105 protein-coding genes and 2 pseudogenes (1 of these 107 running past the window's edge) are annotated in these 114,269 nt (G+C 62.8%); 58 read left to right on the forward strand and 49 right to left on the reverse strand.

The window, feature by feature from the left end; all coding sequences use genetic code 11:
- Window positions 1-471: 471 nt before the first annotated feature.
- The 7 genes from ABRA89_RS02400 to puuE form a co-directional block, all read right to left on the reverse strand.
- Window positions 472-1,485 carry a branched-chain amino acid ABC transporter permease gene (locus ABRA89_RS02400; protein ID WP_349939842.1) on the reverse strand — a complete coding sequence of 338 codons (1,014 nt, stop codon included), beginning with the start codon at window positions 1,483-1,485 and terminating at the stop codon, window positions 472-474.
- The gene (locus ABRA89_RS02405) at window positions 1,482-2,366 is read right to left on the reverse strand and encodes a branched-chain amino acid ABC transporter permease (RefSeq protein ID WP_349939843.1); all 885 of its coding nucleotides are present in this window, start codon (window positions 2,364-2,366) and stop codon (window positions 1,482-1,484) included. The genes ABRA89_RS02400 and ABRA89_RS02405 overlap by 4 nt, the downstream gene beginning before the upstream one ends.
- A gap of 231 nt (window positions 2,367-2,597) precedes the next feature.
- Window positions 2,598-3,302 (reverse strand): ABC transporter ATP-binding protein, encoded by a 705-nt coding sequence (locus ABRA89_RS02410; protein WP_349939844.1) that lies wholly within the window; start codon window positions 3,300-3,302, stop codon window positions 2,598-2,600.
- Window positions 3,295-4,053 (reverse strand): ABC transporter ATP-binding protein, encoded by a 759-nt coding sequence (locus ABRA89_RS02415; protein WP_349939845.1) that lies wholly within the window; start codon window positions 4,051-4,053, stop codon window positions 3,295-3,297. Before ABRA89_RS02415 ends, ABRA89_RS02410 begins: the two co-directional genes overlap by 8 nt.
- A gap of 121 nt (window positions 4,054-4,174) precedes the next feature.
- Window positions 4,175-4,666 (reverse strand): ureidoglycolate lyase, encoded by a 492-nt coding sequence (locus ABRA89_RS02420; protein WP_349939846.1) that lies wholly within the window; start codon window positions 4,664-4,666, stop codon window positions 4,175-4,177.
- A 177-nt stretch (window positions 4,667-4,843) separates the two neighbouring features.
- Window positions 4,844-5,872: an allantoicase gene (alc, locus tag ABRA89_RS02425; RefSeq protein ID WP_349939847.1), complete on the reverse strand. Its 1,029-nt coding sequence runs from the start codon at window positions 5,870-5,872 to the stop codon at window positions 4,844-4,846.
- On the reverse strand, window positions 5,869-7,341 hold the full coding sequence (gene puuE / locus ABRA89_RS02430; protein WP_349939848.1) for an allantoinase PuuE: 1,473 nt from the start codon (window positions 7,339-7,341) through the stop codon (window positions 5,869-5,871). The genes alc and puuE overlap by 4 nt, the downstream gene beginning before the upstream one ends.
- Window positions 7,342-7,732: 391 nt before the next feature.
- Between puuE and ABRA89_RS02435 the strand changes: the two genes are divergently transcribed.
- The 15 genes from ABRA89_RS02435 to guaD all read left to right on the forward strand — a co-directional run bounded on the left by ABRA89_RS02435 (window position 7,733) and on the right by guaD (window position 24,229).
- Entirely contained in the window at window positions 7,733-8,404 is a 672-nt protein-coding gene (locus tag ABRA89_RS02435) for a DUF1236 domain-containing protein (protein WP_349939849.1), read from the forward strand.
- A 154-nt stretch (window positions 8,405-8,558) separates the two neighbouring features.
- On the forward strand, window positions 8,559-9,221 hold the full coding sequence (locus ABRA89_RS02440) for a CDP-alcohol phosphatidyltransferase family protein (protein WP_349939850.1): 663 nt from the start codon (window positions 8,559-8,561) through the stop codon (window positions 9,219-9,221).
- Window positions 9,218-9,841 carry a lysophospholipid acyltransferase family protein gene (locus ABRA89_RS02445; RefSeq protein WP_349939851.1) on the forward strand — a complete coding sequence of 208 codons (624 nt, stop codon included), beginning with the start codon at window positions 9,218-9,220 and terminating at the stop codon, window positions 9,839-9,841. The genes ABRA89_RS02440 and ABRA89_RS02445 overlap by 4 nt, the downstream gene beginning before the upstream one ends.
- On the forward strand, window positions 9,841-10,779 hold the full coding sequence (locus ABRA89_RS02450; RefSeq protein WP_349939852.1) for a phosphatidate cytidylyltransferase: 939 nt from the start codon (window positions 9,841-9,843) through the stop codon (window positions 10,777-10,779). Before ABRA89_RS02445 ends, ABRA89_RS02450 begins: the two co-directional genes overlap by 1 nt.
- The gene (locus ABRA89_RS02455) at window positions 10,776-11,315 is read left to right on the forward strand and encodes a hypothetical protein (protein ID WP_349939853.1); all 540 of its coding nucleotides are present in this window, start codon (window positions 10,776-10,778) and stop codon (window positions 11,313-11,315) included. Before ABRA89_RS02450 ends, ABRA89_RS02455 begins: the two co-directional genes overlap by 4 nt.
- A gap of 73 nt (window positions 11,316-11,388) precedes the next feature.
- Entirely contained in the window at window positions 11,389-11,757 is a 369-nt protein-coding gene (gene uraH / locus ABRA89_RS02460) for a hydroxyisourate hydrolase (RefSeq protein WP_349939854.1), read from the forward strand.
- A complete protein-coding gene (xdhA, locus tag ABRA89_RS02465) occupies window positions 11,758-13,260 on the forward strand; it encodes a xanthine dehydrogenase small subunit (protein ID WP_349939855.1) in 1,503 nt (500 codons plus the stop codon).
- Window positions 13,260-15,677 (forward strand): xanthine dehydrogenase molybdopterin binding subunit, encoded by a 2,418-nt coding sequence (gene xdhB / locus ABRA89_RS02470; protein ID WP_349939856.1) that lies wholly within the window; start codon window positions 13,260-13,262, stop codon window positions 15,675-15,677. Before xdhA ends, xdhB begins: the two co-directional genes overlap by 1 nt.
- Window positions 15,674-16,480: a xanthine dehydrogenase accessory protein XdhC gene (gene xdhC, locus ABRA89_RS02475; RefSeq protein ID WP_349939857.1), complete on the forward strand. Its 807-nt coding sequence runs from the start codon at window positions 15,674-15,676 to the stop codon at window positions 16,478-16,480. The genes xdhB and xdhC overlap by 4 nt, the downstream gene beginning before the upstream one ends.
- A 44-nt stretch (window positions 16,481-16,524) precedes the next feature.
- Entirely contained in the window at window positions 16,525-18,075 is a 1,551-nt protein-coding gene (locus ABRA89_RS02480; protein WP_349939858.1) for an ABC transporter ATP-binding protein, read from the forward strand.
- Window positions 18,072-19,193 (forward strand): ABC transporter permease, encoded by a 1,122-nt coding sequence (locus ABRA89_RS02485; RefSeq protein WP_349939859.1) that lies wholly within the window; start codon window positions 18,072-18,074, stop codon window positions 19,191-19,193. The genes ABRA89_RS02480 and ABRA89_RS02485 overlap by 4 nt, the downstream gene beginning before the upstream one ends.
- Window positions 19,194-19,195: 2 nt before the next feature.
- Window positions 19,196-20,104 (forward strand): ABC transporter permease, encoded by a 909-nt coding sequence (locus tag ABRA89_RS02490; protein WP_349939974.1) that lies wholly within the window; start codon window positions 19,196-19,198, stop codon window positions 20,102-20,104.
- A 27-nt stretch (window positions 20,105-20,131) separates the two neighbouring features.
- Window positions 20,132-21,226: a BMP family ABC transporter substrate-binding protein gene (locus ABRA89_RS02495; RefSeq protein WP_349939860.1), complete on the forward strand. Its 1,095-nt coding sequence runs from the start codon at window positions 20,132-20,134 to the stop codon at window positions 21,224-21,226.
- Window positions 21,227-21,554: 328 nt separating this feature from the next.
- Window positions 21,555-22,826, forward strand: coding sequence for a urate hydroxylase PuuD (locus ABRA89_RS02500; RefSeq protein ID WP_349939861.1), 1,272 nt, complete (start codon window positions 21,555-21,557; stop codon window positions 22,824-22,826).
- Window positions 22,823-24,229 (forward strand): guanine deaminase, encoded by a 1,407-nt coding sequence (gene guaD, locus ABRA89_RS02505; RefSeq protein ID WP_349939862.1) that lies wholly within the window; start codon window positions 22,823-22,825, stop codon window positions 24,227-24,229. The genes ABRA89_RS02500 and guaD overlap by 4 nt, the downstream gene beginning before the upstream one ends.
- A gap of 18 nt (window positions 24,230-24,247) precedes the next feature.
- On the opposite strand, the gene ABRA89_RS02510 is transcribed toward guaD, so the two are convergent.
- From ABRA89_RS02510 to ABRA89_RS02535, 6 genes are all read right to left on the reverse strand, one after another.
- Entirely contained in the window at window positions 24,248-24,940 is a 693-nt protein-coding gene (locus tag ABRA89_RS02510; RefSeq protein ID WP_349939863.1) for an Isoquinoline 1-oxidoreductase subunit, read from the reverse strand.
- Between the two features lie 97 nt (window positions 24,941-25,037).
- Window positions 25,038-27,230 carry a xanthine dehydrogenase family protein molybdopterin-binding subunit gene (locus ABRA89_RS02515; protein WP_349939864.1) on the reverse strand — a complete coding sequence of 731 codons (2,193 nt, stop codon included), beginning with the start codon at window positions 27,228-27,230 and terminating at the stop codon, window positions 25,038-25,040.
- A 5-nt stretch (window positions 27,231-27,235) separates the two neighbouring features.
- Window positions 27,236-27,694 (reverse strand): (2Fe-2S)-binding protein, encoded by a 459-nt coding sequence (locus tag ABRA89_RS02520; protein ID WP_349939865.1) that lies wholly within the window; start codon window positions 27,692-27,694, stop codon window positions 27,236-27,238.
- A 310-nt stretch (window positions 27,695-28,004) separates the two neighbouring features.
- Entirely contained in the window at window positions 28,005-28,190 is a 186-nt protein-coding gene (locus ABRA89_RS02525; protein ID WP_349939866.1) for a CsbD family protein, read from the reverse strand.
- Window positions 28,191-28,384: 194 nt separating this feature from the next.
- Complete coding sequence (locus ABRA89_RS02530; protein ID WP_349939867.1) at window positions 28,385-29,659, reverse strand: flagellin N-terminal helical domain-containing protein; 1,275 nt, start codon at window positions 29,657-29,659, stop codon at window positions 28,385-28,387.
- Between the two features lie 271 nt (window positions 29,660-29,930).
- Window positions 29,931-31,208, reverse strand: coding sequence for a flagellin N-terminal helical domain-containing protein (locus ABRA89_RS02535; RefSeq protein WP_349939868.1), 1,278 nt, complete (start codon window positions 31,206-31,208; stop codon window positions 29,931-29,933).
- Window positions 31,209-31,504: 296 nt separating this feature from the next.
- Between ABRA89_RS02535 and ppa the strand changes: the two genes are divergently transcribed.
- Window positions 31,505-32,041, forward strand: coding sequence for an inorganic diphosphatase (gene ppa, locus ABRA89_RS02540; RefSeq protein ID WP_349939869.1), 537 nt, complete (start codon window positions 31,505-31,507; stop codon window positions 32,039-32,041).
- A 98-nt stretch (window positions 32,042-32,139) separates the two neighbouring features.
- Here the strand turns inward: ppa and ABRA89_RS02545 are convergent, their stop codons facing one another.
- From ABRA89_RS02545 to htpX, 5 genes are all read right to left on the reverse strand, one after another.
- Window positions 32,140-33,540 carry a nucleobase:cation symporter-2 family protein gene (locus ABRA89_RS02545; RefSeq protein ID WP_349939870.1) on the reverse strand — a complete coding sequence of 467 codons (1,401 nt, stop codon included), beginning with the start codon at window positions 33,538-33,540 and terminating at the stop codon, window positions 32,140-32,142.
- A 220-nt stretch (window positions 33,541-33,760) separates the two neighbouring features.
- Window positions 33,761-35,377: a bifunctional phosphoribosylaminoimidazolecarboxamide formyltransferase/IMP cyclohydrolase gene (gene purH / locus ABRA89_RS02550; RefSeq protein ID WP_349939871.1), complete on the reverse strand. Its 1,617-nt coding sequence runs from the start codon at window positions 35,375-35,377 to the stop codon at window positions 33,761-33,763.
- Between the two features lie 83 nt (window positions 35,378-35,460).
- Window positions 35,461-35,673 (reverse strand): hypothetical protein, encoded by a 213-nt coding sequence (locus ABRA89_RS02555; RefSeq protein WP_349939872.1) that lies wholly within the window; start codon window positions 35,671-35,673, stop codon window positions 35,461-35,463.
- 4 nt (window positions 35,674-35,677) lie between these two features.
- Window positions 35,678-37,099: an RsmB/NOP family class I SAM-dependent RNA methyltransferase gene (locus ABRA89_RS02560; protein WP_463671238.1), complete on the reverse strand. Its 1,422-nt coding sequence runs from the start codon at window positions 37,097-37,099 to the stop codon at window positions 35,678-35,680.
- The gene (htpX, locus tag ABRA89_RS02565) at window positions 37,096-38,070 is read right to left on the reverse strand and encodes a zinc metalloprotease HtpX (protein WP_349939873.1); all 975 of its coding nucleotides are present in this window, start codon (window positions 38,068-38,070) and stop codon (window positions 37,096-37,098) included. The genes ABRA89_RS02560 and htpX overlap by 4 nt, the downstream gene beginning before the upstream one ends.
- Window positions 38,071-38,215: 145 nt before the next feature.
- Between htpX and ABRA89_RS02570 the strand changes: the two genes are divergently transcribed.
- Entirely contained in the window at window positions 38,216-38,458 is a 243-nt protein-coding gene (locus ABRA89_RS02570; RefSeq protein ID WP_349939874.1) for a DUF1674 domain-containing protein, read from the forward strand.
- A 96-nt stretch (window positions 38,459-38,554) separates the two neighbouring features.
- Here the strand turns inward: ABRA89_RS02570 and ABRA89_RS02575 are convergent, their stop codons facing one another.
- The gene (locus ABRA89_RS02575) at window positions 38,555-38,890 is read right to left on the reverse strand and encodes a hypothetical protein (RefSeq protein ID WP_349939875.1); all 336 of its coding nucleotides are present in this window, start codon (window positions 38,888-38,890) and stop codon (window positions 38,555-38,557) included.
- A 286-nt stretch (window positions 38,891-39,176) separates the two neighbouring features.
- Here ABRA89_RS02575 and ABRA89_RS02580 point away from each other — a divergent pair, with 286 nt between their 5' ends.
- Entirely contained in the window at window positions 39,177-39,689 is a 513-nt protein-coding gene (locus ABRA89_RS02580; protein WP_349939876.1) for a thermonuclease family protein, read from the forward strand.
- A 28-nt stretch (window positions 39,690-39,717) separates the two neighbouring features.
- Here ABRA89_RS02580 and ABRA89_RS02585 read toward each other — a convergent pair whose 3' ends face one another.
- The gene (locus ABRA89_RS02585) at window positions 39,718-40,290 is read right to left on the reverse strand and encodes a carboxymuconolactone decarboxylase family protein (protein WP_349939877.1); all 573 of its coding nucleotides are present in this window, start codon (window positions 40,288-40,290) and stop codon (window positions 39,718-39,720) included.
- 141 nt (window positions 40,291-40,431) lie between these two features.
- Here ABRA89_RS02585 and ABRA89_RS02590 point away from each other — a divergent pair, with 141 nt between their 5' ends.
- Window positions 40,432-41,730 carry a cyclopropane-fatty-acyl-phospholipid synthase family protein gene (locus ABRA89_RS02590; RefSeq protein WP_349939878.1) on the forward strand — a complete coding sequence of 433 codons (1,299 nt, stop codon included), beginning with the start codon at window positions 40,432-40,434 and terminating at the stop codon, window positions 41,728-41,730.
- 14 nt (window positions 41,731-41,744) lie between these two features.
- Here the strand turns inward: ABRA89_RS02590 and ABRA89_RS02595 are convergent, their stop codons facing one another.
- Entirely contained in the window at window positions 41,745-41,924 is a 180-nt protein-coding gene (locus ABRA89_RS02595) for a DUF2256 domain-containing protein (RefSeq protein WP_349939976.1), read from the reverse strand.
- A 258-nt stretch (window positions 41,925-42,182) separates the two neighbouring features.
- Between ABRA89_RS02595 and ABRA89_RS02600 the strand changes: the two genes are divergently transcribed.
- Entirely contained in the window at window positions 42,183-43,541 is a 1,359-nt protein-coding gene (locus ABRA89_RS02600; protein ID WP_349939879.1) for an NAD(P)-dependent oxidoreductase, read from the forward strand.
- A gap of 15 nt (window positions 43,542-43,556) precedes the next feature.
- Here the strand turns inward: ABRA89_RS02600 and ABRA89_RS02605 are convergent, their stop codons facing one another.
- Window positions 43,557-43,793 (reverse strand): type II toxin-antitoxin system HicA family toxin, encoded by a 237-nt coding sequence (locus ABRA89_RS02605; protein ID WP_349939880.1) that lies wholly within the window; start codon window positions 43,791-43,793, stop codon window positions 43,557-43,559.
- 1 nt (window position 43,794) lies between these two features.
- Window positions 43,795-43,965, reverse strand: coding sequence for a type II toxin-antitoxin system HicB family antitoxin (locus ABRA89_RS02610; RefSeq protein ID WP_349939881.1), 171 nt, complete (start codon window positions 43,963-43,965; stop codon window positions 43,795-43,797).
- A 187-nt stretch (window positions 43,966-44,152) separates the two neighbouring features.
- On the opposite strand from ABRA89_RS02610, the gene preA reads away from it, so the two are divergent.
- Entirely contained in the window at window positions 44,153-45,505 is a 1,353-nt protein-coding gene (gene preA / locus ABRA89_RS02615; protein WP_349939882.1) for an NAD-dependent dihydropyrimidine dehydrogenase subunit PreA, read from the forward strand.
- Between the two features lie 2 nt (window positions 45,506-45,507).
- Here the strand turns inward: preA and ABRA89_RS02620 are convergent, their stop codons facing one another.
- A complete protein-coding gene (locus ABRA89_RS02620) occupies window positions 45,508-46,140 on the reverse strand; it encodes a TetR family transcriptional regulator C-terminal domain-containing protein (protein WP_349939883.1) in 633 nt (210 codons plus the stop codon).
- A gap of 159 nt (window positions 46,141-46,299) precedes the next feature.
- On the opposite strand from ABRA89_RS02620, the gene ABRA89_RS02625 reads away from it, so the two are divergent.
- The 20 genes and pseudogenes from ABRA89_RS02625 to ABRA89_RS02715 all read left to right on the forward strand — a co-directional run bounded on the left by ABRA89_RS02625 (window position 46,300) and on the right by ABRA89_RS02715 (window position 66,615).
- Complete coding sequence (locus tag ABRA89_RS02625) at window positions 46,300-47,547, forward strand: Zn-dependent hydrolase (RefSeq protein WP_349939884.1); 1,248 nt, start codon at window positions 46,300-46,302, stop codon at window positions 47,545-47,547.
- A 9-nt stretch (window positions 47,548-47,556) separates the two neighbouring features.
- Window positions 47,557-47,688, forward strand: coding sequence for an antitoxin MazE-like protein (locus tag ABRA89_RS02630; RefSeq protein ID WP_349939885.1), 132 nt, complete (start codon window positions 47,557-47,559; stop codon window positions 47,686-47,688).
- Between the two features lie 212 nt (window positions 47,689-47,900).
- Entirely contained in the window at window positions 47,901-48,155 is a 255-nt protein-coding gene (locus ABRA89_RS20405) for an LAPAL motif-containing putative phage structural protein (RefSeq protein WP_463671239.1), read from the forward strand.
- Window positions 48,104-48,799 carry an LAPAL motif-containing putative phage structural protein gene (locus ABRA89_RS02635; protein WP_349939886.1) on the forward strand — a complete coding sequence of 232 codons (696 nt, stop codon included), beginning with the start codon at window positions 48,104-48,106 and terminating at the stop codon, window positions 48,797-48,799. Before ABRA89_RS20405 ends, ABRA89_RS02635 begins: the two co-directional genes overlap by 52 nt.
- A gap of 25 nt (window positions 48,800-48,824) precedes the next feature.
- Entirely contained in the window at window positions 48,825-50,276 is a 1,452-nt protein-coding gene (hydA, locus tag ABRA89_RS02640) for a dihydropyrimidinase (RefSeq protein ID WP_349939887.1), read from the forward strand.
- Between the two features lie 45 nt (window positions 50,277-50,321).
- Window positions 50,322-50,678, forward strand: a pseudogene (locus ABRA89_RS02645) (NUDIX hydrolase); the annotation flags it as partial.
- Window positions 50,679-50,738: 60 nt separating this feature from the next.
- Complete coding sequence (locus tag ABRA89_RS02650; RefSeq protein ID WP_349939889.1) at window positions 50,739-51,389, forward strand: DUF2268 domain-containing putative Zn-dependent protease; 651 nt, start codon at window positions 50,739-50,741, stop codon at window positions 51,387-51,389.
- Window positions 51,386-52,192, forward strand: coding sequence for an ABC transporter ATP-binding protein (locus ABRA89_RS02655; RefSeq protein WP_349939890.1), 807 nt, complete (start codon window positions 51,386-51,388; stop codon window positions 52,190-52,192). The genes ABRA89_RS02650 and ABRA89_RS02655 overlap by 4 nt, the downstream gene beginning before the upstream one ends.
- A 24-nt stretch (window positions 52,193-52,216) precedes the next feature.
- Window positions 52,217-53,110, forward strand: a complete 894-nt coding sequence (locus ABRA89_RS02660) for an ABC transporter permease (RefSeq protein WP_349939891.1) — start codon at window positions 52,217-52,219, stop codon at window positions 53,108-53,110.
- Entirely contained in the window at window positions 53,107-53,976 is an 870-nt protein-coding gene (locus ABRA89_RS02665) for an ABC transporter permease (RefSeq protein ID WP_349939892.1), read from the forward strand. Before ABRA89_RS02660 ends, ABRA89_RS02665 begins: the two co-directional genes overlap by 4 nt.
- Window positions 53,977-54,019: 43 nt before the next feature.
- Window positions 54,020-55,036 (forward strand): ABC transporter substrate-binding protein, encoded by a 1,017-nt coding sequence (locus tag ABRA89_RS02670; RefSeq protein WP_349939893.1) that lies wholly within the window; start codon window positions 54,020-54,022, stop codon window positions 55,034-55,036.
- 213 nt (window positions 55,037-55,249) lie between these two features.
- Window positions 55,250-56,248 carry a BMP family lipoprotein gene (locus ABRA89_RS02675; RefSeq protein WP_349939894.1) on the forward strand — a complete coding sequence of 333 codons (999 nt, stop codon included), beginning with the start codon at window positions 55,250-55,252 and terminating at the stop codon, window positions 56,246-56,248.
- Window positions 56,249-56,268: 20 nt separating this feature from the next.
- Window positions 56,269-57,846, forward strand: a complete 1,578-nt coding sequence (locus tag ABRA89_RS02680) for an ABC transporter ATP-binding protein (RefSeq protein ID WP_349939977.1) — start codon at window positions 56,269-56,271, stop codon at window positions 57,844-57,846.
- Window positions 57,846-59,009 (forward strand): ABC transporter permease, encoded by a 1,164-nt coding sequence (locus ABRA89_RS02685; RefSeq protein ID WP_349939895.1) that lies wholly within the window; start codon window positions 57,846-57,848, stop codon window positions 59,007-59,009. Before ABRA89_RS02680 ends, ABRA89_RS02685 begins: the two co-directional genes overlap by 1 nt.
- Complete coding sequence (locus tag ABRA89_RS02690) at window positions 59,009-59,977, forward strand: ABC transporter permease (protein WP_349939896.1); 969 nt, start codon at window positions 59,009-59,011, stop codon at window positions 59,975-59,977. Before ABRA89_RS02685 ends, ABRA89_RS02690 begins: the two co-directional genes overlap by 1 nt.
- Window positions 59,978-59,982: 5 nt before the next feature.
- Window positions 59,983-60,795, forward strand: a complete 813-nt coding sequence (locus tag ABRA89_RS02695; RefSeq protein WP_349939897.1) for a purine-nucleoside phosphorylase — start codon at window positions 59,983-59,985, stop codon at window positions 60,793-60,795.
- 2 nt (window positions 60,796-60,797) lie between these two features.
- The gene (gene deoA / locus ABRA89_RS02700) at window positions 60,798-62,135 is read left to right on the forward strand and encodes a thymidine phosphorylase (RefSeq protein ID WP_349939898.1); all 1,338 of its coding nucleotides are present in this window, start codon (window positions 60,798-60,800) and stop codon (window positions 62,133-62,135) included.
- Window positions 62,136-63,089: 954 nt separating this feature from the next.
- Window positions 63,090-64,958 (forward strand): putative bifunctional diguanylate cyclase/phosphodiesterase, encoded by a 1,869-nt coding sequence (locus ABRA89_RS02705; protein ID WP_349939899.1) that lies wholly within the window; start codon window positions 63,090-63,092, stop codon window positions 64,956-64,958.
- A 253-nt stretch (window positions 64,959-65,211) separates the two neighbouring features.
- Window positions 65,212-65,367, forward strand: coding sequence for a hypothetical protein (locus ABRA89_RS02710; RefSeq protein WP_349939900.1), 156 nt, complete (start codon window positions 65,212-65,214; stop codon window positions 65,365-65,367).
- Between the two features lie 18 nt (window positions 65,368-65,385).
- Window positions 65,386-66,615, forward strand: a pseudogene (locus ABRA89_RS02715) (IS3 family transposase).
- Between the two features lie 70 nt (window positions 66,616-66,685).
- Here the strand turns inward: ABRA89_RS02715 and mobB are convergent.
- On the reverse strand, window positions 66,686-67,192 hold the full coding sequence (mobB, locus tag ABRA89_RS02720) for a molybdopterin-guanine dinucleotide biosynthesis protein B (RefSeq protein ID WP_349939901.1): 507 nt from the start codon (window positions 67,190-67,192) through the stop codon (window positions 66,686-66,688).
- 100 nt (window positions 67,193-67,292) lie between these two features.
- Here mobB and ABRA89_RS02725 point away from each other — a divergent pair, with 100 nt between their 5' ends.
- Window positions 67,293-68,183, forward strand: a complete 891-nt coding sequence (locus ABRA89_RS02725; protein WP_349939902.1) for a helix-turn-helix transcriptional regulator — start codon at window positions 67,293-67,295, stop codon at window positions 68,181-68,183.
- A gap of 30 nt (window positions 68,184-68,213) precedes the next feature.
- Here ABRA89_RS02725 and ABRA89_RS02730 read toward each other — a convergent pair whose 3' ends face one another.
- From ABRA89_RS02730 to ABRA89_RS02740, 3 genes are read right to left on the reverse strand one after another with little or no spacing between them, the layout of a single operon-like run.
- Window positions 68,214-69,053 (reverse strand): ABC transporter substrate-binding protein, encoded by an 840-nt coding sequence (locus ABRA89_RS02730; RefSeq protein WP_349939903.1) that lies wholly within the window; start codon window positions 69,051-69,053, stop codon window positions 68,214-68,216.
- A 49-nt stretch (window positions 69,054-69,102) separates the two neighbouring features.
- On the reverse strand, window positions 69,103-69,891 hold the full coding sequence (locus tag ABRA89_RS02735; protein WP_349939904.1) for an ATP-binding cassette domain-containing protein: 789 nt from the start codon (window positions 69,889-69,891) through the stop codon (window positions 69,103-69,105).
- Window positions 69,884-70,606, reverse strand: a complete 723-nt coding sequence (locus ABRA89_RS02740) for an ABC transporter permease (protein WP_349939905.1) — start codon at window positions 70,604-70,606, stop codon at window positions 69,884-69,886. The genes ABRA89_RS02735 and ABRA89_RS02740 overlap by 8 nt, the downstream gene beginning before the upstream one ends.
- A gap of 218 nt (window positions 70,607-70,824) precedes the next feature.
- Here ABRA89_RS02740 and ABRA89_RS02745 point away from each other — a divergent pair, with 218 nt between their 5' ends.
- From ABRA89_RS02745 to ABRA89_RS02800, 12 genes are all read left to right on the forward strand, one after another.
- Complete coding sequence (locus ABRA89_RS02745; protein WP_349939906.1) at window positions 70,825-71,430, forward strand: TorD/DmsD family molecular chaperone; 606 nt, start codon at window positions 70,825-70,827, stop codon at window positions 71,428-71,430.
- A 96-nt stretch (window positions 71,431-71,526) separates the two neighbouring features.
- Complete coding sequence (locus ABRA89_RS02750) at window positions 71,527-71,733, forward strand: twin-arginine translocation signal domain-containing protein (RefSeq protein WP_349939907.1); 207 nt, start codon at window positions 71,527-71,529, stop codon at window positions 71,731-71,733.
- Between the two features lie 62 nt (window positions 71,734-71,795).
- Window positions 71,796-74,813 carry a formate dehydrogenase subunit alpha gene (locus tag ABRA89_RS02755; protein WP_349939908.1) on the forward strand — a complete coding sequence of 1,006 codons (3,018 nt, stop codon included), beginning with the start codon at window positions 71,796-71,798 and terminating at the stop codon, window positions 74,811-74,813.
- A gap of 15 nt (window positions 74,814-74,828) precedes the next feature.
- Window positions 74,829-75,425 (forward strand): formate dehydrogenase FDH3 subunit beta, encoded by a 597-nt coding sequence (fdh3B, locus tag ABRA89_RS02760; RefSeq protein WP_349939909.1) that lies wholly within the window; start codon window positions 74,829-74,831, stop codon window positions 75,423-75,425.
- A 215-nt stretch (window positions 75,426-75,640) separates the two neighbouring features.
- A complete protein-coding gene (locus ABRA89_RS02765) occupies window positions 75,641-76,840 on the forward strand; it encodes a formate dehydrogenase subunit gamma (RefSeq protein WP_349939910.1) in 1,200 nt (399 codons plus the stop codon).
- Window positions 76,841-76,861: 21 nt separating this feature from the next.
- On the forward strand, window positions 76,862-78,298 hold the full coding sequence (locus ABRA89_RS02770) for a c-type cytochrome (RefSeq protein WP_349939911.1): 1,437 nt from the start codon (window positions 76,862-76,864) through the stop codon (window positions 78,296-78,298).
- A gap of 1 nt (window position 78,299) precedes the next feature.
- Window positions 78,300-78,428 carry a hypothetical protein gene (locus ABRA89_RS02775; RefSeq protein WP_349939912.1) on the forward strand — a complete coding sequence of 43 codons (129 nt, stop codon included), beginning with the start codon at window positions 78,300-78,302 and terminating at the stop codon, window positions 78,426-78,428.
- A complete protein-coding gene (locus ABRA89_RS02780; RefSeq protein ID WP_349939913.1) occupies window positions 78,425-79,402 on the forward strand; it encodes a S1C family serine protease in 978 nt (325 codons plus the stop codon). Before ABRA89_RS02775 ends, ABRA89_RS02780 begins: the two co-directional genes overlap by 4 nt.
- On the forward strand, window positions 79,399-79,590 hold the full coding sequence (locus ABRA89_RS02785) for a DUF6494 family protein (protein WP_349939914.1): 192 nt from the start codon (window positions 79,399-79,401) through the stop codon (window positions 79,588-79,590). The genes ABRA89_RS02780 and ABRA89_RS02785 overlap by 4 nt, the downstream gene beginning before the upstream one ends.
- Window positions 79,587-80,381, forward strand: a complete 795-nt coding sequence (locus tag ABRA89_RS02790; RefSeq protein ID WP_349939915.1) for a biotin/lipoate--protein ligase family protein — start codon at window positions 79,587-79,589, stop codon at window positions 80,379-80,381. The genes ABRA89_RS02785 and ABRA89_RS02790 overlap by 4 nt, the downstream gene beginning before the upstream one ends.
- Entirely contained in the window at window positions 80,378-81,436 is a 1,059-nt protein-coding gene (locus ABRA89_RS02795; RefSeq protein ID WP_349939916.1) for a DUF6352 family protein, read from the forward strand. The genes ABRA89_RS02790 and ABRA89_RS02795 overlap by 4 nt, the downstream gene beginning before the upstream one ends.
- 14 nt (window positions 81,437-81,450) lie before the next feature.
- The gene (locus ABRA89_RS02800; RefSeq protein ID WP_349939917.1) at window positions 81,451-81,798 is read left to right on the forward strand and encodes a hypothetical protein; all 348 of its coding nucleotides are present in this window, start codon (window positions 81,451-81,453) and stop codon (window positions 81,796-81,798) included.
- A gap of 113 nt (window positions 81,799-81,911) precedes the next feature.
- Here the strand turns inward: ABRA89_RS02800 and ABRA89_RS02805 are convergent, their stop codons facing one another.
- On the reverse strand, window positions 81,912-83,951 hold the full coding sequence (locus ABRA89_RS02805) for a 4Fe-4S binding protein (protein WP_349939918.1): 2,040 nt from the start codon (window positions 83,949-83,951) through the stop codon (window positions 81,912-81,914).
- 163 nt (window positions 83,952-84,114) lie between these two features.
- Between ABRA89_RS02805 and ABRA89_RS02810 the strand changes: the two genes are divergently transcribed.
- Window positions 84,115-84,675, forward strand: coding sequence for a DUF3305 domain-containing protein (locus ABRA89_RS02810; RefSeq protein WP_349939919.1), 561 nt, complete (start codon window positions 84,115-84,117; stop codon window positions 84,673-84,675).
- Window positions 84,668-85,429: a DUF3306 domain-containing protein gene (locus ABRA89_RS02815; RefSeq protein ID WP_349939920.1), complete on the forward strand. Its 762-nt coding sequence runs from the start codon at window positions 84,668-84,670 to the stop codon at window positions 85,427-85,429. Before ABRA89_RS02810 ends, ABRA89_RS02815 begins: the two co-directional genes overlap by 8 nt.
- A 10-nt stretch (window positions 85,430-85,439) precedes the next feature.
- Here ABRA89_RS02815 and ABRA89_RS02820 read toward each other — a convergent pair whose 3' ends face one another.
- On the reverse strand, window positions 85,440-85,730 hold the full coding sequence (locus tag ABRA89_RS02820; RefSeq protein ID WP_349939921.1) for a DUF3144 domain-containing protein: 291 nt from the start codon (window positions 85,728-85,730) through the stop codon (window positions 85,440-85,442).
- 200 nt (window positions 85,731-85,930) lie between these two features.
- On the opposite strand from ABRA89_RS02820, the gene ABRA89_RS02825 reads away from it, so the two are divergent.
- Window positions 85,931-87,112 (forward strand): Mrp/NBP35 family ATP-binding protein, encoded by a 1,182-nt coding sequence (locus ABRA89_RS02825; RefSeq protein WP_349939922.1) that lies wholly within the window; start codon window positions 85,931-85,933, stop codon window positions 87,110-87,112.
- Between the two features lie 4 nt (window positions 87,113-87,116).
- Here ABRA89_RS02825 and ABRA89_RS02830 read toward each other — a convergent pair whose 3' ends face one another.
- The 10 genes from ABRA89_RS02830 to ABRA89_RS02875 all read right to left on the reverse strand — a co-directional run bounded on the left by ABRA89_RS02830 (window position 87,117) and on the right by ABRA89_RS02875 (window position 98,543).
- Window positions 87,117-88,370, reverse strand: a complete 1,254-nt coding sequence (locus ABRA89_RS02830) for a molybdopterin molybdotransferase MoeA (RefSeq protein WP_349939923.1) — start codon at window positions 88,368-88,370, stop codon at window positions 87,117-87,119.
- A gap of 144 nt (window positions 88,371-88,514) precedes the next feature.
- The gene (locus tag ABRA89_RS02835; RefSeq protein WP_349939924.1) at window positions 88,515-90,461 is read right to left on the reverse strand and encodes a molybdopterin biosynthesis protein; all 1,947 of its coding nucleotides are present in this window, start codon (window positions 90,459-90,461) and stop codon (window positions 88,515-88,517) included.
- Complete coding sequence (locus ABRA89_RS02840) at window positions 90,458-91,585, reverse strand: molybdopterin-binding protein (protein WP_349939925.1); 1,128 nt, start codon at window positions 91,583-91,585, stop codon at window positions 90,458-90,460. The genes ABRA89_RS02835 and ABRA89_RS02840 overlap by 4 nt, the downstream gene beginning before the upstream one ends.
- A gap of 148 nt (window positions 91,586-91,733) precedes the next feature.
- The gene (locus ABRA89_RS02845) at window positions 91,734-92,867 is read right to left on the reverse strand and encodes a histidine kinase dimerization/phosphoacceptor domain -containing protein (protein WP_349939926.1); all 1,134 of its coding nucleotides are present in this window, start codon (window positions 92,865-92,867) and stop codon (window positions 91,734-91,736) included.
- Window positions 92,864-93,865 (reverse strand): ATP-binding protein, encoded by a 1,002-nt coding sequence (locus tag ABRA89_RS02850; RefSeq protein ID WP_349939927.1) that lies wholly within the window; start codon window positions 93,863-93,865, stop codon window positions 92,864-92,866. Before ABRA89_RS02850 ends, ABRA89_RS02845 begins: the two co-directional genes overlap by 4 nt.
- Window positions 93,862-94,266 carry an ATP-binding protein gene (locus tag ABRA89_RS02855; protein WP_349939928.1) on the reverse strand — a complete coding sequence of 135 codons (405 nt, stop codon included), beginning with the start codon at window positions 94,264-94,266 and terminating at the stop codon, window positions 93,862-93,864. Before ABRA89_RS02855 ends, ABRA89_RS02850 begins: the two co-directional genes overlap by 4 nt.
- A complete protein-coding gene (locus tag ABRA89_RS02860; RefSeq protein WP_349939929.1) occupies window positions 94,263-94,616 on the reverse strand; it encodes an STAS domain-containing protein in 354 nt (117 codons plus the stop codon). Before ABRA89_RS02860 ends, ABRA89_RS02855 begins: the two co-directional genes overlap by 4 nt.
- Before the next feature lie 31 nt (window positions 94,617-94,647).
- A complete protein-coding gene (locus ABRA89_RS02865) occupies window positions 94,648-95,496 on the reverse strand; it encodes an STAS domain-containing protein (RefSeq protein ID WP_349939930.1) in 849 nt (282 codons plus the stop codon).
- Window positions 95,497-95,822: 326 nt separating this feature from the next.
- Window positions 95,823-96,617, reverse strand: a complete 795-nt coding sequence (locus ABRA89_RS02870; protein WP_349939931.1) for a hypothetical protein — start codon at window positions 96,615-96,617, stop codon at window positions 95,823-95,825.
- Window positions 96,618-96,794: 177 nt separating this feature from the next.
- Window positions 96,795-98,543 carry a methyl-accepting chemotaxis protein gene (locus ABRA89_RS02875; protein ID WP_349939932.1) on the reverse strand — a complete coding sequence of 583 codons (1,749 nt, stop codon included), beginning with the start codon at window positions 98,541-98,543 and terminating at the stop codon, window positions 96,795-96,797.
- A 1,065-nt stretch (window positions 98,544-99,608) separates the two neighbouring features.
- On the opposite strand from ABRA89_RS02875, the gene ABRA89_RS02880 reads away from it, so the two are divergent.
- Complete coding sequence (locus tag ABRA89_RS02880; RefSeq protein WP_349939933.1) at window positions 99,609-101,003, forward strand: polysaccharide biosynthesis/export family protein; 1,395 nt, start codon at window positions 99,609-99,611, stop codon at window positions 101,001-101,003.
- 73 nt (window positions 101,004-101,076) lie between these two features.
- Here ABRA89_RS02880 and tagF read toward each other — a convergent pair whose 3' ends face one another.
- The 9 genes from tagF to ABRA89_RS02925 all read right to left on the reverse strand — a co-directional run.
- Complete coding sequence (gene tagF, locus ABRA89_RS02885) at window positions 101,077-102,519, reverse strand: type VI secretion system-associated protein TagF (protein ID WP_349939934.1); 1,443 nt, start codon at window positions 102,517-102,519, stop codon at window positions 101,077-101,079.
- Window positions 102,520-102,586: 67 nt separating this feature from the next.
- Window positions 102,587-106,114 (reverse strand): type VI secretion system membrane subunit TssM, encoded by a 3,528-nt coding sequence (tssM, locus tag ABRA89_RS02890; protein ID WP_349939978.1) that lies wholly within the window; start codon window positions 106,112-106,114, stop codon window positions 102,587-102,589.
- Window positions 106,114-107,637, reverse strand: coding sequence for a type VI secretion system protein TssL, long form (tssL, locus tag ABRA89_RS02895; RefSeq protein WP_349939935.1), 1,524 nt, complete (start codon window positions 107,635-107,637; stop codon window positions 106,114-106,116). The genes tssM and tssL overlap by 1 nt, the downstream gene beginning before the upstream one ends.
- Window positions 107,634-108,974 (reverse strand): type VI secretion system baseplate subunit TssK, encoded by a 1,341-nt coding sequence (tssK, locus tag ABRA89_RS02900; protein ID WP_349939936.1) that lies wholly within the window; start codon window positions 108,972-108,974, stop codon window positions 107,634-107,636. The genes tssL and tssK overlap by 4 nt, the downstream gene beginning before the upstream one ends.
- On the reverse strand, window positions 108,971-110,386 hold the full coding sequence (locus tag ABRA89_RS02905; RefSeq protein WP_349939937.1) for an FHA domain-containing protein: 1,416 nt from the start codon (window positions 110,384-110,386) through the stop codon (window positions 108,971-108,973). The genes tssK and ABRA89_RS02905 overlap by 4 nt, the downstream gene beginning before the upstream one ends.
- Window positions 110,376-111,422: a type VI secretion system baseplate subunit TssG gene (gene tssG, locus ABRA89_RS02910; protein ID WP_349939938.1), complete on the reverse strand. Its 1,047-nt coding sequence runs from the start codon at window positions 111,420-111,422 to the stop codon at window positions 110,376-110,378. The genes ABRA89_RS02905 and tssG overlap by 11 nt, the downstream gene beginning before the upstream one ends.
- A complete protein-coding gene (tssF, locus tag ABRA89_RS02915) occupies window positions 111,419-113,197 on the reverse strand; it encodes a type VI secretion system baseplate subunit TssF (protein WP_349939939.1) in 1,779 nt (592 codons plus the stop codon). The genes tssG and tssF overlap by 4 nt, the downstream gene beginning before the upstream one ends.
- Entirely contained in the window at window positions 113,190-113,702 is a 513-nt protein-coding gene (tssE, locus tag ABRA89_RS02920; protein ID WP_349939940.1) for a type VI secretion system baseplate subunit TssE, read from the reverse strand. Before tssE ends, tssF begins: the two co-directional genes overlap by 8 nt.
- A protein-coding gene (locus tag ABRA89_RS02925; RefSeq protein WP_349939941.1) for a type VI secretion system accessory protein TagJ crosses the window boundary here: on the reverse strand, window positions 113,692-114,269 show its 3' portion. The gene runs 274 nt beyond the window's last position; only the last 578 of its 852 coding nucleotides appear in the window; the start codon falls outside the window, past its right edge; the stop codon is at window positions 113,692-113,694. Before ABRA89_RS02925 ends, tssE begins: the two co-directional genes overlap by 11 nt.

Here is a 114,269-nt window from a genome sequence, read left to right on the forward strand (position 1 = left end):
TCGCCATCGACCTATGAAGTGCGGTAAGCTACTTCTAATACATCTGGGCCGGGTTGGCGGATGCCTGATCCTTGCGCCTTACGAATTCTCAAACGGACACTAAGCGGCCAACCGAAGAACAGCGGAGCGGCGGCATCCGCCGCTCCGTCTTTTCCCGATATTTCCCGGCATTGGGCTTCGCTTTGAGACGGGACGTGAAAGATCAGGCTATCCCATTTGGCCGATGGCCTTTCATGCGAGGTGTTTCGACCGTCCAGATCGCTTTCATTTGGTGTGGATCGAGATCTGGGGTCGCGCTCGCTTGAGCGAGTTGAGATGTGCCTTTAGCCAAGGCCAACAATGCCGGCGACAGCCATCGGTTACGCTCTCGAAGATAGCCAAGAGCGGGTGCTCAAGGATTTCCCGTAGTTGCTAAGCATCCTGACGCCGGAGCCGCTTACCCGAGTGTTCGCAGCTTTTACGGAGGTACACTCAGGAGCGCCCGCGCCAGATCTTCCAGCGGTGCGAGATCTCGCCGACGATGCCGCGCCGGAATGCGAGCACGCAGAAGACGAAGACCGCGCCCTGAACGATGGTCGACACCGAGCCGATCTGGGCGAGTTCGTTCTGCAGCGTGATGATGATCGTCGCGCCGACGAGGGGGCCGAGCATGGTGCCGATCCCGCCGAGAACCGCCATCAACACCACTTCGCCGCTCATCTGCCACTGAACGTCCGTCAGCGAGGCGAGCTGGAACACCATCACCTTGGTCGAGCCGGCAAGGCCCGAAAGAGCGGCCGATATGACAAAGGCCATAAGCTTGTAGCGGTCGGCGTCATAGCCGAGGGAGATCGCCCGCGGCTCGTTCTCGCGGATCGATTTCAGCACCTGTCCGAAGGGCGAATGCACCGTGCGATAGATGATGAAGAGGCCGATGCAGAAGACGCCGAGGACGAGATAGTAGACGTTCATATTGCTCGACATGTCGATGATGCCGAAGAGATCGCGCCGCGGCACGCCCTGCAACCCGTCCTCACCGCCGGTGAACGGCGCCTGGAGGGCGACGAAATAAACCATCTGGGCGAGCGCCAGGGTGATCATCGCGAAATAGATGCCCTGCCTGCGTATCGCGAGGAGGCCCATGACGAGGCCCAGCAGTGCGCCGGCGGCCGTGCCCGCCAGAATGCCGAGTTCAGCGGTGAAGCCCAGCGATTGCAGGCAATAGCCTGCGACATAGGCGGACATGCCGAAGAAGGCGGCGTGGCCGAAGGAGAGGAGACCTGCAAAGCCGAGAAGCAGGTTGAAGGCCGCCGCGAAGAGCGCGAAGCACAGCACCTTCGCGACCATGACCGGATAGACGTAATGCGGGATGATCAACAGGGCGACGAGGCCGATCACCGCCCAGAGCCGGATATCGGTGAGGAGGCTAGCCGCGCCGCCGGACGACTTGCTGCCGGCCTTCGCATCGCTCGTCGTCTTGAAATCGGATTTGCTCGTATCGGTCATGCGGTTTTCCCGAACAGTCCGGCGGGCCTGACGACGAGGACGATCGCCATGACCACGAAGATGACGATGTTGGAGGCTTCCGGATAATAGACCCGCGTCAGGCCTTCGCACAGGCCGAGCAGGAAGCCGGAGATGATTGCCCCCTTGATCGAGCCGAGCCCGCCGATGACGACGATCGCGAAGACGACGATGATGATGTTGGAGCCCATCAGCGGATTGACCGAATAGATCGGCGCGGCGAGCACCCCGGCGAAGGCCGCGAGTGCGACGCCGAGGCCGTAGGTGAGCGTGACGAGAAGCGGCACGTTGACGCCGAAGGCGCGCACGAGATCGGCGTTTTCCACCGCCGCGCGCATGGTGGCGCCGAGCCGTGTTCGCTCGATCAGGAACCAGGTCGCGCCGCAGACGATCACCGCCGCGACGATGACCCAGGCGCGGTAGGTGGGCAGGAACATGAAGCCCAGATTGAAGCCGCCCTGAAGCGCGCTCGGAATGGCGTAAGTCTCACCCGAAACGCCGTACATCTGGCGAAAGAAGCCCTCGATCAGGAGTGCGAGGCCGAAGGTGAGAAGCAGGCCGTAGAGATGATCGAGATCGGCGATGGGACGCAGCAGGAAGCGCTCGATCACCATGCCGAAGGCACCGACGATGATCGGCGAAAGGATGAGGGCCGGCCAGTAGCCGATGCCGAGGATATCGAGAAGCAGGAAGGCCACGAATGCGCCGACCATGTAGAGCGCGCCATGGGCGAAGTTGACGATGTTCAGAAGGCCGAAGATGAGCGCGAGGCCGAGACTGAGAACGGCGTAGAACGCGCCGTTGATCAGTCCGATCAGGAGCTGGCCTGCGAAAACCGGAAAGGGGACTCCGAGAAAGTCCATGGGCTTCGAGATCCTCGAAATGCAGTCGTCACGGGTCCTGTTTTTGTTGTCGGGTCGTGACGCCGCTTGTCAGGAAGGAATGAGGCGCGCCGGCGGGAGCTGTCGCGCTTCACGTTTCGTCGAGCGTCTTAGCGGCTCGTATCGTCGTGTTCGCGCGGCGCGCCAGACGCTCGCTTTGGCTCTGTCAACGTCATTCGCATTTCCTCCCGGGATCTTTTGGAATCCGGCGCGTCAGACGCCGAGATAGCCTGTGATCTTTTCCCTGTTGTTGGCGATCTCCGCGCGCTCGAACCGGTCGACGACCTCGCCATGCTCGATGACATAGTGAATGTCGCCCATGCGTTCGGCGAAGCGGAAGTTCTGTTCGACGAGGAGGATGGTGAAGCCCTCGTCCTTGAGGCGTTTGATGATCTCACCGATCTGCTGGACGATGACCGGGGCAAGGCCCTCGGTCGGCTCGTCGAGCAGGAGGAGTTGCGCTCCCGTGCGCAGGATCCGGGCGATCGCGAGCATCTGCTGCTCGCCGCCCGACAGCTTGGTACCCTGGCTGTTGCCGCGCGTCTTGAGGATCGGAAAGAGCTCGTAGACCCGCTCTTCGCTCATGCCGCCATCGGCGATCACTGGCGGCAATTGCAGGTTTTCCTTCACGTTGAGCGAGGAGAAGATGCCGCGTTCCTCGGGGCAGTAGGCGATGCCCTTCCTCGCGATCTGGTTGGAGGAGAGCTTGATGATCTCCGTCCCTTCATGGACAACCGAACCGATGCGGTTCTTGACCAGACCCATGATCGAGCGCAGCGTCGTCGTCTTGCCCGCGCCGTTGCGGCCTAGCAGGGTGACGATCTGGCCCTTGGGAACGGAAAATTCGATGCCGTGCAGAATGTGGCTTTCGCCGTACCACGCCTGCAGGTTCTTGGTCTGAAGAAGCGTCTCAGTCATCTGCTTCGCCCATATAGGCCGAACGGACCTCCCGGTTCTGGCTGACCTCGTCGTAGCTGCCTTCGGCGAGCACCGCGCCCAATTGGAGCACCGTGATCTTGTCGGAGAGATCGGCGACGACGTTGAGATTGTGCTCCACCATCAGCACTGTGCGTCCCTTGGCAACCTGGCGGATGATATCGGCGACGCGCTGGACGTCGCCCGTGCCCATGCCGGCCATAGGCTCGTCGAGCAGCATCACCTTGGGTTCAAGCGCAAGCGTCGTCGCAAGTTCGAGAAGGCGCTTGCGGCCGTAGGGCAATTCCGTGGCAAGCACGCCCTCGGAATCTTCGAGACCCACCTGGGTGAGAATCTTCCGGGCGTCCTCGTTGAGGACGTCGAGGCGGGATTCGGATTTCCAGAAGTGGTAGGAATTGTGCATCCGCCGCTGGAGGGCAACGCGGATGTTTTCAAGAAGTGTCAGATGCGGGAAGACCGAAGAGATCTGGAATGATCGCACCGCACCCTTGCGGGCGATCTGCGCCGGCTTTTGCGAGGTGATATCCTTGCCGTTCAGAAGTATAGTGCCGCTCGTCGGCTCAAGGAACTTCGTGATAAGGTTGAACATCGTCGACTTGCCGGCCCCGTTCGGGCCGATCAGCGCGTGGATGGTGCCGCGCTCGACTTTCAGGGAAACGTCGTCAACCGCCGTGAAGCCTTTGAACGTCTTGGTCAAATTACGCGTCTCAATGGCGTAATCGGCGCTCGACAATCGCTACTCCTCCCAAAGCTCGAATCGTCTGTTGTCGGCGATCTAACAAGGTTCTGAGGAGAACGTCAAAGCCTTGACGTTCCTGTCGATCTCCTTACGCGCTATCGCACATCGGGCTGGTTCAGCCGGTGATCTCGAAGGCGGTTTCGTAATCGGCTTCTTCGAGGTTCTCGCCCTCGCCGCCGCGATCGACCACGAGAAAATCGGAAACGTCCTGAAGTGACAACAGTGGGTGGTGCCAGACATTGCGATGGTATGAGACACCCTGGCCCGGCGCGGCGAGAAAGGCGACCGGCTCGCCCGGCTTTCCGCTCTCGTCAGGCGCGACGACCACGAGATAGGGGCGCTCGGAAAGCGGCATGAAGGCCTGGCTGCCGAGCGGATGACGCTCCATCATCACGATCTTGACCGGGAAATCGAAGGGCTTGCCGCGAAAAATCGAAATCAGCGTATGACCGCCCTCGGCGGCGACATCGACGGGTGCGATGTCGTGAAAGCGCGTCGTCGTGCCCTTGTTGATGAGTCGGATTTCCGAGGCGTTGTCGGTCTCGATGACCTCGCCGAACGAACGGAAAGCATCGGCGGTGAGGGGGATGGGGGTGAGGGATCTCATGGTCACGCTCGCTTGGTGCTTTGCTTGGGTCGTCACTCCGGCACCTGAGCCGGGGCCCATGCCTCTGGCCTCGCGGGACATTCGCTGTCCCCATCGCCCCCCCGTCAGAGAGGAGTGGCCGCTGGAATCGATCCCGGCTCGGGGCCGGGATGACAAAGGTCAGGCGGCTCTTTCCAGTTAGCTGCTCTTCTTCCCGAAAAGCCGCAGCCGCGAGACGCCGCCATCCGGGAAGATGTCGAGGCGGACGTGGTTGATGGCGCCGTGGCGTTCGATGTCACGGCCTTCGATCGTCAGTTCGGTATCGGCCTGGAGTTTGGTCGAAGTCACGATTTCCGGCCAGAGAGAGGAGAGGGCCTCGATCTCGCTCTGAACAGGGTTATCGGAAAGCGTAGCGCCGCGCAGGGTGAAGCGGTCGGGGTAATTGCCCTTGAAGTGCTTGGTGTCGATCAGGATGCGATCGATCGTACCGGGATGGCCGAGGCGGATGACGCACCAGTCGTTGCCGGGCGTGCGGCGGCGGGCGGTTTCCCAGCCATCGGCCATGACCGGCGCGGTGCCGGGAGCGAGCATGTTGGCGGGCGCGCCATAATGGGCATCGTTCCAGGCGATCGCCGAGCCGCCGTTCACGAGGGCCGCGAGATCGATGGTCTCGTCTGCGCCGACCTCGCTCCAGTCCTTCTCAACGATACCGTAGACCCTGAGGCGGGCGACGCCGCCATCGGGGAAGATGTGGAGGCGCAGCCAGCGTGCGGTGACGGGCGCGTCGAGCCGGACGAGATTGTGGGAATCGCCCTGGAGTGCACGTTTGCCAACTACAGGCGTCCAGTCGTTCTCGCCCGGCTCGCCCGGCGTGTCAGCCGCTTCGATCTTGGCCTCAGGCGGGAAATTGCCGGTGAAGAAGGAAGTATCGATATCCACCGCCGCGATCGTGCCGCGCTGGCCAAGGCGGATGACGGCGTGGTCGTGGCCCGGTACGCGCTTGCGGCGGGATTCCCATCCGTCCATCCATTTTCCGTGATCGTCGAATCGGTCCGGATAGAAGAGCGGCGGTTCGGGCGAGATCATTCGCGACTTGTCTGCGAAGAAATCATCGGTCGCGAAAGTGACTTCCGTGCCGAGGCGCGGATGCGCGAGATCGACATATTTTCTGAGAAGCTCGGGCTCTTCGGCAAGCGGTGTGGGGGTGAGGAAACGCTCGGAACTCATGTCTTGTCCTTGGCCGGCGACCCGGCATGGTTGTTTTCGAAGATCGCGGCGATGCGGAAGGCGGCGATCTGCTCGACCTCGCGGCAGGCCGTGTTGAACTCTGCTTCACGGTTGTTTTCGAGGCGGGTCTCGAAGGCGGCGAGGATGTCGTCCTTCTTTTTGCCCTTGACCGCGATGATGAAGGGGAAGCCGAAACGCGTGCGATAGGCGGTGTTGAACTCGGTAAAGCGTTTGAACTCAGCCTCGCTCAGACGGTCGAGGCCCGCTCCGGCCTGCTCGGCTCTGGAATCTTCGGTGAGATCGTCCGCAACGGCCAGCTTGCCGGCAAGATCAGGATGGGCCTGAAGAACGAGCTGCCGCTCGCCTTCGTCGGCAAGGCGGAATTCCCGTGCCATGCCTGCGGTGAGCGTTTCCGCGGTGTCGAACGCCGGGGAGAGGCCGAAGTCGTAGACGCGCTCGGCAATGAAGGGCGAGTGCTCATAGACGCCGCCGAAGAGGGAGACAAAGGCTTCGCGTTCCATCCGGCTCGGCCGGAACCGGGCCTTGTAAGGAAAGTGTGAGCGCCAGTGTTCCGCGATTTCGATACGCTTTGCCACCCATACATCGGGCTTCGACTGCACATAGTCGAGGAATTTCGCCAAAGCGGCCGCGCGTGAGGGACGCCCGACCAGACGGCAGTGGAGGCCGATATTCAGCATCTTGGCCTGGCCGGCCTCGCCCTCTTCATAGAGCGTGTCGAAGGCATCCTTCAGAAAGGTGAAATACTGTTCGCCCGAATTGAAGCCCTGGGGCGTCGCGAAGCGCATGTCGTTGGTGTCGAGCGTATAGGGAATGACGAGGAGCGGGTTCGTCTCTGTCTCCTGCCAATAGGGCAGATCATCGGCATAGGCGTCGGAGGCATAGGCGAGGCCGCCGTTTTCGGCGGCAAGCTCCAGCGTGTGGACCGAGGAGCGGCCGGTATACCATCCCTTGGGCTTTTCGCCGGTGACCGCCTCATGGATCGCAATCGCGGCAGCCATGTGCCCGCGCTCGGCGTCTCGGTCGAAATCCTTGTATTCGATCCATTTGAGTCCGTGCGAGGCGATTTCCCAGCCCGCCTCCTGCATCGCGGCTACGGCGGCCGGGTTGCGGGCAAGCGCCGTCGCGACGCCGTAGACGGTTACCGGAAGTCCGCGCTCGGTGAACATGCGGTGGAGCCGCCAGAAGCCGGCGCGCGCGCCGTATTCGTAGATCGACTCCATGTTCATGTGGCGCTGGCCTTCCCAGGCGCTCGCGCCGACGATTTCCGACAGAAACGCTTCGGACGCCTTGTCACCGTGCAGGATCGCGTTCTCGCCGCCCTCTTCGTAATTGACGACGAACTGGACGCAGATCTTGGCGGGACCGGAGCCGTTCGGGTTCGGCCATTGCGGGTCGGGTGGGTGGCCGCCATAGCCAATGAGATCGCGGGGGTAGGGATAAGCAGTCATGGAGCACCGGTGGAAACGGTCGGAGCATCCTCCTAGCCCATCGGCACGGACCACCGCAACGGTACTCGAAGCCTGCGTGGAAGCCCCCGAGGAGGTCCCTTGCCACCAAGATGAAGTGAGCCTGAAAAGATGAGCCGGGAACGAAGTTGTTAACGGCGACGGCTTTTTCGAGGAAATATTACGGTGAATTCTTGTTCGAGCTGCCTGGAAACAGGCCGGATTTGCCGCGGAAAGCCCGCTGAACCATGGGGTTGAGCAATATGAACGGAGGATGAACGGACTTAATAGTTGTTGTTCATCAAAAACTTGGGAACCGAACCCCATGCTCCGATCTTTTCCCGTCGACCCGCCGCGAATGACGACGGCGGAAACAATATCGGAGTATATCTCTATGAAACTTCTTCGCACCACTGCTCTCGCAGCGGGTGCCGCCTCGATCGCGGCCCTCCTTGCAACCCCGTCCATGGCGCAGTCCGCCGTGACCTCGACCACCGATCTCAATGTTCGCGCCGGACCGGGCTCCAATTACGAAATCGTCGGTGTGATCCCGACCGGCGAAGCAGCCACGTTTGACGGTTGCACCGAAGCCGGCAGCTGGTGCCGAGTGACCGTGAACGGTACGCAGGGCTGGGCCGCTGCGCAGTATCTGACCACGGACGTTCAGGGCGAGCAGGTCGTCGTCGTCGAGCGCCGTCAGGCCGCCCCGGAAGCGGTTCCGACCGTCACCTATGAAGACGATGGTGGTACAGGCGAAGTCGCCGGTGCTGCCGCTGGCGCCACGATCGGCGCACTCGTCGGTGGTCCCGTTGGCGCAGCCGTCGGTGGCGGTGTCGGTCTTGCGGCCGGTGCGGCGCTCAATCCGCCTGACGCACGTGTCGAGTACGTTCGGAGCAACCCCGTCGACCCGGTCTATCTCGAGGGCGAGACGGTCGTCGGCGCCGGCATTCCCGAGAACGTTCAGCTCAATGCGGTTCCGGAATACGAGTATGAATATGCCAATGTGAACGGGCAGCAGGTTCTGGTCGATCCGAACACCCGTCAGATCGTCTACATCGTTCGCTGATCTTTCAGCGTTCCCATCCGGTTAAACCAACGGGCGTCCTTCGGGGCGCCCGTTTTGGTTGTCCTCAGCATTTTTCCTTCCCAGCATCGCGTGGGCGCGGCGATTGGATTATCTAGCCCCTGCGACAAAAGAGGCGTTCGGGGAGAGCAGCGGTTTGCAGGCAGACCAAAACGAAAATGCAAAGGCGGAGGGCGCCCGCCGCCCGCTGGCCTCGCGGCAGACCGGCTGGGCGTCCGCCGCCCTTCGCATCCTCCTGAAGACCGGACTTTCCGCCAATCAGATCTCCTTCATCGGTATCATCTTTTCCGCGATTGGTGCAGCCGCGATGCTCTATGCGCCGGGCATGGCGTTGCTCTGGCTCCTCGGTGCGCTTTGCATCCAGCTCCGGCTCATGGCCAACATGATGGACGGGCTCGTCGCTGTCGAAGGCGGGAAGGGTGGGCCAACGGGCGCGATCTGGAACGAGGCGCCGGATCGGATCGAGGATAGTTTGTTTCTCGTCGCCTTCGGCTATGCGATCGGCTTTGGCTGGCTCGGTTGGCTTGCCGCGCTTCTGGCGGCGCTCGCGGCCTATACAAGGCTCCTCGGCGGAACGCTGGGCCTTCCGCAGGACTTCGTCGGCCCAATGGCCAAGCCCCATCGGATGGCGGCGCTAACGCTCGGCTGCGTGATCGCCTTCGGTGAGACGATGTTCACCGAGGCCTATCTCCTTTCCGCCGTCCTCCTCTTCGCCATCGCGCTCGGAACTGCATACACGATAGCCCGACGGCTGATGCGCCAATCGAAGGCTCTGACGAACGGACAGGGCCGCCGATGATCGCTTTTGTCCGCATCCTTTTCATCGCCCTGACGCGGTTTCTCATCGGCGGGCATGGCCGCTGGGTGGGGTCGCAGCCGACCACGCAACAGCGCATCTATTTCGCCAATCACGGTAGCCATCTCGATACGATCGTCCTCTGGGCGTCCCTACCGCCCGCGCTTCGCTCGGTGACCTCGCCTGTCGCCGCCAAGGATTATTGGGGCAAGGGAAAACTCCGCCGCTTCATCGCCCTCGACATTTTGAAATGCGTGCTGGTCGACCGGAAGGCCGAGGAGGGCAGCGATCCGCTCGCCCCGCTCAATCAGGCAATTGAGGACGGACGCTCGCTGATCATCTTTCCCGAGGGTACGCGCGGCGACGGAAGCGAAATCGCGCCGTTCAAGTCGGGACTCTACAATCTCGCGCAAACCCATCGACACGTCGAGCTGATCCCCGTCTTCCTCGACAATCTCTCCCGCGCCTTTCCGAAGGGAGCATATCTGCCGGCGCCGATCAGCTGCACGGCCCGCTACGGCGCGCCGATCGCGCCGATTAGCGGGGAAGACAGGCGGGAATTCCTGACCCGAGCCCGCGAAGCCGTCGTCGCGCTCGGCAGACCGGAAGGAGAGGACGCCTGATGGATATGCGCATCTTCATTCTCCTCGGCGGTGTTGTCCTCATCCTCGTCGCCGGGTCGATCGCCAGCGTCGTCCTCGGCAAGCGCGCGGAGACGGACGCGATGAAGGCGACCGTGCGCAATCTCTCCGAGCGCGTGAAAGCCTGGTGGGTCATGGTCGCGATCTTTGCCGCGGCCTTCCTGCTCGGGCCGGCGGTGACGCTGATCCTCTTCGCGCTCACCTCATTCTACTGCCTGCGAGAGTTCATCACGCTCACACCCACGCGGCCGGCTGATCACCGGGCGGTGGCGACGGCCTTCTACGTCTTCATCCCGCTGCAATACTGGCTGATCTGGATCGACTGGCAGACGCTGTTTTCGATCGCGATTCCGGTCTACGCCTTCCTGCTCTTGCCCGTTCTGGCCGTGCTTGCCGGTGAGACCGACCACTTTCTGGAGCGGACCTCGAAGGTGCAGTGGGGGCTGATGCTGACGGTGTTCTGCATCTCCCATGCGCCGGCGCTTCTGCTCCTCGATATTCCGGGGCATGAGGGCGAGAACTTCCTCTGGCTGTTCTTCCTCATCGCGGTCGTACAGCTTTCGGACGTCCTGCAATACGTGTTCGGCAAGCTCTACGGGAAGCGGAAGGTCGCACCGCGCGTTTCGCCGTCCAAGACCTGGGAGGGACTTATCGGCGGCGGTCTCTCCGCCTCTCTCATCGGCGCGGCACTCTTCTGGATCACGCCGTTCGGTCCACTTCAGGCCTTCGCGATGGCACTCGCCATCGTGATCGCAGGCTTTTGCGGCGGGCTCGTGCTCTCGGCGATCAAGCGCTCGATGGGCGCGAAGGACTGGGGCACGATGATCGAGGGCCATGGCGGCGCGCTCGACCGGATGGATTCGGTCACCTTCGCCGCGCCGATCTTCTTCCATCTCACGAACTACTTCTTCGTTCCATGATGATGGTTCTCTTCGCCGCGCTTTGGGGCTTCGGGGAGGCAAGCCTCTTCTTCGTGGTGCCGGACGTGCTGATCTCATTCGTCGCGGTGCGATACGGACTCACCAAGGCCCTGATGCTCGGTGGGTTTGCAGCTCTCGCTGCTGCGATGGCGGGCGCGTTCATGGCCTATTGGGGCGCGAGCGACGCAGAAGCCGCGATCGCCATGCTGGCGCAGATCCCGGCGATCGAAGAAGCGCTGATCGAGGCGACGCGGACGCGGCTCGCGGAGGACGGATACTGGGCGGTGCTCTCCGGCGCGGTCACCGGCGTTCCCTACAAGATATTCGCGGTGCTCGCCGGTGAGGCGGGCTGGTCGATCTTCGCTTTTGCGCTGATCTCGATTCCCATCCGCTTCTGCCGCTTCGCCTTGACGGCCGCCCTCGCGGGACTCGTGGGGCGCATTCTCGTCGCCGGGATCGGCATGCGCTGGGCGCTTGCTGCTCTCTGCGGGTTCTGGATCCTGCTTTACGCCTATTATTTCAACGCAATAGGATAGCACTTCATCCTCTTGCGGCAGGCCCGCGTTGCGGTGCATCATCGCACTTTGAGAAGACGAAGCGAGGCGCTTGATGGCGGGCGAAGACGGCGGCACCCTGACGACCCATGTGCTGGACACGGCAACCGGACAGCCGGCGAGGGGGCTTGCGATCAAGCTCTACCGCCTCGGCTCCAGCGGCGCACGCGAGAAGATCGCCGACGTGACGACGAACGGCGACGGCCGCTGCGACGGGCCGATCCTCGGTACGGATGATTTCCAGATCGGGCTATACGAACTGGTCTTCGAAGCCGGGGCCTATTTCGATGGCCTCGACCTCGACCTGCCCGATCCGAAATTTCTCGACGATGTCGTCATCCGCTTCGGCATGAGCGAGCACACCCATTATCACGTGCCGCTGCTGATCTCGCCCTTTGGCTATTCCACCTATCGGGGGAGCTGAATGGCATCCGAGAGCAACCAGCCGATCCGCTTTCTCCTCAATGGCGAAGAGCGCTCCGTCTCCGGGCTGTCTGCGACGACGACTTTGCTTCGATATCTGCGCGAAACCGAGCGGCTGACCGGTACCAAGGAAGGCTGCGCCGAGGGCGATTGTGGGGCCTGCACGGTGCTGATATCGGAAAACGATGGTCAGGGCGGGCTGAAGCGCCGGCCGGTGAACGCCTGCATCCAGTTCCTGCCTGCCATGAACGGCCGCGCGATCGAGACCGTGGAAAAGCTTGGCAGCCATCGCGGCGCGGATGGGGCCAAAGCTCTGCGCACGGCGATGGTGGAGGGCCATGCCAGCCAGTGCGGCTTTTGCACGCCGGGTTTCGTCGTCCAGCTATTCTCCGCCTGGGACGGTGGCAAGCTGACGGATCGCCAGACTGTGAAGGACCAGATTTCCGGAAACTTATGTCGCTGCACCGGCTACGGCCCGATCATCGATGCGGGCGAGGCGCTGGCGAAGCTGCCAAAGCCCGACACACTGGGCGAAGATCTGGCGCTCGCGAAACGCCTCGGGGCTATCCAGAGCGGCGCGATCTTCCGCTACGAGGCTGAGAGCCCCGGCGGTCCGCAGCTCTGGTTCGCACCGGAAAACGTGGACGATCTCGCCGACACCTATGCAGCCCATCCCGACGCGACCCTCGTCGCGGGGGCGACGGATGTGGGGCTCTGGGTGACGAAACAGCACCGCGATCTCTCCGTCCTGATCGATGTCTCGAAAGTGCGGGACATACAGATGATCGAGGAGCGGCTGGGCGTCCTTTATTTCGGGGCTGGCGTTACCCATGCCGAGGCACTGGAAACGCTCGCTGACATCCATCCCGACCTCGGTGAGATGATGCGCCGCTTCGCCGGCTCGCAGATCCGCAATGCCGGGACCGTCGGCGGCAATATCGCGAACGGTTCGCCCATCGGCGATCTGCCGCCCTGCCTCATCGCCCTCGGTGCGCGGGTCTACCTGCGTAAGGGTGACGATATACGCGTTCTCGATCTGGAGCGCTTCTTCATCGAATACGGCAAACAGGATCGCGCGCCGGGCGAGTTCGTCGTCGCGCTGGAAGTGCCGCGGCTGGAAGATAACCAGCGCTATTTCGCGCACAAGATATCGAAGCGTTTCGACTCAGATATCTCCGCCGTCATGGCTGCCTTCCGGCTGACCTTTGATGGGGAGAATGTGAGCGAAGCCAGGCTTGCCTTTGGCGGGATGGCCGGGGTGCCTAAGCGGGCAGAACATGCCGAGGCCGTGCTTCTTGGCCGGCCGTTCGATGAGGCCGCGGTGCGCGAGGCTCAAATCGCGCTTGCCGAGGATTTCCAGCCGCTGACGGATATGCGGGCTTCGAGCGGATACCGGCTGAAGACGGCGCAGAACCTGCTGGAGAGGTTTCGGCTGGAGCTAGGCGAGAAGAAGCCGGCGCGGATTTCTGCGTTCGAAACCGGTGAAGCGCAGGGAGCGGCCTGATGGACGAAACCCGCATCCAGGATCGCTCCGGCGCAGGCGAGCCTTCCGCCGCCGAACTCGACGAGCGCAGGCCGACCCACGAACGGTCGATCAAGGGCGGCGTCCATACCAGGCACATCCACGACAGCGGCGCGAAACACGTCTCCGGCATCGCGCGCTATATCGACGATGAACCGGAACTACCTGGCACGCTGCAGATCTATATTGCCATGAGCGAAAAGGCCCATGCGCGCATCCTCTCACTCGATCTCTCCAAGGTCCGAGCGGCTCCCGGCGTCGCCTGCGTCCTGACCGCCGACGATATCCCCGGCCAAAACGACTATTCGCCTGTGTTTGGCGACGATCCGATCTTTCCGCCGACGAGCGGGCCAGAGGCCATAGTACAATATATCGGCCAGCCCATTTTCGCCGTCGCGGCTGAGACCATCGATCTCGCGCGGCGCGCGGCGAAGCTTGCGGTCGTAGAATACGAAGAGCTTCCGGCCGCGATCTCCATCGAACAGGCGTTGGCCGCGGCCAAGGAGGCCGGCAACGATCTTCTCGACCCGCATGAAATGCGGATCGGAGACGTCGATTCCGCGCTCGAGGCCGCCCCTCACCGCGTCCTTGGCCGCTTGGCGGTCGGCGGTCAGGACCACTTCTATCTCGAAGGCCAGATCGCCACTTCGATCCCGCTCGAAGACGGCGACGTTCTGGTGCGCTCCTCGACCCAGCATCCGTCCGAAGTCCAGCACAATGTCGCTAAGATGCTCGGCGTGCCGGACCATGCGGTGACGGTCGAGGTGCGGCGCATGGGCGGCGGGTTCGGCGGCAAGGAGAGCCAGCCGGCGCTTTTCGCGGCCGTCACCGCGCTTGCGGCGGTGAAGACCGGGCGGCCGGTCAAATGCCGGCTCGACCGCGACGACGACATGGAGATGACCGGCAAGCGCCACGAGGTCGAGATCGATTACGCGGTCGGCTATTCCGAGGATGGGCGCATCGCGGCGGGCGATTTCTCCCATCTCGTTCGATGCGGCTACTCGCGCGATCTGTCGGCCGCCATCGCGGACCGGGCGATGTTCCACGCCGACAATGCCTATAGCATCCCCGCCGCGCGCATCCTGTCGCGCCGGCTGAAGACGCATACCGTCTCCAACACCGCCTTTCGCGGCTTCGGCGGGCCGCAGGGCATGGTGGGCATCGAACGCGTGATGGACCGGATCGCCTTCGAGGCGGGGCTCGATCCGCTCGATGTACGCAAGGCGAATTTCTATCCGTCTTTCGACTCAGGCGCGGAGCCGGGTGTGACACCCTATCATATGCCGGTGACGGACTCGATCATTTCCGAAGTCGTCGACGAATTGGAGGCAACATCGGACTATCGCGCGCGCCGCGACTCGATCAGCCAGTTCAATGCGAAAAGCCCGATCCTTAAGAAGGGCCTCGCCCTGACGCCGGTGAAGTTCGGCATCTCCTTCACCACCAGCCATCTCAATCAGGCCGGCGCGCTTGTTCATGTCTACAAGGATGGCTCGGTTCACCTGAACCATGGCGGCACGGAGATGGGGCAGGGCCTCTTCGTCAAGGTCGCCCAGGTCGTGGCCGAGGAATTCCAGATCGACATCGATCATGTGAAGATCACCGCGACGACCACCGCCAAGGTGCCGAACACCTCCGCGACGGCGGCCTCCTCGGGCTCGGACCTCAACGGCATGGCGGCGCAAGCTGCGGCGCGCACGATCAAGAACCGGCTGATCGACTATGCGGTCGCCCGCTACAACGTGCCGAAGGAGCAGGTGGTGTTCGCGGCGAACCGCGTCTTGATCGGCAACGAGGAGAAGCGCTTCGCCGATCTGGTGGGCGAAGCCTATCTCGCGCGCATCTCGCTCTCTTCGACCGGCTTCTACGCAACGCCCGGCATCCACTACGACCGTCAGAGCGCGAGCGGCGAGCCCTTCTACTATTTCGCCTATGGTGCGGCCTGCTCGGAGGTCGTGGTCGACACTCTGACCGGCGAATACAAGCTTATCCGCGCCGATATCCTGCATGATTGCGGCAAGTCCCTGAACCCGGCGATCGACCGGGGCCAGATCGAAGGCGGCTTCATTCAGGGCATGGGCTGGCTGACAACGGAGGAGCTGTGGTGGAACGAAAAGGGTCGGCTGATGACCCATGCGCCCTCCACCTACAAGATCCCAACGGCCAATGACCGGCCGGACGATCTGCGCATCGCCATCTGGGAAAAGGGTGAGAACCGCTCCGACACGATCTACCGTTCAAAAGCGGTCGGCGAGCCGCCCTTCATGCTGGCGATCTCCGTGTTCTCGGCCCTGACCGACGCGGTAATCGCGGCCGGCGACGGCAAGGGCTTCCCCGATCTCGACGCGCCGGCGACGCCGGAGCGGGTGCTGAAGGCGATAGAGGGGGTGAGGGGGTGAGCCAAGACGCTGTCCTCGTCACCATCACCCGCACTTACGGCTCGACGCCTCGGGAGGCGGGGGCGTCGATGATGGTTACCGCCGATGGCCTGGAGGATACGATCGGCGGCGGGCGGCTGGAATTCGATGCGATCGAGACAGCGCGGCGGATGCTGGAAACCGGAGAGTTGCGCGCGGAGCGATCGGTGCCGCTTGGGCCTGAAATCGGCCAGTGCTGCGGCGGTCGCGTTGATCTTCTTTTCGAGCATGCCGATGATGCAGTCATGGCCCGCAAGCGCGAGGAAGCGGCGGACCGGGAGGCCGAGCGGCCTCACGTAGTCCTGTTCGGTGCGGGGCATACGGGCCGTGCGATGGCCCAGGCGCTCGCGCCCTTGCCACTCAACATCACGCTTATCGACACGCGCGCCGAGACGCTCAAGGCCCTCCCCGAATCGGTCCGCACTGTCGCGGCGGCCATGCCGGAATCGATGGTCGCCGAGGCGCCGGCCGGCGCTGGCTTCGTGGTGATGACCCACGACCACGCGCTCGATTTCCTGATCGCCGCCGAAGCGTTGCGTCGGCGCGATGCGGCCTATATCGGAATGATCGGTTCGGCGACGAAGCGGGCGCGGTTCAAGACTTATCTGGAAGAGATCGGCCGGGAACCCGATATCGGGCGGCTGACCCTGCCTCTGGGCGGCTCGGCGCTGCGCGACAAGCGCCCGGAAGTGATCGCCGCGATGACGGCGGCCGAGCTCTGTGCCTGCCTTCTTTCCGATCAACAGAAAACGGTGCCCGTTCGCTTGGCAGATGCGGTTTTGTAGTGCCATAGTGCGGCGAACGAATTGAATGGGATAGCCCGCGATCCATGACGTCGCGCCTCGAGCTGAACGGTATCACCAAGCGCTTTCCGGGTGTGACCGCCAACGAGAACGTCTCGTTCGCCGTCGCGCCGGGCGAAATTCACGCACTTCTCGGCGAGAATGGTGCCGGGAAGTCGACCCTGGTCAAGATCATCTACGGGGTCCAGCGGGCCGATGAAGGGACGATCACCTTCGACGGCAAGAAGGTCGATATCGCCTCGCCCAATGCGGCCCGCGCGCTCGGCATAGGCATGGTGTTCCAGCATTTCTCGCTGTTCGAGGCGATGACGGTGCTCGAAAACATCGCCCTCGGCATGGATAATCCGCCGCCGCGCCGGGAGCTGGAGGAAAAGGTCCGGCAGGTTCTGAAGACCTACGGCCTGTCGCTCGATCCGCACCGCGACGTCCACACGCTGTCGGTCGGTGAGCGCCAGCGCATCGAGATCGTCCGCGCGCTGATCCAGAGCCCGAAGCTCCTCATCATGGATGAGCCGACCTCGGTGCTGACGCCGCAGGAGGTGGACCGGCTGTTCGAGACCCTGCGCCAGCTGAAGAGCGAAGGTTGCTCGATCCTCTACATTTCGCACAAGCTTTCCGAGATCAAAGCGCTCTGCGATTCGGCGACGGTCCTGCGTGCCGGCAAGGTGGTCGGCACCTGCGATCCGGCGCAAGAAACCGCGCGCTCCATGGCCGAGATGATGATTGGTGGGAGCCTGAAGGACCTCTCCTCCAAGGACGACTGCGTCTATGGCGAGGAGCGCTTCGCGGTCTCGAACCTTTCCGCACCGGGTGAGCCGCCCTTCGGCGTGAGCCTCAAGGATGTCTCCTTCTCGATCCGCTCGGGCGAAATCCTCGGCATTGCGGGAGTCGCCGGCAACGGCCAGAACGAGCTTCTCTCGGTGCTTTCGGGCGAGCGGACGGATGGTGTCTCCGGCGCGATCACGCTCGATGGCGAAGAGCTTTCGAAACTCGGCGTCGGCGCGCGGCGGAAGAAGGGGCTCGCCGCGCTGCCCGAAGAGCGCAACGGCCATGCGGCGATCGGCCAGATGAGCCTTGCTGAGAACACGCTTCTCTCCGCGCGCGGCCCGAAATCGCTTGCGGGCAACGGCATTCTGAGGACGGGCAAGGCGCATGAGTATGCGAAAGCCGTCATCGAGGCCTTCTCGGTAAAGGCGACGGGTCCGAAGGCGAAGGCGGGAAGCCTTTCGGGCGGAAACCTTCAGAAATTCGTGGTCGGGCGCGAGATCATGACCGATCCGGCGGTCTTTATCGTCTCCCAGCCCACCTGGGGCGTCGATGCGGGCGCGGCGGGCTTCATTCGTCAGGCGATGATCGATCTCGTCGCGAAAGGTGCCGCGATCCTGCTCGTCAGCCAGGACCTCGACGAACTGCTCGAACTCTGCGATCGGCTGGCCGTGATCAATGGCGGCAAGCTTTCCGAGGCGATGGATGTGAAGACGGTCTCGATCGAAAAGGTCGGCCTCCTGATGGGCGGCGTTCATGGCGAGGACGACGCCGATGCGGACGCGGCGCTGACCCGGGAGAAGGCCTCATGATGGGCTGGAATCTGGAGCCCCGGCGCGAGGCGAGCCGCAAGGCCAATCTCGCGGCCCCCGTGATCGCGGTCGTCGGCGCGCTCGTCATCGGCGCGATTCTCTTCACGTTGCTAGGACATAATGGCGTTTCGGCTGTGTACGAGATCTTCGTCGCGCCGCTCACCAGCGCCTATCGCTGGCAGGATCTGTTGGTGAAGGCCGCGCCGCTCGCGATTATCGCGACCGGGCTTGCCATCGGTTTCAGGGCCAATGTCTGGAATATCGGGGCCGAGGGACAATACATTCTCGGTGGCCTCGGCGGCACCTGGGTGGCGCTCCAGACCCTCGACATGACGGGTGCGTGGATCCTCCCCGCGATGATCCTTATGGGCATGATCTGGGGCGCGGCCTATGCAGCGGTGCCGGCGTTCCTGAAGACCAAGCTCGGCGTCAACGAAATCCTCTCCTCGCTGATGCTGAACTATGTAGCGATCCAGCTTCTCTATTACCTGATGCGCGCGCCGTGGAAGGACCCGATGGCCTTCGGCTTTCCGCAGACGGCGATGTTCACCTCTGACCAGACCCTGCCCATGGTGGCGTCCGGCACCCTCGTCCATCTCGGCGTGCCGATCGCTGCCGCGATCGCGCTGACGGCATGGGGCGTGATGACCCGCACGATCGTCGGATTTCAGGTGAGAAGCGTCGGTGCGAGCCCCAAGGCGGCGCGCTTTGCAGGTTTTTCGGCCAACTCGACCGTCTGGCTCGCGCTTCTGATCGGCGGCGGGCTGGCGGGGCTAGCCGGCATTCTCGAAGCCTCCGGTCCGTTCGGCCAGATGGTGCCGCAGTTCCCGACGGGCTACGGCTATACCGCGATCATCGTCGCCTTTCTCGGGCGGCTGAACCCGCTCGGCATTCTTATCGCGAGTTTCGTGCTGGCGCTCACCTATGTGGGCGGCGAGAATGCGCAGACGGCGATCGGCCTGCCGAATGCCGCCGCCGGCGTCTTCCAGGCGCTGATGCTGTTCTTCCTCCTCGGTGTCGACATTCTCGCCTCCTACCGCCTGAAGCGGAGCGCGCCGGCAAAGGCCGCAGTCGAGACACGCTCCACCGCGACGAATGTGGAGGCGGCGCGCGCATGAATATCGATCTCACCGTCGCCATTCTCATGACTGTCGCGGGGGCGGCGACGCCGCTGCTGATCGCCGCGCTCGGCGAGCTCGTGGTCGAGAGATCCGGCGTTCTCAATCTCGGCGTCGAGGGCATGATGCTGATCGGGGCGGTCACCGGCTTCGCCGTCGCCTATTCGACGGGGGTGCCAACCCTAGGCGCGATCGCGGCGCTGCTCGCGGGCGCGCTCGTCTCGCTGGTCTTTGCCGTCCTCACGCTCTCGCTTATGGCGAACCAGGTGGCGACGGGCTTGGCGCTGACGATCTTCGGCACCGGCGTTTCGGCGCTCATCGGCGCGCCCTTCGTCGGCATCACCACCTCGACGCTCGGACCGCTCGTTTCCTTCGAAAATCCGGTCCTGAGGCTGATCTTCGGCCATTCGCCGCTCGTCTATCTCGGCATCGCGCTGACCGTCGGGGTCTGGTGGTTCCTCAAGCACTCGCGCGGCGGCCTTATCCTTCGCGCGGTCGGCGAATCCGACGATGCCGCCCATGCGATCGGCTATCCGGTCTTGAAGATCCGCTATCTCGCCGTCCTCTTCGGCGGAGCGATGGCGGGGCTTGCGGGCTGCTATTACTCGCTCGTCCTTACGCCCATGTGGGCCGAAAGGCTGACGGCGGGTCGCGGATGGATCGCGATCGCCCTCGTCGTCTTCGCCTCGTGGAAGCCGGGTCGCGTTCTGCTCGGGGCCTATCTCTTCGGCCTCGTTATCACGATGGAGCTGCAGGCCAAGGCCGCCGGCTTCAACATGTTCGCGCCCGAGTTCCTCGCAGCGCTTCCCTATCTCGCGACGATCGCGGTGCTCGCGGTCATCTCGTTCGCGAGGAAAGGCGGGGCGAACGCGCCCGCCTGCCTCGGAAAACCCTTCAGGGCCACGGCCTGAGAGATACGTTCAAAAGGAGCTCCACCCATGTTCAGCATCACCAAGCGCAGGCTTCTCGCAGCCGCGACTTTTGCCGCGGCCGCGCTGGCCGTGCCCGCGAGCTTCGCGCAGGATTCCGCCGAAGGCGGCGAAAAGGTCAAGGCCGGCTTCGTCTATGTCGGCCCGATCGGCGATTTCGGATGGACCTACGCCCATGACCAGGGTCGCCAGTGCTTGGCTAAGAACCTCGGCGACAAGGTCGAGACAACCTATGTGGAGAACGTCGCCGAGGGACCGGACGCCGAGCGCGTCATCCGCCAGCTCGCGCAGGACGGGGCGGACATCGTCTTCACGACGTCCTTCGGCTTCGGCAATCCGACCCTGAAGGTCGCCAAGCAGTTTCCGGACGTGAAGTTCGAGCACGCCACCGGCTTCCAGGCCGGGCCGGAGAACATGGCGCTCTATAACTCCAAGTTCTATCAGGGCCGCGCGGTTCTCGGCACCATCGCAGGCCACATGTCGGAAAGCGGCAAGGCCGGCTACATCGCCTCCTTCCCGATCCCGGAAGTCGTCATGGGCATCAATGCCTTCCAGCTGGCGGCCCAGAAGGTGAACCCGGACTTCAGGACGCAGGTCGTCTGGGTGAACTCCTGGTATGATCCGGCCAAGGAAGCCGACGCGGCCAATGCGCTGCTTTCACAGGGTGTCGACGTGATCACCCAGCACACGGATTCGCCCGCTCCACTGCAGGCGGCTGAAAAGGCCGGCGCGATTGCCTTCGGTCAGGCTTCCGACATGACGAGCTTTGCGCCGAACGCGCATATGACCGCGATCATCGATGAATGGTGCCCCTATTACACCAAACGGGTGCAGGCTGTGCTCGATGGCAACTGGGAGTCCCACAATGTCTGGCTCGGCATGGAAGAGGGCGAGGTCGTAATGGCTCCCTTCAACGACGCCATGCCCGAAGATGTGAAGCAAGCCGCGCAGAAGGTCTATGACGAGACCAAGGCTGGTGAATACGAAATCTTCACCGGCCCGATCACGGATCAATCCGGCGAAGAGCGCGTGCCGGAGGGCGAGGAAATGACCGAGGAAGAGCTTCTCAAGATGGATTGGTACGTGGAAGGCGTGCAGAGCTGAGGGCCTTGCGCCTGAATTTCTGAACCATCGCGTGTCAGCCCGGCCCTCGAGCCGGGATCCATCCCAGGTCCGACCCGCGAGTGAGCGTCAGACGCGGGTCTCTCAACTCTCATCCGTCATCCTCGGGCCTCGTCCCGAGGATCCAGAAGAGTCAAACGAAGACTCAGCAGTCTGCGTATTCGTCGGGCTTCTGAACAGTCGCCGGGACTGCTCGGGCCGACACATCGCGCTGGATCCTCGGGACGAGGCCCGAGGATGACGAACCTCAGGTGATTGACGCGGCCTTCCGCGGGCGCGGCCATCGCCTATACCAACTCCCGAGGGCCGCATGTGGACCTATTTCTCCGAATGGCTGCAATTCGCGGTGCGATGGGTCCATGTCATCACTGCCATCGCCTGGATCGGCTCGTCCTTCTACTTCATCGCGCTCGATCTCGGCCTTCGGAAAAGGCGTGATCTCGCCGAGGGCGTTGCGGGTGAAGCATGGCAGGTGCATGGCGGCGGCTTCTACAACATGCAGAAGTACCTGATTGCGCCGGCGGAAATGCCGGAGGATCTGACCTGGTTCAAATGGGAGAGCTACGCCACCTGGCTTTCCGGCGCGGCGCTGCTCTTCCTCGTCTACTATCTCGGGGCCGAGCTCTATCTGATCGATCCGCAGAAGGCCGATCTGCCGCTCTGGGGCGCGAGCCTGATCGGCATTGGCGGGCTGGCGCTTGGCTGGTTGGTCTATGACGGGCTCTGCAAGTCGCCGCTGACAAACGACGACACCTGGCTCTTCGTCGCGCTCTTCGTCTACATCGTCGCGGCGAGCTGGGGCTTCAATGAAGTGTTCTCCGGCCGCGGCGCGATGCTCCACACCGGCGCGATGATCGCGACGATCATGACCGCCAACGTCTTCCTCATCATCATCCCGAACCAGACGATCGTGGTGGACGATCTGAAGGCGGGGCGGACGCCCGACCCGGCGCTCGGCAAGGCGGCGAAGCAGCGCTCTCTGCACAACAACTATCTGACGCTGCCGGTCATCTTCCTCATGCTGTCGAACCACTATCCGCTCGCCTTCGCGACCGAGTGGAACTGGGTGATCGCCGGACTGGTGCTGCTCATGGGCGCGTTGGTGCGCCACTATTTCAACACCGAGCATGCGACGGGTAGGCGGCTCTGGTGGTGCTGGGTCGGCGCGGGGCTGCTGTTTGCCATCGTTATCACGCTCTCCAGCGTGCCGGGCTGGCGGGACGCCGCGCCAGAAGAGGCGCGGACGTTCACGAAGGACCCGCAGGTGGCGCTCGCAGCTTCCCCGCTGCTCGATGAGGCCGAGGGCGTTATCCTCTCGCGCTGCTCCATGTGCCATGCCCGCGAACCGCTCTGGCCGGGCATGGCCCATGCACCGAAGAATGTCGTTCTCGAAACACGCGACGACATCGTCCACTGGGCACCGGCGATCGAGCGGCAGGCGGTGCGTAGCCATGCGATGCCGCCGGGCAACATCACCGAAATGGCACCCGAAGAACGCGACATGCTCCGGCGCTGGCTGGAGGCGGGCGAGGGGATACGGCTTGCTGCCGAACCCGCGCCGACAGAGGTCGCGGCCCGATGAAACCGGTCGCTTCGCCCGGTCGGATGCTGGCGCTGCGCGGCCGGGTCCTCAGCTTTACGGGTGATCCTGCGGAAATCGGAGAGCGGGCCGTTGTCTTTCACTCCGACGGTGTGGTGCTGATCCGCGACGGATTGATCGAGCGAGTGGGCGAGGCCCAGCCGATCATCGATAGTCTGCCGCCGGACGTTCCGGTGACGAACCACCATCCGCACCTCATCCTGCCCGGCTTCATCGACCCGCATCTCCACCTGCCGCAGACTCAGGTGATCGCGTCCTACGGCGCGGAGCTGATGGAATGGCTGCAGAAATACACCTTTCCGGAAGAGGCGCGCTATTCCAGCCCGCGCATCGCGTCCGATGCCTCGCGCTGGCTGCTCGATACGCTGGCGGCGAATGGCACGACGAGCGCTTCGGTGTTCTGCACGTCCCATCTGGTGAGCCTCGATGCTTTCATGGGCGAGGCGGACCGGCGGGGACTGCGGATGATCGCCGGCAAGGTGATGATGGATCGCGGCGCGCCGGAGGCGCTGCTCGATACGCCCGAACGCGGCTATGAGGAGACGAAGACAGCGATCGAGCGCTGGCACGGGCAGGGCCGGCTGGAGATCGCGATCACGCCGCGCTTCGCGCCGACCTCGACCGAGCTTCAGCTGGAGGCCACCGCAACGCTGGCCCGCGAATTTCCTGATCTGCCGATCCAGACGCATCTGTCGGAAAATCATGCCGAGATCGCCTATGTGGCCGACCTCTTTCCGAAGGATGCTGATTACACCGCCGTTTACGAACGCTTCGGCCTCGTCCGTCGCCGCGCGCTGTTCGGGCACTGCATTCACTTGAGCGAGCGCGAACGGGGCGCGCTCGCCTCGGGCGGGGCCTCGGCGATCTTCTGCCCGACCTCGAATCTGTTCCTTGGTTCCGGTCTGTTTGATCGCGAGGCATTGCGCGCCGCTGAAGTGCGTGTCGGCATCGCGACCGATATTGGCGGCGGCACTAGCTATTCCATGCTGCGGACAATGGCAGAGGGTTACAAGGTGCTTGCCCTGAAAGGCCAGAAGCTCACCGCCTTTGAGGCTTTTCGCATGGCGACAGCCGGCAACGCGGACGCTATAGGCCTCGGCGAGGCCATCGGCCGGCTCGCCCCCGGCCTCGAAGCCGACATCACCGTCCTCGACAGTCGATCGACTGGACCGCTTTCTCGCCGCATGGAGCGGGTCGAAACGCTGGAAGAGGAACTCTTCGCGCTGATGACCCTCGGCGACGAACGCGCAACCGTCGCGACCTATTCGGGCGGCCGGATAATCTACGACCGCACAGTGGCGCGCCCTGAGCGATCAGCCGTCGCAAGGCAGAACGAGCCCGCGATTGTCAGCCCCGGTGGCGGACAACGCGGCTCGGACCAGTAGACGCGATAGAACGGTTCCTCAGCTCGACGGACAATGCGCGCCCGTCGCGGCCCAGGCTTCGTAGAGCTGGCCGAACTGCTCCTGGGTGCCCGGAACCGGCTCGCGGCCTTCGCCCGGCTCCCAGCCCCAGCCGACGAGATCGTCTTCGGCCATGTGCTCCACCAGTTCGGCGAGGGTCTTCCCGCCATTGCGGTCTTCGTCCTTAATCTGCTCGCAGATCTCGGCGAGGGACTTGCCCTCCCAAGCCATCTCGATCGGCGCGAGATGCCAGCTCGGATTGCCGGGGATCGACTGGATATCCGGGCTCTGGCCGACGATCTGGGCGTTCTCGGGCCCGTGGCAGGTGTTGCACATCATGCCGGGCACGCCGAAATTGGCGTCTCCACGCTGAACCGGCGGCTGATGTTCGGTCATTTCCATGTTCTGAAGCGGGGAATCTCCCGCAGGATGGCAGTTCACGCAGCGCGGGTGCTGCAGCACCTTGCCAGTCTCTTCGAAGATGGCAATCGAGCGCTCGGTCTCGTCTGAGATCGAGTCGAAGTCGGAGACCGATTTCAGGCCCTCGGTGGTTTCCTCGGGCGTCATCGGTTGGGAAGCTTCGCCGGTGGCGGGGTCGCGGTCCTGAGCGACCACTGGCGAAGAGACGACAAGCGAAGCCGCAGCGATGGAAAGGACGAAGCCGGCAAGGCTGTTACGGGAGACGAGTTTCACGGGCGGCACTCACTTTGCGCAGGAAATGGTCAGTCGATAGGAATGCCGGCCACGCCTTGCGTGACCGGCGAAAGCCTTGTCGGCTCGATAAGAGGTCTCAGGCACCTGCCGTGCGCGAGGGCACGATGGGCAGGCTTTGAACGGGCTCACCGGTCAGGCGCCGCCATGCATTCGCGACGGCGGGACCGATCGGCGGAACGCCCGGCTCGCCGACACCGGTCGGCGCCTCGGTCGATTCGATGATCGCGACCTCGACCTCCGGCATTTCGGAAATGCGCAGGGACCGGTAGTCGTTGAAGTTCGACTGAACGATCCGGCCGCCTTCTTCGAGCGTGATCTCGTCGTAAAGGACCGCGCCCAGCCCGTAGCCGATGCCGCCTTCCATCTGCGCCTTGATGATGTTCGGATTGACCGCGACACCGCAATCGACGGCGCACCAGACCTTATGCACCCTTGGCCCGCCATCGTCGCCGAGAGAAACCTCGGCGATTTCGGCGACATAGGTCGAGAAGCTCTTGTGAACGGCGACGCCCCAGGCCCGTCCTTCCGGCGGCGAGCCGTTCGCAAAACCAGCCATTTCGGCAACCCGGGTCAGCACACCACGTTCGCGCGAGCCTTCGGGAAGAAGAGCGAGACGGCCCTCGACGGGATCCTTGCCGGCTTCCTCAAGAAGCTGATCGAGGAAGGTCTCGACCGCAAAAGCCGTGTGGGTGTGGCCGACCGAGCGCCACCAGAGGATCGGCACGGGCAGGGTCGTGTTGACCGACATCACCCTCCGGTTCGGGATCTGGTACGGGCTGTCGGATGCGCCCTCGACGCTGGTCTCGTCGATCTCGTCCTTGTTCATGATGGACTGGCCGACGATCGCCTGATCCCAGGCGACGATATTGCCGTCGCCGTCGACGGCGCCCTTCAGCTTGTGGATGTAGATTGGACGATAGAAGCCACCCCGGATATCGTCTTCGCGTGTCCAGACATGCTTGACGGGGCGATCCATCCCCGCGGCTTTGAAGACCGCCGCCGCTTCGCGCATGTAGGGCGAGCCGAACTGGGCCCGGCGACCGAAGGAGCCGCCAGCGAGCTGTGTGTTGACCCGGACATTCGCCGCATCGACCTCGCAGACTTCCGAGATCGCCGCCTTGTCCTGTCCGGGAAACTGGGCGCCATTATAACAGTCGATCGAGCCGTCCTCGCGGCGGATCAAGACCGAATCGAGCGGCTCCATCGGCGCGTGGGCGAGGAAGGGAAAGCGCATCGTGGACTCGATCGTGGTCAGGCCGTCCTGATTGAGATTGGCCGCGACATCGCCCTGATTGGCGGCTTCCAATTCGTTCTCGCCGCCGATCTGGGAAAGATAATCTTCGAAGATCGCCTCGCTCGAGCGGCTTTCGGCTTCCGCGAGATCCCACTCGACTTCGAGAGCGGCACGGCCCTTCAGAGCGGCAAAGGTCGAATCGGCATAGACCGCGACGCCTTGCGGCACCTGTTTCACATCGACGACGCCGGAGACTTCCCGTGCCTTCGAATCGTCGAAGCTCTTTACCTTTGCGCCGAAATGATCGGGATGTTTGACGACCGCGATCAGCATGTCCTCGAATTCGATGTCGAGGGTGAAGATTGCGCTGCCGTTCGTCTTTGAAATCGTGTCGACCTTTTGCCGATCGGTGCCGATCAGGACGAAGTCTTCTTGATTTTTCAGCGTCGGCTCCGATGGCGCGTCCATATCCGCCGCCTTATTTACGAGCGAACCGAAGTCGGAGCTGTTGCCCGAGGCCTTGTGGCTGATCGTGCCCTTGGAAACGAGGATTTCGTCGGCGGGAACATCCCATTCTTCGGCAGCGGCCGCGACCAGCATGGCACGCGCGGTGGCGCCGGCCTTGCGCATCTGCTCATAGGAATTGGCGATCGCCGTCGACCCGCCCGTGCCCTGAAGGCCGAATGCGAGGTTCTTGTAGACGTCGTCATCGGCCGGCGCGGCCTCGACCCGCATCTGGCTCCAGTCGGCGTCGAGTTCTTCGGCGACCAGCGTCGCAAGGCCGGTATAGGGGCCTTGGCCGAATTCGATATGCTTGGAAAGGATCGTGACCGTGGAGTCCGGTGCGATCCGCACGAAGGCGTTGAAAGCGCGTGCTGCGTCGTTCTGAACGTCCGCCTGGATGACGGCCTTCTCCTGGCCTTTCGCAAAGCCCTTCGGAACGAGCGTCATTCCGATGACGAGGCCGGCTCCGGTGAGGAAGGCGCGGCGGGTCGGGCGAATGCCGCCCGTCGTGTTCGTGTCGTGAATACCCATGGTCCTCAGCCCTCCATCGAGTCGGCGGCGTTGTGAATTGCCTGCCGGATGCGCTGATAGGTGGCGCAGCGACAAATATTGCCCGCCATCGCACCGTCGATGTCCTCGTCGCTCGGCTGGGGGTTCATCTGCAGGAGCGAAACGGCGGACATGATCTGTCCGGACTGGCAGTAACCGCATTGCGGCACGTCGATCTCGGTCCAGGCTGCCTGGACGGCTTTGGCTTCGCGCCCGTCGATGCCCTCGATCGTTGTGACGGTCGAACCTTCGAGGCTGGAGATCGGCGTCACGCATGAGCGCCGCGTCATGCCGTCGACATGCACGGTGCAGGCGCCGCATTGAGCGATGCCGCAGCCGTATTTCGTACCGGTCAGCGTTTCCGCGTCGCGAATGACCCAGAGCAGAGGCGTTTCCGGATCGCCGTCGAATTGGCGCTGTTCGCCGTTCAGGGTGAAAGAGACCATCGGCCGCTCCTTTTTTGAAATGTGCCGAACGCGCTGGAGACGCCAGTCGAGAAGACCGGGAACAATCCGTCTGAACACTTCGATTAGGCGGTGCGCGAGCGGAAAACGTCGTATTTCTGGAGGGTAAGCGATTTAGAATGTTTCGCAAGAGGCCGGGCAAACGACCGGACTGTTTCGCGCTCCGTTAGCCGCGACCTGACACAGCAAGAAACTTGCGGGTCGATGGACTGCGGGTCTCTTGCGGCGTGCGCACAACGAAAAAGAGCCGCCCGGATCGGACGGCTCGACGCACTTCAAAACTTCATGAAGCTCAGTGGTTGCTTTGGTCTTTGACGGCGTCCTTGACCTTGCCATAGTTCTTCTGGGTCTTGCCTTCGGCCTGATCGGCCTCGCCTTGAGCCCGCATTCTTTCGTTACCCACAGCCGAGCCGACCGCTTCCTTGACCTTGCCGCCGGCTTCTTTCGCTGCGCCCTTGATTTCATTCTTGTCGACCATGAGGGGCCTCCCGAATTTTGCGTTAAACATTGATTTTCAGTGTAAAAACGCGTTCGGGCGCTGAGCGTTCCTGCCCGTACCATCAATGGCGTCGATCGTCCCTCCAGGAGCTGGTAGAAACGAACCACTCAACGAGAAAAGGCCCGGCGGTTGCCGGGCCTTTCCAGACTGGACTTGCTTCAGAGCCGTTCCGATTAACGGAAGAGCGAGAGCAGGTTCTGCGAGGAGTTGTTGGCGATGGAGAGCGCCTGAACACCGAGCTGCTGCTGTGTCTGAAGAGCCTTCAGCTTGGTGGACTCTTCGGTCATGTCGGCGTCGACGAGGGTGCCGATACCGCGATCGATGGCGTTCATCATCTTGCCGGTGAACTCGGTCTGCATGTCGATACGGGTCTTGATCGAACCGAGATCGGCAGCAGCAGAAGTCACGCTCTTGAGTGCGTTATCGACGAAGTCAATGAACTTCTCGATGTCAGCACCATTGATGGTGTCACCCGAGATGTCCATGTTTGCGACGGACGCCTTCAGTTCCGTGTTGGCAGCCGCGGCCACAGCGGTAAAGGCGGTCGATACCGGAGCGGTGGTGTTGCCGCCCGTACCTGCCGTTCCGGTACCTGCCGTGGTGGTGATCTTCGACTCACTGGACAGAACGAGGTTGCCGTCCTTGTCCACGTCAGCCTTCAGACGGCCTGCGAGACTCGTGTTCGCATCAATCTTTTCGTTGATGATGGCAGCGAGTTCCGAGGCATCGCCAATGCTACCGTCAGTGTCGGCGGCAGTAATCGCGATCGTCTGCGCAGCTACTGCGGCGTCGCTGCCATTGGCTCCCAGAGCGACAGTGAACTGCACTCGGTCGCCCGTCTCGTCGAAGACCATCGGCGTGGCTGCAGCAACGGTGCCCAACGTGGCCTTGTTGATGATCTTCTCGGTGCCGAGAATGCCCTTGTCGGAGCCGACGAAAAGAGCCGTGTCGGAAGTGTTGACGCTAAGCGAGCCAAGAGAGATCGCACCATTCTCTTCACGCGAGAAGGACGACGTAACCGAGGCGGTGCTCGTCTTGCTGACGGACAGCCAGTTCTGACCCGAGAACGAAGCCGACTTCGCGATGCTCGTCAGCTGTGACTGGAGCTGGGAGATTTCCCCCTGAACCTTTTCGCGGTCCGTACCATCCTGCGTGGCAGCGGTCAGCTTGAGCTTGATCTCGTCGAGAACGTCCTTCGTCGCGGTCATGGCCGTATAGGCCGTATCGACGGTTGCGGCACCGATGCCGAGCGCGTCGGTCACGGCGGACATCGCCTTGCTGTCGGAACGCATGGTGGTCGCGATCGACCAGTAGGCAGCGTTGTCGGAAGCTTCGGCGACGCGGTAACCGGTCGAGATACGGTTCTGCGTCTGGTCCATCATGGTGTTGGTGCTCTGCAGGTTCTGCAGGGCGGTCATGGCGGCGACGTTGGTGTTGATGCTGGTCATAAAAGTGTAGTCCCGATATTCAGATCGTTGGGGACAGTCCGGGCCGGCCGGAATAGAGAGGTCAGCGTCATGCTTGCGGCTTTCGATGGCCGCCCTTCTATGACACACAAGATGACCTGCAACTCTTATGAACACCCTAAACTATATGGTTAATAAAATTCCTCATTACACTTGGGAACATTATAGTAAATGAATTGCTAAGAGTAGATAAGGGGCCTTGAAACGCAAAAAGCCGCCTTGCGGCGGCTTTCCGTTAGCGATTTGACTCGATTTAGCCCTGGAACAGCTGCATGATCGACTGTGCGGAAGCGTTGGCGATGGAGAGCGCCTGAACACCGAGCTGCTGCTGTGTCTGAAGAGCCTTCAGCTTGGTGGACTCTTCGGTCATGTCGGCGTCGACGAGGGTGCCGATACCGCGATCGATCGCATCGGTCAGCTTACCGGTGAACTCGGTCTGCATGTCGATACGGGTCTTGATCGAACCGAGGTCCGCGGCAGCAGCAATCACGTTCTCGAGTGCAGCATCGACGAAGTCAATGAACTTCTCGATGTCAGCACCATTGATGGTGTTGCCCGAGATGTCCAAGTTTGCGACGGACGTCTTCAGTTCAGTGTTGGCAGCTGCGGCCACAGCGGTCATGGCGGTCGATACCGGAGCGGTGGTGTTGCCGCCCGTACCTGCCGTTCCGGTACCTGCCGTGGTGGTGATCTTCGACTCACTGGACAGAACGAGGTTGCCGTCCTTGTCGACATCAACCTTAAGACGACCGGCGAGACTCGTGTTCGCCTCGATCTTTTCCTTGATGATTTCCGCAAGTTCCGCGGTGTTGTCGATGCTGCCGTCAGTGTCGGCGGCGTTGATCTGGATCGTCTGCGCAGCTACTGCGGGGTTGCTGCCATTGGCTGCCAGAGCGACAGTGAACTGCACTCGGTCGCCCGTCTCGTCGAAGATCATCGGTGTGGCTGCAGCAACGGTGCCCATTGTGGCCTTGTTGATGATCTTCTCGGTGCCGAGAATACCCTTGTCGGAGCCGATGAAAAGAGCGGTATCGGCTGTGTTGATGCCGATCGTGCCGAGAGTGATCGAGCCATTTTCTTCACGCGAGAAAGACGACGTCACAGAAGCGGTTGTGGTCTTGCTGACAGACAGCCAGTTCTGACCCGAGAACGAAGCCGACTTCGCAATGCTCTTCAGCTGTGACTGGAGCTGGGAGATTTCACCCTGAACCTTCGCGCGATCGGTGCCGTCCTGCGAAGCAGCGGTCAGTTTGAGCTTGATCTCGTCGAGAACGTCTTTTGCAGATGTCATGGCCGTATAGGCCGTATCGACCGTTGCGGCACCGATGCCGAGCGCGTCGGTCACGGCGGACATCGCCTTGTTGTCGGAACGCATGGTGGTCGCGATCGACCAGTAGGCAGCGTTGTCGGAAGCTTCGGCGACGCGGTAACCGGTCGAGATACGGTTCTGCGTCTGGTCCATCATGGTGTTGGTGCTCTGCAGGTTCTGCAGGGCGGTCATGGCGGCGACGTTGGTGTTGATGCTGGTCATTAGTTCATTTGCCCATCTTTAGCGAGCGCCCCTCATGGGCATTGATGCGTTTTGAACCGTAGCTTCATGCGACGTCTCGTTCGGATAGGTTTGTAGGCGGTTAGGGTTAACGAGCGGTGAAACCAACAGATGCTTCGTTAATCGTGTCGCATTTTTCTTCGACGTCCCCTTGACGATGCGACGGGGCAGGGGCTTCCGACCCGATTGACTCCCTGCGCATGCCCTATAATACCGCTGCGAAACGAAGCTGCGCCGACATCCGGCAGCACAAGCAGAAACCCGATAGAGGAAACGTCATGCGCGTCGAAGCGATCTCCCGAGGCAAGAATCCGCCGGACGAAATCAACGTCATCATCGAGGTGCCGATGGGCGGCGAGCCGGTGAAATACGAGCTCGACAAGGAGTCCGGAGCGCTCTTCGTCGACCGCATCCTGTTCACGCCGATGCGCTATCCCGGCAATTACGGCTTCGTGCCGCACACCCTGTCGGACGACGGCGATCCGATCGACGTTCTCGTCCTCAACGACCGTCCGTTCGTGCCGGGTTGTGTCCTGCCCTGCCGGCCTATCGGCGTCCTCGTGATGGAAGATGATGCCGGGCAGGACGAAAAGGTCGTCGCCGTTCCGACGTCGAAGATGACCCGGCAGTATGAAAACGTGAAAACTGCCACCGATATGCCGGAGATCCTCCTGAAGCAGGTCGAGCACTTCTTCGAGCACTACAAGGATCTGGAGCCCGGCAAGTGGGTGAAAATCCACAATTGGGGCGACGTCGAGCAGGCCCGCAAGATGATCCGCGAAGCGGTCGAGCGCTACGACAACGACAAGAAGTAAGCGTTAGACACCGCAATACCTGAAGAAGCCGCCCGAGATCTTCGGATCGCGAGGCGGCTTTTTCTTGTAAGGATGAAAATTGGCGGTCGGTTTCGACTTCAGTTCCTACTCGGCGCTTCTCTGGCTTCTGAAAGGTCGACTACCGCGGGATCGGCTTCTTCCTCCGGCAGAATGAGCGAGAGGAGGATCGCAGAGAGCCCGGACAGGGTGATCGGCGTGGCGAAGACCTGGCGGATGAAGTCGGGCAGCTGCTGGGTGGCGTCCGGTACGAGGGTGACGCCGAGCCCGAGCCCGAACGAGATCGCCATGATGTAAACCTTCCGGCGATCGATCTCCTGGGTTGCGAGGATACGGATGCCCGCGACCGCGATCGTGCCGAAGAGGACGAGAGTGGCACCGCCGAGGACAGGCTTCGGTACCAGCAGGAACGCGCTGCCGATCACCGGCAGGAAGCCAAGCACGACGAGGATCGCGGCGACGTAGAGCCCGACATGCCGGCTCGCGACGCCGGTCATCTGGATAACGCCGTTGTTCTGGGAGAAGGTCGTGTTCGGAAAGGTGTTGAAGATCGCCGCGATGGCGGAATTGACGCCGTCGGCCAGAACGCCGCCCTTGATGCGCGAAAGGTAGAGCGAGCCTTTGACCGGCTCGCCGGAAATCACGGAGTTTGCGGTCAGGTCACCGGTCGTCTCGATCGCGGTGATCAGGTAGATGAAGGCGATCGGCAGGAAGAGGCCGAGGTCGAAATCGATGCCGTAGCGAAACGGGATCGGCAGCGCGACGAACGGCCCGGTGCCGAAACGCGAGAAATCGACCTGGCCCAGCAGCGCGGCGATGACGAAGCCGCCTACCAGACCCAGCATGATCGCCGAAATGCGGACCATCGGGTTCTTCTGGAAGGTGAGAACGAGGATCATCACCACGACGATGAAGCCGAGGAGGAGGTTGATCGGAGCGCCGAGCGTGTCGCCCGCATTCGCGCCGCCGGCGAAATCCGTGAAGCCCACCTTGATCAGCGAAAGGCCGATGACGGTTATGACAATGCCGGTGACGGTCGGCGTGATGATCTTGCCGAGTTTGCCGATGAACTGGGAGAGGACGATCTCGACGAGGCAGCCGACGAGACAGAGGCCAAAGATCATCGCCAGGATGTCTTCCGGCCCGCCGCCGCGCCCTTTCACCGCGAAGCCTGCCGCAAGGATTGCGCCGAGAAAGGCGAAGCTCGTGCCCTGAAGGCTGAGGAGGCCCGAGCCGATGGGCCCGATGCGGCGGCACTGGATGAAGGTCGCAACGCCCGAAACGAAGAGCGACATCGCGATGAGGTACGGGATTTCGGCGCCGAGTTCGAGCACGCCGCCGATGATGATGCTCGGCGTCACGATGCCGACGATCGCCGCCAGAATATGCTGGAAGGCCGCGAGCGTCGCTGGTCCCGGCGTCGGTTTGTCCTCCAGGGTGTAGATCAGACTGCCGAGAGGAACTGCCTGTTTTTCGCGCATGCCGATTGTCCCGTACCCAACTCATGGATCGGAGTGGTTCAGCGCATCCCGGCCAAGCAGCAGACTTTAATGACCGTCATCCGGCCGGAATCGGTCGCCACACCCTCGCATCTCGTTTGGGACGGGAGCCGACGGCCGCAGCCGCCGAACCCCGTCCTTGACTGAAGGTTAGCATCAACCGTGCCAATTGCAGGTGGCTTTAAGCTTCTTTGGCGGGTTCTCAGTGCCGGAAGTGGCGCATGCCGGTGAGGACCATGGCGACGTCATGTTCGTCGGCCGCCTTGATCACCTCGTCGTCGCGCATGGAGCCGCCGGGCTGGATGACGGCGCGCGCGCCTGCTTCGATCGCCGAAAGGAGACCATCGGCGAAAGGGAAGAAGGCGTCCGAAGCGACGACGCAGCCCTTTGTGAGCGGCTCGGAAAGGCCTGCCGCCTTTGTCGCGTCCTCTGCCTTGCGGGCGGCGATGCGGGCGGCGTCCACGCGGCTCATCTGGCCGGCTCCGATGCCGACCGTCGCGCGGTCCTTCGCGTAGACGATGGTGTTCGACTTCACGTGCTTGGCGACGCGGAAAGCGAATTTGAGATCGGCGAGTTCAGTGTCCGTCGGCGCGCGCTTGGTGACGATCTTGAGGTCGAGATCGTCGACGACACCGGCATCGCGCGACTGGACGAGAAGTCCGCCGGCGACCGATTTCACGAAGCGGCCCTTGGCGCGCGGATCGGGCAAGCCGCCTGTGAGAAGGAGGCGCAGGTTCTTCTTCGCCTTGACGATCTCGATCGCTTCGTCGTCGGCCTCGGGCGCGATGATGACCTCGGTGAAGACCTCGGTGATCTCCTTGGCGCTCGCCGCATCGAGCCGCGCGTTGAGGGCAACGATGCCGCCGAAGGCCGAAACGGGGTCGCAGCGCAGCGCCATGCGATAGGCCTCGATCAGCGTCTCGCCTTCGGCAACGCCGCAAGGATTGGCGTGCTTGATGATCGCGACGGCCTTGGTGCGGGCCGGATCGAATTCGCCGACCAGCTCGAACGCGGCGTCGGTGTCGTTGATATTGTTGTAGGAGAGCGCCTTGCCCTGCACCTGCCGCGCGGTTGCGACGCCCGGCCTCTCCTCGCCGGTGCGGTAGAAGGCGGCTTTCTGGTGTGGGTTCTCGCCATAACGCAGGGATTCGGCGAGTTCGCCGGCGATGGAGATGCGGCGCGGGGTGGCATCGCCCGTCTGATCGGCGAACCAGCCGGAGACGGCCGCATCATAGGCGGCGGTACGGGCATAGGCGCGGCCAGCCATCATGCGGCGCAAGGCCAGCGTCGTTTCGCCGGCATTGGTGCGCAACTCGTCGAGAACAGCGGTATAATCGGAAGGATCGACGACGACAGTGACATAGCCGTGGTTCTTGGCGCCAGCGCGGATCATCGCGGGGCCGCCGATATCGATGTTCTCCACCTGCGTTGCTGCGTCTGCGCCGCTCTTCAGGGTTTCCTCGAAAGGGTAGAGATTGACGACGAGAAGATCGATCGGCTGGATGTCGTGATCGGCCATCGCTTTTGCATGGGCTTCGTCGTCGCGGATGGCGAGCAGGCCGCCATGGACGCCCGGATGCAATGTCTTCACCCGGCCGTCCATCACCTCCGGAAAGCCGGTGAGATCGGAAACGTCGCGCACGGTGAGGCCCGCATCGCTCAGGGCTTTTCGCGTGCCGCCGGTCGAGACGAGTTCGACCCCCATGCCGGCAAGCTCGGTCGCGAAGTCGACGAGGCCTGTCTTGTCAGAGACGGAGATCAGCGCTCGCTGGACCTTCACCCGATCTGGCAGGGGCGTTGCATTGGCTTTGACGGACATGGAGCGGCACTCATCGGTCGGTTACGGCGGGAGAATGCCCGCCGTGATAGGGCCGAATCGTGAGTGCCGCAATGCCGAAAGGGCTATCGCTTCGCCTCGATAGGGCAGGGCGGATTTTCGCAGCTCGGCGAAGAAGCGGCTTCACCGCGTGCTGCCGCGCTCTTTTCTTCGAGATCGTCGAGCGTGTTGGGCAGGACGCCGACAGCATTCGTCATGCCGCCGCAGGCGGAGAGGCTCATTAGCAAGACGAGCGCGACGGTCAGCGCGGAGTGGCGAAGGGTAGGGCATTGAAGCATTGCGTCAGCTCACTCTCTGAAGCCTTGCCGCAAAGAAGCCGTCGACGCCGCCGATCTCCGAGAGCATTTCGGGCGTCGTGCGCAGATCGCCCTCAGGCGTGATCGCGGCATCGAACCCGGCGACATCGCCCTGTTCGATCGGCCGGCGGGCGAAATCGCTGCGTTCGGCGAGGAAGGCGGCGACCAGCTCTTCGCCTTCGATCGTATCGATCGAGCAGTTGGAGAAGACGAGCGTGCCGCCGGGCGCGACATGTTTCGCGGCCGCGTCGAGAAGCTTGCGCTGCACGTCGGCGAGCCGTCTGACATCGTCCAGCGACTTGGTGTAGCCGACATCGGGATGGCGGCGGAGCGTGCCTGTAGACGAGCAGGGTGCGTCGAGGAGTACTGCGTCGAAGGTGCGCTCGCCGAGGGTATCCTGGAACGGCCCGGTAAGCGTTTCTGCATCGAGGGCGAGACGCGTCAGGTTCGCGGCGAGGCGCTTGGCGCGGGATTTGGAGGCTTCACAGGCCGTCACCGCCGCGCCGGCGAGAGCGAGCTGCGCCGTCTTGCCGCCGGGTGCGGCGCACAGATCGGCGGCGTTCTTGCCTTGGAGGTTGCCAAAGAGGCGCACGGGGAGGGCGGCTGAGGCGTCCTGCACCCACCATGCGCCCTCCGGAAAGCCTTCGAGAGAGGCGATGCTGCCCTGCGTTGTCGCATCGAGGCGAATCGAGTGGCCGGAGACCACCCGTCCGCCGAGGCGCTCCGCCCAGGCTTCGGGATCATTCTTCACCGTGAGATCGATCGGCGCGGGCACTCTGTGCGCTGCCGCGATCGCCCGCGCACGGGGCTCGCCATAGGCCGCGAGGAGCCGCTCGAAAAGCCAGTCGGGGCAGTCGGTGACGGGTTCGGTGGTCACCTCGGCGTCGCCGAGTTCACGCGTCATCCGCCTCAGCACCGCGTTGACGACGCCCTTGAAGCGGCGCGTTCGCGGATCGGCTTCGGCGGCAGTCACGGCGAGGTCGACGGCGGCCGAGTCCGGAATGTCGAGAAAACGAATCTGCGCCGCCGCCACGTGCAGAAGGTGGTTCAACGCCGTCGCATTGCTCGGCAGCGGACGATCGAGACGCGCAGCGATCTCCGCGCTCAGCGTGCCGCGAAAGCGGAGCGCCGTCAGGAGGATCGCCTTGCCGAGGCCCTGATCGCGGGGTTCCAGCTGTCTGTAATGCGGCTGTCCGTGATCGGGATCAGTGAGGCCATCGAGCGATGTTTGCTGCTCGATGACTGCGCCGAGAAGTTTGGCGGCCACCTGCCGCGCCTTGAGGCCGGGCTTGTCGGCCGGCGCACCCTTTGGCGTGTTGGGGCTGCTCGACGAAGGCTCTCCCCGCCTTGCGCGGGCCCGTTCCTTGCGCTGCTGCGGCGAGAGGCTCGACTGGCTCACGTCGCTCAACCCCACGGACCCTTGCGCGTGTCGGAGCCACGGCGTCCGTTCTCGGCCGTATGGCTGCGATAGCCCGTGTCCGGTAACCGGCTCCGGCCGCTGTCCTGCCCGCGCGTCCGATCATAGGCGATCGGATCGGCCCCGCCCTCGATCCGCATCTCGCGCAGAAGCGCGATCCGCTCGTTGATGTCGGGATGGGTCGAGAAGAGCCCGGCCATCTTGTTTCCCGATAGCGGATTGATGATGAACATGTGCGCCGTCGCGGGATTGCGCTCGGCAGTCTCGTTCGGGATGCGGCCTGAGGCTTTGGCGATCTTTTCAAGCGCCGAGGCGAGCCAATCGGGCTGGCCGCAGATTTCCGCGCCGCGGCGGTCGGCCGAATATTCGCGGGTCCGCGACACCGCCGTCTGCACCAGCATAGCCGCGAGCGGCGCGACGATGACGGCGGCCAGCATGCCGACGATGCCGAGCGGATTGTTGCGATTGCCACCGAAGAACATGCCAAAATTCGCGAGCATGGAGATCGCGCCGGCGAGGGTCGCGGTGATCGTCATGGTCAGCGTGTCGCGGTTCTGCACATGTGCGAGTTCGTGCGCCATCACGCCGGCGACTTCTTCATGGGTCAGCTGATTGAGGAGGCCGGTGGTCGCCGCGACGGCCGCATTCTCCGGATTGCGGCCGGTCGCGAAGGCATTCGGCTGCGGATTGTCGATGACATAGACCTTCGGAATCGGCAGGCCGGCGCGCTGGGCGAGGCCCGCGACGATGCGGTGGAACTCCGGTGCGGTGCGCTCGTCAACCTCCTTCGCCCGGTGCATCTTCAGCACCATCTTGTCGGCGTTCCAATAGGCGAAGAGGTTCATGCCCGCCGCGATCACGAATGCGATAAGCATCCCGCCGCGTCCGCCGATCAGGAGGCCGATCCCCATGAAGAGCGCCGTCAGAACGGCGATCAGGGCAGCAGTCTTGACCATATTCATTGTCGAAGTGCCTTCAAAACACGTGCGGCGGATCGAGCCCGCCTTGTCCTGCCGATGAAATGGTCCGTCCGCGACTGGCCTTCAAGTTTGGGCGGACGCGCAGTATTCCTATATGAGGCGGGAAGGACAAGACAGAGACAGAAACATGAGCACCGACGATCCGGCCGACATTCTTTCCGCCATGAAGGTTTCCAGTGAGACCAATGTGCGAAAGCTCTCCCCGGCAGCCAAACGTGCGCTCGCCGAAGCGGAAGAGCGGCGGCGTCGGAACGAAGCCTTCAAGGTCGACCCAGCAAGCCTTCCGGAAGAGGTCGATGGGCGCAAGTCGGGCGTGGAGCCGGTTCGGTACGGCGACTGGGAGAAGAACGGGATCGTCAGCGATTTCTGAGGATCGGGTGGGTGCCCAGTCTGTGGCTAACCGCGTCTTGTCGAAGTCTGCGACTTCGAGAGCGGGGTCAGGTGGCCTTCGTTGGCACGCAAGTCATCACGGATTGGCACTGCCGGCAATCTTGTGCAAAATGCACGTATAGGGCGTGTGCAAATTATCCTTTCTTCGATCGTGCTTGCGCTGAAAATCACTGTTTTCGGGATTAGTCGCGCTTGCCTTGCCGATAGGGGTTGTGGTGTTAGCCTCCGAATAAAATCGTCGTCTAGCGAATTTGCCGAAGTCCAGCCAAATCGCCCGGTCATTCGTCCCTCTTCGGTGCTGTCCGTTCAGGAACAACTCGCCGCGTCCGTCATGCTCGGCTCCCGTCCCGAGGATCCAGCGCGGTCGTGCCAAGTTCCTGATGTTTCTTATTCCTTTTTTGATCTCGGACACTCGCCGTGTCGCCGGTATCCTCCGGATGGAGACCGAGGATGACGAAGTGGCGAGGCCGGCTCCGGTGCCGGGAGTGAACTACGGAAGGCCGACCCACCCGATGGACATCGATTCATAACCACCCGATGCGACGGGTGAAAATTCGCAGAGCGTCGCACGGGCGGATCATCGCTGCGGCATCGCGAAGAGTACGAATTTTCCCAATCTATCCTCTTTGAAAACTCCTTATTAGGAATTATATCCGAAGCAGTCGTGCTATCTTGCCGTAACAAAGGTGGTTCTGTCGGTGGCGATTTCGCTTAAAGGTTGCATGGGCATTGTGGCGGCAGGGGCCATCGCTCTTGCCTCCGTCTTCCAGCCGTCGAGCGCCTTCGCGGAAGAGCCGCCGCGGGCGATCGATGGGCCTGTGGTGGCCCATGTGATCAAGGTCCGCGACGGCGATACGATCGAGGTTCAGGCCTTCATCTGGCCGATGCAATCGGTCCATGTCGCCGTCCGGCTGAAGGGCATAGACGCCCCGGAAAAGCGCGGATCCTGCGAAGCGGAGAAGCAGGCGGCGGCCGTTGCCACGGAACGGCTCAAGAAAATCGTCGCTTCGGGCGAGATCACCCTCACCGAGATCAAAGGCGACAAATATTTCGGCCGCGTCCTCGCCAAGGTCTCGACGGAAGGCGAGCCGGATGTCGCCAAGCGCCTCCTCGATGATGGCGTCGTCGTCGAATATGGCGGCGAAGCTCGGCGCGACTGGTGTACTGAGCTTTCCGGTACACCCATGCCGACGCCGTCGCCGCGAGGCTGATGCTCTTCTGCGAATTTCCTAACCGGTCTTACTGATGGTCTTCGTCGGGCACCGGCACATTGAAGCCGTTGAGCGTCATCGAGACGAGGCAGTAGAGGCCGACGAGATAGATGAGTTCGTGCGCGCCCTTCTGCCCGAAGGTCTTGACCGCCTGATCATAGGTCGGGCGCGGCAGGACCGAGCCGGTAACCAGCGCATGGGCGACGTCGTAGGCAACTTCCTCCTCGCCCTTTAACCCGGTCGGCTTGACGCCGGCGACCAGTGTCGAAATCGTTTCCTCGTCGATGCCCTGCTCTTCGGCGACCGCATCATGGGCGTAGATCTCGTAGGCCGAGTTGAAATGCGCGCCCGTGACGAGGATCGCGATCTCCCGCGCCTTTGGAGGCAGAGTCGCTTCCATGGACATGATCTTCGTCAGGTCCCAGATCGCCTTGCCGATCTTCGGCTCATGCAGCCATGGGTTCCACGGCCCCATGAGCGCGCCATTCTCCGCGATCGCATTGAAAACGTTGAACTTGGCGTCGATCCCCTGTCTCATGTCGTCATAGAGGGGCTTCTGTTCGGCGGTCAGTTTGTCCGGTTCGATAAGGGGGATGCGCATGGCGAATTGGCTTTCCTGGTGGAGTCGGGTTTAAACCCGTAACGAAGGCCGTCGCCTATGGATGCGTGCGGTGCAGCAAAGTATGATGCCGGAAGTCTCTTTGGGGCTTCGACAGGCGCAGAATCGGTAGCGGGGACGGCCATGTCCGTGGCGAGCTTTAACGGGTCAGAAAACAGCGACGAAGCGCGGCTGAAGAGTATTGTCCGGCATGTGATCGAGGTGATGAGACCGGGCTTTGCCATCGAACTCTGGGACGGCGAGCGGATCGGCCCGGAGGGCGGCCCGGTGGTGGTCCTATCCGATCCGGCTGGGCTCGCCCGGCTCGCCATGCGGCCATCGATTGGCCGTGTCGTCGCGCTGTGGATGGACAAAAGTATCGACTTCCGGAACGGTACCACCTTCGACCTCGTCGGCAAGCGCTCCGAAACCCGCACAAAGGATGCCCTTAAGCGAATCGAGAAGGGCCGGATCGTGAAGGCACTGCCCGCGCTCTGGCGCTTGTCGCGCAAGGCCGGGGTGGAGGAAAAGGACGGCACGGGTTCGGGCCGCAGCGGCTCCTCCAAGGAGGCGATCCAGTATCATTACGACGTCGGCAACGACTTTTACCGCCTCTTCCTCGACGAGCGCATGCTTTATTCCTGCGCCTATTTCGACGGCTGGCACGAGGACATCGGCAAGGCGCAGGAAGACAAGCTCGACATGATCTGCCGCAAGCTGCGGCTGAAGGAGGGCGAGCGCTTCCTCGATATCGGCTGCGGCTGGGGTGCGCTGCTGATTCACGCCGCCTCGCGCTATGGCGTGACTGGGCAGGGCGTGACGCTTTCCCAGGAACAGTTCGATCTCGCGACGGCACGGGTGAGGGACACCGGCCTCGAGGATAAAATCACAATTGAGCTGAAGCCCTTTCAGGAACTTTCCGGCACCTTCGACAAGGTCGCTTCCATCGGCATGTACGAGCATGTCGGCTTCAAGAACCACGACGATTACTTTTCGGCCGTGCGAAAGCTGCTGAAGCCGAAGGGGCTCTATCTCCACCACGCCATCACGCGCCCCGCGAAGAAGACCGAGAAGGCCTTTCACAAGGGCACGCCCGAATATCGGGCGATCACCCGCTACATCTTTCCCGGTGCCGAGCTCGACCATATCGGCCATTCGACGCGGATGCTGGAAAAGCATCGCTTCGAGGTGCACGACATCGAGGACTGGCGCGAGCACTACGCGCTGACCTGCAAGCTCTGGCACGACCGCCTGCTCGCCCGCTTCGACGAAGCCTGCGAACTCGCCGGCGAGCGCAAGGCGCGCCTCTGGCTGCTTTACCTTGCCGGTTGTTCTCTCGGCTTCACGCGCGGCGGCATCCTGATTTATCAGACCCTCGCTTCGAAACGCGGCAAGGGAGCAGCCGAACTGCCGCCGACGCGCCGCGATCTCTACGCGGACTGACTGCCGGACAGGGGCTACCGGTCGCCCGCAGGCCGCGCGCCTTGCCTCGGCGGCACGCCGGCCTTCGCCTCCTTCCGGCAGCGCTGGGAGCAAAATTTCACCTCCTCCCAGTTCTTCTCCCACTTCTTGCGCCAGACCATAGGCTTGCCGCACTGGACGCAGATTTTGACGGGAAGTTCGGATTTGGCGCTCATCGGGAGCGATATGGCGGATACCGCTCCGCTTGGAAAGATGAGCTGCCGCCGATCATCTCCTGAGAACTCAGTGACAGGCGGCGCAGCACTGAATAGCTGCGCGGGAGGCTGGCCAATTGTCGACCGGCTAACCCCGATAATGTCTTCCAGCTGGCTCATAATCACGCCTGTTTTAGGAGAACCTTGCATAAAAAATTTGACCTTTCGGTCAAAAATTGCAGACTGAGTTTTGAACGTTTCCAAAGTCCGGAGATCCGCATGAGCGCAGCGTCCGACCGTCCCGACATCAATTCCGGCCGGCTCGGTGCGGATGCGCTGGAGAGAAACTTTTCCGATCTCCATCCGGCGCTCACCCGGCACGAGGCGGTTGTCGAGGCTGATCGCTGCTATTTCTGCTATGACGCGCCGTGCATGAACGCCTGCCCGACGGGCATCGATATTCCGCTGTTCATCCGCCAGATCGGGGCGGACAATCCGGACGGCGCGGCGAAGACGATCCTGGAAGAGAATATTTTCGGCGCAATGTGCGCGCGGGTCTGCCCGACCGAGACGCTCTGCGAGGAGGTCTGCGTGCGGGAGGTGGCCGAGGGCAAGCCCGTACGGATCGGCATGCTGCAGCGCTATGCGACCGACCATCTGATGGCTCATGCGACAAGCCATCCGTTTCAGCGGGCAGCGGCGACGGGCAAGCGGATCGCGATCGTCGGGGCCGGCCCGGCCGGCCTTTCCTGCGCGCACCGGCTTGCCATGCATGGCCATGACGTGACGGTGTTCGAGGCGCGCGACAAGGCTGGCGGGCTCAACGAATACGGCATCGCGGCCTACAAGGCGACGGAGGGCGTGGCCCAGGCCGAGGTCGATTTTCTTCTTGGGATTGGCGGTATCACGATCGAGACCGGCAAGGCGCTCGGCCGGGATATCCATCTGGACGCGCTTGCTCGCGACTACGACGCCGTCTTCCTCGGGATGGGACTTGCCGGCGTCAACGCGCTGAAAGCCGATGGCGAAACTGCGGAGGGCGCGATGGACGCGGTCGGCTGGATCGCCGATCTCCGCCAGACGACCGATCTTTCGACCGTGCCCGTCGGCCGGCGCGTCGTCGTTATCGGCGGCGGCATGACGGCGATCGATGCCGGCGTTCAGGCGAAGAATCTCGGAGCCGAGGAGGTCACCATCGCCTATCGGCGCGGCCGCGAGTCGATGGGTGCGTCAGCCTATGAACAGGAGGTTGCGGCGACGCGCGGGGTGCACCTCCGCTTCAATCTGCAGCCGGCGCGCATTCATGCCGAGGGCGGCCATGTGACGGGCATCACCTTCGAGCGGACGGCGTCCGGCGCGGACGGAAAGCTCACCGGTACCGGCGAGGAGGTGACCCTCGAAGCCGACCAGATCTTCAAGGCGATCGGCCAGAGCTTCGTGCCGGACGGCGTCTCGGCGGAAGCCGCGAAACTCGATCTCGAAGGCGGGCGGATCAGGGTCGGCGACGATCGCAAGACGTCGATGGCCAAGGTCTGGGCCGGCGGCGACTGCATCTTCGGTGGCTCGGACCTGACGGTGGTCGCCGTTGAAGACGGCAAGATCGCGGCGGAAGACATTCATGTCGCGCTGGCCGGATAGGATGGTGAGCGCCCGTCAGAGAAGAGCCATGAAATCTTCAGGCGAGATCACTGCCTCATCGAGAATGGCGTCCAACGTTCGGTCTTTCAGAAGGCGAGAGCCATGGTCTGGAACGGTCGTCTTTCGAGATTTGTCCTCGGAATGGACGAGCCGCACATGGCTCCCCTTCTGCCGCACAACGACAAACCCGCCTTTGCGCGAAGCCCGAATGACTTCACGTTCGGTTACGACTGGCAGGCGTCGCGGATTCATCTCAAGCCGCTATATGAACGTCTTCCATGACCGGCCGGATGTTTTCAGGCGCCGCGATCCCTTCTTCGCGATAGCATTCCAGAACAAGCTCGATGGCCTCACGCGCCATGGCAAGAGCCTCCTCGCGCGTGTCACCTTCAGTGACAACCTCCGGCAGAGCCGGGACCCGCACGGTGTAGCCACCTTCCTACTGGGGAATGAGTGTGACCGTGTAATCGAGTCCATCACTCATGTGAGCGCTCTCCAGAAGAAAATAAGACGCGTGATCCTTCGCCCTGCGGACTGCAAGAACTCGCAAAACGATCATAGCCTGAAGATAGCACTCCTCGAACAGAGCCGCCAGAACTGGAGCCTGCACCATGGCTGACCTCACCACCTCCTTCCTCGGCATCACATCGCCCAATCCGTTTTGGCTCGCCTCGGCGCCGCCGACCGACAAGCAATACAATGTGGAGCGCGCCTTTCGGGCCGGATGGGGCGGTGTCGTCTGGAAGACGCTTGGCGAGGCCGGGCCGCCGGTCGTCAACGTCAACGGCCCGCGCTACGGTGCGATCCATGGCGGCGATCGCCGGCTGCTCGGGCTCAACAATATCGAGCTTATCACCGACCGCGACCTCGACACCAATCTTCGTGAGATCGAGGCGGTGAAGAAGGTCTGGCCGGACAGGGCGATGATCGTCTCGCTGATGGTCCCGTGCGAGGAGGAGGCGTGGAAGGCGATTCTGAAACGTGTCGAGACCACCGGCTGCGACGGCGTCGAGCTCAATTTCGGCTGCCCGCACGGGATGAGCGAGCGCGGCATGGGCTCGGCCGTCGGGCAGGTGCCGGAATACATCGAGATGGTGGCGCGCTGGTGCAAGGAGAACACCGATCTCCCGGTCATCGTGAAGCTGACGCCGAACATCACCGATGTCCGCTACCCGGCGCGGGCGGCCAAGAGCGGCGGGGCGGACGCGGTCTCGCTCATCAACACGATCTCCTCGATCACCTCGGTCGATCTCGATCTCTTCGCGCCCGAGCCGACCATCGACGGCAAGGGCTCCCATGGCGGTTATTGCGGCCCGGCGGTCAAGCCCATCGCCCTCAACATGGTCGCCGAGATCGCGCGCGATCCGGAGACGGCCGGCCTGCCGATCTCCGGCATCGGCGGCGTCAGCACCTGGCGCGACGCGGCGGAGTTCATCGCGCTCGGCTGCGGCACGGTTCAGGTCTGCACGGCGGCGATGACCTACGGCTTCCACGTGGTGCAGGAGATGATCACGGGCCTCTCCAACTATATGGACGAGAAGGGCTTTGCCTCGATCGAGGATTTTCGCGGCCGCGCCGTGCCGAACGTCACCGACTGGCAGTATCTCAACCTCAACTACGTCACCAAGGCGCGGATCGACCAGGACCTCTGTATCAAATGCGGGCGCTGCCACATCGCCTGCGAGGATACCTCCCATCAGGCGATCACGAAGGAAGTGGACGGCAAACGCCATTTCGAGGTGATCGACGCCGAATGCGTCGGCTGCAATCTCTGCGTCAATGTCTGTCCGGTCGAGGACTGCATCACCATGGAGACGATTTCCGGTGTCGATCCACGCACCGGAAAGCCGGCGAACGATGGCTATGCCAACTGGACCCAGCACCCGAACAACCCCTCCTCCGGGGCATCGAGAGAGGCCCAGCAATTTGCCGCCGAACCTGTGGTGCCCGACGCGGCGGAATAAGCTCAGCGGGGCGCCGCCCCTCTCAAGAGTAGCGTCAGCACGGCCTGCGCCGCCTGATCCTCGAACCCCGGCTGTTTCGTCTGGCGTCCGAGGATTGCGCCGATCTGCACGTCGAAATCGGCGTAATGCTGGGTGACGGCCCAGATGGCGAAGATCAGGTGATAGGGTTCGATCGGGGCGAGGCGTCCCTCGGAAACCCATGTCGCGATCGTCTTCGCCTTCCGCTCGACGATCGCCTTCAGGTCCGTCGACAGATAGCGATCGATATGCGGGGCGCCGGCGAGGATCTCACCCGCAAAGAGGCGCGAGGCCTGGGGATGCTTAAAGGACAAGGCCATTTTCGCGGTGATATAGCGGCGAAGCTCTTCGATCGGATCGCCGTTCGGATCGAGAGCGTCGAGCGGCGACAGCCAGTCGGCCATGACCTCTTCGAGAACCGCCTTGTAGAGATCGGTCTTGCGCCGGAAGTAATAGAGCATGTTCGGCTTCGACATGCCGGCCGTCGCGGCGATCTCGTCGAGCGTCGCGCCACGCAAGCCGTGCCGCGCAAACACCTCCCGCGCCGCCACGAGAATCGCTTCGCGGTTTTTCGCCTGAATGCGTGTCTGCGCTTCGTCCACCGGTCGATCAGTCAATTGATCCAAGCCTTTGCCCTCGTCGACTGCCTGCGCTTTATGCATCGCGAAATGATGCACAGATGCGATGCGGAAGCGGCTTGACCCGCCGCCGAGCCTTTCATACGTTCATTTTTGACCAAACAGTCAAGAACGACTCTGTCGATCGAGAGGTGCCCTATGAGCCTGCAATCCAATATGCGGATCGACGCGGACAGGCTCTGGAATGCCATCCACGAGATGGCCGAGATCGGCCCGGGCGTTGCCGGCGGCAACAACCGGCAAACCCTGACGGACGACGACGCCAAGGGTCGGGCTCTCTTCAAGAAATGGTGCGAAGCCGCAGGGCTCACGATGGGCGTCGACGCGATGGGCACGATGTTCATGCGCCGCGAGGGAGCGGACCCGGACGCCCTGCCGGTCTATGTCGGCAGCCATCTCGACACCCAGCCGACAGGCGGGCGCTATGACGGCGTTCTCGGCGTTCTCGGCGCGCTGGAGGTCGTTCGGACGCTCAACGACCTCGACATCAAGACGAAGCATCCGATCGTGGTCACCAACTGGACGAACGAGGAAGGTACGCGCTTTGCCCCGGCCATGATGGCGTCCGGGGTTTTCGCCGGTGTCATTCCTCTGGAAGAGGCTTACGCCAAGACCGATGCAAAGGGTCTCGCCTTCGGCGACGAGCTGGCGCGCATCGGCTGGAAGGGCGAGGAAGAGGTCGGCGCGCGCAAGATGCACGCCTTCCTGGAGCTTCATATCGAGCAGGGCCCGATCCTCGAGGCCGAAGGCAAGGATATCGGCGTCGTCACCCATGGGCAGGGCTTGCGCTGGATCCAGTGCACGGTGACCGGCAAGGAGAGCCATACCGGATCGACGCCGATGCCCATGCGCAGGAATGCAGGCCGCGGCCTCTCCCAGATCACCGAACTCGTCCACGAAATTGCCATGGACAACGCGCCGAACGCCGTCGGTGCGATCGGGCATATCGACGTCTATCCCAACTCCCGCAACATCATCCCCGGCAAGGTCGTCTTCACGATCGACTTCCGCAGCCACGAGCTCGACCGGCTGAACGCCATGGTCGAGCGCTTCGAGGAGGAAGCGCCGAAACTGTGCGAGGCGCTCGGCGTCGAACTCTCCCACGAGATCGTCGGCCAGTTCGACCCGCCGGAATTCGATCGGGGCCTCGTCCAGACGATCCGCGATGGCGCCGAACGGCTCGGCTACAGTCACAAAGATATCGTTTCGGGCGCAGGACACGACGCCTGCTGGATCAACAGGCTGGCGCCCACCGCGATGATCATGTGCCCCTGCGTCGACGGGCTCTCCCACAACGAAGCCGAGGAGATCACCAAGGACTGGGCGAAGGCCGGCGCGGACGTTCTCCTGCATGCCGTGGTGGAGACGGCGGAGATCGTGGAGTAGGATAGGCCGGTGAACCAGCTGCAGGAACTCGCCATGGGCCGACCGAAGGAACTGACGGAAAAGCAACGGGCTGAACTTCGCGCGATGGGGTTCATACCCGTCGAAATCTGGGTGCCTGACTGGGATTATCCGGAATTTTAGAGGCGCATGAAGCGCAAAAGGGCGGTGATCGCCAAGTCAGACATAAGAAATCTGACTTCGAAAAATTCTGTGGCAGAGTTTTAAGAATAAAATCTTTCGCCCTCCTGCAAACTCCGTTGGTCAAGCATCAAATTTAGGAAAATACGTTGTCGGACACAGGAAGTCTCGGATTCCAAATTCAACCATCCTCTGATCGAACGCAGCCCGTTGAGATGAGTAAGACGCAGTTTAAAATCGCATATGATGGCCCTGCCCTTGAAAACGGCTCGATGGATGTCCGAGATCTGGCGCCAGCCCTATTGGCGGCGGGCCAACTGTTCGAAGCTGCAAATACCGCACTGAATGGAGACAGAGCTAAAATCCGTATTGATGTTCGTGCGACGGAATTAGGCAGCTTCGAAATTCTATGGAGGTCGTGCAAACATGGGGCCAGCAGGCGAAAGACCTGCTGTCCGGCGACTGGGTAACGGCAGCGATCAATCTAAAAGAATTGATACTTATTGGTGCTGGTACTTCAGGTGGCCTAATATGGCTTATTAAAACACTGAAAGGAAGAAATCCAGATCGCATAGAAAAACTCGACGAAAACACGGTCCGCATCACAATCGATACACAGTCTTTCACCGTTCCAATTGAGTTGCTATCACTATATCAAGAAATTTCTGTAAGAAAAGCTGCAGAGGAACTCATTAGAAAGCCGCTCAGCAAGTCTGGAATTGAGAAATTTAAGGTAATAGAAGGGGAATTTGAGAGGATCAGCGTTAAAGAAGAAGAAGCTGAAAGCTTTCGGTTTCAATCTTCCTCTGATAGAGTGATACTTGATGATGTGAGAAGATCGGCCTTCTCCATGGTTTCGCTCACTTTTAAAGAAGGAAATAAATGGAGGCTTTTTAATGGCACTAGTCAGATAAGTGCTTTAATTGAAGACGAAGATTTCATCGCAAGAGTTGATAATAGCTCGGTCTCATTTTCTAAAGGTGACGTCTTAATTTGCGATGTTCGAATCATACAATCTCAAAGCGATGCAGGGCTTAAGACCGAATATATAATCAAAAAAGTGATCGAGCATCTCAAGCCTCCTAGGCAAATGTCTTTTCCAGACTTCGACTAAAGCTACAGAAGACAGGAGAAACCCCATGACCCTCGTCATCAAGGGCGGTACCATCGTCACCGCCGATCTCACCTACAAGGCCGACATCCTCGTCGACGGCGGCACAATCGTCGAGATCGGCGAAAACCTGTCCGGCGACGAGGTGGTGGATGCCTCCGGCGCCTATGTCATGCCGGGCGGCATCGATCCGCACACCCATATGGAAATGCCCTTCATGGGCACGTTCTCCTCCGACGACTTCGATACAGGCACGGCCGCAGCGCTCGCCGGCGGCACGACCATGACCGTCGATTTCTGCCTGCCGGGCCCTGACGAAAGCCCGCTCGACGCGTTGCAGACCTGGTTCCAGAAGGCAGGCCCCGCGCGCACGGACTATTCCTTCCACATGGGCGTTACATGGTGGGGCGAGAAGTTCTTCGACGAGATGCCGAAGGTGGTCGAGGCCGGCATCAACACCTTCAAGCACTTCATGGCCTACAAGGGCGCCTTGATGGTGAACGACGACGAGATGTTCGCCTCGTTCAACCGCTGCGCCGAAATCGGCGCGATGCCGCTGGTCCATGCCGAGAACGGCGACGTGGTCGCCTTCCTCCAGCAGAAGCTGATGGAAGAGGGCAATAACGGCCCGGAAGCCCACGCCTATTCCCGCCCGCCGGAGGTCGAGGGTGAGGCCGTCAATCGGGCCATCATGATCGCCGATCAGGCCGGCGTGCCGCTTTACGTCGTCCACACCTCATGCGAACAGGCCCATGAGGCAATCCGCCGGGCGCGCCAGAAGGGCATGCGCGTCTACGGCGAACCGCTGATCCAGCATCTGGTTCTCGACGAGAGTGAATACGCCCATCCCGACTGGGACCACGCGGCGCGGCGCGTGATGAGCCCGCCTTTCCGCAACAAGCAGCATCAGGATTCCCTCTGGGCGGGCCTTGCGGCTGGCTCACTTCAGGTGGTTGCCACCGATCACTGCGCCTTCACCACCGAGCAGAAGCGCATGGGCCTCGGCGATTTCACCAAGATCCCGAACGGCACTGGCGGCCTTGAGGATCGCCTCGCCGTCCTCTGGACCAAGGGCGTCGTCACCGGCCGCCTGACGATGAACGAATTCGTCGCCGTCACCTCCACCAATATCGCCAAGATCCTCAACGTCTACCCACGCAAGGGCGCGATCCTGAAGGGCGCAGACGCCGATCTCGTGATCCTCGATCCGGGCGCGACGAAGACGATTTCGGCCAAAACCCAGAAGTCGGCCATCGACTACAACGTCTTCGAAGGCGTCGAGGTGAAAGGCCTCCCGGTCATCACCATCTCGCGCGGCAAGGTGGTCTACAAGGATGGCGATGTCCGCGCCGAAAAAGGCGACGGCCGCTTCATCGAGCGCCCCGCCAACGCGCCAGTCAACAAGGCGCTGTCGACCTGGAAGGAGCTCACCGCTCCGCGCAAGGTGGAGCGGACGGGCATTCCGATGAGCGGGGTTTGAGTTGTCGAGAATGCGTGAAGTGTCAGTTGCCGCTGTCCTTTTCTTGGCCCCGGCGGCCGCACTCTTCTCGTGAGAAAGCGTGGAACGACACGTTTCAAGCAGTCGGGTGGGAAGCTTGAGCCCGGTGAGTCCTTCACAGAGGCCGCGCGTCGAGAAGTCTTTGAGGAATTGGGCCTCGATCTGCCATCGGACCAGCTGATTGAGCATAGGGCGTACACGGACGTCGCCGCAAACGAACCCGGTTGCCAGGTCGTTGCGCATGTCTTCAGCGCGCGATGCGAAGAGGCACCCGCAGCAGCAGCGGAAATCGAGGAGATCTTATGGCCGCCCACCTTTCGCCACCGAAGATCGCACTCGCCCCGTTATGCGAACATCATATGCTTCCCCTCGCCGAAAAGCTGATACGCGAGGAAGTACAACCAGTATGAATCGCCTTATCAATCACGATCGACCGAAGTGACGATGAGCTGGACGCTTCATTACGCGAATGCCAACAACCAGTTCGGCAACCTCATCGAGCCCATCAGCCGTGCCCTCGAACGCGCGGAAAGAAACGTTGAGGCTCATATGCCGGCGATCAATCTCGACGTGGTCGTTCAGGCTTGGCCGGGGCAGGTCATTCCCGAGCTTGGTCATGTCGGTTACGCGCCGACCGGCACGATGATGCAACTCACCTTCGATCCGGCCAATAACAACCTTCGCTCCCATCTTGGCGAAGCGTTGGAACGCATGATCGTTCATGAGTTCCACCACGTCATGCGCTGGCGGGGCCCGGGCTACGGAAATACGCTCGGCGAGGCTCTCGTGAGCGAGGGCCTTGCCAGCCAATTCGTCAAGCAACTCTACGATTCGCCGCCGGAGCCTTGGGAAGCGGCCCTGACCCGTAGCGAGCTTGCGAACCATGTTGACTTCTTTGATAGGCATTGGGACGACAAACGCTATGGACACGCGCGGTGCTTCTTCGGCGCGGGGGACCTTCCGCGCTGGTTGGGCTATAGTTTTGGTTATGAATTGGTCAGCTCGGCTCTCGTCGACATGCAAGCAACCCCTAGCGCACTCGTCCACGAACCCGCGGCCTCCTTTCGGCCGAGCTTGCAAGGAATGAGACGATGAATGCCGCGCCCGGCAGACTGGAAGATCCCTCTACCGTCATCTCCGCCAAGAATCTGGACCTCACCTTCCAGACCGCGGACACTCCCGTCCATGCGCTGTCGAACATCGATCTCAGTATCAGCCAGGGCGAGTTCGTTTCGCTGATCGGCCCATCGGGCTGCGGCAAGACCACGCTGCTTCGGGTGATCGCCGATCTCGAAACGCCGACCGGCGGCGAAATCACCGTCAATGGCATGAGCCCGGAGGAGGCACGCAAGGCGCGGGCTTATGGCTACGTCTTCCAGGCTGCGGCGCTCTTTCCGTGGCGGACGATCCGCGACAATGTGGGCCTGCCGCTTGAGATCATGGGGATCGACAGGGCCGAGCGGGAGCGGCGGATTCGCGACAACCTCGAACTCGTCGACCTCAAGGATTTCGGTAAGAAATTTCCGTGGCAGCTCTCCGGCGGCATGCAGCAGCGCGCTTCGATCGCCCGCGCGCTCGCGGTCGAGCCGGACATGCTGTTGATGGACGAGCCGTTCGGCGCGCTCGACGAGATCGTCCGCGACCATCTCAATGAACAGCTCCTCAAACTTTGGGCGCGGACGAAGAAGACCATCGTCTTCGTCACCCATTCGATCCCCGAGGCCGTATTCCTCTCCACGCGCATCGTCGTGATGAGCCCGCGCCCCGGCCGCATCCACGAGATCATCGACTGCGATCTTGGGCCAGACCGCCCGCTCGACATCCGCGAGAGCCCGAAATTCCTCGAAATCGCCCACCGCGTCCGCGACGGGCTACGGGCAGGGCATGCCTATGATTGAGCGCGTCGCCGGAAAGTATCGCCCATGAGGCTCGGCGCGTTCTTCACCGTTTTGCGGCTGAGGCTGCTGCCGATCCTCACCGTGCTCGCCGGTATCGTAGCGCTCTGGTATCTAGGCGCGATCTGGCTGAACGCGCCCTTCGCCTATGACGTCGCTTCCCGCGCGAACACCGAACTCTCGCTCAGTGCGATGGTCGCCGACACGATGAGCCAGAAGCGGCCGGTCCTGCCCGCGCCCCATCAGGTAGCGGCGGAGATGTGGAAGACGATCGTCGACACCGCGCCCACCTCCAAGCGCAGCCTCCTCTACCATGCCTCGATCACGCTCTCCTCGACCCTTCTCGGCTTCCTTCTCGGTACGGCGCTCGGCGTCGCGCTGGCGGTCGGCATCGTCCATTCCAAGGTGCTCGACAAGAGCCTGATGCCCTGGATCATCACCTCCCAGACGATCCCGATCCTCGCCATCGCGCCGATGATCATAGTCATCTTCGCAACGCAAGGGATCACCGGCCTCCTGCCGAAGGCGTTCATCTCCATGTATCTCGCCTTTTTCCCGGTCGCCGTCGGCATGGTGGCGGGGCTCAGATCGCCGGACGGCATGCATCTCGACCTGATGCGAACCTACAGCGCGTCGGGCACGCAGACGCTGGCGAAGCTCAGATGGCCGGCCGCGATGCCCTATCTCTTCGCCTCCATGAAAGTGGGCGTCGCGATCGCCCTCGTCGGCGCGATTGTCGGCGAACTGCCGACAGGGGCCGTCTCGGGCCTCGGTGCGCGGCTGCTGGCCGGCTCCTATTATGGCCAGACCGTCCAGATCTGGAGCGCCCTGATGACCGCCGCGATTCTCGCGGCCCTCCTCGTCATGCTGATCGATTTCGGCGGCCGGCTGGTCAATCGGCGGATGGGGGTGCAGGCGTGACCGGCATCGCGATCCTCTACGTCGCGATCGCCGTCTGGGCGCTCGCCTTCGCGGCCAATCTCGGCCTTGCGCGGGTGCGGACCGGAAACGCTCTCAGCCAGCGCGCCGTCGACCTCACGATCCCCATCCTCTTCGGCATCGGCCTTCTCGCGCTCTGGGAAGGCGTCACACGCGGGCTCGACGTGCCGCAGGTCATTCTGCCGCCGCCGTCCCTCATCTGGGACCGGATCACCGACTCCGTCCCGACGCTCTGGGCCGACTTCAAGCAGACCTATCTGAAGGCGGTGCTTGCGGGTTATGCCATCGGCTGCGGGGCTGGCTTTCTCGCTGCGATCCTCATCGACCGTTCGCCGTTCCTGAGGGCCGGCATGCTGCCTGTCGGCAATCTCGTCTCGGCCCTGCCGATCATTGGCGTCGCCCCGATCATGGTCATGTGGTTCGGCTTCGACTGGCCTTCCAAGGCTGCCGTCGTCGTCATCATGACCTTCTTCCCGATGATGGTGAACACGCTCGCAGGCCTTGCCGCGGCCAGCCGCATGGAGCGCGACCTGATGGCGACCTATGCCTCGTCCTACTGGCAGAGCCTGCGATATCTGCGTCTACCCGCCGCCATGCCCTTCATCTTCAACGCGCTGAAAATCAACTCGACGCTCGCGCTCATCGGTGCCATCGTGGCGGAATTCTTCGGCACGCCCATCGTCGGCATGGGCTTTCGCATCTCCACGGAAGTCGGGCGCATGAATGTGGACATGGTTTGGGCAGAGATCTTCGTCGCCGCCCTTGCCGGTTCGCTCTCCTACGGCCTCCTCGCGCTCGCCGAGCGGGCCGTCACCTTCTGGCATCCGTCCAACCGTCGCAGGGCATGAGAGTTCTTTTCGAAAAACGACCAACGTCAACAAGGAGTTCGCCATGAAACTGAAGACCCTGATGGGCCTCACCGTCGCCACCACGCTTACCCTCGGCGCGGGCACCGCCGCCTCGCTTGCCCAGGACATGGACGATCTCACCCTGCAGCTGAAATGGGTGACCCAGGCCCAGTTCGCCGGCTATTACGTCGCGCAGGATCAGGGCTTCTACGAAGAGGCCGGCCTCAACGTCACCATCAAACCCGGCGGGCCGGACATCGCGCCGCCGCAGGTGCTCGCCGGCGGCGGGGCGGACGTCATCGTCGACTGGATGCCGTCTGCCCTCGCCAGCCGCGAAAAGGGCGTGCCGCTCGTCAACATTGCCCAGCCCTTCGCGCGCTCGGGCATGCAGCTCACCTGCCTGAAGGAGACCGGCATCGAAAGTCCGGAGGACTTCAAGGGCCGCACCCTCGGCGTCTGGTTCTTCGGCAACGAATATCCGTTCCTGTCATGGATGTCGAAGCTCGAGATCCCGACCGAAGGCGGGGAAGACGGTGTCGAGGTGCTGAAGCAGGGCTTCAACGTCGACCCGCTCATCCAGAAGCAGGCCGATTGCATCTCGACCATGACCTATAACGAATACTGGCAGGTGATCGACGCCGGCTACACGCCGGAGGATCTCGTCGTCTTCAATTACACCGACCAGGGCGTCGCGACGCTGGAGGACGGCCTCTATGTGGACGAGGCCGATCTGGAAGACCCCGAAATGGTCGACACCTATGCCCGCTTCGTGGCCGCCTCGATGAAGGGCTGGGAATATGCCCGCGAGAACCCGGAAGAAGCGGCGAATATCGTGCTCGAAAACGACGCCACCGGTGCCCAGACCGAAGAACATCAGATCCGCATGATGGAAGAGATCAACAAGCTGACGGAAGGCTCCGACGGCACCCTCGACGTCTCCGCCGCAGAAGCGACTGTCGAAACGCTGATGTCCGGTGGCTCCGATCCGGTCATCACAAAGGAACCGGAAGGCGCCTGGACGGACGTGGTAACGAACAAAGCCAAAGAGATGCAGGAATAAGCATCGGCAAAACCGGCAACTGCAAGGCCATTGATTGCGGCCCGGACAAATGTTCGGGCCATGCCGGAGCGCTCACCGATCTGTGTCGGTCAAGGGACTGAAGTCCCTCGACAAACAGCGGTCGTTGCGGTCTTCTTCAAGGCAAACTTCCTGACATCGGGCCGACTTCGTCGAACTACGGGGTCGGCCCAAGAACCAAACAAGGAAAACCGAATGCGTCTTACCTTGATTGCGGCCGCCGCTGCAGCGCTTGTCGCCACGCAGGTTCAGGCGGCCGAGGTGCAGCCGGCCATCGTCTACGATCTCGGCGGCAAGTTCGACAAATCCTTCAACGAGGCGGCCTATAACGGGGCCGAGCGCTACGAGGAAGAGACCGGCACCGCCTATCGCGATTTCGAGATCCAGTCGGATTCCCAGCGCGAGCAGGCCCTGCGCAACTTCGCCCGGCGCGGCTTCGATCCCGTGATCGGCATCGGCTTTTCACAGGCCCAGGCTATGGAAAAGGTCGCCGAAGAATATCCCGACACCCATTTTGCCATCATCGACGCCGTCGTCGACAAGCCGAACGTGCGCTCGATCCTCTTCAAGGAGGAGCAGGGCTCCTATCTGGTTGGCGTTCTCGCCGCCATGGCGTCGGAAACAGGCAAAATCGGCTTCGTCGGCGGCATGGATATTCCGCTCATCCGCAAGTTCGCCTGCGGCTATGTCGAGGGCGCGAAGGCGGTCAATCCTGACATCGAGGTTTACGAGAACATGACCGGCACCACGGGTGCGGCCTGGAACGACCCCGTGCGCGGCGGCGAGCTCGCCAAGTCCCAGTTCGATCAGGGCGCGGACGTCGTCTATCATGCGGCCGGCGGAACGGGCATCGGCGTCCTTCAGGCGGCGGCAGATGCCGGCAAGCTCGGCATTGGAGTCGACTCCAACCAGAACATGACCCATCCAGGCTCGGTGCTGACTTCGATGGTCAAGCGCGTCGACAACGCAGTCTTCGAAACCATAGAAGATCTCGCCAATGACGAATGGTCCGCCGGCACCGAGGAACTCGGCCTCGAACAGGACGGTGTCGCCTGGGCGCTCGACGAGAACAATCGTGAGCTGATCACCGAAGAGATGGAAGCGCGCGTCGGCGAGGCCCGCGAGAAGATCATCTCCGGCGAGGTCGAAGTCCACGACTATATGACCGACGATTCCTGCCCGGCGAAATCCTGAACGAAGCGCCGGTGAGCATGATGGAGAGGTCGGCCCGATCGGGTGCGACTTCGGACACGGCGGCGGGCCATCCGCCGCCTGCGATCGAACTTGTCGGCATCGACAAGAGCTTCGGTCCGGTCCGCGCCAATAAAAACATCCATCTGAAGGTCGAGAAGGGCACGATTCATGGCATCGTGGGCGAGAACGGGGCCGGCAAATCGACCCTGATGTCGATCCTCTATGGCTACTATCAGGCCGATGGCGGCGAAATCCGCGTCGACGGAAAGCCGGTCGACATCCGCTCGCCGGACGATGCGATCGCCGCCGGCATCGGCATGGTGTTCCAGCATTTCATGCTGGTCGAGACCTTCACCGTCCTTGAAAACGTGATGCTCGGCGTCGAAGGCGGGGCACGGCTGAAGGGCGGGGTCGCCAAGGTTCGGGCTGAGCTCCAGCGGCTCGAACGGCACTTCGCGCTGGAGGTCGATCCAGACGCGGTCGTCGAGGACCTGCCGGTCGGCCTGCAACAGCGCGTCGAAATCCTCAAAGCCCTCTATCGCGGGGCCGAGACCCTCATCCTCGACGAGCCGACGGGCGTCCTGACGCCGGCCGAGGCCGATCACTTGTTTCGCATCCTCGCCCAGCTGCGCGATCAGGGGCGGACGGTCATCCTCATCACCCACAAGCTGCGCGAGATCATGGAGGCGACCGATACCGTTTCGGTCATGCGCCAGGGCGAGATCGTCGCCACCATGACGACGGCGGAGACATCGCCACCCCAACTCGCCGAGGAGATGGTGGGCCGCCGCGTCCTCCTGCGCGTCGACAAGCAGCCGGCCAAACCCGGCCGCACCATGCTGGAGGCGAGCGGCCTGTCGCTCACCGACAAGCGCGGCGTGCGGCTCCTTCAGGATGCAAGTTTTTCAATCAGGGCCGGCGAGATCGTCGGCATTGCGGGTGTCGCGGGGAACGGCCAGTCGGAACTGCTGGAGGTCCTCTCCGGCATGCGCACGGCGACCGGCGGAACGCTCCATATCGACGGCGAGCTCGTCGATCTCACTATCCCCGCCGATGCTGCCGCGCGGCGCCGCCTGGGTCTTGCCCATGTGCCGGAGGACCGGCACCGCGCCGGCCTCGTCACCGCCTTCTCGGAGGACGAGAACGCCATTCTCGGCTATCACGACGATGCCGGCTATGCGCGCGGTCTTTTCCTTGACCGAACCGCGATCCGAAAGCATGCCTTCCGGCATATCGAGCAATACGACATCCGCCCGCCAGACCCGCACCTGAAGGCAGCGAACTTTTCCGGCGGCAACCAGCAGAAGATCGTGCTTGCCCGCGAGATGGAGCGCGCCCCGAAAATCCTCCTCGTCGGCCAGCCGACCCGCGGCGTCGATATCGGCGCGATCGAGTTTATCCACGCCCGCCTCGTCGAAATGCGCGATGCCGGCTGCGCCATCCTCCTCGTTTCGGTAGAGCTCGACGAGATCAGGGCGCTGTCGGACCGCATCCTCGTCATGTGCGGCGGACGCATCGTCGGCGAGCGCGATCCCGAGACGAGCGAAGCCCAACTCGGTCTTCTGATGACCGGCATCTCCGACGAGGAGGCGGCCTGATGGCGGCGTCCGGCGCAAAAGTCCGCTCGTCCGGCCAGCTGCCCGCCTGGATCGACTACACCGTCATCCCGCTTCTCAACGTGGCGGCGGCGTTCCTCGTCTCCGGCCTCGTCGTACTGTTGATCGGCGAGAATCCGCTCGATGCGGTCGGCTATCTCGTCTACGGCGCGATCGGCTATGGCGAAGGCATCGGCTTCACCCTGTTCTACGCGACGAACTTCATGCTGACGGGCCTTGCCGTCGCGGTCGCCTTCCATGCCGGGCTCTTCAATATCGGTGGCGAGGGCCAGGCCTATGTGGGCGGCCTCGGCTGCGCGCTCGCAGCACTGATGCTCGACCAGTACGTGCCGTGGTGGGTGACATTCCCGCTTGCACTCGTCATGGCGGCGGCCTTCGGCGCGGCTTGGGCCTTCGTGCCGGGCTGGCTCGCGGCCAAGCGCGGCAGCCATATCGTCATCACGACGATCATGTTCAACTTCATCGCCGCGAGCTTCATGGTCTGGCTCCTCGTCGAGCACCTGTCGCCAGCCGGCTCCATGCAGCCGGAGACGCGCACCTTCGCGGCAGGTGGCACGCTGCCGAAACTAAACGGCCTGTTCTCCCTCTTCGGCATCGATATCGGCGCATCGCCCCTCAATCTCACCTTTCTCGTCGCCCTCGCGGCCGCTCTTCTCGTCTATCTGCTGATCTGGCGGACGAGGCTCGGCTATGAAATCCGCACCATGGGCTTCAGCCCGACGGCCGCGCTTTATGCCGGCATCTCGCCCGTCCGCGTCACCGTCGTCGCGATGATGATTTCCGGCGCGCTCGCCGGCGTGATGGCGCTTAATCCAGTGCTTGGCGACCAGCAGCGCCTGCAGATCGATTTCGTCGGCGGGGCGGGCTTCGTCGGCATCGCCGTCGCGCTTATGGGCCGGGCGCATCCGGTCGGCATCGTCCTTGCCTCGATCCTATTCGGCGTTCTCTATCAGGGCGGTGCCGAGCTCGCCTTCGACATGCCGTCGATCTCGCGCGACATGATCGTCGTCATCCAGGGCCTCGTGATCCTCTTCGCCGGCGCGCTGGAGCACATGTTCCGGCCCGGCCTGACGCGCGGCTGGTCGCTGATCTCGCAGCGGCAGGAAAGCCTCGCGGCTGCAGAGCCCGGAAAGGTGCGCACCTGATGAGCTTCGACGCGCTGATCCTCCTTCTCGATTCGACCGTGCGCCTCTCGATCCCGCTGATCCTCGCCGCCCTCGGCGGGCTCTTTTCCGAGCGGGCCGGCGTCTTCGATATCGGGCTGGAGGGCAAGATGCTGATCGCGGCCTTCGCGGCTGCCGCTGTCGGCGCGGTCACCGGCTCGGCCTGGCTCGCACTCGCAGCCGGCATTCTCGCCTCGGTCGCGCTCTCGCTGGTTCACGGCTTTGCCTCGATCACCCAGCGCGGCAACCAGATCGTATCGGGTGTCGCGATCAATTTCCTCGCGGCGGGCCTTACGGCCTTTCTCGGCTATGCGTGGTTCTCACGCGGCGGCCAGACGCCGCCCTTGCCGGCGAGCGGGCGCTTCGGCACCATCGATCTCCCCTTCGCCGATGCCCTGAGCGGGGTGCCGGTCCTTGGCCCGATCTATGCGACGCTGATCTCCGGGCACAATCTCATCGTCTATCTCGCCTTCCTCGCCGTGCCGCTCACGGCCTGGATCGTCTACCGCACCCGCTTCGGACTGCGCCTACGCGCAGTCGGTGAGAACCCGGCGGCGGTCGATACGGCGGGCATCTCCGTCGCCTGGCTGCGCTACCGGGCGGTGATCGTCTGCGGCATCTTCTGCGGCCTCGCGGGAGCCTATCTCTCTATCGCGCAATCGGCCGGCTTCGTCCGTGACATGACGGCCGGCAAGGGCTTCATCGCACTCGCCGCGCTCATCTTCGCCAAGTGGAAGCCCTGGCCGCTGCTCGGCGCATGCCTCCTTTTCGGCCTTCTGGACGCAAGCGCGATCCGGCTTCAGGGCGTGTCGCTGCCCGGCATCGGCGAGGTGCCGGTCCAGTTCATGCAGGCGCTTCCCTATATCCTCGTCGTCGTGCTCCTCGCCGGCTTCATCGGCAAGGCCGTCCCGCCGCGCGCCGGCGGCGTGCCCTACGTAAAAGAGCGGTGAGAAAGATGGTAACTGCCACCCTGACGATCCGGGGCCGCACCGATCTTGTCCCGAAGATCGGCCTTGTCCTCGGCTCGGGGCTCGGCAGTCTCGTCGATCTGATCGAGGAGCCGGTTACGATCGGCTATCAAGAACTCGATGGCTTTCCTGTGTCGACCGTTTCCGGCCATCAGGGTTCGCTCGTTCTCGGCCGGCTTTCGGGCGTCCCGGTCGCGGCGATGTCAGGCCGCTCGCATTACTACGAGCACGGCAAGGCGGACGTCATGCGCCGGCCGCTGGAGACCCTCGCGGAGCTCGGCGTCGAGATCCTGATCCTCACCAATTCCGCCGGCAGCCTGATCCAAGAGGCGGGGCCCGGCGCGGTGATGATGATCGAGGATCACATCAACCTTTCCGGAACGAACCCGTTGATCGGCGAGCCGACCGACCGCCGTTTCGTCGGCATGACCACGGCCTATGATGCATCGATAAGGGAAAGCGCCCGCGCAATTGCCGCTGAACTGGAATTCGATCTTCACGCGGGCGTCTATGCGTGGTTTTCCGGCCCGAGTTTCGAGACGCCGGCCGAAATCCGGATGGCGCGCACGCTGGGCGCAGATGCCGTCGGCATGTCGACCGTGCCGGAGGTGATCCTTGCCCGGTTCCTGGGGCTGCGCGTCGCCGCCTTCTCCGTCATCACCAATATGGGCGCGGGCATCACCGGCGCGGAACTCAGCCACGAGGAAACCAAGGCGATGGCCCCAAAGGGTGGTGCCGACCTCGCGCGGCTTCTCGCGGCCCTGATCGGGCGGCTTGCGACGTCCGACAAAGGCCTCTGAGCATGGCTGCGTTTCTGCCTCAGGAGATCCTCCGCAAGATCCGTGACGGCGAGACGGCGACGCGTGAGGAAATCGGGGCATTCATCCTCGGTCTCGTCAATGGCGATGTGGGAGAGGCACAGGCGGCGGCCTTTGCGATGGCCGTGTTCTGCCGGGGCCTCTCGACCGAAGCGACCGTTGCGCTGACCGAGGCGATGCGTGATTCCGGCGAAAGGCTCGATTGGCCTGATGATGGTCGGCCGGTGCTCGACAAGCATTCCACTGGCGGCATCGGCGACAGCGTATCGCTGATCCTCGCGCCGATCCTCGCCGCCTGCGGCGCACGGGTGCCGATGATCTCCGGGCGTGGCCTCGGCCATACCGGCGGCACGCTCGACAAGCTGGATGCCATTCCGGGCTATCAGAGCGCCCCCAACCTCGACGCGCTGCGGCGCGTCGTCGGCGAGACGGGCTGCGCCATCGTCGCCGCTACTGCCGATCTCGCCCCGGCCGACCGGCGGCTTTACGGCATCCGCGACATCACCGCGACAGTGGACAGCCTGCCGCTGATCGTCTCCTCGATCCTGTCGAAGAAGCTCGCCGCCGGCACCGATGCGCTGGTCCTCGACGTGAAGGTTGGTAGCGGGGCCTTCATGGCGACGCCGGAGGATGCAAGAGGTCTCGCCGAAAGCCTCGTCTCGGTCGCCAACGGTGCGGGCCTGAAGACCACTGCCCTTATCACCGACATGAACGAGCCTCTCGCATCCGCTGCCGGAAATGCGGTGGAGGTCGCGAACGCCGTCGCCGTCCTGACGGGCAAGCGACGCGAGATGCGGCTGGAGGAGGTGACCCTGGCGCTTGCCGCAGACCTCCTGCAACACGGCGGTTTGGCCGGCAGCGTCGACGAGGCGAGATCGATGGCGCGAAACGCACTCGACTCAGGGGCCGCGGCCGAGCGCTACGGCCAAATGGTTCAGGCCCTCGGCGGGCCGACGGATTTTATTGAAAACGCCGATAGCCATCTGCCGACTGCCCCAATCCGGCTGGATGTGTTCTCAGAAGAAGAGGGGAGCGTTTCCGCGATCGACGCCCGAAAGATCGGCCTTGCCGTGATCTCGCTCGGCGGCGGACGCCGCCAAGCATCGGACGTCATCGACCATTCGGTCGGCTTTACGAGCCTCGCCAGCATAGGCGAGACGACCAGCCGGGATCGCCCCATCGGCGTCGTCCATGCGCGGGATATGGCTGCTGCGGAACACGCAGCTGATATCCTTCGCGCCGCCTACCAAATCGGGGAAAGCCGGCCGGTCGGCCATGTCATCCATCGCCGCATCGAACGAACCGGCTGCGTCCACTTTTGACGACCGACTGAGCATAAAAAGATCAGTCGGAATTCCGACGGAATGGGAAATGGATATGTGGAGCCCCGTACATTACGTCACCGTCTCATCTGGAATGCTTGCTTTGCGAGCGTGATTGTTTCGCTGACCTCGCCGCCGGCCCGCCAACGGCTGCTCGAAATGAAGCTTTCCAGCATCCCAAGGTATTTTCCCCGCAAACTATAGCGACGAGGTGGTTTTGTTTGATCGGCTCATAAAATGGCGCTGCTACATCGATCAATCGACAACGAGTTCCAACGCCTGCAACGAAAAGGCGTCGTTGGACATGATTGCGATCTGCCGGTCCATGAAAGATCGCGGCATCGAAAACTAAGCGATATCCTTTGGTGGAAGCGCCGACGCGACGAATATCCCGCTATGCGCGAGTGGAACGGACCAGTTCATGGAAGCGTCGACCGGCGACATCAAAGAGATGTACGAGAATCTCGCCGAGCATATCGCGAAAAAACCGCTGCGTTTGACGAGAGAGCGGTAATCGTCCGTTTCTCGGCCTCAATGCGATGTATTCGGGGACTGAACGCTCGTTTATTCTCCCTCTAGCCAAAGAATCCTGCGTCTCGTCGGCATTTGTATTTTTGAAGAGTAAAGGGTGATGAAGGACCGTCCATCGAGGATAAACTCCTTCGCTCAGATGCGGCCGATCTCCACGATCCCGGCGCCTTGTGGGCCTCGTCTTCGTGGCATTGAGAAGCTGATAAAATAATTAGATTTTAACAACTTCAGCTGACAGTCAAAGTCTTCCGGGCCCAGAGATCCACGGGTGAGAAGGTCCGCCGGTAAAATTACGGTCAGGACATGAGTGGTTTAAATTTTCAAACCGAAACGCGCAACGAAAGCTCGTCGCACGGCTTGATTTTACTTGACGGCCTCAGGATCGTTTACGCCAGCGCGGGGCTCGATCGGATTCTTGATTGCTTGCCGGGCACCCTTGATGCGGGGCAACATCTGCCACAAGGCCTTCAGGCAGCATTTCGACCGCATCTGCCTCTGCCGGGCCAGACGACCAAAGCCATTCTGGATCTTCCCGGCGAGAGCCAGGTTTCGGTGGAGTGCGAGACCGATGGGCGGCTTGTCCATATAGCGTTCAGGGATGCATCGCCCGAGGTGCTGCGAGACACCATTCTTGAGCTCACGGCCTCGACCATGGCGCAAGGCGTTCTCGTGCACGACCGGAAGAAGATCCTTCTGGCGAACGACCGTCTCGTCAGCCTGCTCGAAGCGCCAGCCGAACTGTTCCGGATCGGCCTATCGTGGAAGGGCATCATCGAATTCGGCATTGAGCGCGGCGACTACGGCACGGAGGCCGCCGGCTATATCGAGCGCATTCTCGATAATTTCGAGCATGATCGTCATCTGACGCTCGAACGACGCGTCGCTGAAACGGTGCTCCTCATCGAGGCGAGATATGAAGCCGGTATCGGCGTCGTGACCTACACCGATGTGACGGTGGCGCGCTTGCGCGAAGAGCAGCTCAAGCGTTCCGAAGCACGCGCTCGCTTTCTGGCCGATAATGACGGCTTGACGGGACTGTTAAACCGGCGCGCCTTCGATGCCCGCCTCGACAGTATGATATCCGCCTGGAGATCGGACGCTCAGGCCGGAGGAATACTCGCGGTCATTCTTCTCGATCTCGACCGATTCAAAGCCGTGAACGACTCACATGGCCATGGAATGGGAGACTTTCTTCTCACAGCCTTGGCGCGACGGTTTGCGGACGCGATCGGAGAGGGCAACGTCGCTGCACGGATCGGCGGAGACGAGTTTGCCTTTGCCCTCACCTGCCGGCAGGAAAGCCAGGTCTTTGCAATTGCCGAGACGATCAGAGCTGCGGCTGTCGAACCGGTTGTGGCCAATGGAACGCAGGTCGAGGTCGGCGCGTCGGTCGGCGTTGCCCTGGCGCTTGGCGGGATGACCAAGGCGCGGATCATGTACGCCGCCGATCTCGCCCTTTATAGCGCCAAGAAGCAGGGACGAGGGCAGATCGTTCGCTTCACGTCGGATATCGAGAAGGCGGCACGCGCCCGGACGGTGTTGGAAAGTGATCTGCGGCGCGCGTTCGAGCGCGCTCAGCTGGAAATGCACTATCAGGTGCAACATGAGCTTCGAACGAACCAGCCGGTCGGCTACGAGGCCCTCATGCGCTGGCGCCATCCCGAGCGAGGACTGGTCTCGCCGGCCGATTTCATCCCACTTGCCGAAGAAACCGGTCTCATCGTCGCAATGGGCCGCTGGGCACTGATGCGAAGCACTTGCGATATCGCATCGCTTGATGACCGCATGCGGATTTCCGTCAATGTCTCACCGGTTCAGTTCGCCGCTTCCGACATCGTCGCGGATGTCGATGCAGCGCTCCAGGCATCGGGCCTCGATCCAGCCCGGTTGGAGATCGAAATAACCGAGGCGGTCCTTCTCAGGGATACGGACGCGACCCTTGCGACCATGAACAGGTTGCACGAAAGGGGCGTGACGCTCAGCCTCGATGATTTCGGAGCAGGCTATTCCTCGCTCTCCTATCTCACCCATTTTCCGTTCACGAAGATCAAGGTCGATCGCTCCTTCGTCGAGCATATGCACGATGATCCACGGTCGGAGGCGCTGGTGCGATCCATCTTGGCGCTGGCGAAATCCCTCAACCTCAAAGTAACCGCCGAAGGAGTCGAGACGCACAGCCAGCTCCTGACGCTTGCAAAGGAGGGCTGCGACGAGGCGCAGGGTTATCTGCTTGGAAAGCCGCTGCCCCTTGCCGATATCGGAACGAACCTCAAAAGGCGTAGCTGCACCTGATGGGCCCCTTCTCTCGGCGCATCCTAGGATTTCAAAAGCCCGTTAGGGTTGTTAAAGGCTCTTCCCGAACCGATGCCATTCGAGACCAGCTTGACCCGACGACTTAAGACTGCTGACCAATAGAAGTCAGAAGGTCCGGGCGCCTGACTACCGTAAGATTATTGATGGCCACCTGATCGGACAGACACCGTCCGGCAGATGGCTGCTTCACCGCTCGATACCGCGTTCGGACGCGAAGGGTACGCTGGCTTTAGTGATCGACGTGACCGATCCGATGAAGGATGTGGACAGGGTTCGCCGGAGCAGGGCACACTATCTGGCGATCGCGCAGGCCTCGCCCTGCGGCGTCATGCAGATCGACGGGCAGGCTCATATGGACTTGCTTCGGGAAAGTGGAGAGCTCTTCTGAAGGAAAGAGGAGCATTTCATGGGCAGATCACATCGCCGGTTCGGCAAGGAATTCGAGGCGGAGGCTATTCGTCTCGTCGAGACGAGCGGGCGTTCTCAGAAGCAGATCGCCGACGATCTCGGGATAGGCCGGTCGACACTGCGAAACTGGCTGACCAAACATTAGGAACGGGAACTCGAAGCGCCGCCTCCCGATCGTCAGGAGGACATGGCAGCCGAGCTGAAGCGGCTGCGGCGCGAGAACGAGATCCTGCGCCAGGAACGCGAGATCCTGAAGCGGGCGACGACTTTTTTCGCCAAGGACGGGTTGAGGCCGGAGCGCCATCGGTCCGAGCGAATGGCCGAACGATGAGGTTCGAACTCATCGACGCGGCGAAGAAGGATTTCTCCGTCCAGCGCCTCTGCAAGGTCCTCAACGTCAGCCCGAGCGGTTATTTCGCATGGAAAGGCCGTCCAGCCTCTCGCCTGCAACGCGAGGATCAGGTGATGCTGGCGTACGTCCGTTCGGCGTTCGCCTTGTCCAATGAGACGTACGGAAGCACGCGCACGGTCTACGAGCTTCGCTCTGACGGTCATGCCGTCGGCCGCCGAAGCGTCGCCCGGCTGATGCGCGAGAACGGAATGAAAGCGCGGCAGAAGCGACGCTTCAAACGCACGACCGACAGCCACCATGCGTTTCCCATCGCTCCGAACCTTCTGGACCAGGACTTCACCGCGACCAAGCCGAACGAGAAGTGGGGTGTCGACATCTCCTACATCTGGACGCGCGAGGGATGGCTGTACCTCTCCGTTCGGCGGGAAAGCAGTCACGGGCCTGCTTTCGTTCACCGCCTCACTCATTGATCTGTTCGCCCGCCGCGTCGTCGGTTGGGCGACGAGCGACCGGCTGAAGAAGGACCTGGCTCTGTCGGCGCTTCGCCGAGCCATCGTCGTTCGACCTCCGCCTGCCGGGCTGATCCACCACGCCGATCGCGGCTCGCAATACTGCTCTCTCGAGTGCCAGGCTCTATTGCGAAAGCATGGCATCCTGATCTCGATGTCGGGAAAGGGAAATCGTTTTGACAACGCCATGGTCGAAAGCTTCTTCAAGACGCTGAAGACCGAACTCGTCTGGCGCACCGTCTTCCAGACCCGAACCGAGGCGACCGCCGCGATCGGTCGGTACATCGACGGCTTCTATAATCCCGTCCGGCGCCATTCGGCGCTCAACTTCGTCAGCCCGCTTCAATTCGAGAGGCTCGCAGCGTAAAATCCAAAACGCTCTCCACTTTCGCGAAGCAAGTCCACGCCGTTCACGCCTGGTGTCGATGGAGCTGCGATCAATCGGGCTTTCGCCGGTTCTCGATGAAATTGGCTATCGCTGTGATGTCGTCGATGTCGAAAACTGGGAGGGTTTCGCCATCAATGCCCCGATCGGAGGCGATGGCGACGATGCCTGGCACGCTGCCGGCGAGGGGCGTGTTGTCCATGGCGTCCCTGCGGCGGCACTCGATCTTTTCGTGACTGCTCTTCTTGAAGCCTTCGACGATGACGAAATCGCTGGGGGAGAGGCGTGTGAGCATCTCTTCGAGGGTCGGTTCGTCCGCGCCTTTCAATTCGTGCATCAACGCCCAGCGGACCGCGGAGGCGATGGCGACTTCCGTAGCGCCGGCCGCGCGGTGGCGGTAGGAATCGGTGCCCTCCTCGTCGACGTCGAAGGCGTGGTGGGCGTGCTTTATGCTGGCGACGCGGTGCCCGCGCCGAGTGAGTTCGGCAATCACGCGCTCCGTCAGCGTGGTCTTGCCGGAATTCTTCCAGCCGGTGATGCCGAAGACGATCGGAGCCATGCTCTCATCCTGTGTGGTCTGCGATGGGGCGAGAGGCAATCGATGCCCCTCCGCCAAGACACGATTGCCCTTGTGGCCCGCGCCCGTCTAGATGCGGAGCATGGAAACATCCGGACCCGATTATCTGACGACAAAGGAGCTTGCCGAGCTTCTGCGGATCAAGGAACGCAAGGTCTATGATCTTGCGTCGAACGGCGAGATTCCCTGCGTGCGTGCAGTCGGCAAGCTGCTCTTTCCGGCCGGCGAGATCGCGGCCTGGATGGGCGCGGCACGGTCGGGTCCGCTCGTGGAAAACGAGAAGCGGCCGCTGGTGCTGGCGGGCAGCCACGATCCGCTGCTCGACTGGGCTCTGCGGCAATCGGGGAGCGGGCTTGCGGCGTTTTTCGACGGCAGCAGCGACGGGCTGGAGCGTTTCGCACACCAAGAGGCGCTGGCCTCGGGGCTTCATCTGCGTGGGACGGACGGCGGCTGGAACGTCGAGGCGGTGACGCAGCGGTTTTCGCGCGATCCTGTGGTTCTCATCGAATGGGCGCGGCGTGACTGCGGCCTCATCGTCGCGGCCGGGAATCCGAAGGGGATCGGTAGGCTTTCCGATCTGGCCGCGCTGAAGGTCGCGCGACGGCAGGCCGGGGCTGGAGGATCGGTCCATTTCGAGGCGCTGCTTTCGGAGGCCGGTATGGACCCGGCCGCGCTCGATGGTCCGGAAGCGCCGGCGCGGACGGAGGACGATCTCGCCCGGCTCATCATGGAGGAAAGGGCGGATGCCGCATTCGGCCTGCGCGCTGTCGCGGCGCAGTTCCGGCTCGGCTTCGTGCCGCTGTCGAGCGACCGCTTCGATCTTCTGGTGAGCCGAAAAGCCTATTTCGAACCGGCCTTCCAGCGGCTTGTCGCGTTCTCACGGACGCCGGACTTTAGAGAGCGGGCCCGCGACATGGCCGGCTATGACATTTCACGGACCGGTCATGTTCATTTCAACGGCGGCGGGCGCTGACGCCACGCCGCCGTTTTTCTTGTTACGAAATCAGGCGCCGTCGCCGGTCGTCGCGTTCGGGAAGAAGAGCTGCTGGCCGTCCACCTTATAGGCGGCGATCGCGTCCTGGCCTTCCTTCGAGAGAACCCAGTCGACGAAGGCCTGGCCGGCCTCAGCCTTCACGTTCGGGTGCTTTTCCGGGTTCACCAGAATGATGCCGTACTGGTTGAAAAGCTTCGGATCGCCCTCGACAGCAATCTCGTATTCTCCCTTGTTGCCGAAGGAGATCCAGGTGGCGCGGTCGGTGAGGATATAGGCTCCCATGCCGACGCCGGTGTTGAGTGTCGCGCCCATGCCGGAACCGGTCTCGCGGTACCAGTCGCCCGAAGCGCTCTTCACGTCCTCGCCGGCCTCTTTCCAGAGGCGCATCTCCGCTTTGTGCGTGCCGGAGTCATCTCCGCGCGAGGCGAACGGGCTCTTGGTTTCGGCGATCTTGTCGAGCGCTGAGACGACATCTTCGCTGCCGGCGATTCCGGCCGGATCGGCGGGCGGGCCGACGATGACGAAGTCGTTATACATCACGTCGAATCGCTCGACGCCCTGACCGGCATCGACAAAGGCTTCTTCGGCCGGCTTGGCGTGGACGAACAGGACGTCGCCGTCGCCGTTTTCGGCATTCTTGATGGCCTGCCCGGTCCCGACCGCGACGACGCGGACCTCGATGCCGGTTTTTTCCGTGAATTTGGGGAGAATTTCCTCGAAGAGCCCGGAGTTCTGGGTTGAGGTCGTCGACTGGACGACGATGAACTCGTCGCTCTGGGCCTGTGCCCCGCTTGCGAGCAAGAGGCTGGCAAGGCCGATAGCAGCTGAAAGGAATGTGCGTCTCAGCATGGGTTTTGAGTCTCCCTTGGTTTTGCTTGTCTCGAAGGTTTTGATCGGCTCAGGTGAGAAGTCCGCCGGCGAGGAATTCGCGGGCCGGGGCGCTCTGAGGCAGGTCGAAGAAGGTCTCGGCCGGCGTCTGCTCGGTCAGCCGGCCGTGATGCATGAAGATGAGCTCGTGGCCGAGGCGTCTCGCCTGGCCGAGATCGTGCGTGACCATCACCACCTTCACGCCGTGTTCGACGGCGCGGACGACCATCTCCTCGATCGCGCAGGTGGAGTGCGGGTCGAGACTCGAGGTCGGCTCATCGAGAAAGACGAGATCGGGCTCGGTTGAAAGCGCGCGCAGCATTGCGAGGCGCTGCTGCTCGCCGCCCGAGAGCGTGCGTGCGGGTTGGTCGGCCATCTTTTCGAAGCCGCCCTCGGCCAGAAGCTGCCGGGTTCGCTCTCCGCGCTCGGCCCGGTCGACGCCGTGGGCCTTGAGAGCGAAACCGAGATTGGCGGCGACGGACCGGCGCAGCATCACGGGGCGCTGGAAGACCATCGCCTGCCGCTTGCGGGCGGCGGGATCGATCGGCCTTCCGCCGAAGCTGATCGTGCCGGATGTGGGGGCGATGAGGCCGTGAAGAAGCTGGATGAGAAGGCTCTTTCCGGCGCCGTTCGGGCCGAGGATCATCGTCGCGCCCTTAGGGCCGACCGTCAGTTCGGGCAGGTCGATGAGAACACGGTTCCCGGTTTCGAAGGTCAGCCCCTCTGCTTTCAGCGGGAACAGGGAAGGGCGCGCGGCGCGATCATCCGTGCGGGAAAGAGGCATTGAGCCAAAAATGGGGAGGAAGGCGAGACTAGGCATGGGCGATCCCCGTGGTCGCGCCGCGCGTCGAGGCATTGCCAAGCGCGGAGACCGCCGCATTCACCGCGATCGCGATGAGGATGAGGACGACGCCGAGCGCGAGCGCGAGCGCGAGATTGCCCTTGGAGGTTTCGAGCGCGATCGTCGTCGTCATGACGCGGGTGACGTGATTGATATTGCCGCCGACGATGATCACCGCCCCAACCTCGGCGATAGCGCGACCGAAGCCGGCGAGAAGCGCCGTCATCAGGCTGATTCGCGCGTCCCACAGGAGCGTCGGGACCGAGGCCGCGCGGGAGAGGCCGAAAGAGCGGAGCTGGAGGCGATATTCGGCGTCGAGATCCTCGACAGTCTGGCGGGTGAGCGTCGCGATGATCGGCAGGACCAGGATCAACTGGGCGATGATCATCGCCGTCGGCGTGTAGAGTAGCTGCAGGACGCCAAGCGGGCCGGAGGCCGACAGCGCCAGATAGACGAAGAGGCCGACGACGACTGGCGGCAGGCCCATCAGGGCATTCAGAATCACCGTGACTGCGCGCCTGCCGCGAAAGCGTGCCACCGCGAGACCGGCGCCGAGGGGCATACCGACGCATGCCGCTAGAAGAACCGCCGTAAGCGACACTTCCAGAGAGAGAATGACGATCGCCCACAGCTCGGGGTCACCCGTCAGGACGAGGGTGAAGGCGTGCATGAGCGACTGTGCAAAATCCTGCATCTTCCTGCTGATTCCGCCGTTGTCGGAAAAATCTGCGGAATTGATGCACTTTGAACGCTCATCTGTCCAGCGCCGGCGGGCCGACCTCCATCCTCCCATGGGCGCGGCAGGAGGATTTATCTCCCTGATTTGAAGGGCTTCGCCAGACTGGAACCATTCGAAAGAGATTGCCGGGCGAAACAATAACTGTTCTAATGTGCGCGGGAGAGACGAACGACGTGCGCACACAGAACGCTGCTTATTCGACATCGCTGGATGAAGCCGAGCATCTGAGGGTGAACCTCTATCGGATGCTCGCTGGCCTTCTTGCCCGTTCGCCCGATCGCGAGCTGATGGCTTCACTCGCCAATCTGTCGGGTGATGAGACCGAGCTCGGCCGTGCGATCGGTGAGCTTTCGGCGCGGGCCGGCGCGATAAGCGCGGAGGATGTCTCCGACGAATATATTCGGCTCTTCATCGGCGTCGGTCGCGGCGAACTTGTGCCATTCGGCTCCTATTATCTTACCGGGTTCCTTCACGAAAAGCCGCTGGCGCGTCTGCGCGCGGACATGGCTCCGCTCGGCATCGAGCGTTCGCCCGAGGTGAAGGAGCCGGAGGACCACGCGGCCGCGCTGATGGACATGATGGCCGGGCTGATCGACGGCTCCTTCGGTGAGCGCCAGCCTCTCGCCGTGCAGCGCGACTTCTTCCGCAAACATGTGGGGTCCTGGATCGGGCATTTCTTCTCCGATCTCGCCAGGGCGAAAGGCGCGCAATTCTACGCGCCGGTCGGGCGGATCGGCGCGCTCTTCGCGGAGATCGAGGATGCCGGGTTCGATATGTGAATTTTCGCGCGGGAGTCACCGCGCGAAGCAAGGAAATGGCGAGGAAGCGTCTTTAGAACGCTTCCAAAGCGAAACGAAAATGGAAGGGACTGATCGATGAGCGGATCAAAGAAGGACGGGGCAACGAATCGTCGTTCGTTCCTCAAGTTCGCCGGTGTCGGCGGTGTGGCAACCGGTGCTGCGGCGCTGGCCTCGACGGTCGGTTCGGCTGGGGCTGCGGACCTTGAAGAAGAGCAGCGCGGCGATGCCGGCTACAAGGAAACCGCGCACGTGAAGACCTTCTACGATTCCGCGCGCTTCTGAGCGCGCTTCGGACAGATGAACCTTTCGCAGGCGACTGCAAGACTTTTTAAGCGGAGGCGAGAATGCTGAAAAAGAAAGCCGCGACGTCGGCGCGCTCTGCGCGACTGGCTTCGACGCTGTCGGAATTCACTCATGGTGCGGTTGACCGGCGAACCTTCCTGAAGCGGTCCGGCCTGACGATCGGCGGTGTCGCTGCTGTCGGGTCCCTGTCCGGCGGCATGGTGCGCAAGGCAAAGGCAGCCGAAGAGGGCGCGGGCAACGGGGAGGTCTCCGTCAAGAAATCGGTCTGCACCCACTGTTCGGTCGGCTGTACAGTTCTTGCAGAAGTGCAGAACGGCGTCTGGATCGGCCAGGAGCCCGGCTTCGATTCGCCCTTCAATCTCGGTGCCCATTGCGCCAAGGGTGCGTCGGTTCGCGAGCACGCTCATGGCGAGCGCCGTCTGAAATATCCGATGAAGCTCGTTGGCGGTAAGTGGCAGCGTCTCTCCTGGGACGAGGCGATCAACGAAGTCGGCGACAAGATGCTCGAAGTGCGCGAGGCGGTCGGGCCGGATTCGGTCTACTGGCTCGGCTCGGCCAAGCATTCCAACGAGCAGGCCTATCTGTTGCGCAAGTTCGCGGCCTATTGGGGCACGAACAACGTCGACCATCAGGCGCGCATCTGTCACTCCACCACGGTCGCAGGTGTCGCGAACACCTGGGGCTACGGCGCGATGACGAATTCCTACAACGACATCCACAAGTCCAAGGCGATCTTCCTGATCGGCGGTAATCCTGCCGAGGCCCATCCGGTCTCGCTGCTGCACCTTCTGAAGGCCAAGGAAGAGAACAACGCCCCGCTGATCGTCTGCGACCCGCGCTTCACGCGAACCGCAGCTCATGCCGACGAGTTCGTCCGCTTCCGGCCGGGCACGGACGTCGCGCTCGTCTGGGGCATTCTCTACCACATCTTCGAGAATGGGTGGGAAGACAAGCAGTTCATCGAAAGCCGCGTCTGGGGCATGGACGAGATCCGCGCCGAGGTCGCCAACTGGACGCCGGAGAAGGTGGAGAACGTAACCGGCGTTCCCGGCTCCCAGCTCCAGCGCGTCGCGCGGACCATGTCGGAGAACCGGCCGGGCACGCTGATCTGGTGCATGGGCGGCACCCAGCATACCAACGGCAACAACAACACCCGGGCCTACTGCATCCTGCAGCTTGCCCTCGGCAATATGGGCAAGGCCGGCGGCGGCACGAACATCTTCCGCGGGCACGACAACGTTCAGGGCGCGACCGATCTCGGCGTGCTCGCCGACACGCTCCCCGGCTATTACGGCCTGACGGATGGCGCTTGGGCACACTGGTCTCGCGTCTGGCAGGAAGATCCCAAATGGCTGCGCGACCGCTTCTCCGTGATGGTCGGCAAGGGTGAAGACGGCGGCGACCGCCCGATGATCAACGAGACCGGTATTCCGGTATCGCGCTGGATCGACGGCGTTCTGGAAGAGAAGGAAAATCTCGTCCAGCCGGACAACACCAAGGTCATGGTGTTCTGGGGCCACGCGCCGAACTCGCAGACCCGTCTGCCAGAAATGCAGAAGGCGATGAGCCAGCTCGACATGCTGGTGGTGATCGATCCCTATCCGACCATGACGGCGGTGCTTCAGGACCGCACGGACGGCGTCTATCTTCTGCCGGCCTCGACCCAGTTCGAGACCTACGGCTCGGTGACGGCCTCGAACCGGTCGCTGCAGTGGCGTGAGAAGGTGGTGGAGCCGCTCTTCGAATCGCTGCCCGATCACGTGATCATGCACAAGTTCGCGGAAAAGTTCGGCTTTGCCGATCGCATGTTCCGCAACATCGCGGTCGAGAACGGCGAGCCTGTGGTCGAAGACATCACCCGCGAGTTCAATCGCGGAATGTGGACGATCGGCTATACCGGTCAGTCGCCGGAGCGCATGAAGTCGCACATGGCGAACCAGCATTCCTTCGACCGTACGACGCTTCGTGCGCGGGGCGGCCCGAACGATGGCGACTATTACGGCCTGCCGTGGCCGTCATGGGGCACGGCCGAGATGAAGCATCCCGGTTCCGCCAACCTTTACGACATCTCGATCCCGGTCGCAGAGGGCGGCATGGGCTTCCGTGCCCGCTTCGGCGTGGAACGCGATGGCGACAATCTTCTGGCCGAGGGGTCCTACCCGGTCGGTTCGGAGATCGAGGACGGTTATCCGGAATTCACCTATGCCATGCTCGAGGAGCTCGGCTGGGACGGCGATCTGACGCCGTTCGAGCGTAAGACCATCGAGTATGTGGCCGGCTTCCGCGATGAACGGCCGACCAATACCGATATAGGCGAGACCTCGCAGACGGGCGACATCGAGTCCGACAACGAGGACAGCCGCCCGGCAGACTATGCCGAGAAGATGGGCGCGGTGAACTGGAAGACCGATCTTTCAGGCGGTATCCAGCGCGTCGCCATCAAGCACGGCTGCGCGCCCTACGGCAACGCCAAGGCCCGTGCCGTCGTCTGGACCTTCCCGGATCCGGTCCCGATCCATCGCGAGCCGCTCTACACGCCGCGCCGCGATCTGGTGGCCGACTATCCGACCTACGAGGACAAGACGTTCTGGCGCGTGCCGACGGCCTATGCCTCGATCCAGAAGGACGACTATTCCAAGGACTTCCCGATGATCATGACGTCGGGCCGTCTGGTGGAATACGAGGGCGGCGGCGACGAGACCCGCTCCAATCCGTGGCTCGCCGAGCTGCAGCAGCAGATGTTCGTGGAGATCCATCCGGCTGACGCGAACAATCTCGGCGTGCGCGACAACGACAATGTGTGGCTGCACAGCCCCGAGGGCGGCAAGATCCTTGTGGCGGCCATGGTGACGGAGCGCGTCGGACAGGGCGTCGTCTTCACGCCGTTCCATTTCGGCGGCTACTTCCAGGGCAATGATCTCAGGGCGAAATATCCTGACGGTGCGGACCCGTACGTCCTCGGCGAGGCCTGTAACACGGCTCAGACCTATGGCTACGACTCGGTCACGCAGATGCAGGAAACAAAATCGACGCTCTGCCGGATCGAGCGGGCAGCGTAAGGGGGAGATAACAAAATGGCACGAATGAAATTCCTCTGTGACGCCGAGCGCTGCATCGAATGCAATGCCTGCGTCACGGCCTGCAAGAACGAGAACGAGGTGCCGTGGGGCGTCAACCGACGCCGCGTGGTGACCATCAACGACGGCAAGCCGGGCGAGCGTTCGATCTCGGTGGCTTGCATGCACTGCTCGGATGCACCCTGCATGGCCGTCTGTCCGGTGGACTGCTTCTACCAGACCTCGGACGGCGTGGTTCTGCACTCCAAGGACCTGTGCATCGGTTGCGGCTACTGCTTCTACGCCTGCCCGTTCGGTGCGCCACAGTATCCGGAAGCCTCCAACTTCGGCACGCGCGGCAAGATGGACAAGTGCACCTTCTGCGCCGGCGGTCCGGAAGAGGACATGTCGAACATCGAGTTCCAGAAGTACGGCCGGAACCGCATCGCGGAAGGCAAGCTGCCGCTCTGCGCCGAGATGTGCTCGACCAAGGCGCTTCTCGCCGGTGACGGAGACACGGTCTCGCAGATCTATCGCGAGCGCGTCGTGGCCCGTGGCTTCGGTGCCGGCGCATGGGGCTGGGGCACGGCCTACGACCAGAAGGTCGGCGGCTAAGCCGAGCTGAGCTTCAGATCGGGCGGTTCGAGAGGACTGCCCGGTTCGCTAATGACAGATTGGTCCGTTCCGGTCGTGCTTGTGTCGAGAGGCTATCTCTCCATGCGGCACGGCGAGTAGGGCGGTTCATGGAAGCGCCAACCCGATCGCGGGGGGTGACTTCAGGCCTTCGGGAAATCCGGACGAAGGCCCGCAGGGGTGAGGGAGTTGAGCGAATGACGAGTGCGAGGTCGATGGTCGTCCATCCTGTCTCGAGTGCAGTGGCGAGCCGTCTGCGCCCGGTTCTGATGCTGCTGGCCTTTCTCTTCGTCGCGCTTTTCGCCCTAACCGAGTTTGCTTCGGCGCAAAGCTCCGTGCGCCCTCCCAACAGCGGCATCGCTGCACCGTCCAGCCCGACCGAAGGGCAGGTTCCGGGCAATTCGCTGGGCGGGACGTCCGACTCCGAGCTCTGGCGGCAGGTGAAGGAAGGCGTGCAGGGCAGTGTTTCGATCCCCGACAAGAAGGCGGCCTTCATGGTGCAGCCGGCGGGCGAGAGCTGGCGGCTCATCCGCAACGGACCGCTGTTCGACTATCTCGGCCTGATGATGATCGGGACGTTAATCCTCCTGGCAGTGTTCTTCGCACTCAGGGGCCGGGTGCGGATCGAAAGCGGAAAGTCGGGCAAGACCATCGAGCGCTTTACGCTGATCGAGCGGACCGCGCACTGGCTGATGGCGCTCTCCTTCATCGTGCTCGCGATCAGCGGCCTAAACATATCTTATGGTCGCGATCTCATCATGCCACTGATCGGCAAGGATGCCTTCGGACCGTTCGCCTCCTTCCTCAAATTCTCGCACAACTACGTCGCCTTCGCCTTCATGCTCGGCTTGATCGTCGCCTTCGCCATGTGGGTGATCCACAACATTCCCGGCCCGCGCGACCTGGTCTGGCTCGCCAAGGGCGGCGGGATGTTTACGAAGGGCACGCATATTCCGGCGAAGAAGTTCAATGCGGGGCAGAAGATCATCTTCTGGTCGGTCATGCTGGGTGGTTTCTCACTGTGCCTCTCCGGCTGGGCGCTACTCTTTCCCTTTGAGCACAAGTTCTTCACGGACACGGTGACGATGCTCGGATCGATCGGTCTCGATATCCCGGCATGGCTGGGCCTGCCCGAGCCGCCTTACTCCATGATGCAGGAACAGCAGGCCAATTCCATCTGGCACGCCATCATGGCGGTGCTTCTCACCTGTCTCGTCTTCGCCCACATCTATATCGGTACGATCGGTATGGAGGGCGCCTACGACGCCATGGGCAGCGGCGACGTGGACCTCAACTGGGCGCGTGAGCACCATTCGCTTTGGGTCGACGACGTGCTGGCCAAGAAGGGCCAGAGCGGCACGGGATCAAGCTCGCACGCGGCGCAGCCCGCCGAATAAAGATCGGACGGGCGGACCGCCATGTTTCGCCAGATCATCACGGGACTAATTCTGACCGCCTGCCTCGGCGCGGGGCTGGGCTATGCTCATGCCCAAGACGGCGCTGAACCTGCCGGGCAGACCGATGCGGTCGAGCATGAATGGCCGGATCGGCTTGCCGGCCATGGCGGGCCGGTGAAGTCCGTCGTTCTCTCCGAAGATGGCACGAGGGCGCTCACCGCATCTTTCGACTACACCGTGATCCTCTGGGCGCTGGAAGGCGAAGAGGGCCGGATCATCCATCGCCTCGACGGCCACAAGGCCGCTGCAAACGATGTCGCCTTCGTGCCGGGCACGGAGAAGGCGGTCTCCGTCGGCGACGACGGGGCGCTCGCGATCTGGGATCTGGACGAAGGGGCCCTGATCAAGCTGATCGAGGACACCGGCGAGAAGGCGCTCGACGTCGCGGTGAGTCTCGACGGCACACTCGCGGCGGTCGCGCGGTGGGATGGGACGGCGCGGCTGTTCGATCTTGGTGAAGGTCGCGAGGTGGATCGGCTCGCCGGCCATTCCGGCAACGTCAACGCCGTCGCCTTCTCGCAGGACGGGCTCGAGCTCTACACCGGCGGCTATGACGGGCGCATTCTCGTCTGGCCGATCGCGGATGGGCGCGTTTCTGGGCCTTCGCGGGTTCTTCACGAGGCGGGATGGGGCGTCAACGTGCTGGCCGCCCTTCCGGGCGCTTCACTTCTCGCCTTCGGCACGATCAACGGCGAGGCTGGAGTCACCGATCTCGAGACCGGAGACACGGCGATCCTCAAGGATGGCGATCATCCGGTTCTCGCGCTGGCGACCTCACCGCGCGCCGGCACCTTCGCGGTCGGCACCGCCGATGGCGAGATCGATGTCTTCGATGTCGAGACCGGCGCGGTGATCGAGAGCTATGGCGATCTTTTCGGCCCTGTCTGGGGCCTCTCCTTCACACCGGAGGGCGATCAGCTCTATCGTGCCGGGCTCGACGATCACGCCATTCGCTGGCAGGTCTCGCCGAACCAGCCGTTCCAGCGCACCCAGTCGGTTTATCCGCGGCGCTTTCAGGCCTATGATGTGGACGATCCCGGCGAACGCGAGTTCCTGCGCAAATGCTCGGTCTGCCACACGCTGACGACGGACGATGCGAACCGCGCGGGGCCGACGCTCTACGGGCTCTTTGGGCGCAAGGCGGGAACGGTGGAAGGCTACACCTATTCGGAGGCGCTGAAGAATTCCGATATCGTCTGGAATGCCGAGACGGTGGGACGCCTCTTCGATGACGGGCCGGATGTGGTGACGCCCGGCACGAAGATGCCGATCCAGCGGCTGAAGAGCGTCGAGCGCCGCGATGCGCTGATCGAATATCTCGCCCGGGCGACGGCCCCTGACGGCGACAATACAAGAACTAACGAGCGGCGCGACGGTGCCGGTGGGGAGACGGAATAAGATGTATGCGTTCTTGCTCAGCGCCGTGATCATGCTGGGAATCGCCCTCGGGGCGGGCTTCCTCTTGAACGAGGAACTGCAGACCTCTGCCCAGCAGGCCTACACGACGGACAATGTGCGCCTGCAATGAGGCTTCTCGCAGCGGCTTCCGGCACGGTTGCCGCTTATAGCCTTTGCGCTTTTTGGCTTGGGGTTTTGCCGGCGCTCGCGGAAGAGGAGTGGCGTCGCGGGCTGGCCGACCGGCTCGGCCCGTCGATCGTCGCGGTGCTGCCCGATCTGCCGAAGAGCCAGATCGACCAGGAGGAGCCGGAAGGCACCGGCTTCGCGATCGGTGACGGGCGTGATGTGCTGACCGCCGATCATGTGCTGGGCCGCGCGAATTCCGCGCGGCTGCGGCTTGCCGATGGGACGGTGGTCGCCGCTGAAATCCGGGTTCGCGATCCCGATACCGATATGGCCTATCTAGAAGTCGAGGAGGCTCTTCCACCTTTGCAGCTGGCCGAGGATGCTGAGACAGGAGCCGACATCTGTGTCATCGGCAATGCCTTCGGGCTCGGCCCAAGTCTCGCCTGCGGCATCGTTTCGGCGGCGCATCGGCGCGGGGTCGGGTTCAACCGGGTCGAGGATTTTCTACAGACCGATGCGGCGATCAATCCCGGCATGTCCGGCGCGCCACTCTTTGCCGGCGAGGACGGGGTTTCCGGTATGGCGAGCGCCATCTTCACCAAGCGGTCCGACGGAAATCTGGGCGTAAACTTCGCCGTTTCCGCGCGGCTTCTGAAGGCGGTCGTTGCGGATATGGAGGACGGCCGGATCGACCGGCGGCCTCAAGGACTTGTGCTGCGCCCGACGCTTGCGCCGGGCGAAATCGGGGCGCCGGAGGCCGAGGTGGTGCGGGTTTCGCCTGGCTCACCGGAGGCGACCGCGGGACTTAAAAAAGGCGATCTTCTGATCGCCATCGACTCGCTTGAGATCAAAGGTCAGCCGGATTACCTGACCGCTCTTGCACTCTTTGCCGATCGTGCGAAGACCGCCTACCGGCTTGAGCGGGATGGCGAGCGGCTCGATCTGACCGTCGAAACGAACCTTGGGGAATCGCCATGAGCGAAGAGAATTTCAACATGTCGCTGCGCAAGTTCCTGAAGCAGGTGGGCGTCACCTCCCAGCGCGAGATCGAGGAGCTGGTACGCTCCGGCGCGGTCGAGAACGGCCCGCTGAAGGTGCGCGTGGTGCTGACGGCGGAAAACGCCGATCTCAACCATGTCGTCGAAGGTGACATTCAGCTTCCGTGACCACGACTGTGACCACATCGAGTTCCGAATTGGACGGCTCCGCGCCCGGCCTGGTGCTCGCCGATCCGCAATTTCCGCCGGCGCTGGATGGCCGGGTTGTCGGCGCGGATGTGGATCCGTTTGCTGAGGCTTGCAAAGCCGCGAAGGCGGGGCGGCTTTCGGCAGGCGATCTCGTCTGGAGCACGTCCACCACGCGCGCGGCGGCAGCGATCGTGTTGGAGCCGGAGGATATGCTTTCCCGCGCGATCGAGATGGTGCCGGTGATGATGGTCGCGATCGGCGATGCGCTGGGCGCGATCGGCCCGCCCAATCTGGCGCTGATGTTCCGCTGGCCGGGCACGATCATCGCGAACGGCGCGGCGACGGGGCATGTCTCGTTTGCCGCTTTTCCTGGCTGGGAAGCGGACAGCATACCCGACCGCATCGTGGTCGGCTTCGAACTCCTGCTCGATACCGTCGAATGCGGATGGCGCGAGCCGGGCGAGGACCTGCGGTCGACCGCGCTTTACGAAGAGGGCTGCGGCGATCTCGATCGCACCATGCTGATCGAATCGATCGCGCGGCATTTTCTGGCCGGCATCGACGGCTGGCTGCATGACGGGTTTCGCCCGGTCCATCAGGCCTGGTGGGGGAAAGCCGACGAGGCGCGGGCGGTGTCGCTTGAACTTGCTGATAGAACGGTCGAGGGCGAGGCTGTCGGGCTCGACGAGGCGGGCGGCCTTCTGGTGAAGACAGGGGAGCGAACCGAGCTCGTCCCGCTGCTCGATGCCCGGAAAATGGTTGAACAATGAGCGCGACGATGACTGCATCGATGGGCGAAGAGCCACGCCGCGCGACGGTCTGGAAGTCTGCCGGCCTGCACCTGACGCACCGGCTGGAGAACGGCTTTCTCGCCGTCTCGCCGGATTTTCTGCGCGCCTATTACACGCGGCCTGAAATCCATCCGATCGAGGAAAGCTGCGCGGCCGAGCATCGCCTGTTCGAGAAGCTGATGGAGACGCCGGACGTAGCTGTTTCGGAGGCCGAGATCGCCGAGATCGCGGATGCGGATACGGCCGACAATTACCGCATGCTTCTTGCCTATCGTGATCATCTGCTGGCGGCGGGTTCGCTTGAGGCCGGTTATCTGGGCCTTTTCCAGAACGTTGCGCCGCGTGTGCCGCCGGTGTTCTACGAACAGCTCGTCCATGTGATCCTCTCCTCCCTGCTGATGGGTGAGGCCGATCCCTTCGTGCTGAGGGCCAGCGAGATCTTCTTTCGCGATCAGAACGTGATGACCGAGGACGGGCAGCTCACCCTAGCGGATGCGGAAGTGGTGGAGATGTATTCCCAGTCGCGCGGCATGGGCGGGCTCGGCTCGCTGCTCGCGGAAGCCGGAACGCCGATGCGGGACGTCACGCTCGACGTGCTCACCGAGGAGACCGCGAAGACTTATTTCCTGCGCGCGGATCACTTCAACTTCGCGCTGGACTTCCGGTTCACGCAACCGGGACAGGATGCATTCGCCCGTATCATCGAGCGCTGGGTGACGCATTTCTTCCAGCTGCCGGTTCGTGTTCAGGCCATGCAGTCGATCGCCGACAGCCGGTGGTCCTGGCATATCGGGCTCGATGCGGTGGCGACGCAGCTGCTGAACGCGCTCTACAATGGCGAAAGCGTGGACGAGGATGCCGGTTCACGCTTCGTCGCGCTGTTCCGCATGGAAATTCTGGACCAGACCCGCGTCGTCGATACGATGCGCGGCAAGCCGGTCTATCTGGGGCTGGCGATGACGCCGGACCGGACGGTGCGTTGCAAGCCGCAAAATCTTCTGACCAATCTACCGCTGAAAGCATTCAGGAACTGAACTGGGAGGGGCCCATGGCCGCGACGTCGAAGAAACTCGTCAATTCCGGCATGATGCGCCTCGTCGCGCTGGCGCTCGCCGTGGTGCTGGTGCTGATCGCGGCCTTCGTCTGGCTGAATGCCGAGCCTTGGGTCGAGACGGTGTCGGAACGCGCCGAGGACCTTCAGGCCTATACGGTTTCGAGCGACATCCAGACCTGCATCGAGAACCGGTCGCAAAACATCGACCGGCTGGTGGAGCAGGAGCTGATGACTGCCGAGGCAGGCGAATCTGCGCGCAAGGACATCGAAGCGACCTGCGCTGCGCGCGGCCAAGACAGAAATACCGGCGACAGAGCGCAAGAGCAGGTTCTTCAGGAGTAGGTGAGGGATTTCAGCGAGCCTGATCTCGCCCGTGAAGGGCGCGATCGAAGCTTTGCTCCCGGCTGACTTTTGTAAGCTACCGACGCGATTGCCCAAACCTGAGGCCCGGCGTCTCAATCATCCGAGAAGAAGTCCTCGACCGTCAGCCCCTTTTTCTCGGCCGCGATGTAGTCCTCCGTCGTGCGTGGGCGCGAGCGGTGGGCGATGACGAAGGGATCGCCGCCATCGGCGGCGAGTGCCTCCAGCCGGCAGCTGTCGCACATGCGCAGGAGCTCCTTCCGCTCTTCGGTCTGGAACATCCAGTGCTTGCCGGCGAGGGTCTTCGACACCCGCTCCAGCATGCCGCGCGCCACGAAGGGCTTACCGCAGCTGATGCATTCGGCCGGCTCGTCCTCGTTGAGCGTGACGGGGCGCATGACCTCGGTCGAGAAGTTGTAGCGCGCTTCCAGCGTGATCGCGGTTTCCGGGCAGGTGGCCGAGCAGATGCCGCACTGGACGCAGGCCGATTCCACGAAGCGCAGCTCCGGCTTGTCCGGATTTGCCCGCAGGGCGTCGACCGGGCACGCCGAAACGCACGCCATGCAGAGCGTGCAGGCGTTCTTGTCCACATGGAGCGTACCATAGGGCGCGCTTTCGGGAAGTTCGATAAGATCGCCCTGCCGCGATCCGGCGTCTGCGAGCTGCTGGATGCCGGTGCGGGCGACGTCGCGCTTGGAGCCTTTCGCGAAGATAGAGCCGCGGGCGATTTCCGGTGCGGTGACCTTTTCGTAGAGGAGCGCCTCCACGGCGTCCGGATCGCGCTCTTCGACGACGCGTACGCGGCCTGCGCCATGGCCGAGGCCTGAAAGGAGCGCATCGACGAGGGCGATCTCCTCCCCCATGGCCGTGATTTCATCGCCCCGGCGAGGATCGATGAGAATGAAGATGGAGCGGAAGCCGGCCCCCAGCGCGGCCACCATCAGGTCGTGGCCGACGCCGGTGGTGGAGTGTTGTGGAAGCGGCAGGACGTTGACTGGCAGGCCTCGCCCGAGCCGTGCCATGGCGTTGATCAGCTCCTGGCCGTGGCGTTCGTCGTGAAGGAGAAGTACCGGCTCCGTGCCACCTTCGGCGAGATAGGTGCGCGCCAGCGTCTGAACCTGCTCGACGAACTGCGCGCGCTGGGGGTAGGTGTAGGAGACCGCGCCGGTGGGGCAGTGCGCAGCGCAGTTGCCGCAGCCGCCGCAGATCGCGGTGTCGATCAGCACCTCGTCGCCGGCCGGCGTGATGGCGCCGGGCGGACAGGCATCGATGCATTTGGTGCAGCCGGTCTTCCGCGAACGCTCATGGGCGCAGATCGAGGCGTCGTAGGTGACGTAGATCGGCTTTTCGAATTCGCCCTCGAAGGCGCTTGCCTCGAAGATTGTGCGCATGACGGCGGCCGGATCGCGCGGATCGGCCCGCAGATAGCCGTCGCGGCCCTCGGGGCGGGCAAAGAGCGGCGTCTCGCCGCTGATGTCGACGATGACGCTGCAGGTCGATTTCGCGCCGTTGCGGGGCAGGGTGAACTGCGGTGCGCCGCGCGAGGAGGGCAGCATCGCCGCATAGTTGTCGACGGTGACCTCGAAGCCGCCGAGCGAGCCGCTTGCCGCCGTGACCTTGCCCTTGAAGATGGGGAAATCGAGCACTTCCGGCAGGATGACGTCGTCCGCATCGGCGAGGAGGAGCGTAACCGAAAGATCGCGGTTGAGAAGCTGCGCGGCATCGAGCGCGGCCTGGCCCTTGCCGATGAGAAGACAGAGACCGTCGCTTTCGACGGTTCTGAGCCGCGCGGGCTTGCCTTCGATGGTGGCCGCGGCCGTGATGGCGGCCATCTTGGGCGAAACATTGCGCTTGTCGGCCGTCCAGCCGGCCGCCTCGCGGATATTGAAGAAGCGGGCGACGCTGCGTTCCTGCTCCTCGGCGATCTCGGCAAAGAGCGGGCTTTCCTGCGTGCAGGCGACCATCACCTCGTCATCCGAGGCGATCGCGCTTTCGAAGGCAGCTATCCCGGAGCGGCAGAGATGGGTGTGGACGGTGAGCGCTTCACCGCCGAGCGCGCGCCCGATGGCGGCACCATCGACGCTCATCGACTTTTCGCAATTGCAGACGAGAACCCGGCGAGCGGTCGATGCCATGTGACGATTGTCCCTTGATGCTTTTCAAAGCCGGCTCTTACTCACGAGACGAGAAGCAGCGCGGCCCCGGCTGACTTTAGAACGGATTTAACCTAGAAATGGCGAGGAAAAAATGGTGTCCGGTCAACATGTTCGGATGCCGCAGCGAAAGGAATGGCCGCCATTGTCCCGCGAAATGACGATCAAGCTGGGTGTTCTCGCCGAAAAGCGCCGTGCCAAGTCGCGTTGGGTGAAGGAAATCTGGCTTCCCGTGGGCGTGATGCCGGCCTCGGATGGTTTTTCGATCGGCCACGAAATCATGCGCGACGAGGATCGTACGCGCTATTTCATGGGCGTTCACGAACTGAACTTCCACGCGACCGAAACCGAAGCCTACGTCCATAACTTCAACGCGACGGTGCCAGCGCTCTTCGTGGCGCTACGGCGCACGACGAGCCCGGATCATCCGCTGCCCTGGTTCGTGCATGTGGTGACGGCCTCGCCCTATCTGGCGCAGGATCTCGACGACAGCGGCGAGGATATCGTCGAGCGCGTCGCCATGCCGCCTGAGATCGAGAGCGTTCTGAAAGACTTCTGCAACAGGCACCACACGGAAGAGGTCTTCAAGAAGCGCCGCCGCGACAAGGTGGACGTGGAGGAGCAGCTGTTCGGCAAGGAGCCGATCTTCGAGCGCCCGGGCTCGTCCGTGAGCAGTGAGGGCGGCGAAGGGCAGTCCAATGGCTGAGCGGGATGCGGAAGGCAGCTTCCTGTCGCGCTGGTCGCGGCGAAAGCGCGCCGTCGCGGAAGAAGAGGCTGAGGCGGAGGCCGTTGCGGGTGAGGAGATCGCCGACGATCCGGTGGCGCTTGCCGAGGCCGAGGCGCAGGCCACGCGGGAGGCCGAAGAGCTCGCCGAGATGGAGCGCAACCGGCTGGAGGCGGAGGCGATCGACATCGATGCGCTTGCCAAGGGCGACGATTTTTCGGCCTTCTTCAAGAAGGGCGTGCCGCATCTACTGAAGCGACAGGCGATGCGCAAATTGTGGACGACCAACCCGGTCTTCGCCAATCTCGACGGGCTGAACGACTACGATGAGGATTTCCGCAATCCGGCGCACAATGTCTACAAGTCGATCTGGAAGGCTGGCCGGGGGTTCCTGAGCGAGGCCGAACAACAGGCCCAGCGCCTGACGGGGCGGCTGCGGGTCGAGGATGACGCGCCGAAACTGGCTGACGAGGCCGAACCGGCCGAGGTGATCGCGGAAGCTCAATCGGTGGAGAAGGTGGCGGAAGTCGAGTTCGCCGAAGAGGCCGGTGCGGCTGATGCTCAGTCGGTTGAAATCGAGCCAGTGGTGGTGTCCGCCGATGCGAGCGAAGCGGAGCCTGTCACCGAGGCGGTGGCGCAGGAAACCGCCGAAGAAGCGGCGGACGGGCCCGAGCCGATCGAAGAGGAGACGCCAGTGCGCCGGCGCGTATCGTTGCGGCGGAGGCTGGAGGGGTAACTCCGGGCTCTCACACCTCCGGGTCGGCCAAATGATTACGCAGCATCTCCTTGTAGATGCCGGCCATTTCTTCCACGAATGCCTCGTCGTCGCTGACCTCGCGGACATTTCGGGCGACGAAGGCGTTATAGCGGGCCGCGCCATAGAGAAACGCCATGTGGATATCGGTCGCAGGCTGCTTCTTGTTGGCCCGGTTGGCGATGTCGATGAAGCGGTCGGCGAGACGCACGAAGGCTTCCCCCGACATGGGCTTCGGTACCGTCGCTTCAGGGTCCTGATTGCCGTTGGAACGGGATGTCATGAATTTTCGTCCTCGTTTGGGGCTCCGAAAAGGATCGGTGACGGAGCCATTGGCGTCATGGCTTTGAATGCCTTATCAGACGGCTCGACCGAGGCGACAGCGGCAGGGCCGTAATGCGCCGAAATACACCCCTCGGATACGCGGACTCTAACCTTCAGAAGGAGGCACCGCGACCCGAGATGACGAGTGGGACATGAAGATTGGCCATCGACAAGGATAAGATTCGCGAGCAGCTACGCCGCGTGAAGGGGCCGGATCTGACGGGTAATATCGTCGATCTCGGGCTGGTGTCGGAAATCTTCGCCAGCGACGGCAAGGTGTTCTTTTCTCTGACGGTGCCAGCCGACCGGGCCGAAGAGCTGGAGCCCCTGCGGGTCGCCGCAGAAAAGGCGGCGATGACCGTCGAGGGCGTCGAGAAGGCCGTGGTCGCGCTGACCGCCGAGGCGAAGGCTTCCGGCTCGGGCGCTTCGCGTGCGCCCGCCCAGCCGGTGCGTCCGGCTCCCAACCGCGATCAGGCCGCCGCCGTGCCGCCGCCCATGGCGAAGCGGGCACAGGCCGCGACGCCGACACCGGAAAAGGCGGATGTGCCGGGGATCAACGCGATCATCGCCGTCGCCTCGGGCAAGGGCGGCGTCGGCAAGTCGACGACTTCCGTCAATCTCGCGCTGGGACTGGCCGCGAACGGGCTCAAGGTCGGTATTCTGGACGCCGATATCTACGGGCCTTCGATGCCGCGCCTCCTCCACATTTCCGGCCGTCCGCAGCCGGTTTCCGGGCGCATCATCCGGCCGATGGAGGCCTATGACATCAAGGTCATGTCCATGGGCTTCCTCGTCGACGAGGAAACGCCGATGATCTGGCGGGGGCCGATGGTGATCTCGGCGATCACCCAGATGCTGCGCGAGGTGGAATGGGGCGAGCTCGACGTCCTCGTCGTCGATATGCCGCCGGGCACGGGCGATGCCCAGCTGACGATGGCGCAGAACGTGCCGCTCGCCGGCGCGGTGATCGTCTCGACGCCGCAGGATCTGGCGCTGATCGATGCCCGCAAGGGTCTCGCCATGTTCCGCAAGGTGGACGTGCCGATTCTTGGGATCGTCGAGAATATGAGCTACTTCCTCTGCCCGGACTGCGGCGGACGGCACGACATCTTCGGCCATGGCGGGGCAAAGCGCGAGGCCGAACGGATCGGCGTGCCGTTCCTGGGCGAAATCCCGCTCGATATGCGCATCCGCGAGACTTCAGACGGCGGGACGCCGGTGGTCGTCGCCGATAAGGACGGGCCGCACGCCACGATCTACCGTGACATCGCCTCCAAGGCCTGGCAGCGCGTAGAGGAAGAGCGCGGCATGGTGAGCACGCCTTCGATCGTTTTCGAGTAGGGCTTCAGAACAGCGTCTCGTAGGGGATGAAGGCGACGATGTCGCCTTCCGCCACCTCTGTCACATCCTCGGGCAATTCGACGAGACCGTTGGTGCCGACGAGGGACGAGATGAGGCCGGCTCCTTCGCGGGGAAACTTCGCGGCTTCCGGCAAGCCGTCCGCCCCGGTGCTGAGACTTGCTCGCACATATTCGCGGCGGTCTTTTTTCTTGCGATAGGCGAAGGCGGCGCGCAGCGGAAAGGCGAGTGTCGATGGAATTTCGCCGCCACCGAGCGCAAGAATGGCGGGCCGCGCCACATGAGCGAAGGTCACGAAGCTCGCCACCGGATTGCCCGGCAGGCCGATGAGGGGCGTACCCGAGACGACGCCCATCGCGACCGGCCGACCTGGCTTGATGGCGATGCGCCAGGCCGTGAGCGAGCCGGTCTCCTCCACCGCCTCCTTCACGAAATCCGCTTCGCCTGTGGAGACGCCGCCCGAGGTTAGGATCAGATCGTGCTCCTGCGCCGCTTCGCTCAATGCTGCCGCGATCACGGCAGGGTCGTCCCGCAGGATGCCGAGATCGGTGATCTTGGCTCCGAGCCGCCTGGCCATGGCTACAAGCATTGCTCGGTTGGAGTCGTAGGCCTGGGCATGGCCGCGTGTCTCACCCGGCTCGACGAGTTCGTTGCCGGTGGAAAAGACCGCGACCCGCACCCGCGCGCGAACGGACAGATGCGTCAGACCGAAAGCTGCCGCCAGCGCGATATCCTGAGGGCGCAAGCGCCGCCCGGCAAACAGGATCGTCCGCCCTCGCGCGACATCTTCACCGGCAGGACGGGTATTGGCGCCGCGCTTCAGCCCCGCCGGCAGGCAAACCTGGTCTCTGCCCTCCAGCCGGACATCCTCCTGCATATAGACCGTGTCGGCGTCGTCCGGCATCGGCGCACCGGTGAAGATACGCGCTGCGCTTCCCGAACCGAGACGACCGGGCGCCGTGCCCGCCTGGATGCGAGTCGAAATCGTGAGAGTGGTTTCACCCTCCCTGGGGATCGAAGCTCCATTGATCGCATAGCCATCGACGGCGGAATTGGCGAAGGGCGGCAGATCGAGAGGGGCGGCGAGGTCTTCGGCGAGGATGCGGCCATCGGCCTCCTCGATCGCGACGATTTCGCTTTCGCCGAGCGGTTGAAGGCGCTCGCGGATTAGGGACCCGGCCTCCGCGACCGTCATCATGGGGCCGCCGAAGGCAAAGCAATCGTCGGAAAGTTGCGCCATGGGTGGTTAGCTCGGTTCTGAGAAAGTCTGTTCTATCTGCGGCCTAGCAAAGAATAAGGGCTCTCTCCAGCCTTTCGCCATGGACTCATCGAGCGGGGAAACTGGGCGATAAAGAGCCAACCCTCAGCGCGCGTTGAACCCGGTTCAGATGGCCGGATCGAAACCGGCTTTGCGAAGTGCTTCACGGCCCTCATCCGACTGGAGCATTTCGACAAATCGCTGGACCGCCGGACGGTCTCTTCTGCTCGAGCGAAGCGCAAAATCGTAGTGCTCCTCGGCGACCGGCAGGAAACCGAGGCCTGAGGCCTCTGCCACCGGCGCGATCGTCATGCCCCAGTCGGCCCGTTGTTGCGCGACAGCGACGGCAACCGCGTTGTGGGAGCGCGGCTGGTTGGAGTAACCGGCCGGGCGTGCGCCCTTGAGGAGGCCGTCGAGAAGGATGCGAGTGCCTGAGCCGGCGTTGCGGTTGACCACCAGACAGTCGGGATCGGCAAGGGCAGCCTGAAGCGCGTCTTCGAGTCTCTTGCCTTCGAAGCGTGGGTCGCCCTTGCGGAAGACGAGGCCCTGCATGCGCCGCCAGCCGGTGATCAGCTCCATCCCGTCGCCGAGGAAGGGGCTGTTGTAACGCCCTGTCTTCTCGTCGAGGAGATGGATCGGTGCGAGATCGCATTCGCCGCGTTTAACCGCCTGCAAGCCGCCGAGACTGCCGATGGCAATCGACCGCGCGCCGATCGTCTCGCGCGCAAGCAGGCTCAGGATGCGGTCGAGACCAGTGCAATGGCTGCCGATCACGACGAGATCAGGAAGCTGGAGCTTTGGCGAAAACAGCGAGACCTCTGCGGTCTTGCCGGCGGGCCATTCGTCGGCGAGCGGATCGATGCGCACGAAGCCGTCGGCCTGGGTGAAGGAGGTGATCGCTCCCGAGCCCTTGCCGGTCGGATAGGCGACGAGACCATCCTCACCGCGCACCAGAGATACCATTGCGAATTCGGCGCGGCCGAGCTCGGAAGGGATTTGGACGGCGACCCGTGCTGACACGGACGCATCTGAGCGCGGCGGCAGGCCGGCGAGGCGGCGGAGCACCGGCACGACCATATCCTGAAATGTGAAGATCGCGGAGGTCGGGAAGCCCGGCAGGACGACGACAGGCTTGCCATCGCAGACGGCGAGGCAAAGAGGCTTGCCGGGTTTGAGCGCGACGCCGTGTGCGATCACGCCGGGCTCGCCCAGACGTTCGAGGATGCGGTAGGTGACATCGCCTGCCCCTTTGGACGTGCCGCCGGAGAGTACCAGCATGTCGTGCCGCGCGAGTGCGTCGCGCATGGCGGTTTCGAGCTGGATCTCCACATCAGGGTACGCACCGACAAAGTGGGCATCCGAACCGTTCTCGCGGATCGTGGCGCAGACGATTGCGCCGTTGGCGTCGTGGACCTGAGCGGGGCCGGCTTTCTCGCCGGGCTGAACGAGTTCGTCTCCCGTGGAGATGACCGCGACCGAAGGTTTTCGCGTCACCATCACACGATCGATGCCGCAGGCGGCCATCATGCCGATCTCGGGCGGGCCGATGCGCGCGCCTGCGCGGAGGAAGGTTTCGCCGCGCGCGAGATCGGAACCGGCGAATGCGATGAAGCGGCCGGGCGCGAGGGAGCGGCGGACCTCGATGCAGGCCTCGTCCAATGGCTCGGTGTGTTCCAGCATGAGCACCGCATCGGCGCCGCGCGGGATCACGCCTCCGGTGGAGATCGGGGTCGCGGTGCCTGGTGTGACAGGGAGTCGAGGCGCGACGCCGCAGGCCAGAACCTCGTCGTTGAGTTCGAGCGTGGCAGGCCGCATCGGGCCGGCATGCGTCAGGTCCTCGGCCCGAACGGCAAAACCATCGACATTGGCGCGGTCGAAGCCCGGCACGTCGCGCGGAGCGGTGACGTCCTCGGCGAGGACCCGGTTAAGGGCGTTGTCGAGCGAGACGGTTTCCGTCGGTAGATCGCGCGGGAAGAGGGCGGCCTCAAAGCGCTCCAGCGCCTCCTCGCGAGAGAGGATGGTAAGGAACTGCGATTGTGAAATGGCTCTTCGGGTGCCGGAGGTGGCGCTCACGAGCGGGCTCCAAAGCTGTAGGCGTCAATCGTTGTACCTGCAGAATGACCTTCGGACGCGGCAGGGATGAGAAACCAGGTATTGAACTCAGTCAGCGCGGAAAGAGAAAGGCTGCCGACGGCGAGTGGTTTGGCCAAAGAGCTTTCGCGCTGGAGCAATGCGAGTTCGGCGAAGCCGATCTGCGACGTGATCTTGCGGGTGAGGGTGAGGGATAGCGTCTCGGGCTCCGGCGCGCCGGAAAGGCTCCTGATAGCCGGAAGGACAAGCGTCAGAGCGACGGCGAAAGCATCCGGCGTGCGGCCGGAGAGGGCGACGACGGGCATTGGACCCACGGTGCCGAGCGCCGTCGTCATGCCGGGATGGACGGCGAGGCGATGGGCGTCGAGGGTTCCGGCCTGCCGAATGGCTTCGGCTGCGATGTCGTCCTGGCCGTCACCGGTCCCGCCGACGGAGACGATGAAATCGGCTTTGGCTCCCTTTAAGCTCTCGGTCAGCCCGTCGATTTCGCGGGGCGCGCGGCCGATGATGACGCGGCCACCAGCCTTTTCGATCAGGGAGTCGATGATGGTCGTGGTCGGTCCCGTTTCGGCCTGATCAGAAACATCGATCAGCTGAACCGACGGGCGGCGTATCGTGAGATGCGTCAGCCATGCAGCCTTGGCGAGAGCAACGACGGATGCATCGACGATTTCACCTGTCCGAAACAGCGCCGTCCCCTCCGCGACATCGTCGCCAACGCGCAAAACGCCGTCGCCGGGTGCGGCTGAAATCCGAACCTCGGCGAGTGGTCCCTCGATCGAGACGAACTTGCCTTCGACCACGCAGTCGCAGCCCCTGGGTATCGGATCGCCGACCGCGAGGAAGGTCGGCGGCGATGTCAGCATGGCGGGCGCGTAGGCCGAAGCCGAGACGAGATCTCTGGATGCCAGTGCCCAGCCGTCGAGTGCGGCACGGTCCACCTCAGGCAGAGCGCGCACGCCGCGCGCGGGTTCCGCGATGACCCCGCCCAGCGCTTCGTTCAACGCGGTCTCGACCGGCCCAACGGGCGAAATTCGCGCAAGCCATCGCTCACACGTCTCGGCGAAAGGCGACAAGCCTGATCGAGAAACATTGACGTCATTCATCGTCGCAAGCTGATGCCACGGAAGTGCGCTGGCAACAATGGCTTACCCAGTCACAAGCGGCCATATCCGCCCGATGGCGCCGGCTCGAAGCAGAGCGTTCAACCCGTCCGAATGCGGCCCGCTCTCGTTCCTCATCGTCCGGTCTGCGCTATTGCTCCGCGTCGGAATCCCGGAAAGCGATGGTCACAGCCAGACCGTCCGAGCCGTCGACCTCTATCGTCCCGTTGATCTTTCGCACGCAGCCCTCGATCACCTTCCAGCCCAGCGAGCGCGACTTTTTGAGGGAGTCCGCCCCTTTCGGCAGGCCGGGTCCATTGTCCTTTACGCACAGCATGATCTGCTCGTCGCGCTTTTCGGCAGAAACCTCGACCTTGCGTTCGGCCTCGGCATCGCCCGAGGCATATTTTCGCGCATTCGTCAGGAGCTCGTTGACGATCAGCCCGACTTCGGTCGCGGTGTCGAACGAGACCGTGAGCGGTTCGCAATCGATGTCGATCGTCAGCCCGCCTTCATCGAAGGCGACGCGCAGACGCTCTGCCAGCGTCTCGATATGCGCCTTGAGATCGACGCGGGAGACGTCGTCGGCCTGGTGAAGCAAGTTGTGGGCGTTGGCGAAGGCCTGAATGCGGCCGGTGAGCTCTGTGAGCGCGGTCTTGGTTTCTTCGTTCGCCGACTGGCGTGCCTGAAGAAGAGCCAGAGACTGGATGATCGCGAGATTGTTCTTGGTGCGGTGATGCATTTCGCGCAGCAGGAACTGCTGTTCCGCCAGTGCATCGCGGAGCGCCCGGTTCTGTTCGCTCAGCTCTTCCACCGGCGAACCATGGGCAGCCTGGACGAGCGCCTCGGCGGCGCTCTGGGCCAGTTTGACAGGCGCGAGCGTGCTCTTGAGGTTCAGCGTCAGGTCGATGAGCGTTCCCGAGCGACCGGTTTCGACCACGAAATCATCGACCAGCTTGCGTGACCCGTTAAGGCCGAGCCCCGGCCCCTTATGGGACTGATGGCGTCCACGCAGCATGCTGTCGATATCGCTTATGCCGGTGCCCTTGTCGTGAATGCGGGCAAGGAGCTTCAGACCGAGAGCGGATTCATCGAACGAGAACTCCGCGACGCCCCCTTCGGCATATTGCAAGGCGTTGCGAGCGATTTCCGATACGGCCGTCGCGAACCGGATCTGGTCGCGGCTCGGCGCGTCTCCCACCTTGGCGATCAGCCGGGCGGCGCGCCGGGCATGCGATACGTCGCTGTCCTGGGCGAGGCTGATCGAGGTGACGACGGCCTTCACAGACGCGACCTCGCAACGACGACGCCTGCATCGTCGCTGCCCCGGCGCTTCAGCTTGTAGAGCGTCGCAGCGATGATGTCGGCGCTCCTGAAATAGAGCGAGCCGGGCTCTGGTACTTTCGACGCGGTCTTCAGACCGTCCGTCGAGAGGATCAGGATCGCGCCTTCGGACCATTCGTATTCGCCGACACGCGGCCTGCGACTGGTTGCGCCGACAATGCCGGGCTGCGATGCGACGCCGTATCGTTGGCCAGAAGGCATTACGACATCGCCCCGGACATTGCCGAGCCCGACCGCGCGCAAACGCCCGTCCGCGTGCGGAATCTCCACGAAGAGGGCGGCTGCGCCGCGCGAACCGCCCATGGAGTCCGACACGAAAGCTTCGATCTCCTCCAGCGGCCGCTTGCCGGCTTTCTCGAACGCGTCCTGGCCGCTCTCGCCGTCGCGCGCGGCCGTGGGACCGTGCCCGAGAACGTCCATCAGCATGATGACGGTACGATCCTTTTCCCGGCGCATCGCCCAGGCATCGCCTCCGCTCGAAAAGCCGGGCTTGGGAACGATCAGGCCCGCGATGTCGAAAGCCTTGGCAGGCTTCTTCTTTTGTGCGCCGACGGTCGCGATAAGGGTCGTTCCCTGCGGGCTGCTGAAGATGTCGAAACGGTCGGCCTGCCGCTTCATGGAGCCGAGCCCACCGCCGATGCCGCGTTCTGTGCCGGTGGAGGTGGTGAAGCCGTCCACCATTGCCGCTTCCACGCTGGCAATGCCGGGCCCGAGGTCGACGGCGATGACCTTCACGACCGGCGTCTTGTCGGACTTATCGCCTTCCAGAAGGATTTCGCCGTCATTTGCATGACGCACGAGGTTGGTGCACGCCTCCGTCACGACAATCGCAAGCCTGTCGAGATCGGACGGGGAAAGGCCGACGTCCTCGCCAAGCTGAAGGGCCGCACGGCGCGCGGCACCGACCTGGCTTTCTTCCTGAATGGGTAAAGAAATCATCGTGCCCTGCATTCCAGTGTGATGGTTGTGCCAGAGTCGCGCGACGAGGTGATGTCGAAGCGATCAACCAGCCGCTTGGCCCCACCCAATCCGAGGCCCAGACTCTTTCCGGTGCTGTAGCCATCGCGCAGTGCCGTATCGACATCGGCAATGCCCGGCCCGCGATCGGAGCAGATCGCAATGGCGCTTTGATGGGCCGGCTCACCGGCGGTCTCGAAGCTCATCACACCACCATGTCCATAGACCACGGCATTTCTGGCGATCTCGGAAACGGCAGTGACGAATTTTGTCTTCTTGATCGCCGAAGCCCCGATGACGGTCATGATCCTTGTCGCCTCTTGCCGTGCATAGGCGACGTCCCCCGTCTTCGACAGGGTGACGGATCGGGTTTCTGTACTCACAGGCCTTTGAGCCGCCGATCGCCCATGATCATGGCGATTGCCTTGTCCGCGTTGAGGGCCGTCTCGACGCCTTCGAGCGTCATGCCAAGTTCGACCAGCGTCATGGCGACGGCCGGGCGCATGCCGACGATGATGGTGCGTGCGTTCATGATGTCGGCCATCTGCGCCATCGCGCCCAGCATCCGCCCGGCGAAAGTGTCGACGATCTCCAGGCTCGAAATATCGATGATGACCCCGTGCGCGCTCCGGCGCGAGACCTCCTCGACAAGCTGGTCCTGCAAGCTCACGATGTCCTGGTCGTCGAGATCGTCACGGATTGCGACGATGACGCAGCCGCTTACCGTGATCATCGGTGTGGTGTTGCCGCTCCCGTGCATGGGCTTACAGCTTTCCGGGCGTCTGGCCGCTCCGCTCGAACGCGTAAGCAAGGCCGCTTTGAAGGTCGATGCGGGTGACGATGTTCGGAAGATCGACACCGAGATTGACGACGGTCTGGGCGATTTTCGGGCTGATTCCGCAGATCACGCATTCCGCACCCATGAGGCGGACGGCGGAGGCGGTCTTCAGCAGGTGCTGGGCAACCAGCGTATCGACGGTCGAAACGCCGGTGATGTCGATGATGGCGACCTCGGCCTCCCACTGGACGATCGATTCGAGAAGATTTTCCATCACAGTTTGCGCGCGGAATGAATCAAGCGTTCCGATGAGCGGAACGGTCACGATCCGGTCCCAGATCTTCACCACCGGCGCAGAAACCTCGGTCATCTCGGCGCGCTGACGCTCGATGATCGCCTCGCGCTTCATGACGAGGGTCTCGATGGCATGAAGGACGATCTGATCGACAATGCGTGTGGTGTTCCAGATCTCGCGCATCAGGACGCGCGGCTTCTCGGCCAGTTCGGTCTGGAGAATCTCGAAAAGGGGCTGTTTCAGCGAGCCGATGAACCAGCCCATCTCGGTCGTGGAGACGCCGCGCTGGGTGCGGCTTTCGGCAATGTTTTCAAGGACGTCGCGCACCGGCTCCCAGCTCGCATCGGCAATCTCCGCCAACTCTTCGCTGGTATGGCTCGGCAGCACGGTCACCAGTGCATCGAGAAGATCGCGGCTCTGCTTCTCGGAATCCTTGGCGGAGACAAGATCGGTCCGCTTGACGCCCTCCTTGGTCTGCATCTTCAGCCAGTTGGCCAGAACCTTGTCGTAGTTCTCCATCAGGATGGATGCGGTCGTCACATCGTTTGGCATGTCTTGCCCTCGTCACAGGTTTTCGCATGCCTATGCCGCGTCTTGCCGCAAGAGGCAAATCGTCGTGCCTACGGAAATAGGCGTTTCAATTCTATCGGTTACGAATTCGGCCAGAGGGGCGATCCCGCCGTCCCCGGTAGACTGTTCGCAGCCGCAGGTTTTCTCGCAATCCATATACGCCTGAGGCTCATATCGGCAACGCGCCGGAGTCGGCGGTTGCCGAGTCCTGCTGGCAGCGGCATAACCCGATCTCAGGAGGCAGCTTGCGAATGCGCGACTGGAAAGTCCGGAGCTTCTTCGAAGAGAAACCGCTTTCATGCCTCCGCCAAGCCCTCCGCTGCGAGAGAGAAATCCGCTTCAACCACGGCATCATTGAAAGTCCAGCGCGGCACGCTGCGCATGCGGTCGAGGCCGACGAAGACGTCGGGATGATCGTCGCCATCCGTCCGGTCCTTGTGGAGTGCGGTCCTGAATTCCGGGCCGAAACCATGAAAATCGTCTGGATCGAGTTCGCACAGGTGAACCTGGTTCCAGTCGATCCCAAAAGCCGGATTTTGGTAGCGCACCGCCGCTGATTCCATCGCTCTGAATGTTCCGAACCGCCCTATCCGAACGAGCTGTTGCGCGGCGGGGCCGCAATAGTCCCGTATGACGTTTCGGTATTCGTCCAGATAGGACGGTTGCACTGCAATGAATTCGAGAGAGGCCTGTCTACCGGCCTGATGGGCGAAACCATGCCAGCCGCGCGGTATGATGAAAGAGGAAGGGGTGGTCAGCAGGATTTCCGCACGCAGTAGCTCTGCTTCGGATGACTGCGGCGCAACGACCAGATCGTGAATGGCCTCGGCCGAAACTTCATGGTGAAAGTAGTCGAGTTCGAAATGGCTCCAGACCGATGCGCCCGACGCATTCCGATAGACTGAGCGGTGCCGGTAGATCGCCTGACCGAGATATGCGGTTCCGAACCGCTTTTCAGCTCGATGACTCTCCTTGAGCGCAGCTTCCGCCCTGGGGCCACGCAGCTGGAGGGTTCGAGCGAGGACGACGAGACGGTTGTCCGGCTCGATGATCGCCAGTTTCGGGTTAGGGTTGGGACTATTCTCAACCATCGGGAATCTCTCCCGCCCTATGAGCGGCGCTGAGCAAAGAGACGGAGCCCTCCGAACCTCAATCGGCATTCACTGCGGGATCGATCGCCGGGTCACGGCCGAGTTTATTCTGGCTTGGCAGGTCGGTGGGATACGGTAGACGTATCCCACCGACCGCTTCTGACAACACAACAGGCGTCAGGCGACGTCGCGCTCGCGTCCCGCGAAAGCATTGCGGACCTTGGCGTCCAATGCTCTCGCTCCGTGGGCCCCGGAATTCTGGCCGGCGCTATTGCGCGACGGGCCCGATTTGCTCGTGCGGAATTCTCCCATCAGCTCGCGCAGGCGCCCGGTCTCCTCCTGCAGATTCTGCGCGGCCGCGGTGGTCTCTTCGACCATGGCAGCATTCTGCTGGGTCACTTGGTCCATTTCGCCAGCTGCCGAGGCTACTTCGCGTAGGGTGTTGCCCTGCTGCTCGGCCGCTTCCGTGATCCTGCTGACGAGAGCGCTGACCTCCTCGACGCGGCCGACGATTGCTTCCAGCGACTTGCCGGACTTCTGGGCGAGCCGAACACCGTCAGCAACTTCTTCTGCCGAGGTGCTGATCAGCGTCTTGATTTCCTTCGCCGCTTCGGCCGAACGCTGCGCGAGCCCGCGAACTTCCGATGCGACGACCGCAAAACCGCGACCGGCCTCGCCGGCCCGGGCCGCCTCTACGCCTGCGTTCAACGCGAGCAGATTTGTCTGGAAAGCGATCTCGTCGATGACGCCGATGATGCCGCTGATCTTCTGGGAAGAGGACTCTATCCCGTTCATGGCCTGGATTGCGTCTGCAACGACCTCGCCGCCCGCCCGCGCATCCTTCAGCGCGTCGTCGGACGCGGCCTTCGCCTGATGAGCGTTCCGCGCATTCTCGTTCACGCCCTTGGTCACCTCCGAGAGGGCGGCGACGGTCTCTTCGAGGCTTGCGGCCTGCTGTTCAGTGCGCCTGGAAAGATCGGACGCTGCGCCAGTAATCTCGTCCATGCCACGGCTGATCGTGCCCGTCGAAGTTCCCACCCTGACCATGGCGTCGTCGAGGCGCTCAATCGCTTCGTTGAAATCGATCCGAAGCTGATCGAGCTCTGGAATCATGCGCTCGGAAATGCGCGAGGACACGTCGCCGCCGCGCAGCTTGCTGAGGGCGGAGCCCATAGCGGATACGGCTTTGACGCGGCCGGTCACGTCCATCGCATATTTTACGACTTTGGCGACCTTCCCCGTTTCGTCGCGGATCGGATTGTAGCTTGCCTGGATACAAATCTCTCCGCCGTCTTTGCGAAAGCGCCGGAACTCGCCGGACTGGTTCTCGCCGGAAGAGAGCTTGTGCCAAAATTCCCTATAGCCCGGCGCTTCGACTTCGGCGGGGTCCATGAAAATGCGATGGTGCTTGCCGACGATTTCTTCGAGCCGGTAACCGGTGGCTTGGAGGAAATTGTCGTTGGCCATGACGATCGTGCCGTCCGGACTGAATTCGATCACCGCCTGGAAGCGGATAATTGCTTCCATCTTGTTTCTATAATCAATCATCTTGATCCGGCAGGCGGCATCCGCCCACTCGACGACGTAGCCGACGATTTTCTCGCGCTTTTTCAGCGGTGAAACCACCAAATCGAACATCCGATCGCCGACTTTGATAGTGGCCGAATGGGGGTTCTTCAGTGCCTCGAGCATCCGGCGCTGGTGAGACGGACTCTTATGAAAGATGTCGATATTGCTGCCGACGAGCTTATCAATGTGAAAATTCGGCAGCTTTTCGCGAATCTCAGCCGACGCCTCCGACAGGAACTCGCGAAGCTTGGTATTGAGATAAGTGATGTTCAGCTTCTCGTCTGCCAACATGATGTTGGAGTGCAGAGCCTCGACGGCGAGGGACTTGGTATCGCGATCGGAAGAGAAAGGATGCATTTGGGAGCCCAGGTTGGCGATCGATCTATACGGTGGCGGCGAGGTTGGTGAACGATCCTAGATGCCGAAATAGGCAGTAAAGAATATGATCACTCATACTTAGGATTTTGTCTGTTATTTATTAAGGAACGATTAATTGCAGGTTTGCTATCGAAACGAAAAGCCACAAGTCCTTTGAGGGAAGTCATTGCTTTTCCCGCTCGCAACTTACCTTCGTCAGGTTTGCGACCAGTTTATTTCTAGCTGAACGAGGACGATATTACTCTTTTCAACGCTTGCGATGGCCTGTCTTAACTGGCCTTAAGTTTACGTTGATGCTGCTTTTCTGATCCTTCTGATCCTTCTGATCCGCATCGGCGCGGCCATGTGCGTCATCCTGCATGTGGAAGTTTTCTCCCACACCGACGATGGTTTTCTCATATTGCCACAGGCAACTATTCCAGAACTTGCGTGATCTCCGCGCCATCGGAGCCTGCCCCGATCTCCAATCCGGATCTCATGCGATCCTTCGGGTTGGCTAAAGCGCTCCCAGGACTGCGGCCATGACCGCGCACACCACTTCAATCTGCCCAACCCTGAACGCAAACATGCGGCGCCTTTAACGGTGACCGCAGAGAGAACCCAAGAGCCCGGCACGCACAAGGACCAGCGGTGGATCAGCTCTTGACCAAGGCGATTAGAGAACCCACAGGGACACAGCCTGGACGCGATCAAGCAGTGGAAAAAGGAGGGTCTAATCAAGCTGGACTGCGAGCACCGTCGTCAGAAGTATCTGGACAACCGCTTTGCATGGACCATGGCGGCCGAAGCAGCGTATCCGCCATGTCCTCGGATTTCAGTCGAAGCGAACGGCCACCGCGAAGCTTAAGGGCTTCGTAGTGATGCGGATGTTTCGCAAGCGTCAGTTCGACAATTGGCTGGATGCGGTCGCCTCCGGCCGTGAAGCCAGCTTCATAGGCCGGCTGCTTAACGTCTTCGTTCCGGCTTGAAAAAGAAACCTAACCTCCGCGACCCTCATCGCTTTTTGCAACGGAGCCTTGCTTCACATCAGCAGCCAAAGTGACATTGTCGCCACGCTTTCACACGCAATCATATCAGAAACAAAAGTCGGCTTATTTTTCTTTCTTGAAAAGCCAATTACAACAAAAGCTTGAGTTCGATTTTGCACGTGGAGCGTTCACGGAACCGTTCCGGTGTGGCATATGGATCATCATCCTGCGGTTGTTTGTGTCAGACCTGTCCCATAAGAAGTGCCGGCGTGGCCATGGAGACTTTAAAGGCGTGAAGCAGATAGCAGCTCCTCTCATCGCCGTTGTGCTGCTTGCAGGGTGCAGCCAAACGCCGCGATCGTTCTTCGCCTCTGACGGGCCGAGCCCATCCGCCATCACCGAAGCGGCGATGCCGGTAACCGGCGAGAAGATCCCCGTCGTCGACCTCTTCGAGGCCCAGGCGTATATGTATCCGGAGCCGCCTTCGCATTCGGGCATGGGACCGAACGGCGCCACTTCCGAGGGGAGTCTGAGCGGTCTGCGCGGTAAGGGCAGAGACGTCACACGGCTGCGGGAAGGTGACACGGTGTCCGTCACGATCTTCGATAGCGGCGAGGAGGGCCTGTTCGCTTCGACCGAGAGCAAGCGTCTTGATCTCGGGCAGTTCACCGTTGATTCCTCCGGTTCTGTGACCTTACCCTTCGTCGGACGTCAACGGGTTGAAGGCTCGACGCCGGCAGCACTTCAAAACCAGATCGTCAACGGTTTACGCGGTTCCGCGGTCAATCCGCAGGCTGTCGTATCGGTCGTCGATAAACCGTCGGCGATGATTACCGTGGATGGAGAGGTCGCCTCTCCTGGCCTTTTTCCGGTGACAACGTCGACCATGAAAGTCCTCGACGTCATCGCGCAAGCTGGTGGAGCCAAAAGCTCCGCTGCCGAGACAACGGTTACAGTCGAGCGTGGCGGTCACCGCGCGACGGCCTCGCTGGAGACCGTGCTTGCGAGCAGGGCTCAGAACATCGCTGTCTATCCAGGCGATCGAGTGTTTTTAGAGACGGCGGAAAGCCAAGAGGCGTCGTTCTCCGCCTTCGGGGCCTTCAAGAACGTGGGTACCTTCACCTTCGAGACTGGAGACTTGACCCTTGCCGAAGCTGTGGGAAAAGCCGGCGGCCTGCAGGATGACAAGGCTGATCCGCTCAACCTGTATCTTTTCCGAACCCAAAAGTTGCCAGTTGGTGGTGTCAGCTATGTATCGAAATCCACTGACGCTCCTGCCTCTGCGGATCGCCCAATTATCGTCCGCGTCAATCTCAAGGATCCGGCGAATTTCATCTACATGCAGAATTTCGCGATGAAGGATCATGATCTCCTCTATGTCGGAGACGCCACGTCGGTCGATCTTGCAAAGTATTTCCATTTCCTCAAAAAACCGGCGATGCTGCCAGCCTCGTCAGGCGGATCGTCCTGACGGATTTCGGTCTTGTCAAAATGCGAGTGAGCGCAAGACGGCAGGCGAGTCTATGAGGTCTGGTGCCGGAGTCTCAAGGCGATGACAGATCGCCGACGAGAGCGATGTGATCCCTGCGCGTGCCTTCGATGAGTGCGTCCTGGATAAGGAGATCGACAGCTCGCTGACGCTCTTCGGAGAGTAGGACTTTTGCGATCGACCGGTCGCCGATGAGACGGGGCAGGGCGGGATCGCAGAGGAGAAACCGGTCGCCTGCCGCAACGGGCTCGATGACAACCTCGAGCATTGCCGAAATATCGGCCGCACCGATAGCCCGGCTCGGCCGGGGACGCATTCCGACCTCCCGGTGATCGCGCGTCAGGCAGCGCATCATGCCGTCTCGCAGGAGATAGCAGCGTGCCGAGCCTGCCCAGAGAATAGCCGCCCCTTCTCTGCGAACTGCGAGCAAAGCGACGCTTGCGCCTCTGCTTTCGGCTTCGGTAGGAGCTCGGCTGGCAGCGCCCGAGACAAGCAGCGCGTGGGCCCGTCCCATGCGACCTTTAATCTCCGAGAGCGTCTGATCGAGCGAGTCGTGATGCGGCATCTCGTCGAAAACCGATGCGACGGTCCGTGCCTTGGCTGGCGCTGCAGGGTCGCCGTCCCTAGACGGGACGACGATGCCGGTCAGCGCTTGATCTTCGGAGGCGAATGCTGCCGTCGAGGGATGAGGACGCCCACCGGCATATTGCGTGACGTTGAATTGGAGGCGAAGAGCGGCGGCGCTTTCGCTGATAATGGCTTTCTTATGCTGTGGTGCCTGCTGCCCGCGAGGCGGTTCCGCAGGGCTGTTGCGTGGTTGTGCCGGAGAAGGCCTAGGGGGCGCTTCGGATGTCGACGGAGATCCGGCTCCGCGGCTTTCCGGCGTGAGCAGGACCCGGCTGAAGGCGTCCGTAGGTGGTAGTCCTTCAAAACGGTGTCTTGCCCGATGCGCGTGGGCCGGATGATCGGCCGCCCAGATCGAACTACTGGAACCAGCAGCGAAAAGATTCTCGACCGCCGCAACGGGAAGCCGCATTCGCTGCAATCGGCTGCGCAAGTCTAAAATATCGAAATCCCGTCGCCGAGCGTCGAGCGCCATCGCTTCCACGGCGTCGAACCAGGCTCGATCACCGAAGGCATCCTCTGTATCGTCGGAAGCATCTTCAAAAGGCGCCGCGATTGTCAGGGGAAAGCAGCGCCCGACGCTATCGGTGCTCGGAACCATGACGCCGGCCATGGCGCGCGGGCCACAGAGCTGCGCCGCAAGTGCGAAGCGCCACGACGGGGCATTGAGAAAGCGCGCCTTCCACCCATCTGGAAAGGCTTCGATAATCGCTGAAAGGCCCTGCCTGATCCAGCCATCGAAGGCGGTTTGAAAGCGCGGATCGAGATCGGCGGCGATGAAATCGCCATGGCTTGGGAGCTTGCCGTAGAAGCCCGGACGCAAGACTTCGCCCGAACCGTTGCGCACCGCCGCCCTGTGTGTCCGCCGGCTCATGCGCCCGGTCTCGTGGTTAAGCATTCGGTCCGACCGGGGTCGATGCGAAAGCGACCCGGCCTCTCGATCAGAATTCCGAAGGGCATTCGAATTCCTCGATCGCCGGCATGCGGAACGGGTTGAGCACCGATCCGAACTGAACGTCAAAAGCTGCGCGGTGGCCGTTCTGTGTGAAGCGGGCGGTCAGCATATCATCCTGCCGTCTTTCGATTTCCCCGGCATCGAACAGCCGAAAGATAGACCAGTCGCCATTGCGTGCGAGCGCGTCTGAGCGATCGCCCGGCTGAAAGGCGACGAGCGACCGGTTCTGGCTCTCCGGTGACGGCCATTTCAGGCTCTTGGCGATCTTCGGCCCATGATAATAGACGACGCGCTCTCCTTCGCTTTCTAGCATGACGGCATTGGCATTCTCCGACAGGGAGACGGGCGCGATGTTGATGGCAATCGAGGGACCGTCGGAGCCCGGCGGAAAGAAGGCCCGGCGGATGGCATCCGCGCGCTCGAAGGTTGCGAGCGCCTGACTGTCGGTGCCGGCCGCGCCGAAGGTTCCCCGCCAAGTCCACGGCGAGGAGGACGTATCGACGAACGGCGCGAGATTGGCCTTGAAGAATCCGTCGAAGAGCCCGTCCGGCGCAAACAGCCTGACGAAGTCGGCGAGCGGGATGTCGTCGGACGAGTCGCGGGTGAATGGATAGCGATTGGTGATCGCCGCCGAACAGAGCCGGGCGCCCTGATTGGCCCAGACCTCGCGGACATTCACCCGCGCTGTCTTGACCGCAAGAGCGCTGATATCGGCCGACAGGCCAGCCAACCAGGTTGCGACCGGCTCGGGCAAGCGTCTGGCAGCCTGGAGAAGGTCCTGATTGGCGGTGGTGAGCTGACCGTCGGCATCGAAGACCTCGGCGACGGCCGCCGTCGAGGTCGAGGCCCGAGAGAGCTGTTGGTAGATCGCGTCGAGAAGGCCGGGCACTGCCGCGAGATCAGAGCCCGCGGCGGCATCCGGCGGCGGCGCGTTTTCGCCGCCCTCATCCTTTTCCTCATCGGCCTCGGCAAGGGCCTTGCGCAGCTCCCCGTAAGGGTCGGGAACGCTGGTCAGCGAAAGGCTGGCGGCGATCGGCGAGGCGGCGGCCACTGCCTCGGCCCTGTCTCCAAGTGAATTTCCACCGACTTCCTCGCCTGAGGACGTCAGAGAGAGGTTCGTTGCCTCTGCGACGGCCTTTGCCAGCGTCTGGATGGGGCCGGGATCACCGGCCAGCACACGCGCCGTCTCAGTCTCCTCCGCTAGAGTCTGGGATGGGCGGACGCGCAGGTCGCTGAGGAGATCGGACCAGCGCTGCTTGAAGCGGTCGAAATAAAGGTTGAGGGCGGCCGAGGCGATGGTCTCGACGCTTGCTGGATTTCCGGCCGTGTCCGAGCCCCGCACCCAGTCTTCCGACAGTGCCTCCCTTGCCACCTCATCGATCATCGGGATGACAACGGTCTTGTAGCCGGTCGCCGTGTAGAGGCCGTCGATCCCCTGGTTGAGTGGGGCGTCCGACGCGCGCCAGAAGACACGCGAACCGACAGGGCCGAGTGCTTCGGAGGGTAGAAACGAGGGCAGCGCGTCGGCGCTCGCCGAGGAGGCCAGAATATCGAAGGCACGCTCACCATAGCCGATATCTGCGATCTGGGCTCGGGCCGAGGCGATGATCTCCTGATCGAGGCTCATCGGCGGAAGCTCGCCGCGCATCAACGCGACGACATGGGCCGCCAGAGCCTCGCGCACTGCCGCACGCGCCTCTTCCGGATAGAGCTCAGCAAACATGCGCTCCGCCTCACGCTCGACGAAATCAGGCTGAATTTCGCCGAAACCGCCGATCATGCCGTAGAATTTCAGCGCATCGAAGACGGCGACCTGATCCTCGCCCTCCTGCATGACCTTGCGCAGGTGAACGAGGAGCCGGGGAAGCAGAAGCGCATTGAGGGCACGCTGATAGGCGACCGATTGCTGGCTGGCAATCTTCGGCCGCTGATCAAGACCGAATTCAATAGGCAGAAAACCGGACGAATCGAAGCCAGCGGTTACATCATTCAGCGCGTTTAGGGCCGGCAGCACGCGCACGAAATCCTCGTCGGACACGTTGGTCACGTTGACGCCGTTGAGCGCGTTTTCATAGGCGTCGATCCGCTCGACCGCCGCCGCGAGAGCCGTGCGGTTCTGGAAATAGGCGACCGTCCAGTTGGCGAGAACGAAGATGCCGAGAAACGCGGCGATTCCATAGGCTGCGGCCCGCAGTGCGCGCTGGCGTGACGAGAGACGCCGGTCGCGCGAGACGAGATTGGCCTCGCCGAATATCACTTCCTTGAAGAGCCGGGTGAGGAAATAGCTTCGGCGCATTCTCGGCACGCCACGGCGCGCCTCTGCCGTCTCGGCTTCCTGGGTGCCGGAGGCGAGATAGATGCCACGCATGAGCGGCGGCTCGACAATCTTCGAGCCGGTACAGAGTTCCTGCATGACCTCGTTGACTGCGAGCTTCAGAGCCGAAAGCTCCGCCGGAAAGCGGAAGATACGGCCGCGCACGGCGCTATCCGGTTCCTGCTGCAGGCGCTCGATCAGCATCGAGCCGACGCGCTCCTGAAGCAGGCCGAACTCCTCCAGAAAGCGGTCGGGCAGATTCTTCGTCGTCTCGCTGTCCTTCGGGTCGAAGGTCATGCCCCAGACCTGCTCCCGGTCGCTCTTGCTGAGTCCATCGAAAAACTCGACGAAACCGGTCAGGAGGTCGGCCTTGGTCAGAACGATGTAGATCGGAACCCGCGCCTTCAGGAACTCGTCCATCTCGTTGAGGCGCTTGCGAATGGCTCGGACCTCGTCGAGCCGTGTCTCCGCGTCACGCGAGAGGATGTCCGCGATCGAGAGCGTGATAATCGCCCCGTTGACCGGCTGCGACCGCCGATGGCGCTTGAGAAGGTTGAGAAAGCCTTCCCAACCGGCCTTCGCCGCTCCGTTCAGATCGTCCTGGGTGGTGTAGCGGCCGGCCGTGTCGACAAGGATCGCCTCCTCAGCCAGCCACCAGTTGCAGCTGCGGGTGCCGGCAACGCTGCGCGCGCCCTGGCCCTCGCTCGCCTCACCGAGTGGGAAGCTGAGACCGGAATTGGTGATGGCGGTCGTCTTGCCCGATCCTGGCGCCCCGAAGATCACGTACCATGGCAGTTCGTAGACATAGCCCAGCCGCTTGCGCGTTACGCGTTTCAGGAGCTTGAGTGCGGCCTGAAGCTGGGAGCGGATTTCGGCGACTTCGGCGCTGCGTTCGCCTTCCGCAAGCGCCTCGGCATCCTGCTCGATGCCATCGATCATCTCTTTATCGCGCTTGCGCGAGCGCCAGGCGGTCACGGCAAGCCAGACGAGCCAGATGACGATGACGACCGCGATGGCGATGAGCCGGTTGGTTGCGCTCGCCAGCGGGGCGAAGTCGCCGAAGACGACGAGATAGCCGTAGAACCAGATCAGGAAGCAGGCGGCGCCGACCCAGAGAAGGGATAGGAAGCGGCGGCCCAGAAAGCCGGAATACGAATCGACGTAGGACCGGATCGTATAGAAATAGCTGAGCGGATTCATCATGGCCGGTCACTCCCCTCGCTCGTCTCCGGCAGTGGCGCTTCGGTCCGGTCGTCGGCCTCAAGACCGAGTTCCCGCAGCACCTCCGGGGCGTCGGTCGCGACGATGATTTCGGTCCGCCGGTTTTTCTCGCGGCCTTCGGGCGTCTCGTTGCTGGCGATGGGATCGCTGTCGGCGCGTCCTTCCGTCGTTACGACGCCCTCGCCGGTAAAGCGAACGAGGATTTCTCCCACCGCCTCGGCGCGCGCCTTGGAGAGGTCCCAATTGGACGGAAACTGCACGGTGCGGATCGGCACGTTGTCGGTGTAGCCGATCACAGTCGCCTTGAAGTCTTCCGAGGCCAGCGCCCCGCCGATACGTGAGAGGAGGCCCTCGAAACCCTCCGCGATCTCGGCGCTGCCGACGTCGAAAAGCCCCGCATTTCTGATGCGGACCCTTAAGTTGCCCTTGGCGTCGGACAACGTGACAAGACCCTTTTCGACTTCGGGCTGTAAGAAGGCCATCAGGTCTTCGATCCGCTGCTGGTTTTCGGGCTTTTCGGGTGGCGCGACAGGTTTGGGCGGCGGCGGTGGGGCGACCTGCGGCTTGGGATCCGGTTCGCTCGGCTGTTCCACCGGTGCGACGACCACCGGCGCGAGGCTCGGCGCTTCGTTCGGTGGCAGTTCGGCAAGGCGGCTGAAGGTCGTGTCCGAGCTTTCGGCGAGCCAGGTGGTGAAGAGGAAATAGCCGAGCCCGAGGGCGAGCAGCAGAGCGGCGAGCAACGTCCAGAGAACCGTCAAGGTCCGCAGCGGCTTGTGGCGGGCATTGACGCCGCGCCAGTGGGGCGACAGCTCGCGTTCGAAGACGCCGTACTGGCCGAGCAGCGTGCGGTAGAGGCTCTCGCGGATGCGCTCCAGCTCCAGCGCGCCGCGCGGCGAAACGCGTGTACGCCCGGCGAAGGCGAGCGAAATGCAGAGATAGATGAGGAGCAGGAGGTCCTTGTTGGCTCCGGGGCTCTGATGGAAATGGTCGAGGAGGTCGAAGACCCGCTCGCCGCCGGTGACGTCCATATGGAAGGTCGAGACGAGGCCAGAGCGGGCCCAGGTGATCCGTTCGGCCCAGGGCTTCGACAGGATGACGTCGTCGATCGTCGCGCAGACGACATAATGGGCCGCGCGGGCGCGCTCGGGCGATATTCGCGCCGAGGCGAGGTCACGTTCGTAGCGCCTGACCGCATCGACGACGACGGGGCGCATCTGCTCGATATCGGGTGCTGTCGAGCGCTGGCTGAGTTCGTGCGCGAGATTGATCAGAGGCGCCGCCGACGCGACGATCGGTGGAACTTCTTCGCCGCCGAGGCGGAAATTGCGCAAAAGCTCCGCCGTGGACCAGCTGGCGACCTTGTCGGCGCTACTGGCCTCCGGCGAACCGGATCGCCGCCGCAGGATGTTCTCGAAATCGTCGAACACGCCTGCATCTTCGCTCTCGCCGTCCTCGCCCTCTTTCAGGCTTTCCTCGTTCTGCATTGGGGTGTCGGCACTCATTCGCGCAAGGCCCAGAGTTCCATTTCAAGATTGGGGAAGTCGCCGGCGAGATGCAGCGCGATCGCAGCCGAGGATTCGAGCTGGCGCCATAGCGGAGCGGAGGTATCGAGCTCGAAATAGACGCGGCCTGGCCGGTAGGGCAGCTGGCGCGGCAGTACGGGAAGAGGACTAACCGGAATGCCGGGCAGAGCGACGTTGACGAGTTCGACGATGCGCTCCACCGGCCCGACCTTGATCTGCGCCGGCAGCTTGCGGCGCAGCTCTTCGGCCGGCATGTCGGCGCCGACGACGAGGACGAAGCCGGCGCTAGCGATCAGGCTGCGATCGGCGATGCTGCCGACACGCACGCCATGGCGACGCTCCACGAGTTCGATCGGAACGGCCGTCTGTTCGAGAACGGAGGAAAGCTGCGTCCGAAGAATGTCGAAGACGGTGGCAAAGGTCGCCCGAAGATCGTCATGGCGATAGGGCTCGAAGGCGCTCGCCCGTTTCTCGTTCGTGGTAAAGGTGGACAGCTCGCCGGCGAGTTGGATGCAGAATTCGAAAAAGCTGATCGGGTGCAGGCGTGTCGCGTTCGCCGCGATATGGGCGAGCATCGGATCGGCACGGTTGAGGATCTGGAGGAGGAAGAAGTCGCCGACCTCCGCCGTGCCTCGGATCGTCGGGTCGCCGATACGCTCGGCTATCGCTTCGGCCCGATGCCGGACGATCCCGAGAAGCTCGGTGATGAGTTCACGCAGGCGCGGTTCGGCGCCGCAATTCAGAGATGGTGCCAGATAGTCCGGATCCAGCAGGACCGCCCGGTCAGAACGTACCTCGACCACGCGAGCAAGGCCAAGCAGTTCATAGCCGGCAAGGTCATCGCCGGACTTCAGGAAGCGCAGATCGAGACGGGCGACGTCGATCGGCGCGATGAAATCGGTGTCGATATTGGCGTCTGTCGCCTCGTAGTTTTCCGCCCGGATACGCGTCGCCGCGCCGTTGCCGTTTGCCTGCATCGCGGCATAGGGCCGCCCCGAGCGCCGCGCCGGTATCGCCAGATAGACGAGCGCATTCTTGGTCTGCTCGCCAAGCGAAAGGGGTGGCGGCAGATCGGTGTCGCCCGGTGCCTCGAAATGAGTGCCGTCGGGGAGGATGCCGCGAATGTTCGACAGCGCGAATTGGCCGACCGCGAGCGCGCTTCGGTCGATCTCGATCGAGGAGACGCCCCAGGGATAGGCCATCGTCTCGCCGATCGCCGTGCGCACCAGCCGTTCCGTCCAGCGGTCAGCCTGTTGAAAATGCTGGGTGCGAAGAAACATGCCCTCGCTCCAGGCAACGCGGTTTTCGTCTTTCATTCGTCTCGCTTCGATGTCTCGGGGGGGGCGTCGCCGGCCTCGGCTTCGGAGAGCATCGCCCGCAGAAGGTCAGGCAGAGAGAGCATGTCGCCATCACGCACGAACTGCTCGCGATAGGTCGCCCAATAGGTATTTCCGCGCTGCCAGAACTTCGGGGCGGAGGCGGCATCGGTGCGCCGTTCCACCGCGCGGGGCTCCAGCATCGGCGACAGGCGCTCGATGAGGTTCTGAAGCGCATCGCGGAGCATCGTCTGGCGGTCGGCGACGGCCTTCAAACGCTCGCTATGATCGTCGATTCGTGAGGCGAACCCGCCACTGGTACCGGTGCTGCCCAGGCCTAGAAGGGCGAAGATGTCGTCGAGGCTTGCCTCGCAGGCGCGCAGATCCCGATCTGAGATGGAGCCCTGCGAGAGCTTGGGATCTTGTGAAACCTCATCGATGCCGGCGGCAAAATCTTGCTCCGGATGATGCAGCGGCGACACCGGCGCTGATCCGCTGAGGATCTCCTCAACGCTCGTCTGCGAAGCGGTCTCCCGCGCGGAAAATATCGGCTCTGGCTCTGTCTCGACGACCGGCTCCTCGAGCTCCGGCTGATCCATTCGAGTTGCTTCGACCGACGCCTCGACTGTGTAGGCGTCATGTTCTTCGGGCCGCGCGGATTCTTGGGATTGCGCGGTAGCTTCCGGGGCCAGCGCGTCGAACATGTCGTCCGGAATATGGGTCAGCGGATCGGATTTCGCCTTCCTCCGGCTACCGCCCAACTTCGGGACCGCGGTGCTGAGGGCATTCCGGTGCTCGACATTCGAGGCATAGTCGGAGTCGGCAGGGGCGGGCCTTCGATCGCCGGGCAGCAGCGGCTCGTCCGATCCGCCACTCGTCTCGGGCGGGCCCTGCCAGCCGATCTCGACCCGACGCGAGGAGGGGCGCGAAGGGGCGGACGACAGGGGGCCTGTAAGAAAGCCGTCGGGCTCATGCGCGCCATGTAAGCCGCTGCCTGGGTCACGTGCCGGCGTCACGTCGGCGAGAATGGAGGAGATCGTCGGCGCCTCGTCGCTGAAGCGCACGGTCTCGTCCGGATCGCCAAAATCGGGATCGGCCTCGCCGTGGATCGCCACCGTGAAAGCAGCTTCTCCGAGATCGATGGTCGAGCCCGGACCGAGCCGCGCCGTCTCACCCTGACGCAGAAGCACCCCGTCGACGCGCGTTCCACTGGCGCTGCGATCTTCGAGCGTATAACCGCCGCCCTCACGGGTTATGATGCAGTGGGAAGCTGAAAGGATGCCGTCACCCGCCTCGATCGGCCAGTCGAATTCCGGATCGCCTCCCAGACTGCGCTGACCCCGGTCGAGGGTCCAGCGCTTGGTACTCCCCTGTCCGTTTTGTCCCTTGGTCTGGCGAAGCTCAAGCAGCATTGAGCGCCTCCCTGCCTGCGGCACGCTCGGGATAGAAGGCGGCTTCGCTGTCGGCCGCCGCTGGGGCGAGGCGCGACCAGCTGTTCCAGCCAAGACGTGGTGCATCGTCACCGCTCGCACCGAGGCGAGAGAAGGGGATGTCTTCTTTGCGGAGAATTACCTGAATGTCGAACTCATAGGCGATACCGACGAAAAGACGGGTGAGGGCCGCGAGCGCCGCGGCATCAGGCTTGCCGGGCGCGAAGCCGAGATAATCCCGATAGCCGAGCGGTCCGACGACGATTCGGAAGCTGGAGGAGCGGTCGCGTACCGCGCTTCCCGCCATGGTGTTGATGCCGAGACGCGCATTGGCTCCAAGCGCCGTCAGATCATTTCTGGCGACCGTCAGCCAGCGTGGCCGGAACTGCTCAACGCGGATCGGCAGACCGAAGAACTCCTTGAGGATCGCTTCCAGATTGGCGGCATTCTTCACCTGATGGGCAAAGAGGCCGGCAAAGCGCAGGATAATGTCTTCATCGACACCGGCGCGCTCCTTGAGGCCTGCGGTGCCGAAGCCCGTCAGGGAGAAGAGCGCGCGCAGGAAGGGATTAGCCCCGCCGCGCCCTGCCCATCGAAACGCCCGTGGCAGGCGGTATTTCTCCATGGCCGCGAAGAAGAGCTCGGCGATGCGCTCGGCGAAGACATCGAGAAAGCTGCGGAGCCCGTAGGAGCGGTTACGCTCCTCGCGCAGCACTGCATCGTCGTAGGCCGGCGGCAGGACACCGAGAGGGCCGACGAAGCCTGCGACCGGGGACGTGAGGATTTCCGCGCCCGCCCGGTCCTTCGAGAGGGCAAGCGGAACCGCGGCGGGCTCTACGCCGATCGCACTCGTATAGCGCGCATCTGCTTCTTCCCGTCCGATGTGGAAGGCCGTCGACGGTTCGAACAGACCGGGATCTTCCGAAAGCCGTCGCCTGAGACGCAGGCGATCGGTATCGGCCGTGTCCGGGGCGGTTACGTGAGGTGCCTCCTGGCGCCTTTTTGCCGCCGCCGTCATATCAGCGGCCTTTCCGCCGCCCGCGCGGCAAAGCTTGCGATCGGCCGCGAATGCCCGCGAAGCCGGACCGTGAGCCGCGTATAGGTGTTGATCGTCGCGTAGAGCCCGAAGAAGCGTTCGAGGACGAGACCGAAGAGATAGGCGGAAGGGCGGTCGATCATCGCGGGATCGAAGGTGAGGTCGATCTCCGTGCCCGGCACCATGCCGAGGCTGTCGATCCGAGCGGTGCCTTGACGTGTCTCCAGAGCGACGATCGCCTCGATGAGCTGGCGCGTCTCCGGCGTGTCGCGAAAGGCGTATAGCCGCAAGAGGTCACGCAAGGCGCCGCCGCTGCGATCGGAAAGCGAGAGATGATTGAGATTGAGATGGGACGTCAGGCGCCAGTCCCGACCCGGCTGGTCGTCGAGCCTGATCGCCGCTGTCGGAGGCATCAGCGCGTCGACGGCGGCGATTCCGTCATTGTTATCGACGAGTTCCAGTCTCGGATGCCCGCCGCCATAGGGAAGCTGGGCGGGAAGATCGCGATTGAGACACAGCGCTTCGACGCTCGCGACTGCGTCGAGCGCGCCGGTCATGCGGCGGCTTTCGTCGACGAAGGCGATGTCGACATCGCTTGTCGCATCGTCGTCGTCGAAGCGCCGGGAAATCTGCCAGAAAACAGAGGAGGCATGGGCTCGCCTTCGCCCGAAGAACGGTTGGGAGGGGTGGCTCGCGCCGTTGCGCTCGTTGATGGAGACGGAATCGACGGAATAGATCTCACGCGTCGCGTGACGGCGGGAGTCCGGCAGCAGACGATATTCGGTCCGTGTTCCGTCGAGCGTGATTGGCTCGCAGCGCTGCTGGAACAGATTGACCACAGGAGCGGCGTTGAGAACGATATCGTTGCGCGTCACGCTGCGTTCGAGGCCAGCATCAGTCCGGTCGAGATAGACGAAGATTTCGAGTTTGTCCTCCTCCCAGCCGGCAAGCCCTTCGATATCGACGAAGAGGAACTTCTGGGGAAGCGCGAAGAGCTCGGTGAGATGGCGATAGCCGGCGAAACTCGTCGCCGGATAAGGCAGCATTCCCTCCTCAGGCGTAAAGCCAACGGGTGTTAGTTTCGATGCCGGCAAAAGCATCGGCGACGGATCGCTGGAGTGACGGGCGATAGCTATTCCCAGCGTGTGGCCGAAGAGAAGTTCGGCCAGCGCGCTCGACTGACGCCAGGGGGCCGCTAGGTGGAGCCGCAGCCGGTCGAGGCCGAGTTCCTTTGGCCCGCCACTGCCGGGCGGAAGGGTGAGCGAAAGGCGTAAGCAGGCGGCGGCACCCTGATGCGGCGTCACCGGCGCATCGAGCGGTTGGCCGCCAAGGCTTGCGGCCGTCAGCTCGACGGGCGCGACAACCACATCCTGCGTCGTGCGGAAGCGGCATTGCTCTCCCCTCAGGGGCTCGCACCGGAGTTCCGAATGCCGGGTAAGAAGCCTCAGGTCCGCAAGTCCGGGCGAGGGTGAAAACCGCACGATCGACATCGACGGGATCGGTGCAAGATAGTGGGGATAAAGCGTCTCCAGCAGGCCGTCGGTCAGCTCGGGAAACTCGTCGTCGAGTTTCTGGCGGATGCGCGCGGCAGAGTACGCAAAGCTCTGGACCAGGCGCTCGACATGCGGATCGTCGGCGAATTCGCCTGTGAGCCGCAGGCGACCGGCGATTTTCGGGAAGGCCCTGGCGAAGCGGCCCGCTCGTCCACGCAGCGCATCCAGTTCGTCGGCGTAGCGCCGCAGGAAACCTTCAGCCATTCGGCGCCTCAATCGCAATGCTGAGGGTGGAGGGATCGATGACGGACTCCAGCCGGATCGGCGGCATGCCGGCATGGACCCGGAAGTTCGCCTCGATCCGCATGCGCAGCGCACGCTCCTCTTCGCTGCGATTCTTGAGAATTGTCACGCGCACCTTTTCGAGACGCGTCTCGAACATTTCGATACGGCGCTCGATGGACCGCGCGAATTTCTGCTTGGCGACGTCAGAGGCGAGATTGGCCCCGACGAAGCCGTCGATCCCGTAACCGACAAGCGAAGTTTCGAGGCCGTCCTTCAGCACCTTTGCATCCACGAGGGGCCGCCGCGTGTTTAGAAGGCCTTCGAGATCGCGGCGGATCGCCTCGCGCAGCGTCCGCACTTCGTCGACCGGACGGCGCGGCGGATCTTCGACGCGCGCGGGTTCCTCGTCGATCAGTCGGTCGAGGAGCGGTTGATGGACCGTGACGCTGTCAGCTGCGAAGCGACGAAGCGGATCAATCGCCATCGGCCACCTCCGCCTGCATCGCTTGCTGCGGTGCTGTCTCCGCGACGGCCGCGTTCTCGATCGCCGCGACGTCATGGATCGCGGCAAGCGCTTCGCCGGCCAGGAAGCAACGCTGTCCGCGACCGATTGTGATACCGCTCGCCGTCTCTTCCCAGATGGTTTCTCGGCCGAGCTTCATCGCCTCGCTCGCCGCCGCTCCCGGATAGAGCGCAGGGACCAGAACCTCGCCGACACTGCCGTCGAGGAGTTCGAGGCGGGCGGGCCGCAAGGCGAGATCGCGGGGCCGCTTCGAAGAGGAGAAGGTCACCGAAGCGATGCGCGCGTAATCGACCCAGAGATAGGCCCCGCTCGAGGTGATTGCCTCCAAAACATGCGGGATGCGGTCGTCCAGATCGCGCCAGTCCTCGGCTGCATTGCCATTGATCAGAAAAGGACGCTGCCCACGGGCTTCCTCCAGCGTAGCGAGCGCGGCTGTCGCCTCTTCACGGTTCCCCTCGCGCTCGGCGACGGAGAGGCGCAGCGCGGCGCTGTCGCACTCGCTCGGAAGGCCGGGAAAGCTTGGAACCG

Origin of the sequence: Fulvimarina thalattae (genome assembly GCF_040239565.1) — a bacterium.
Lineage (GTDB): Bacteria > Pseudomonadota > Alphaproteobacteria > Rhizobiales > Rhizobiaceae > Fulvimarina.

Coding starts and splice junctions, on each gene's coding strand:
- ABRA89_RS02400 (WP_349939842.1), bottom strand. CDS start 1,485: ATGACCGATACGAGCAAATCCGATTTCAAGACGACGAGCGATGCGAAG.
- ABRA89_RS02405 (WP_349939843.1), bottom strand. CDS start 2,366: ATGGACTTTCTCGGAGTCCCCTTTCCGGTTTTCGCAGGCCAGCTCCTG.
- ABRA89_RS02410 (WP_349939844.1), bottom strand. CDS start 3,302: ATGACTGAGACGCTTCTTCAGACCAAGAACCTGCAGGCGTGGTACGGC.
- ABRA89_RS02420 (WP_349939846.1), bottom strand. CDS start 4,666: ATGAGATCCCTCACCCCCATCCCCCTCACCGCCGATGCTTTCCGTTCG.
- alc (WP_349939847.1), bottom strand. CDS start 5,872: ATGAGTTCCGAGCGTTTCCTCACCCCCACACCGCTTGCCGAAGAGCCC.
- puuE (WP_349939848.1), bottom strand. CDS start 7,341: ATGACTGCTTATCCCTACCCCCGCGATCTCATTGGCTATGGCGGCCAC.
- ABRA89_RS02435 (WP_349939849.1), top strand. CDS start 7,733: ATGAAACTTCTTCGCACCACTGCTCTCGCAGCGGGTGCCGCCTCGATC.
- ABRA89_RS02445 (WP_349939851.1), top strand. CDS start 9,218: ATGATCGCTTTTGTCCGCATCCTTTTCATCGCCCTGACGCGGTTTCTC.
- ABRA89_RS02450 (WP_349939852.1), top strand. CDS start 9,841: ATGGATATGCGCATCTTCATTCTCCTCGGCGGTGTTGTCCTCATCCTC.
- ABRA89_RS02455 (WP_349939853.1), top strand. CDS start 10,776: ATGATGATGGTTCTCTTCGCCGCGCTTTGGGGCTTCGGGGAGGCAAGC.
- uraH (WP_349939854.1), top strand. CDS start 11,389: ATGGCGGGCGAAGACGGCGGCACCCTGACGACCCATGTGCTGGACACG.
- xdhA (WP_349939855.1), top strand. CDS start 11,758: ATGGCATCCGAGAGCAACCAGCCGATCCGCTTTCTCCTCAATGGCGAA.
- xdhB (WP_349939856.1), top strand. CDS start 13,260: ATGGACGAAACCCGCATCCAGGATCGCTCCGGCGCAGGCGAGCCTTCC.
- ABRA89_RS02480 (WP_349939858.1), top strand. CDS start 16,525: ATGACGTCGCGCCTCGAGCTGAACGGTATCACCAAGCGCTTTCCGGGT.
- ABRA89_RS02485 (WP_349939859.1), top strand. CDS start 18,072: ATGATGGGCTGGAATCTGGAGCCCCGGCGCGAGGCGAGCCGCAAGGCC.
- ABRA89_RS02495 (WP_349939860.1), top strand. CDS start 20,132: ATGTTCAGCATCACCAAGCGCAGGCTTCTCGCAGCCGCGACTTTTGCC.
- ABRA89_RS02500 (WP_349939861.1), top strand. CDS start 21,555: ATGTGGACCTATTTCTCCGAATGGCTGCAATTCGCGGTGCGATGGGTC.
- guaD (WP_349939862.1), top strand. CDS start 22,823: ATGAAACCGGTCGCTTCGCCCGGTCGGATGCTGGCGCTGCGCGGCCGG.
- ABRA89_RS02515 (WP_349939864.1), bottom strand. CDS start 27,230: ATGGGTATTCACGACACGAACACGACGGGCGGCATTCGCCCGACCCGC.
- ABRA89_RS02520 (WP_349939865.1), bottom strand. CDS start 27,694: ATGGTCTCTTTCACCCTGAACGGCGAACAGCGCCAATTCGACGGCGAT.
- ABRA89_RS02525 (WP_349939866.1), bottom strand. CDS start 28,190: ATGGTCGACAAGAATGAAATCAAGGGCGCAGCGAAAGAAGCCGGCGGC.
- ABRA89_RS02530 (WP_349939867.1), bottom strand. CDS start 29,659: ATGACCAGCATCAACACCAACGTCGCCGCCATGACCGCCCTGCAGAAC.
- ABRA89_RS02535 (WP_349939868.1), bottom strand. CDS start 31,208: ATGACCAGCATCAACACCAACGTCGCCGCCATGACCGCCCTGCAGAAC.
- ppa (WP_349939869.1), top strand. CDS start 31,505: ATGCGCGTCGAAGCGATCTCCCGAGGCAAGAATCCGCCGGACGAAATC.
- ABRA89_RS02545 (WP_349939870.1), bottom strand. CDS start 33,540: ATGCGCGAAAAACAGGCAGTTCCTCTCGGCAGTCTGATCTACACCCTG.
- purH (WP_349939871.1), bottom strand. CDS start 35,377: ATGTCCGTCAAAGCCAATGCAACGCCCCTGCCAGATCGGGTGAAGGTC.
- ABRA89_RS02555 (WP_349939872.1), bottom strand. CDS start 35,673: ATGCTTCAATGCCCTACCCTTCGCCACTCCGCGCTGACCGTCGCGCTC.
- htpX (WP_349939873.1), bottom strand. CDS start 38,070: ATGAATATGGTCAAGACTGCTGCCCTGATCGCCGTTCTGACGGCGCTC.
- ABRA89_RS02570 (WP_349939874.1), top strand. CDS start 38,216: ATGAGCACCGACGATCCGGCCGACATTCTTTCCGCCATGAAGGTTTCC.
- ABRA89_RS02585 (WP_349939877.1), bottom strand. CDS start 40,290: ATGCGCATCCCCCTTATCGAACCGGACAAACTGACCGCCGAACAGAAG.
- ABRA89_RS02590 (WP_349939878.1), top strand. CDS start 40,432: ATGTCCGTGGCGAGCTTTAACGGGTCAGAAAACAGCGACGAAGCGCGG.
- ABRA89_RS02595 (WP_349939976.1), bottom strand. CDS start 41,924: ATGAGCGCCAAATCCGAACTTCCCGTCAAAATCTGCGTCCAGTGCGGC.
- ABRA89_RS02600 (WP_349939879.1), top strand. CDS start 42,183: ATGAGCGCAGCGTCCGACCGTCCCGACATCAATTCCGGCCGGCTCGGT.
- ABRA89_RS02605 (WP_349939880.1), bottom strand. CDS start 43,793: ATGAATCCGCGACGCCTGCCAGTCGTAACCGAACGTGAAGTCATTCGG.
- preA (WP_349939882.1), top strand. CDS start 44,153: ATGGCTGACCTCACCACCTCCTTCCTCGGCATCACATCGCCCAATCCG.
- ABRA89_RS02625 (WP_349939884.1), top strand. CDS start 46,300: ATGAGCCTGCAATCCAATATGCGGATCGACGCGGACAGGCTCTGGAAT.
- ABRA89_RS20405 (WP_463671239.1), top strand. CDS start 47,901: ATGAGTAAGACGCAGTTTAAAATCGCATATGATGGCCCTGCCCTTGAA.
- hydA (WP_349939887.1), top strand. CDS start 48,825: ATGACCCTCGTCATCAAGGGCGGTACCATCGTCACCGCCGATCTCACC.
- ABRA89_RS02650 (WP_349939889.1), top strand. CDS start 50,739: ATGAGCTGGACGCTTCATTACGCGAATGCCAACAACCAGTTCGGCAAC.
- ABRA89_RS02655 (WP_349939890.1), top strand. CDS start 51,386: ATGAATGCCGCGCCCGGCAGACTGGAAGATCCCTCTACCGTCATCTCC.
- ABRA89_RS02660 (WP_349939891.1), top strand. CDS start 52,217: ATGAGGCTCGGCGCGTTCTTCACCGTTTTGCGGCTGAGGCTGCTGCCG.
- ABRA89_RS02670 (WP_349939893.1), top strand. CDS start 54,020: ATGAAACTGAAGACCCTGATGGGCCTCACCGTCGCCACCACGCTTACC.
- ABRA89_RS02675 (WP_349939894.1), top strand. CDS start 55,250: ATGCGTCTTACCTTGATTGCGGCCGCCGCTGCAGCGCTTGTCGCCACG.
- ABRA89_RS02680 (WP_349939977.1), top strand. CDS start 56,269: ATGGAGAGGTCGGCCCGATCGGGTGCGACTTCGGACACGGCGGCGGGC.
- ABRA89_RS02685 (WP_349939895.1), top strand. CDS start 57,846: ATGGCGGCGTCCGGCGCAAAAGTCCGCTCGTCCGGCCAGCTGCCCGCC.
- ABRA89_RS02690 (WP_349939896.1), top strand. CDS start 59,009: ATGAGCTTCGACGCGCTGATCCTCCTTCTCGATTCGACCGTGCGCCTC.
- ABRA89_RS02695 (WP_349939897.1), top strand. CDS start 59,983: ATGGTAACTGCCACCCTGACGATCCGGGGCCGCACCGATCTTGTCCCG.
- deoA (WP_349939898.1), top strand. CDS start 60,798: ATGGCTGCGTTTCTGCCTCAGGAGATCCTCCGCAAGATCCGTGACGGC.
- mobB (WP_349939901.1), bottom strand. CDS start 67,192: ATGGCTCCGATCGTCTTCGGCATCACCGGCTGGAAGAATTCCGGCAAG.
- ABRA89_RS02725 (WP_349939902.1), top strand. CDS start 67,293: ATGGAAACATCCGGACCCGATTATCTGACGACAAAGGAGCTTGCCGAG.
- ABRA89_RS02730 (WP_349939903.1), bottom strand. CDS start 69,053: ATGCTGAGACGCACATTCCTTTCAGCTGCTATCGGCCTTGCCAGCCTC.
- ABRA89_RS02735 (WP_349939904.1), bottom strand. CDS start 69,891: ATGCCTAGTCTCGCCTTCCTCCCCATTTTTGGCTCAATGCCTCTTTCC.
- ABRA89_RS02740 (WP_349939905.1), bottom strand. CDS start 70,606: ATGCAGGATTTTGCACAGTCGCTCATGCACGCCTTCACCCTCGTCCTG.
- ABRA89_RS02750 (WP_349939907.1), top strand. CDS start 71,527: ATGAGCGGATCAAAGAAGGACGGGGCAACGAATCGTCGTTCGTTCCTC.
- ABRA89_RS02755 (WP_349939908.1), top strand. CDS start 71,796: ATGCTGAAAAAGAAAGCCGCGACGTCGGCGCGCTCTGCGCGACTGGCT.
- fdh3B (WP_349939909.1), top strand. CDS start 74,829: ATGGCACGAATGAAATTCCTCTGTGACGCCGAGCGCTGCATCGAATGC.
- ABRA89_RS02765 (WP_349939910.1), top strand. CDS start 75,641: ATGACGAGTGCGAGGTCGATGGTCGTCCATCCTGTCTCGAGTGCAGTG.
- ABRA89_RS02770 (WP_349939911.1), top strand. CDS start 76,862: ATGTTTCGCCAGATCATCACGGGACTAATTCTGACCGCCTGCCTCGGC.
- ABRA89_RS02775 (WP_349939912.1), top strand. CDS start 78,300: ATGTATGCGTTCTTGCTCAGCGCCGTGATCATGCTGGGAATCGCCCTC.
- ABRA89_RS02780 (WP_349939913.1), top strand. CDS start 78,425: ATGAGGCTTCTCGCAGCGGCTTCCGGCACGGTTGCCGCTTATAGCCTT.
- ABRA89_RS02785 (WP_349939914.1), top strand. CDS start 79,399: ATGAGCGAAGAGAATTTCAACATGTCGCTGCGCAAGTTCCTGAAGCAG.
- ABRA89_RS02795 (WP_349939916.1), top strand. CDS start 80,378: ATGAGCGCGACGATGACTGCATCGATGGGCGAAGAGCCACGCCGCGCG.
- ABRA89_RS02800 (WP_349939917.1), top strand. CDS start 81,451: ATGGCCGCGACGTCGAAGAAACTCGTCAATTCCGGCATGATGCGCCTC.
- ABRA89_RS02805 (WP_349939918.1), bottom strand. CDS start 83,951: ATGGCATCGACCGCTCGCCGGGTTCTCGTCTGCAATTGCGAAAAGTCG.
- ABRA89_RS02815 (WP_349939920.1), top strand. CDS start 84,668: ATGGCTGAGCGGGATGCGGAAGGCAGCTTCCTGTCGCGCTGGTCGCGG.
- ABRA89_RS02820 (WP_349939921.1), bottom strand. CDS start 85,730: ATGACATCCCGTTCCAACGGCAATCAGGACCCTGAAGCGACGGTACCG.
- ABRA89_RS02830 (WP_349939923.1), bottom strand. CDS start 88,370: ATGGCGCAACTTTCCGACGATTGCTTTGCCTTCGGCGGCCCCATGATG.
- ABRA89_RS02840 (WP_349939925.1), bottom strand. CDS start 91,585: ATGAATGACGTCAATGTTTCTCGATCAGGCTTGTCGCCTTTCGCCGAG.
- ABRA89_RS02850 (WP_349939927.1), bottom strand. CDS start 93,865: ATGATTTCTTTACCCATTCAGGAAGAAAGCCAGGTCGGTGCCGCGCGC.
- ABRA89_RS02860 (WP_349939929.1), bottom strand. CDS start 94,616: ATGATCACGGTAAGCGGCTGCGTCATCGTCGCAATCCGTGACGATCTC.
- ABRA89_RS02870 (WP_349939931.1), bottom strand. CDS start 96,617: ATGGTTGAGAATAGTCCCAACCCTAACCCGAAACTGGCGATCATCGAG.
- ABRA89_RS02875 (WP_349939932.1), bottom strand. CDS start 98,543: ATGCATCCTTTCTCTTCCGATCGCGATACCAAGTCCCTCGCCGTCGAG.
- tagF (WP_349939934.1), bottom strand. CDS start 102,519: ATGAGCCGGCGGACACACAGGGCGGCGGTGCGCAACGGTTCGGGCGAA.
- tssM (WP_349939978.1), bottom strand. CDS start 106,114: ATGAATCCGCTCAGCTATTTCTATACGATCCGGTCCTACGTCGATTCG.
- tssL (WP_349939935.1), bottom strand. CDS start 107,637: ATGAGTGCCGACACCCCAATGCAGAACGAGGAAAGCCTGAAAGAGGGC.
- tssK (WP_349939936.1), bottom strand. CDS start 108,974: ATGAAAGACGAAAACCGCGTTGCCTGGAGCGAGGGCATGTTTCTTCGC.
- ABRA89_RS02905 (WP_349939937.1), bottom strand. CDS start 110,386: ATGCTGCTTGAGCTTCGCCAGACCAAGGGACAAAACGGACAGGGGAGT.
- tssG (WP_349939938.1), bottom strand. CDS start 111,422: ATGACGGCGGCGGCAAAAAGGCGCCAGGAGGCACCTCACGTAACCGCC.
- tssF (WP_349939939.1), bottom strand. CDS start 113,197: ATGGCTGAAGGTTTCCTGCGGCGCTACGCCGACGAACTGGATGCGCTG.
- tssE (WP_349939940.1), bottom strand. CDS start 113,702: ATGGCGATTGATCCGCTTCGTCGCTTCGCAGCTGACAGCGTCACGGTC.